The following is a 115,343-nucleotide window of genomic DNA, read 5'->3' on the forward strand; positions in this document are numbered from 1 at the left end:
ACAAAGTGATTCAATTGTCAAATGGTTCTTCATTACTGACACGTATAACTGGTGCGGGTTGTTTATTAGGTGCTATTGTAGGGGCCTTTTTAACTGAAAAGGGAAAGGTACAAATACAGCAATTAGAAGAAGCGGTTGCTATTTATAATATTGCAGCTGAAGCAGCGGAACAACTGGCAGGTCATCAAGGACCGGCCTCATTTATGACAGCATTACTAGACGCGTTATATCATATTTCGTATGATGATTATTTAAAATCAAATCGTAGAACAGAGGTATAAGGATGTTTGATAAACAACAATTAAAATTATATTTTATATGTGGGACACAAGATATTCCAGAAACAACTACGATTCAACATGTATTAAAGGAAGCTTTAAGTGCGGGTATAACGATGTTCCAATTTAGAGAAAAGGGTGCTACCGCTTTAAGAGGGAATGATAAAGAAAAACTTGCAATAGAGTTATTAAAATTATGTCGTGCTTACAATATACCATTTATAGTTAATGATGATATTGAACTAGCTCGTAAAATCGATGCGGATGGTGTACATGTTGGACAAGATGATCAGTCAGTTAATGTATTTGCAACTCAGTTTCAAGATAAAATTATTGGTTTGAGCATAAGTGATGAAGATGAGTATCAACAATCTGACCTTACACATGTTGATTATATTGGTGTTGGTCCGATGTATCAAACTTCATCTAAAAAGGATGCTAATGCACCGGTAGGTCCTTCAATGATACCAACTTTACGTGCACATGTTGGAGATTTACCAATTGTGGCAATAGGTGGTATACAAATAGATAATACAAATACAATTATGCAGCATGGCGCAGATGGCGTTTCAGTGATTTCTGCTATTGCTCAAAGTAGTTCAGTTTCAAATACTGTTCGACAATTTTTACAAACTGTTGAATAATATATAAAATTCACTGTTTTTGATTTCTACTTCTCTTTGAGTATGATAAAATAAATTCTATGTGAATAAATCATTAGAGGTGGAAAAATGAAGAAGAAAGCACTACTACCTTTGCTTTTAGGTGTAATGGTCTTTTTAGCTGGCTGTGACTATTCAAAACCTGAAAACAGAGACGGATTTTTCTTTAATACATTTGTAGAACCAATGGATAAACTTATTCATTGGCTAGGATCAAGTTTTAACAATGACTACGGTCTAGCAATCATTGTACTTGTATTAGCAATCCGTGTCGTATTATTACCATTCATGCTATCAAACTATAAAAATAGTCATATGATGCGTGAAAAAATGAAAGTTGCAAAGCCAGATATCGACGCAATTCAAGAAAAAGTTAAACGCTCACGCACACAAGAAGAAAAAATGGCAGCAAACCAAGAAATGATGGAAGTTTATAAGAAATATGATATGAATCCAATGAAGAGTATGTTAGGTTGTTTACCGATGTTAATTCAAATGCCTATCATCATGGGATTATTCTTCGTATTAAAATATCCTTCTAAGGGTGGATTTACTGAGCATCCTAATTTCTTATGGTTTAACTTATCACATCCAGATATTTGGATTACGATAATTGCCGGAATATTATACTTCTTACAAGCATTTGTTTCTAGTAAGAGTATGCCAAATGAACAAAGACAAATGGGTTATATGATGATGATCATTTCACCAATTATGATCGTTTGGATTTCATTAAGTTCAGCATCAGCATTAGGATTATATTGGTCAGTCAGTGCGGCATTCTTAATTGTACAAACACAATTGGCTAATATGTACTACTCTAAACTCGCTAAAAAAGAAGTTGCACCAATGATTGAAGCAATGAGTAAAAACAAAGAAACTTCTGGTAAAAAAGCAGGGAACACACAAGTAGTATCAAAGAAAAATAAAAAGAAATAAAATATAATAAATGTGAAGTATTAGAAATTTATATCTATTGATTAATTAACAAATTCAAGGATATAAATCCTAAAATATAGCCAGTAAATGAGTGTATCCATTCATTTACTGGCTTTTATTTTTTTACAATATAATATTTTGTAACTTCATATATTTAATTATATAAAAAAAGCGTGTCGAAGCATGATGTATATATTAATTTTGAATGTATTTATAAATGAGTTAGAAATACCATTCTTGAAAAAATTGTTTAACAAAATTTTCCATATAAATATGTCTTTCTTCTGCTAGTTTCTTTGCGGTCGTCGTATGCATTAAATCCTTTAATTTGAATAGTTTGTCATAAAAATGCTTAATAGCAGATGGAGGACTATGCATAATATCATTGGTATGTGGTATTTGCTGTGCTTTTTCGACATTTGTGTCTATTGTGGATGTTTGCCACATAGGTTCTCCAAAGTGTCCAGCAAATTGGAATGTACGTGCGATACCGATAGCGCCGAGAGCATCTAATCGATCAGCATCTCTGACAATTTGTCCTTCAATTGATAATTGAACTGCATTATTTTTGCCATCTTTATAACTTATATGTTTGATGATATGTAATATGTGTTGTTGTTGATGAGAAGTGAGTTGTAATTGTTGCAGAAAATTAGTTAATGCTACTAACCCCTCAGATTGATTGGTAAGTTTGTCATCTACAGTATCATGTAACAAGCTAGCTAACTCGATAATGATTTTGCTTCCGATTTGTTCCGAGTCAGAAATATACCTTGCTAAATGTAAGACACGTTCGACATGTGCTACATCATGACCAGTGGTATCATTTTTATGAAACTGATACATATAAGCTTTAGCATGTTTGATTTGTTCTAAATAATCCATTTAAACGAACTCCTTAAAATAATAAATCTAAAGTAATGATTCAATCACTACTTTAGATTATCAGATTTCTATAAAATGGGGGACAATAATTGAGAAATGCTCTCTTTAAATTTAACCCATAATCCACGTTTATCATAAATAGATTGAGTCAATTTGGTAGATACCTTTAAATCATGTTCAAATGCATCTTTTAGTAATTGTGCAATTTCAGTATCATAGATAAATGCATTTACTTCAAAGTTTAAAGTGAAGCTACGATGATCCATATTAGCTGTACCTACACTGGCTACTTCTTCATCTATAATTAATGTCTTAGAATGTAAAAAACCATGTTGATACTGATAAATATTTACCCCAGCATCCAGTAAAGATGCTACATTATTATAAGTTGCCCAATAGACAAATGGATGATCTGGCTTATTCGGTATCATTACATTAACATCAACGCCACCTAAAGATGCAATTTTGATAGCATCTAGGAATGCTTGATCGGGAATGAAGTATGGTGATTGTATATAGATTGATTTTTTTGCTGACGAAATCATTTTTAAATAGCCATATTTAATCTGTTCCCATGTCTCATCTGGGCCACTAGAAGCTATTTGAATCCCTTTACTACCACCAGAATCGACATCTGGAAAATATTTCTCAGCATACTTCAAATTATCCCTAGTAGATTGTGCGTTCCAGTCCAACATAAATCTTAATTGCAATGCATTAACTGCATCTCCAACAATTTTTAAGTGTGTGTCTCTCCAATAACCGAATTTCTTTTTTAAACCAAGATACTCATCACCAACATTAAAGCCTCCCACATAGCCAATGTGACCATCAATTATTACAATTTTACGGTGATTTCTATTATTCATTCGGAGATTAATTAAAGGTAATTTTGAAGGGAAAAATGCTTCGACATGGCCACCTTTTTTGCGAAATGCTTTAAAGTCTTTGATAGATAATCGTCTAGATCCCATATCATCATATAGCATTTTTACTTCAAGACCTTCATCTAGTTTATGCTCTAGTGCTGTCAGTATACGCTTTCCTAAGTCGTCATTTCTGAAGATGTAATATTGGATATGTATATAATCCTTCGCATTATATATATCGTTGATTAAACTATCAAATTTTTCTTTACCATCAGTAAATACTTGAATATCATTGTCAGTCGTCAAAAAGGCTGCATTGTTATAGAGGAGCATTTGTACCATATCTTTAAACTTAACAATTTGATGATTACCTTTTGAAAATTCATCATTTTTCAAAGCTTCTAATTGTTCATTTACAATCATTTCTATACCGACTTTGTCTTCTTCATCTAAAGAGAAAATACGTTCTCTTTGTATTTGACGTCCAAATAGTAAATAAATAATAAAACCGAGTATAGGCAAGAGCAGTAATACTAAAATCCATGCCCATATGGAACCTGCAGAGCGACGTTCCATAAAAATGATTGTGAAAGCAAAGATAAGGTTTAATATAAATGCACTAATTAAAATAACATTAATGACTACATTTGTATGGTAAAAAGTTAAAGAAAATATATCTATCATATTAAACCTCCACACTAACTCAATATTTATTGAAAATTATAAAAGTCTTAATTATTGTAACATGCTCAGTTAGGTTTATCACTTGACTTATACCTATTAGGGGTATAATATATTTTTGAATTGAAAAATGGAGGCGTATATTTATGAAAGAGACAGAAACTGCGCATCATTCAGAGCAAACAAAATCTAATTTGAAATCACGATTAAACCGAATTGAAGGACAAGTGCGCGCAATTAATAGAATGATTGATGAAGATGTGTATTGTGATGATGTATTAACTCAGATTAGAGCAACGCGTTCTGCCTTAAATAGTGTCGCGACGAAATTATTAGACCATCATATGAAGAGTTGTATTATGGATAAGGTCAATCAAGGACAACAAGAAGAAGCGATGGAAGAATTATTAGTTACATTTCAAAAGTTAATGAAAGATTAGAGAGGGAATAGCAGTGCAAACACAAACCATACAAGTTAGTGAATTAAATGATCAAACTAAATTAGAATTATTAAATCAGACTTTGGCTGAAATTGATGGTGTCAAGTCAGTCCAAATGGATACCGATGATCATGTCATTACAATAAAATTTGAAACACCTGCAAGTTTAAATAATTTAGAAAAAGCAGTTTACGATTTAGGATATACTGTATTGTAAACTATTAACAATAAATAGTAGTTAACAATCATAATAAAATTGTTTTGGATAAAGTTTATGAGGTTATTTTTTACAACTTAACTTTAAAGCTAATTAATTATGTCTATTTTTATACTAATCACAATATTTAATTAAAAAAAATTGAATATAATGTGGTAATTGTTATATAAATCGGGTAATATGAAGTAGAAGCTTGAAAGTTAGGGGTGATGATATGAATAAGGATAACCAAAAAATTCAAAATGTAGTTAAACTATTATCATCATTAGGGGTAAACATTAAGAAGACCAAATCAAGATTTGAAGTGATGCATACTTTACCAGCTACTGTTAAAACCGCTAACGAATTGAAATAGTCACCTATTAAAACGATTGGAGCAACGCTCTCGTCGTTTTTTTTATAGAAATAGCCATGAGATAATCAATACATTATCTCATGGCTATTTTCATGTTTGTTTACGTGCGCGCTAATGATTGTTGTTCAGTACTTGTACTTGGTGCGTATTGCTTTGGCTGATGATATGTGATTGATAGCAAGACACCAACGCCACACATGAGACTCCATAATGAACTACCACCGTAACTAATAAATGGTAAAGGAATACCAGTAATTGGTAATAGTTGAATTGTCATGCCTATATTTTGTAAGACATGGAATAAGATTAATGCTACATATCCGATAATAAATAGTTTACTAAATGGCATTTCAATTTTACTAGCTAATCGGATAAGGTGGAAAATAAGTGCTAAATATACAAGCAATAATATCACCGAACCAATAAAGCCAAATTCTTCACCAATAACTGAAAAAATAAAGTCTGTATGGTTCTCTGGTATATATACTTCGCCGTGATTGAAGCCCTTTCCAAAAAGTTGACCCGAACCAATAGCTTTCAACGACTCTGTTAAATGATAGCCATCACCACTGCTATAAGTGTAAGGATCTAACCATGAACTAATTCTACCCAATTGATAAGTCTTAATGCCGAGTACATTTTCTATCAATGAAGGTTTATAAATAATAGAAAGTATTATCGAAGAGCCTAGTACAAACATTGCTATAAACAAGGGTGCTAATATTCTCCAAGAAATACCACTTACGATAATTACACCTACAATTATGGCGCAAATGACTAATGTTGTTCCTAAGTCATTTTGTAATAATATTAAGCCCATTGGAATAATAGAAACACCAATAATTTTAAATAATAATTTAAAGTCTGTTTCTATCGTGCGATTAAATGTAAATTGGTTGTGTTTAGAAATTAATTTGGCTAAAACTAATATCAACACGACTTTCATAAATTCTGAAGGTTGGATGCTGATTGGTCCAAATTTATACCAACTTTTTGCACCATTGATGATTGGGGTAAACGGTGTCTCTGGAATAATAATGAGAATAAATAGACCAATACAAAGTATGAAATATAATAAGTATGTATATTTCATCAACTTCTTAGGCGATATTAGCATAATTAAGCCAGCAATTATCCCACCGAATACGTAATACAAAATTTGTCTGATACTGAAATTGGCGCTATATTGCCCGCCGCCCATAGCAGAGTGTATGATTGATACACTTATGATTGCGAATAGAGCGAGAATTGCGACGAGTTTCCAGTCTATACGACGTATCCAATGATTCTTTTTTAATTGACGTGAAGTACTACTCATTTCCTACTCCTTTAAAAAGCTAAATTTCTCTATCTATGTATCATATGTCGATTTTACCGAATTTTAAAATATTTTGCTAGAAGTAGGGGTCTCAAAATATAATTATTATAGATTTAAGCCACATAAAACGGTAAAATATGGTGAGCAATACATTTAATGAAGTTCTATTTAATAAAATGAAAAATAATCTATTGTTATACCACTTAACAAATGCAAAAGACTATTAAATCGTGATATGATGTAGTTTAAGAATTGTATATGGAGGCAAAATTATGGCTAAGGAAAATGTGTGTATCGTATACGGAGGGAAAAGTGCAGAACATGATGTTTCAATTTTGACAGCACAAAATGTCTTGAACGCAATTGATAAAGAGCAGTATCAAGTAGACATTATATACATCACTAATGATGGTGACTGGAAAAAGAAAGAAAACATTGTAGATTCAATTACTGACATAGACACTTTACGTTTATCTGATATATCTGCAGGCGAAATTTCTCAATTATTAGGTGTTGGAAGTTCTGGAGAAAAATATAGCGCAGTATTTCCATTATTACATGGACCAAATGGAGAAGATGGAACGATACAAGGTTTATTTGAAGTATTAGACCTACCATATGTAGGAAATGGTGTACTTGCAGCGTCTAGTTCAATGGATAAGCTCGTAATGAAGCAGTTATTCGAACATAGAGGCTTACCACAATTACCGTATGTGAGCTTTTTAAGAAGTGAATATAATAAGTATCAACACAATATTTTAAAACTTGTGCATGATAAATTAGAATTCCCAGTGTTTGTTAAACCAGCAAACCTAGGATCAAGTGTAGGTATCAGTAAATGTAATAATGAAGCTGAATTAAAGCAAGGTATTGAAGAAGCCTTCCAATTTGACCGTAAATTGGTGATTGAACAAGGTATCGAAGCTAGAGAAATCGAAGTAGCAGTATTAGGTAATGACTACCCTGAAACAACATGGCCAGGTGAAGTAATTAAAGATGTAGCATTTTACGATTATAAAGCGAAATATAAAGATGGTAAGATCAAACTAGATATTCCTGCAGATTTAGATGAAGAAGTTCAAATGACATTGAGAAACATGGCAGTTGAAGCCTTTAAAGCAACTGACTGTTCTGGGTTATTACGTGCAGATTTCTTTGTGACAGAGGATAACCAAATCTTTATAAATGAAACGAATGCTATGCCAGGATTTACAGCATACAGTATGTACCCAAGTCTATGGGAAAATATGGGGCTGTCATATTCTGACTTAATTAAGAAATTGATAGAATTAGCTAAAGAAAAGCATGCAGACAAACAACAAAATAAATATAACATTGATTGAGGCGAATAAATCATGATTGAAGTAACTTTAGAACAAGTCCAAGATTGGATTCCTTGTGAAATTGATAATGAATACCTAGATTATACGATTCGTGGTGTTAGTATTGATTCACGTATAATCAATGAACAAAATTTATTTATTCCTTTTAAAGGTGAACATGTAGATGGTCATAAATTTGTACCGCAAGCCTTAAAGGATGGTGCAGGTGCTGCCTTTTATCAGAAGGGTGTACCATTAGACAATAATGATGTTGATGGTCCAATCATTTGGGTTGAAGATACATTAGTTGCATTACAACAGTTAGCAAAAGCGTATTTGGATTTTGTGAATCCAAAAGTTATTGCAGTAACTGGATCTAATGGTAAGACGACAACTAAAGATATGATTGAAAGTGTATTAAAACCTCAATTTAAAGTAAAAAAAACACAAGGAAATTATAATAATGAAATTGGCTTGCCATTGACGATACTGGAATTAGATATTGATACAGAAATTTCAATTTTAGAAATGGGCATGTCAGGTTTCCATGAAATTGAAAGCTTATCACTTTTAGCAACGCCAGATATTGCTATAATCACTAATATTGGTGAGTCTCACATGCAAGATTTAGGATCACGCGAAGGTATTGCGCAAGCTAAATCAGAAATAGCTTTCGGTTTAGAGTCAGGAGGACTCTTCATATATGATGGAGATGAACCTCTACTTGTTCCTCATGTGAAAACACTGACTGATTGTGAGCAAATCAGTATTGGTAAAGGTAATGACAACAAATTAACTTGCCAAATTAAAGAAGTGAAAGATAGTGGTATTACCTTTGAAATTAATGGTTCTGAAAGTTATGAGTTACCTATTTTAGGTGAACATAATATGAAAAATGCGAGCATAGCTATTGCAGTTGGTAAGCATTTGAATTTAAGTTATGATCAAATCTATAATAATTTAAAGGCAGTCCAATTAACGGGTATGAGAATGGAACAACATCATTTAACAGATGGAACATTGTTAATCAATGATGCATATAACGCTAGTCCAACAAGTATGAAAGCAGCTATTGATACGTTGTCTGGAATGGATGGTAGAAAAATTCTTGTTCTTGCAGATGTCTTAGAGTTAGGTGCAGACAGTAAATTAATGCATGAAGCGGTTGGACAATATCTAGCTGACAAAGGAATAACTGCATTGTTTACATTTGGAACAGAAGCCAATTATATTCATGATAGTGGTAAAGGCTTTGTTCAAGAAGCACAACACTTCGAAGATAAGCAAGCGTTGATTAATGAACTTAAAGCTTATAAAGAACCAGCAGATAAAATTTTAGTCAAAGGTTCAAGAGGAATGAAATTAGAAGAGGTTGTTGAAGCCTTAAAATAGTTTTAATTTAATATCAATTTAAGTCTTTCTTGCTATTTTATAATGATAAGCTAATCGACACGTATAAAGTCGGTTAGCTTTTTTGTTGTAAAAATAGTATGTGATACTTCGATAATAGGATATTCTTATTAGATTTTTAAAAAATAGAGGTAATAAAACTATTGTATGTAGCAGTTATTTGGTAAATCATCTTCAGTAACAACTTTTTTTCAAAAGATAATCTTCTTCGATAAAATATTAATCAAACGCTTACAACCTATATCTTACAACATTTTTAAAATTGTATTATTTATTTTTATGAGTTATTTACGTTCTATTATGAAATTTGGTTTATTGCGATTATACACTTGAGGTGGTACTATTAAGAAGTTGAAGAAACTTAAGTGAACATATATGTATTGAAATACAGATAAATAAAGGAGAATTATATTGCAAAATTTTAAAGAATTAGGGATCTCGGATAAGGTAGTTGAAACCCTAGAATCTATTGGGTTTACTGAGGCCACACCTATACAAAAAGATAGTATCCCTCTTGCCTTAGAAGGTAAAGACGTTCTTGGCCAAGCACAAACAGGTACAGGGAAAACTGGTGCGTTTGGTATTCCATTAATCGAAAAAGTAATGGGTAAAGAAGGCGTCCAAGCTTTAATCTTAGCTCCTACAAGAGAGTTAGCGATGCAAGTAGCCGAATCAATTAAAGAATTTAGTAAAGGACTTAACGTTCAAGTCGTTACTGTATTTGGTGGTATGCCGATCGACCGTCAAATCAAAGCACTTAAAAAAGGCCCTCAAATCGTGGTTGGTACACCAGGACGAGTGATTGACCATTTAAATCGTCGTACATTAAAAACAAACGATATTCACACATTAATCTTAGATGAAGCAGATGAAATGATGAACATGGGCTTTATCGATGATATGAAATTTATCATGGATAAGATTCCTGCTTCACAACGTCAAACAATGCTATTCTCAGCAACGATGCCTAAAGCAATTCAAACGTTAGTTCAACAATTTATGAAATCACCATCAATTGTTAAAACGATGAATAATGAAAATTCAAATCCTCAAATTGAAGAATTCTATACTATTGTAAAAGAATTAGAAAAATTTGATACATTTACGAATTTCTTAGATGTCCATCAACCAGAGCTTGCTATTGTATTCGGCCGTACGAAACGCCGTGTAGATGAATTGACAAGTGCATTGATTTCTAAAGGTTATAAAGCTGAAGGATTACATGGTGATATTACACAAGCTAAACGTTTAGAAGTACTTAAAAAATTCAAAAACGATCAATTAGACATTTTAGTTGCGACAGATGTAGCTGCAAGAGGATTAGATATTTCTGGTGTAAGTCATGTATATAACTTTGATATTCCTCAAGATACAGAAAGTTATACACATAGAATAGGACGTACTGGTCGTGCAGGTAAAGAAGGTATTGCGATTACATTTGTTAATCCAATTGAGATGGATTATATCCGTCAAATTGAACAAACAAATAAACGTCAAATGCAAGCGTTAAGACCACCACATCGTAAAGAAGTATTAAAAGCGCGTGAAAGTGATATTAAAGGTAAAGTCCAAAAATGGATGTCACGTGATAGTGAACCACGATTACAACGTATTGCTTCAGAATTAATTGAAGAATATAGTGACGTTAACTTAGTAGCTGCGTTATTACAAGAATTAGTAGAATCAAATGATGATGTAGATGTACAATTAACATTTGAAAAACCACTTTCTCGTAAAAACAGACAAAGTAAAGGTCCAAAACGTGGTAACAATAAACGCGGTAATAAATTCGATAACAAAAATCGTCGTTCAAAAGGCGGTTATAATAAGAAGAAAAACGATCGCTCAAACGACCGAAATAATAATAAAAAGTCAATGAAAGGTCGAACTTTCGCTGACCACAAGAAATAAAACGAACATGACCATATATGAACTTTAGGTTTAATCATCCCATTAATAATGGGATGATTTTTTTGTTTTTACCTTAAAAAACATGAAGTAAATTCGCTATTAATAAGCAATATTATTAAATTGTTTTAGCATTAATTTAAAAAATGATTGTTTACTAAGATGATTAAAGTTGCTATGTTATAATAAATTGAAAACAATATAAAGGAGTGTAACAATGGCAGAGTTATCTGAATTTGTACGTAGTCCTAAGCGTGCAAAAACATATTTATATATATGCGAAGGGCTCTTGTTTCTTATAGGTTTAGTTGTCATATTGGCGTTGATTTATTTATGGCAACACTTTAACTGGTGGCATTTTTTAATTTATGTGTTTATTGGTTTAATCGTTATCAGTTTTATTTATATGCTCACTATACCTTGGATAAAATATAAATACATGTTCTATAGTATTAATGAATGTTATGTACAAGTTAATCAATCATTTTATTTTAAATCAGCTAAATATGTTAAGTTAGAGCGAATTCAATTTCTGGAAATTGCGAGTAACCCACTTTTAAAGCGCTGGGGAATAGCTAAGTTGACAATAGTAACTGCTGGTCATGAAATAGTGTTTCCTTTAATGAACGTCAGCGATGCTTTGGCTTTTGAAGCGTTAGCTATGAATTATTTAGAAGGAGTGGATTCAGATGTATAAACCGCAAAAACTTCATCCCATTTCTTATTTAACAGGTGTAATACAGGCAATAAAAGAAAATATTATTTTAGTCATTATTTTCTTAATTTTTAATTTGAAAAATTTTGATTTTACGGATTTTAAGTCATACATATATCCAGGTATTGTTGCGCTTATATTTATAATTTCATTCTTATTTCGTGCGGTAAAGGTATATAACACACGATATTGGATCGAGGACGATCACTTTATATTGGATACCGGCGTGTTTACTAAGGAAAGAAAAGAATTAAATATCAGAAGAATCCAATCAATGGATACATCCCAAAGTTTGATTAATCAAATCGTAGGCGGAGTCAAAATTCAAATCAAAACGCCAAGTGACGGTATTGATTTAGAAACAGTGTCGAAGCAACAAAGTACTTTAATACAAAGTGAGTTACGACAAGCACAACAAAACTTACTGGCAAATCATCAAGAAATAGAGCAAAATGAACCGACACAACAACATGTCTCTGATTCAAAGCAACAAACATCACATCAACAATTATATAAATTATCATTTAAAGAGTTACTGTTAATGGCTCTGACAAGTGGTGCAATTGGCGTAGCATTTGCAACATTATCTCCAATCATTGGCTCACTTTCTGATAAATTACCATGGGAATGGCTAAACAGTGAATTATCTCATATAAGCCAAGCTATCTTTGTAATTGTTTTAATTATTGTTGGTATTATTTTATTGTTGAGTTACATAGTAGGAACTATAATTGTGATATTTAAAAACTTTAATTACACTGTCACGGAAAGTGATCAACAATTAAACATTTCATATGGCTTATTTAATGTTAAAAACATCACAGTACCAATTAATCGAGTGCAAGCCGTAGTAGAAAAACAATCATTTTTAAGAAAGATGTTTGGCTATACCTCTATACATTTTACGATTACAAGCGATATGGATGACTTTGATAAAGATGATGTGACATTAAATGGAAATGTGACAGTGTTACCCTTTATAAAACAACAAAAAGCATATGAAATTATTAAGCCGTTAATGCCTAATATGAAATTTCAGTCTGTTCAACAAGGGATGCCGTGGAGTGGTTATCATAGATACTTCTGGATTCAATCTCTAATTCTATTAATCAGTAGTATAATTGTGGCATATTTTTGGCAAGTATGGCCAGTTTATTTAGCACTATTTATTATTGCTATATTGGCGTTGCATAGTATTATTGTAATAAAAAAATCAGGTTATACGCTTGATGGAGATGAGTTAGTTATAAAAAATACAAAGCTATTCGGTTTTAAAACAACTTACTTTAAGCACGATAAATTATTGGGTATGGAATTAAAGCGTAATCCGTTTCTAGCAAGGAAGCAATTGATGAATTTTGTTTTTATTATTGCAAAAGCAAGCGGTAAGCAGGAGATAGGTTTGAAATATAATAAACAAGGACATGTAGAGGCATTAAAAGAATGGTACTTAAGGAGGGAAGAGCATGAATCAATATAAACATATGGCCGAAGCAAGTAAACAGGCGATTCGCTTGAACTTTGGTATATGGTTTTGTATATTTATTGTTATTTCCATTGCACTTTTTATTGTAAATAAATGGTGGTTATCATGGGTTACAGTCAAAGTGAGTATTATTATTTTAGTGTTCATGTTAATTATATCTGTTCTATTTTTCATTTATGGTGTGGTGTTTCTACCATTGATTTACTATAAAATTTTTGAATATAAAATCGATAATGAGACAGTAACTATAAAAAAAGGGTTATGGTTTAAAAAAAGATATGCAATACCTTTATTTAGAATACAAAACGTAGATACTCATAGAGGTATGATTATGAGAAAATATAATTTAGCAACGTTAACGTTATCAACTGCAGGTGGAAATAAAGAAATTAAATTAATTGATATTCAAGAAGCAGACAAAATTAAAGCAATGATAAAGCAACAACATAACATGAATTCAGAAATACAATAAAATATTATAGGTGATGTGAAAATGATATATGGTATTGGTGTCGATTTGATTGAGATTGATAGAATCACTCAACTTTATCACCATCAGAAGAAGCTTATTGAGCGTGTATTGACTATAAATGAACAAGCAACGTTTCATAGTTTTAGTCATGAACCGAGAAAGATGGAGTTTTTAGCAGGGCGGTTTGCATGTAAAGAAGCCTTTAGTAAAGCGTTGGGTACTGGACTCGGTAAAACCATCGCTCTAAATGATATTGACTGTGTTAACGATGAATTTGGGAAACCAACCATTGCATATGACGGTTTTCATGTTCATGTTAGTATAACGCATACAGAGCATTATGCTATGAGCCAAGTGATACTCGAAAAAAAATAAAAAGTTAGTATTTTTAATTTGGATATCTCATCAAGCTTGTTATAAAATTGATTTAATATATGTAGGAAATTTTATTTTATCAAAACAGGAGGTTAATGCTTTATGTCCGATAAGTATTATAGATCAACCTATGTGAATGTTGATTTAAATGCAATTGTTTCGAATTTTCAAGTGTTTCAAAAATTACATCCAACTAAAACGGTTATCCCAGTAGTTAAAGCAAATGGCTATGGATTAGGGAGTTTACCGATTGCACGTCAACTAATGAAAAATGGTGCGGAATTTTTTGCAGTAGCTACATTAGATGAAGCAATTGAATTACGTATGCATGGTATCAATGCTAAATTACTCGTGCTTGGCGTTATTCCGACTGCGGATATTAATAAAGCATTACAACATCGAATTGCTGTAACAGTGCCTTCAAAATCATGGCTAGATGAAGTCATAACAAACCTTCCAGAAGAAAATGAAAAGGATCAATGGTTCCATGTTAAGCTTGATACAGGTATGGGCAGATTAGGTGTGAAAGACGTATCAGAATATAAGGAGATTATTGAAACGATTGATGCCCATGAACACTTAATTTTTGAAGGGGTATTTACTCATTTTGCTTGTGCAGATGAACCAGGAGACTCTATGAATCAACAACAAAATCTGTTTGAGGAAATGGTTAACCAAGCCCGTAAACCAGAATTTATTCACTCTCAAAATTCAGCAGGTGCATTAATGAAAGACACCCAATTTTGTAATGCGGTTAGAATTGGTATATCACTATATGGTTATTATCCATCTCATTATGTCAAAGATAATGTTAAAGTACATTTGAAACCGAGTGCGCAATGGATTAGTGAGGTAGTACAGCGAAAAGTATTGCAACCAGGAGAATCGGTGAGTTATGGCAGTATATATACTGCTACAGAACCTACTGAAATTGGAATTATCCCTGTAGGATATGCAGATGGTTATCCAAGGTTAATGTCTGGGGCATATGTCAATGTAAATGGTCATCAGTGTGAAGTTATTGGAAAAGTTTGCATGGATCAAATTATCATTAAAGTGCCAGCCGAAATTAAAGTAGGAGATAAGGTGATTTTAATGGATCATCATGTAGATACACCACAATCAGCTGAAGCATTGGCACGACAACAACATACAATTAATTATGAGGTGCTTTGTAACTTAAATAGAAGATTGCCACGAATATATCATGGGACTGAAGTCGTAGAAATAAATAATGAATTACTAAAATAGTATAGTCACTGTATTTAAAATTTGTTATTATATATCTAACAAGTAAACATAATATATTCTATTTTTAGTCACATGGAGGTCTTTATTCATGGTAAGTATCACGCAAAGCAGAAATCATAATAGCATAGAACAACTACTAAAAGAAGGTTATTCTCAGATGGCCGATTTAAACCTCTCCCTTGCAGCAGAAGCTTTTCCATTTGAATGTGAAGCTTGTGATTGCAATGAAATTTATATCAGCTCTAAGAATAACAATGAATGATGAGAAGAGGAGACGTCTATTTAGCTGATTTATCACCAGTTCAAGGGTCTGAACAAGGGGGAATTAGACCTGTAGTTATCATACAGAATGATACTGGAAATAAATATAGTCCTACCGTAATTGTTGCGGCAATTACAGGTAGGATAAATAAAGCTAAAATACCTACACATGTAGAAATAGAAAAAAGTAAATATAAACTTGATAAAGATTCGGTGATTTTGCTTGAGCAAATAAGAACTTTAGACAAGAAAAGGTTAAAGGAAAAGTTAACATATCTATCTGAAGAGAAGATGAAAGAAGTTAATTATGCCATTGACATTAGCTTAGGCCTACATAATGTAAGAAACCACAAGCCTTAGTTATAATAAGTTTATTAAATAAGTCAACAAAATAATGAAGTATAGACATCTAGTCTCTATAGAATGCAATAAACACTTAATTGTAAGAATAAATGTAATCTTTCAGATTGCATATTTAAATTATTGTAGATATGACTTATGAAAGGATGTCAAAGTTTAAAAGCTTTAGGTTATCCTAAAGCTTTTTTATTACTTATTTATAAATAAAATATTAAAAAATAAACTGATATGTTTGTGATAATATATTCGGATGATTTATAATAAATAATTAAATATCGATGTATTTAAGAGTTATACATACATAATTACTTTTTAGATATGTTAAAAGGCGATGTATGCGATTTATATTTGCATTTTGAGGAGGAATTACCACGTGGAAGAATTCAAAAATCAATATAAAGCGCTAATTGATGAGAGTTTACATACAACAGATAGTACTGAATTACTAAAAAAGACGGAAGTCTTCACAAATGAAATCATAAAAAAAGATCTTTTGCCTGAAGACATCGTACAAATTCATAAAGACTATGTTAAAAAGTTGGAATTAAGTGAAACTCAAATTTTAGAAACATTCAATGTGCTTAAAGAAGTTGTTAGAGGCTTCGGATATAATTATAGAGATTATCAAAGACTCGTTGATCGATTACAATATCATGATAAAGAAATTGATTTAGCTTCAAGACTTCAACAAACCATGTTAAAGACGGATATACCTCAGTTTGATAGCATACAAATTGGGGTCATTTCAGTAGCTGCTCAAAAAGTAAGTGGCGATTATTTTAACTTGATTGATCATAAAGATGGTACGATGAGTTTTGCTGTTGCCGATGTTATCGGTAAAGGTATACCTGCAGCGCTAGCGATGAGTATGATTAAATTTGGTATGGACTCATATGGTCATTCACAATTACCAAGTGATGGTTTAAAGAGATTGAACCGTGTTGTCGAAAAAAATGTAAATCAAAATATGTTTGTGACGATGTTTTATGGCTTATATGAAGAATTAAATCATTTATTATATTGCAGTTCGGCAGGACATGAACCTGGCTACATATATCGAGCGGAAACTGAAGAATTTGAAGAAATAAGTGTGCGTGGTCGCGTGCTAGGTGTTAATCAACAAACGAGATATAAACAACAAGAAATACCTATTTATTTGGATGACCTTGTAATCATCTTTACCGATGGCGTCACCGAGGTGCGAAATGAATCAGGAGATTTTGTGGATACAGAAATTCTTTTAAATATGATTCATAAATACAAACATATGCATCCACAGGATATCGTACAGTTATTATATGAAGCGATTTTAAAAGTTCAAAAACCAGAGAAGCGAGACGATTTAACGATATTAATTATAAAAAGAGTGAATTAGTTTTTAATAGACTAGGTTAGTTTTGCGTTTAAAGGGTATAAAAATTAGGAATTAGACTATAATTAGGAGTGTAATGTTATGAATCTTAATATTGAAACAGTAACTCATGATACATATTATGAGGTAAAAGTTGGAGGAGAACTAGACGTTTATACTGTTCCAGAATTAGAAGAAGTCTTAGTGCCGATGCGACAAGAAGGAACTCATGATATACATGTAAATTTAGAAAATGTGAGTTATATGGATTCAACAGGATTAGGATTATTTGTTGGAACGCTAAAAGCGCTAAACCAACACGATAAAGAACTATATATATTAGGTGTTTCAGATCGTATAAGTCGACTTTTTGATATAACTGGTTTGAAAGATTTGATGCATGTTAATGAAGGAACGGAGGTTGAATAACGTGCAACAAAAACAAGATTATATTGAAATGCGCTTGCCAGCATCTGCAGAGTATGTCAGTTTAATTCGACTAACATTGTCTGGAGTGTTTTCAAGAGCTGGCGCATCATATGACGATATTGAAGATGCAAAAATTGCCGTAAGTGAAGCTGTAACTAATGCAGTTAAACATGCATATAAAGACAACCCAGATAACGTAGGCATGATTAACCTATGTTTTGAAATCTTTGACGACAAAATTAAAATTGTTATATCTGATCAAGGTGATAGCTTTGATTATGAAGAAACAAAAGAAAAATTGGGACCATATAAGGAAGATGAGAATATTGATTTCTTAAGAGAAGGTGGTCTGGGTCTATTTTTAATTGAATCTTTAATGGATGAAGTTACAGTCGATAAACAATCAGGTGTAACAATCAGTATGATAAAGTATATTAAAAAAGAGCAGGTGCGAAATAATGGCGAAAGAGTCGAAATCAGTTAATGATGTATCACCTGAACAAATAAACCAATGGATTAAAGAACAACAAAATAATGAACACACTGATGCGCAAGATAAATTAGTCAAGCATTATAGAAAGTTGATTGAATCATTGGCATATAAATATTCTAAAGGTCAATCTCATCACGAAGACCTTGTTCAGGTTGGTATGGTTGGATTAATAGGAGCTATCAATCGATTTGACCTGTCATTTGACAGGAAATTTGAAGCTTTTTTAGTACCGACAGTTATTGGTGAGATCAAGCGTTATTTACGTGATAAAACATGGAGTGTACATGTGCCTAGAAGAATAAAAGAAATAGGGCCGCGTATAAAAAAAGTGAGCGATGAACTAACAAATGAGTTAGAACGTTCACCTTCAATTGAAGAAATAGCAGATCGATTGGAAGTAAATGAAGAAGAAGTATTGGAAGCTATGGAAATGGGACAAAGCTATAACGCTTTAAGTGTTGACCATTCAATAGAAGCTGACAAAGATGGTTCTACTGTCACATTACTCGATATTATGGGTCAACAAGATGATAATTATGATCTAACAGAAAAACGCATGATATTAGAAAAAATACTTCCTATTCTTTCTGAACGTGAAAGACAAATCATTCAATGTACATTTATTGAAGGACTGAGTCAAAAGGAAACAGGTGAGAGAATTGGTTTGAGCCAAATGCATGTTTCTAGACTACAGCGTACAGCAATTAAAAAGTTACAAGATGCTGCAAATAAATGATAATTAAAAGAGACAGTAACCTTTATCTAGGGAATCACTGTCTCTTTTTTATGTAAAATACATCTAAAGTATTTTGGTTTATAGTTAACAAACTTAGTAGTATACAGTATGTGTTAAAATAAAGATAAGCGTAAAAATGTAACAATTGGAGGACACTATGGATAGCAACTTAATACAATCTATTAGAGAAAAATATAATTTTACAACACAACAAATTAATGCGGTGTTGTCATTATTAGAAGATAAAAATACGGTGCCTTTTATTGCACGTTACCGTAAAGAACAAACTGGCGGTTTAGATGAAGTAGAAATTAAACAAATTGATGATGAATATCAATATATGGTTAATCTTCAGAAAAGAAAAGAAGAAGTAATTAATAATATTAATGAACAAGGTTTACTTACAAACGAATTAAAGCAAGATATTTTAAAACAAACGAAATTACAACGTGTTGAAGATTTGTATAGACCTTTTAAACAAAAGAAAAAAACAAGAGCTACTGAAGCTAAAAGAAAAGGTTTAGAACCATTAGCGATTTGGTTAAAGCAACCAAAATTGACTGAATCGATTGAGAGTAAAGCACAACAATTTATAAATGAGGAAGTTAAAGATACTAGCGCAGCGATACAAGGTGCTCAAGATATTATCGCTGAGCATATATCGGATGAACCTAAATATAGAAAGAAAATCTTAAAAGATACATATATGTATGGTCAATTGGTAACTCAGAAAAAGAAAAATGCTGAAGATGAAAAAGAAATTTTTAGTATGTACTATGATTATTCAGAACCGATTAAAAAAATAGCGAATCATCGTGTGTTAGCAATTAATCGAGGAGAAAAAGAGAAAGTAATTTCCGTTAAACTAGAAATGGATATAACTGGAATTGAAAACTATATCCGTAAATATGAAGTGACAGCAGAGCATGAAGGTACAGAATTTATTGTAGATGCTGTTAAAGATAGTTTGAAGAGATTGATAATGCCTTCAATTGAAAGAGAAATTAGAGGTGATTTGACAGAGAAAGCAGAAGCGCATGCAATAGACGTCTTCAGCGAAAACTTAAGAAACTTGTTATTACAACCACCGATGAAAGGTAAGCAAATTCTTGGTGTAGATCCAGCATTTAGAACAGGTTGTAAACTTGCTGTGATTAATCCTTTCGGAACATTTATTGCTAAAGGCGTAATGTATCCTCATCCGCCAGTAAATAAAGTAGAAGCTGCAGAGAAAACATTTTTAAAATATGTAAAAGACTATGATGTAGAATTAATCGCAATTGGTAATGGGACAGCTAGTCGTGAAACAGAACAGTTTGTTGCCAACATGATTCAAACACACAACTTAAATGTACAATTTATCATTGTTAATGAAGCGGGTGCATCAGTATATTCAGCATCAGAAATTGCTAGATCTGAGTTTCCTGACTTTCAGGTTGAAGAAAGAAGTGCTGTATCAATCGGTAGACGTGTGCAAGATCCATTAAGCGAATTAGTTAAAATTGATCCAAAGTCAATTGGTGTAGGTCAATATCAACATGATGTAAACCAAAAACAATTAGAAGGTGCTTTAACATTTGTAGTAGAAACAGCAGTTAACCAAGTTGGGGTTGATGTTAATACAGCTTCAAAATCATTATTACAATATGTTTCTGGATTGTCTGCTTCAATCGCACAAAATATTATAGACTATCGCGAAGAAAATGGAGCTATCAAACATAATAAAGAAATAGCTAAAGTTAAAAGATTAGGTGCTAAAACATTTGAACAAAGTATTGGTTTTTTAAGAATAGTCGATGGTCAAGAGCCACTTGATAATACATCTATACATCCAGAGAGTTATGAAGTGACTTATCAACTTTTAAATGAACTAAATTTATCAACAGATGATTTAGGAACAGATAATTTGAAAGAAGCAATAAATAAAATTGATATTGCAGAAATTGCTACTCGGCTAAACATTGGAGAACCAACATTAGAAGACATAACTAAATCACTTATTGCACCTAACAGAGATCCACGTGATGCTTATGAAACACCAATTCTAAAATCTGATGTGCTTTCTATCGAGGACTTATCCAAAAATATGAAATTAAGTGGTACAGTGAGAAATGTTGTGGACTTTGGGGCGTTTGTTGATATAGGAGTCAAACAAGATGGCTTAGTACATGTATCTAAACTATCGAAGAAATTTGTTAAAAATCCAATGGATATAGTGAGTGTTGGTGATATTGTAGATGTATGGATATTAGATATTGATGAGAAGAAAGGAAAAGTTTCATTAACGATGATTGATCCAGTTGAATAATAAAGAATTGCAAAGGTTAACTGAAAGCATTTCTGAGAATTTGTTCAATAAAAAATTTAAGCATAAAGCCTATTTAAATAATCGATTGCGAACAACGGGCGGTCGTTATTTACTTAAGTCACATAATATAGAAGTCAATAATAAGCAATTTGAAACGTATGGTACTAAGGCAGTGATTGATATTATCAAACATGAATTATGTCATTATCATTTGCACCTTGAAGGTAAAGGTTATCAACACAGAGATAAAGATTTTAAAGAATTGAGTAGGATAACTGGCGCACCAAGATATTGTTCTGCAATTACAGATTATGAAGATCGTGTAAAGCATGTTTATCAATGTAATCATTGCGGCACAGAGTTTAAAAGGATTCGCAAAGTAAATACTCAAAAGATGGTTTGTGGCGTTTGTAGTGGAAAATTAATTGAAATATGTTAAATAACAAATAGTGTATTATAAGAACACCATTATCGGAATATCGATAATGGTGTTTTTTAGTATTATTAGGCAAGTTATTATAGATAATAGTAATAAATAGAGAAAATATTTTGAGTTAGTGTCAAATTTCAATATTTTCTTCGGTGGAAATGTTGACGATAGTTTGTATATGTTATAAGATATTAAACGTTGCGAAAATAATAAGTAACAACATTAATAAATCTTAAACATTGTTAAAGCAAATTTAAAAAGTTGTTGACAAAGCATTACAAATAGATTACAATAATATTTGTAACTTTAAGAGAACCGTTTTGCCAAGCGGTCGTGGCGGAATGGCAGACGCGCTAGGTTGAGGGCCTAGTGGGAGTAATCCCGTGGAGGTTCAAATCCTCTCGGCCGCATCAAATAACTTCTTAATAATATATTAACACTATAAATTTGCGGGTGTAGTTTAATGGCAAAACCTCAGCCTTCCAAGCTGATGTTGTGGGTTCGATTCCCATCACCCGCTCCATATATACATTAATGAACATTGAAAACTGAATTGCAATATGTCAACGTTAATTCCGAACACAACGATAATCGTTGGTTCAAAAAACGTGTTAATGATAACACAAATTAGTATTTTATGAGCTAATCAAACATCATAATTTTTTATGGAGAGTTTGATCCTGGCTCAGGATGAACGCTGGCGGCGTGCCTAATACATGCAAGTCGAGCGAACAGATAAGGAGCTTGCTCCTTTGACGTTAGCGGCGGACGGGTGAGTAACACGTGGGTAACCTACCTATAAGACTGGAATAACTCCGGGAAACCGGGGCTAATGCCGGATAACATATAGAACCGCATGGTTCTATAGTGAAAGATGGTTTTGCTATCACTTATAGATGGACCCGCGCCGTATTAGCTAGTTGGTAAGGTAATGGCTTACCAAGGCGACGATACGTAGCCGACCTGAGAGGGTGATCGGCCACACTGGAACTGAGACACGGTCCAGACTCCTACGGGAGGCAGCAGTAGGGAATCTTCCGCAATGGGCGAAAGCCTGACGGAGCAACGCCGCGTGAGTGATGAAGGGTTTCGGCTCGTAAAACTCTGTTATTAGGGAAGAACATATGTGTAAGTAACTGTGCACATCTTGACGGTACCTAATCAGAAAGCCACGGCTAACTACGTGCCAGCAGCCGCGGTAATACGTAGGTGGCAAGCGTTATCCGGAATTATTGGGCGTAAAGCGCGCGTAGGCGGTTTCTTAAGTCTGATGTGAAAGCCCACGGCTCAACCGTGGAGGGTCATTGGAAACTGGGAAACTTGAGTGCAGAAGAGGAAAGTGGAATTCCATGTGTAGCGGTGAAATGCGCAGAGATATGGAGGAACACCAGTGGCGAAGGCGACTTTCTGGTCTGTAACTGACGCTGATGTGCGAAAGCGTGGGGATCAAACAGGATTAGATACCCTGGTAGTCCACGCCGTAAACGATGAGTGCTAAGTGTTAGGGGGTTTCCGCCCCTTAGTGCTGCAGCTAACGCATTAAGCACTCCGCCTGGGGAGTACGACCGCAAGGTTGAAACTCAAAGGAATTGACGGGGACCCGCACAAGCGGTGGAGCATGTGGTTTAATTCGAAGCAACGCGAAGAACCTTACCAAATCTTGACATCCTTTGACCACTCTAGAGATAGAGCTTTCCCCTTCGGGGGACAAAGTGACAGGTGGTGCATGGTTGTCGTCAGCTCGTGTCGTGAGATGTTGGGTTAAGTCCCGCAACGAGCGCAACCCTTAAGCTTAGTTGCCATCATTAAGTTGGGCACTCTAGGTTGACTGCCGGTGACAAACCGGAGGAAGGTGGGGATGACGTCAAATCATCATGCCCCTTATGATTTGGGCTACACACGTGCTACAATGGACAATACAAAGGGCAGCTAAACCGCGAGGTCATGCAAATCCCATAAAGTTGTTCTCAGTTCGGATTGTAGTCTGCAACTCGACTACATGAAGCTGGAATCGCTAGTAATCGTAGATCAGCATGCTACGGTGAATACGTTCCCGGGTCTTGTACACACCGCCCGTCACACCACGAGAGTTTGTAACACCCGAAGCCGGTGGAGTAACCATTTATGGAGCTAGCCGTCGAAGGTGGGACAAATGATTGGGGTGAAGTCGTAACAAGGTAGCCGTATCGGAAGGTGCGGCTGGATCACCTCCTTTCTAAGGATATATTCGGAACATCTTCTTTAGAAGATGATAAGAGGAATAACATTGACATATTGTATTCAGTTTTGAATGCTCATTTAGAGGATTCAAAGATTGTACATTGAAAACTAGATAAGTAAGTAAAATATATAGATTTTACCAAGCAAAACCGAGTGAATTAGAGTTTTAAAAAAGCTTGAATTCAAAAAGAAATAATCGCTAGTGTTCGAAAGAACACTCACAGATTAATAACATTTTGGGTTTTCAAACAACGACGTTGTATTGGAAAACAAAAAGATTAAGTTATTAAGGGCGCACGGTGGATGCCTTGGCACTAGAAGCCGATGAAGGACGTTACTAACGACGATATGCTTTGGGGAGCTGTAAGTAAGCTTTGATCCAGAGATTTCCGAATGGGGAAACCCAGCACGAGTTATGTCGTGTTATCGATATGTGAATACATAGCATATCTGAAGGCAGACGCGGAGAACTGAAACATCTTAGTACCCGCAGGAAGAGAAAGAAAAATCGATTCCCTGAGTAGCGGCGAGCGAAACGGGAACAGCCCAAACCAACGAGCTTGCTTGTTGGGGTTGTAGGACACTCTATACGGAGTTACAAAGGAATAAATTAGACGAATCATTTGGAAAGATGAATCATAGAAGGTAATAATCCTGTAGTCGAAAGTTTATTCTCTCTTGAGTGGATCCTGAGTACGACGGAGCACGTGAAATTCCGTCGGAATCTGGGAGGACCATCTCCTAAGGCTAAATACTCTCTAGTGACCGATAGTGAACCAGTACCGTGAGGGAAAGGTGAAAAGTACCCCGGAAGGGGAGTGAAATAGAACTTGAAACCGTGTGCTTACAAGTAGTCAGAGCCCGTTAATGGGTGATGGCGTGCCTTTTGTAGAATGAACCGGCGAGTTACGATTTGATGCAAGGTTAAGCAGTGAATGTGGAGCCGTAGCGAAAGCGAGTCTGAATAGGGCGTTGAGTATTTGGTCGTAGACCCGAAACCAGGTGATCTACCCATGACCAGGCTGAAGTTCAGGTAACACTGAATGGAGGGCCGAACCGACTTACGTTGAAAAGTGAGCGGATGAGTTGTGGGTAGCGGAGAAATTCCAATCGAACCTGGAGATAGCTGGTTCTCTCCGAAATAGCTTTAGGGCTAGCCTCAAGTGATGATTATTGGAGGTAGAGCACTGTTTGGACGAGGGGCCCTTCTCGGGTTACCGAATTCAGACAAACTCCGAATGCCAATCAATTTAACTTGGGAGTCAGAACGCGGGTGATAAGGTCCGTGTTCGAAAGGGAAACAGCCCAGACCACCAGCTAAGGTCCCAAAATATATGTTAAGTGGAAAAGGATGTGGCGTTGCCCAGACAACTAGGATGTTGGCTTAGAAGCAGCCATCATTTAAAGAGTGCGTAATAGCTCACTAGTCGAGTGACACTGCGCCGAAAATGTACCGGGGCTAAACATATTACCGAAGCTGTGGATTGTCCGTAGGACAATGGTAGGAGAGCGTTCTAAGGGCGTTGAAGCATGATCGCAAGGACATGTGGAGCGCTTAGAAGTGAGAATGCCGGTGTGAGTAGCGAAAGACGGGTGAGAATCCCGTCCACCGATTGACTAAGGTTTCCAGAGGAAGGCTCGTCCGCTCTGGGTTAGTCGGGTCCTAAGCTGAGGCCGACAGGCGTAGGCGATGGATAACAGGTTGATATTCCTGTACCACCATAATTCGTTTTAAGCGATGGGGGGACGCAGTAGGATAGGCGAAGCGTGCTGTTGGAGTGCACGTCCAAGCAATGAGACTGAGTATTAGGCAAATCCGGTACTCTTAAGGTCAAGTTGTGATGGGGAGAGGAAATTGTTTCCTCGAGTCGTTGATTTCACACTGCCAAGAAAAGCCTCTAGCTAGAAGTGTGGTGCCCGTACCGCAAACCGACACAGGTAGTCAAGATGAGAATTCTAAGGTGAGCGAGCGAACTCTCGTTAAGGAACTCGGCAAAATGACCCCGTAACTTCGGGAGAAGGGGTGCTCTTTAGGGTTAACGCCCAGGAGAGCCGCAGTGAATAGGCCCAAGCGACTGTTTATCAAAAACACAGGTCTCTGCTAAACCGTAAGGTGATGTATAGGGGCTGACGCCTGCCCGGTGCTGGAAGGTTAAGAGGAGTGGTTAGCTTCTGCGAAGCTACGAATCGAAGCCCCAGTAAACGGCGGCCGTAACTATAACGGTCCTAAGGTAGCGAAATTCCTTGTCGGGTAAGTTCCGACCCGCACGAAAGGCGTAACGATTTGGGCACTGTCTCAACGAGAGACTCGGTGAAATCATAGTACCTGTGAAGATGCAGGTTACCCGCGACAGGACGGAAAGACCCCGTGGAGCTTTACTGTAGTCTGATATTGAAATTCGTCACAGCTTGTACAGGATAGGTAGGAGCCGTTGATACGTGAGCGCTAGCTTACGTGGAGGCGTTGGTGGGATACTACCCTCGCTGTGTTGGATTTCTAACCCGCACCATTTATCATGGTGGGAGACAGTGTCAGATGGGCAGTTTGACTGGGGCGGTCGCCTCCTAAAGAGTAACGGAGGCGCTCAAAGGTTTCCTCAGAATGGTTGGAAATCATTCATAGAGTGTAAAGGCATAAGGAAGCTTGACTGCGAGACCTACAAGTCGAGCAGGGTCGAAAGACGGACTTAGTGATCCGGTGGTTCCGCATGGAAGGGCCATCGCTCAACGGATAAAAGCTACCCCGGGGATAACAGGCTTATCTCCCCCAAGAGTTCACATCGACGGGGAGGTTTGGCACCTCGATGTCGGCTCATCGCATCCTGGGGCTGTAGTCGGTCCCAAGGGTTGGGCTGTTCGCCCATTAAAGCGGTACGCGAGCTGGGTTCAGAACGTCGTGAGACAGTTCGGTCCCTATCCGTCGTGGGCGTAGGAAATTTGAGAGGAGCTGTCCTTAGTACGAGAGGACCGGGATGGACATACCTCTGGTGTACCAGTTGTCGTGCCAACGGCATCGCTGGGTAGCTATGTATGGACGGGATAAGTGCTGAAAGCATCTAAGCATGAAGCCCCCCTCAAGATGAGATTTCCCAACTTCGGTTATAAGATCCCTCAAAGATGATGAGGTTAATAGGTTCGAGGTGGAAGCGTAGCGATACGTGGAGCTGACGAATACTAATCGATCGAAGACTTAATCAATTTTATAAACCGTTTTGATTGGTAATTATATTTTACTTACTATCTAGTTTTGAATGTATAATTTAATACATTTCATTGTCTGGTGACAATGGCAAGGAGGTCACACCTGTTCCCATGCCGAACACAGAAGTTAAGCTCCTTAGCGCCGATGGTAGTCGGACTTACGTTCCGCAAGAGTAGGACGTTGCCAGGCAAGCAGAGATGCGATGAGCCGAGACCGTGAGGTCTCTTTTTTTTATATCTAAGGAGCTTAACTTCTGAATCACACTGACAAGTAGAAAGCGTTTGAAGCTGACGAATTGAGCGAACGACGACTTGAACTTACATGCGGTAAGTGAAAGAGGAGAAAGAGAAAATGAGGAAAGATGCGAGCGCTTGGCTACATGTCAGAAAAGCTCCATAGCGCCGATGGTAATCAGACTTACGTTCCGCAAGAGTAGGGTAGTGGAATATAAGAGCTAAAGCGCTTATATAAGTACCACTAAACTAAAAACGAAGTAAAAAGAAAAGCTTAATATATAGATTAATAGTGATGATGTAAAAAAAGCTGTAATAAGTGGTACTATACAGGCAAGCAGAGATGCGATGAGCCGAGACCGTGAGGTCTCTTTTTTTTATATCTAAGGAGCTTAACTTCTGAATCACACTGACAAGTAGAAAGCGTTTGAAGCTGACGAATTGAGCGAACGACGACTTGAACTTACACGCGGTAAGTGAAAGAGGAGAAAGAGAAAATGAGGAAAGATGCGAGCGCTTGACTACATGTCAGAAAAGCTCCATAGTGCCGATGGTAGCAGACTTACGTTCCGCAAGAGTAGGACGTTGCCAGGCAAGCAGAGATGCGATGAGCCGAGACCGTGAGGTCTCTTTTTTTTGCTTTAAAAGAGCTTAACTTCTGAATCACACTGACAAGTAGAAAGTGTTTGAAGCTGACGAATTGAGCGAACGACGACTTGAACTTACATGCGGTAAGTGAAAAATGGTTTTTACAAATTAAAAAGAGCAATCATTTATATTGAAATGATTGCTCTTTTTATGAAAAAACGCTAATTAGTATTAAATAAGAAGTGAGTAAAGCATTTTATTTTCGTTAATATAAATATTTGAAGGATCAAAATCATCTACATTGGCTTTAAGTTGATCTAAATCGTTATGTTCATAAAGTTGTATACCAATAATAACCGTACCTGTATTTTGTGATGATTTTTTTAAGTATTCAAATTTTGTGATATCATCTTTTGGACCTAATACATCATTTACAAATTCTCTTAATGCACCTGGTCTTTGTGGAAAGTTCAAGATGAAATAGTGTTTCATCTCTTCGAAGAGTAATGAACGTTCTTCGATTTCTTTCATTCTATTGATGTCATTGTTACCACCACTAACGACACAAACAACTGATTTTCCTTTGATTTCTGATTTGTATTGTTCTAAGGCACTTACACTTAATGCACCTGCTGGTTCTGCAATAATTGCCTGTTTTGAGTACATATCTAAAATTGTGCTACACACAGCACCTTCATGTACTTGAACATAATCATCTACAACATTTTTTGCAATGTCATAAGTGATTTCACCGACACGTGCAACTGAAGCGCCATCGACAAACTTATCAATATTAGGTAATGTTACGATGTGATTTTCTAATACAACAGAGGCATACATACTACTAGCTCCAGCTGGTTCAACACCAACAATGGATGTGTTAGGTGAATGTTCTTTAAAGTATGTGCCAACACCTGAAATTAAACCGCCACCACCAATTGCTGCAAATAAGTAATCAAATTTGACATTATCTTCTTTAGATTGATTAAGGATTTCCTTTGCAAGTGTACCTTGTCCTGCAATTGTATATATATTATTAAAAGGATCAATAAAGTTCATTTGATGTTCTTGTGTATAGGTAAGTGCTTCTTTCAAACAATCATCAAAAGTATCACCTGTAAGAACGACTTCTACATTTGTACCACCGAAAAATTTAACTTGGTTAATTTTTTGTAGTGGTGTCGTCACAGGCATAAAGATTACTGCATTTAAATTTAATTTGCTAGCAGTAAACGCTACGCCCTGAGCATGATTACCTGCACTTGCACAAGTAATTCCATTTCGTCGTTCTTCTTCTTTTAAAGTAATGATTGCATTATATGCGCCTCTTAATTTGAAAGAACGTACCCATTGTAAGTCTTCACGTTTTAAATATACATCGCACTCATATTTATGAGAGAGATAATGATCTTTTTGAAGAGGGGTTTCTTTCACTATATCTTTTAATTGTAAGAAAGCTTCATCAATATCTTTAGAAGAAACAGTTGTTTTTACAGTCATAAGTTTCACACCTTTATTTAATAAGATTAAAATGTTTTTGTTTTTTCATAAGATTTAATTTGTTCTTCATATTCTAAAGTAATTGCTATATCATCTAAACCTTTAACAAGTTTGTTTTTCCAAGTATCATCAATATCAAAGTGGAATGATTTTTCTGATGTATAAACGGTTTGATTAGGTAAATCTACAGTAATTTCTTTAGCTTCTGCTAGATATTTTCTTGCAGGCTCATCTAGAACGATAGGCAACATGGCGTTCTTAGTACAATTCATATAGAAAATATCACTATAACCACCTGCAATAATAATATCAAATCCGTAATCTTTTAGTGCCCATGCTGCATGTTCACGACTTGAACCACAACCAAAGTTATCACCAGTAATCAAAATGCTCGCACCTTGATACTCTGGTTTATTTGGATTAAAGTCTGGATTATCAGAACCGTCATCTAAATAGCGCCATTCATCGAATGCAAATGGTCCAAACCCTGTTTTTGAAATTCGTTTCAAATGTGCTTTAGGAATAATTTGATCTGTATCAATATTATCATTAAATAATGGTACAACCTTTCCTGTATAAGTAGTAATCGGTTTGATTTCCATATTAAACAACAACCTTTCTTACATCTACGAATTTACCATTTATAGCAGCTGCTGCAGCCATAGCAGGGGAGACGAGATGTGTTCTCGCACCTTTACCTTGTCTACCTTCAAAGTTTCGGTTACTCGTTGAAGCACAGTGTACTCCGGTAGGAACTTGATCCGGATTCATACCTAAACACATTGAACAACCAGGTTCTCTCCAATCAAATCCTGCATCTTTAAAGACTTTATCTAGACCTAGTTTTTCAGCTTCAATTTTTACAGTACGTGAACCAGGCACAACAATAGCGGTAATATTTGGATGTACTTTATTACCTTTGACAATTTCACTAGCTTCAACTAGGTCTGATAGTCTTGCATTAGTACATGAACCCAAGAACACATAACCAAGTTCAATATCTTCAGCTTTTTGACCTGGTTTCAAATCCATATAATTATATGCACGTTCATCGTTAACATTTTGAATTTCTGGGAAAGGTTCATTGAAACTCACTCCCATTTCTGGATTTGTTCCCCAAGTAACTTGTGGTTCTAAATTAGTAACATCTAAAGTGATAACTTTGTCAAATTGTGCATCATCATCTGTGTAAAGCTCTTTCCACTCATCTATTGAATATTCATAATTAGTTGCATAAGGACGACCTTTTACATATTCAAATGTAATATCATCTGGTTGCATCATGCCATATTTTGCACCGGCCTCAATGGCCATGTTACAAATCGTCATACGCGCTTCCATAGAAAGTGATCGAATTGTCTCACCAGTAAATTCCAATGCATAACCCGTTCCAAAGTCAACACCATACTGGCTAATAAGATAGAGAATGATATCCTTAGCATAAACACCAGTAGGAAGTTTCCCTGTAACGTCAATTTTTAAATTTTTTGGTTTAGTTTGCCAAAGTGTTTGAGTTGCAAAAACATGTTCAACTTCACTTGTACCGATTCCAAATGCAATAGCGCCAAATGCACCATGTGTTGCAGTGTGAGAATCGCCACATACGATTGTTTTACCAGGTTGAGTTAATCCTGTTTCTGGTCCAACCATATGCACTATACCTTGTTCGTCAGAACCCATATCAAATATATGAACACCAAACTCTTTAGCATTTTTTTGCAAAGTTGTAATTTGTTTGTTTGCAATCTCATCCTTAATATTAAAAATATCTATTGTTGGTACGTTATGATCAAGTGTCGCGTACGTTAAATCCGGACGACGTAGTTTACGATTTTGAAGACGCAAACCTTCAAATGCTTGAGGAGATGTAACTTCATGTATTAGATGCAAATCAATGTATAATAACTGTGGGTCACCTTCTTTACCAGTTAAGACATGTTTATTCCAAACTTTATCAAATAGTGTTTTACCCATATGACATCTCCTCCTTTTATAGATTTTCTTTTACAAAATTAAATATTTCAGATGTTTTATAATGACCATTTAGGTCTTGGGTTGTCTTGCCTTCTTTAATTAATTGATAAATTACAGTTTCAAGTTTTGTAGCTGCTTCATTTTCATTAAGACTCTCTCGTAAACACATTACAACTGAAAGTAGCATTCCAAATGGATTAGCCTTATCTTGATTGGCGATATCAGGTGCAGAACCATGAATTGGTTCATAAAGTCTTGGGCCTTGTTCGCTAAAACTAGCAGAAGGTGAAAGACCTAAAGAACCAGGAATTACTGAAGCTTCATCACTTAAAATATCACCGAATAAGTTTTCAGTAACGATGACATCGAATTGAGATGGGTTGGTAATTAAATGCATTGCGCAAGCATCCACTAATAAATGATTTACTTCAACCTCAGGATAATCTTTCGCAACTTCATCTATGACTTTACGCCACAATTTACTAGAAGATAAAACATTTTCTTTATCTACAGAAGTAAGTTTTTTATGACGTTTCTGTGCTAAATCAAATCCAACTCTAGCAATGCGCTCAATTTCATCACGGCTATAAGTCAAAGAGTCTAGTGCTGATTCGTCATTCCAATGTTTTGGCTCACCGAAGTAGATGCCTCCAGTTAACTCTCTTACTAAAATAAAATCTGTTCCTGCTACGCGTTCTTCTTTAATAGGGGATAAATGACTTGTGCCATTTGTTACTGTAGTGGGGCGAATATTAGCAAATAGACCCAATGCTTTACGTATACCTAATAAACCTTGCTCAGGCCTATTATTTGGATCTGTCCACTTAGGTCCCCCCACAGCACCTAGTAAGATCGCATCTGCATTTTTACAAGCGGTTAATGTTGTTTCTGGAAGTGGTTTGCCATGATTATCGATAGCGATACCACCAAAGTCGTGACTCTCGATTTCATAATCGAAATTGAATTGTTCACTTAATTTTTCTAAGACTTCTAATGAACCATTTAAAATTTCAGGACCAATTCCGTCACCTGGCAATGCTACTATTTTGTAACTCATGAATGTATACCTTCTTTCTTAGATGTATTAGCTGCATATTTTGCATGAGCTTCTACATAAGCTTTACATGATGCAAGTAGGATATCATGGTCGATGCCGACACCAGTGACAATCTGGTCATTAATTTTAAGTTGTACGTGTACTTCACCTTGTGCATCAGTACCTTCTGTAACAGAATCGATAGTATAATCAATTAATTCTGTTTCCTTATTAAATATTCTATCAACTGCATTATAGATGGAAACGATTGAACCTGTACCAATACTTGAATCTTGATAGGTATTACCTTCGTTGTCTTTAATGACTACTACTGCACTTTGTAATCCACTTGAGACAAATTGTAATTGCAATGTCTCGACTTGATAAATTGCATTTTGTTCGTGCTCAGTACCTTGAATTAATGCGTGGATATCTCTATCGGTAACAGATTTTTTCTTGTCAGCAATTGCTTTGAACTGCTTAAATAATACTTTTTGTTCTTCAGGAGAAACGTCATATCCAAGCGCAATTAATTTTTCTGCAAATGCATGCTTACCTGAAAGCTTTCCAAGTGGAAGTTCTGTAGTATCAACGCCAACTAATTGTGGTGTCATAATTTCGTATGTTTCAGGATTCTTTAGAACACCGTCTTGATGGATTCCTGATTCATGGCTAAATGCATTTTGACCAACAATTGCTTTGTTTCTTGGGACTCGAATACCGGCAAATCTTGAAATTAAATCTGAAGTTTGTTTAGTTTCAGCAAGTTTAATTTGTGTTTGGTTATTGTAATGATCTTGTCGAACGTAAAGGCCAAGTGCAACTTCTTCTAAAGCTGTATTACCTGCACGTTCCCCAATACCATTTAAGGTGCCTTCAATTCGTTTAGCGCCATTTTCAATAGCAGCCATACTGTTAGCAACAGCTAAACCTAAGTCATCATGGCAATGTGCACTGTAAATTACATCTTGATTTGTTTTAATTTGATCTAGAAGTGTTTTAAAAATTTGACCATATTCTGAAGGATAACTGAAGCCTACAGTATCTGGGATATTGATAACAGTGGCACCAGCATCAACAGCTGTTTGTACACATTCGATTAAGAATGGTAACTCTGTTCTTGTCGCGTCCTCAGGTGAAAATTGAACAACTTCGAAGAATTGCTTTGCGTAAGTTACATGTTCTTTAATAGAAGCTAATACTTCTTCTTTAGTCATCATTAGTTTTGAGTCACGGTGGATGGGGCTAGTTGCGATAAATACGTGTATTCTTGGTTTAGCGGCTTCTTTAGTTGCTTCATAAACTGCGTCTATATCGGATTTTACGCAACGTGCTAGTCCACAAACTGCTGTTGTTGTTAAAGCTTTTGAAATAGCTTCAACTGATGCAAAACTGCCTGAACTTGATGCAGGAAATCCTGCTTCAATTATATCGACGCCCCATTTTTCTAATTGCTTTGCAATCTTTAGTCGTTCGTCGAAAGAAAAGTTAACCCCAGGTGTTTGCTCGCCGTCTCTTAGTGTTGTATCAAAAATTTGAATATGGCTACTCATTTTAAACATCTCCTAACATTTGTTGTAATTATTGATAGTTAAATAGCATCCCCTGAAGGTTTTATAGTCGCTTTATTCAATCGTAATGTATAAAGCATCATAAGTGATTTATATTGTTATGAATTTAAATATAAAATGACTTATAATGCTTTAATTACGATGGTTAGCTATTTAAGAATCAAATTATTTTTGAATACTTTTTGATTTAATGAATGGCATCATTTCGCGTAGGTCTTTACCGACAGCTTCGATTTGATGGCCGTGTTGTTCTTCACGTAATCTATGGAATTCTTCAAAGTTATTTTCATTATCTTTAATGAAACGATCACTAAAGTTACCTTTTTGAATATCTTCTAATACAGCTTTCATATTATCTTTAACATCTGGTGTAATTACACGTGGTCCTGATACATAATCTCCAAACTCAGCAGTATTCGAAATTGAATAACGCATGTTTTCCATACCGCCTTCATACATTAGGTCAACGATTAATTTCATTTCATGTAAAACTTCGAAATAAGCGATCTCTGGTTGATAACCAGCTTCTACTAATGTTTCGAAACCTGATTGAATTAATTTTGTAGCACCACCACAAAGTACTGCTTGTTCACCAAATAAATCTGTTTCAGTTTCTTCTTTGAATGATGTTTCTAATACACCAGCACGTGTTGCACCGATGCCTTTAGCATAACTTAAAGCTAAGTCTCTAGCTTCACCACTAGCATCTTGTTGAACTGCAAATAGGGCAGGGACTGCACTACCTTCAGCGAATGTACGACGAACTAAGTGACCTGGACCTTTAGGAGCTACTAAGAATACATCTACATCTGCTGGTGGTTGAATTACGTCAAAATGAATATTAAATCCATGTGCAAACACTAATGCATTGTTTGGTTCTAAATTAGGTTCGATTTCTTCTTTATATACTTGGCCTTGAATTTCATCTGGTAATAAGATCATGATGACATCAGCTTGTTTTGCTGCCTCATTTACAGGGTAAACTTCGAAACCATCGTCTTTAGCTTTATCGAAAGAACTTCCTGGTCTGATACCGATGATTACATCATAGCCGTTATCTTTTAAGTTTTGTGCATGAGCATGTCCTTGAGAACCATATCCCACGATTGCTACTTTTTTACCTTGTAATGCGTCTTTTGTAACTGATTGGTCATAATAAACTGTTGTCATAATAAAATCCTCCATGTTTTAAATAAATTTTTTAAATTTTCTAAAAACTCAACTAAATAATACCTGCTGAACCAGTTCTAGAAACTTGTGCAATACCATATGATGATAAATCGTCTAATAAGTTGTCCATTGTATATTGAGGACCAGATGCTTGAAGATAGGTATAATCATCTTCTTTCTTTAATATAGAGATTAGCGCATCATACGGTTTTATTACTTTTTCTAACTGTGCATTATTAGATGGTGTTTGTAATTTCACTAATACTAATTCTCTATTATAAGTATTAGTATCAGTAATATCTTCGACGTGTATAATGTTTATTTGTTTCTCTAGTTGTTGAATTAAATTTCTTAATACATCTGTGTCAGGCACTTCTGCTACAAATGTTATATCTGATATACCATCATCTAATGTAGGTGTTGCAGAAAGTGTGACGATATTAAATTGTCGACGTACAAAGATACTCGTTAATCTATTTAATGTTCCTGCTTTATCTCTTACTTTCGTTCTAAATGTTCTTCTCATGATAGTCCCTCCATCTCATGGTTCGCTTTGCCACTAGGTACCATAGGTGTTACAGGCTCTATCGGTGAAATACGTACTTCAATAAGTGCTGGACCGTCATGATTAAATGCTGCATCGATTTGTTGTTCTAATTGTGTAGGATCATCGATTAAGAATCCTTTAACATTATAGGCTTCTGCTAATTTCAAGAAATCTGGTTGATCATTGAATACAGAGTGTGAAAAACGTTTGTTAAAGAACTTATCCTGCCATTGTTTAACCATACCAAGTGTCCCGTTATTTATTAGAACTACTTTAATGTCTAAACCATATTCTTCAAGTATTGCCATTTCTTGATTTGTCATTTGGAATCCACCATCACCAACAATAGATACAACTGTTTTATCCGGAGATGCTAATTTTGCACCAATAGCAGCTGGAATACCAAAGCCCATCGTTCCTAAACCACCACTTGTTACTAACTGTCCATGAGATTTAAATGGATAGTATTGAGCTGTCCACATTTGGTGTTGACCAACATCCGTAGTAACAATTGCATCACCATCTGTGATTTCACCGATATACTCGATCGCACGCTGTGGTTTTGAAAATGATTCGTCTTCATCTTTACTATATGAAAATGGATGCTTTTCTTTATTACTATTACAGTATGCTAACCAATCATCGTGTTTTATTGAGTAACTTTCATAGTCTAACAATGCTTCTAATGTAGCTTTACAATCAGCAACGATACCTAAATCAACTTTGATAATCTTATTGATTTCAGAAGGGTCAATATCTACGTGTACGATTTTAGCGTTTGGCGCAAATTCATCAGGTTTACTTGCTAGTCTATCGTCAAATCTACTACCAAAGTTGATGAGTAAGTCACATTCTGTTAGTGCCATATTACTAGCGTATGATCCATGCATGCCTCCCATTCCTAAGAAGAGGGGATGTTCATATGGTATAGCGCCTAGGCCAAGCAATGTACTTACTACAGGTAATTGATGTCGAGTCACAAATTCAGTGAATACATCATTTGCTTTTGCATGATTTATACCTGCTCCTGATAAAACAATTGGTTTTTTTGCTGATTTTAAATAGTCACGTAATTTTTGAATTTCATTTTCAGCTGGTTTATCAGCTACGTGGTATCCAGGTAATTCTAGTTCGTCTGTCGTCTGTGCATTTGTTGAAAGAATACCCATATCTTTAGGAAAATCTATTACAACTGGCCCTTTACGACCTGTGTTTGCAATATGAAATGCTTCATGAATAATCTTAGGAATTTCATTTACATTTTTGACTTGATAATTGTGTTTTGTAATCGGTGTTGTCATAGAAAGTAAATCTGCTTCTTGGAAAGCATCTTTTCCAATTCCTGCTGTTGCAACTTGACCTGTAATTACAACAAGTGGTAACGAATCACTATATGCATCTGCAATGCCAGTGATAGCATTTGTAGCTCCAGGACCGCTTGTAACAACAACCACACCTGTGTTTCCTGATACACGTGCATATCCTTCGGCTGCATGTGTTGCACCTTGCTCATGTCTAGCTAGAATGTGTTTTATTTTACCGTCATAGAATGTGTCATAGAGGGGAAGGACAGCACCTCCTGGATAACCAAAGATAAAGTCAACATTTTCATTTGCTAAAGATTCAACTAATAATTCAGAACCAGAACGCATTTCATCTACTGTATCTTGCTCGAGTTCAACTTCGGGCTCTACTGAATGGGCTGCTTCCAAAGAATCAAAATTTTCTGACTTTTCATACTCAAGTGTTTCAATTTGTTTAGACATTGTTCTCACTCCTTAGATAAGGTTTTCAGGTACTTGCATAATTCCACCCGTATTTGCACTTGTAACTAATGCTGTATAACGTGCAAGGTAACCAGATTTAACTTTTGCTTTAAATGGTTTTAAGTCTTGCTTTCTAGCTTCTAATGTTTCAGTAGATACATCAACATCTAATGTACGATTGGTTAAATCAATTGTAATTTCATCACCATCGTTGATTAATCCGATAGGTCCACCAGCTGCTGCTTCAGGAGATACATGTCCTACAGCGATACCTCTTGTTGCACCTGAGAATCGACCATCTGTAATTAAGGCAACATCTTTACCTAACCCACGACCAACGATTGAAGAAGTAGGTGCTAGCATTTCAGGCATTCCAGGTCCACCTTTAGGTCCTTCATATCTAATTACTACGACATGTCCTTCTCTAACAGTATGATTGTCGATTGCTTCAACAGCTTCGTCATGTGAATCGAAACAAATTGCTTTTCCTTTAAATACTTTGATAGATGGATCAACACCACCAACTTTTATGACTGCACCTTTAGGAGCTATATTTCCGTATAAGATTGATAGTCCACCTTGTTTGTCATACGGATTGTCTAGATGTCTAATTACGTCGCTATTTAAAATTTCTTTATTTTCATTATTTTGTCGTAAGGTTTGACCAGTTGCAGTTATTCTATCAGGATGTAATGTACCTTCTTTTTTGAACAATTCATTGATGATTGCAGGAACACCGCCAGCTTCATGAACATCGTGCATTGAATATGATGAACTTGGAGCTATTTTTGATAAATAAGGTGTCTTTTTAGCAATTTCATTAATTCTTGTTAAATCATAATCAATACCTGCTTCATTAGCGATTGCTAATGTGTGCAATACAGTATTTGTAGAACCACCCATAGCCATGTCTAATGCGAATGCATCATCAATTGCTTCTTCAGTGATGATATCTCTTGGTTTTAAATCATTTTTAATGTTATCTACTAATTTGAATGCTGCTTCTCTTATCATTTCACGGCGTTGTTCGCTGACTGCTAATGCAGTACCGTTATAAGGTAATGCTAATCCTAATACTTCCATTAAACAGTTCATTGAGTTAGCTGTGAACATTCCTGAACAAGAACCACAAGTAGGGCAGGCATTTTGTTCCATGTCTAAAAATTCATCTTTTGAAATTGAACCATCTTTAAATGCACCAACAGCTTCGAACATCGAAGATAATGTTAAGGCTTTACCCTGAGAAGATAATCCAGCTTTCATTGGACCACCTGAGCAAAAGATTGCTGGTACATTTGTTCTTACAGATGCTAGCAACATTCCTGGAGTGATTTTGTCACAGTTTGGAATATAAAATACGCCATCAAACCAGTGTGCATTGATAACTGTTTCAGCAGCGTCTGCTATGATTTCTCGTGATGGAAGTGAATATCTCATGCCAATGTGTCCCATGGCAATACCATCATCAACACCAATTGTGTTAAATTCGAAAGGAATCGCACCTGCTTCTCTAATTGCTTCCTTAGCAATATCTCCTAATTCTCGTAAGTGAACATGTCCAGGGACAATATCAATATAGGAATTACAGATTGCTACGAAAGGTTTATTCATATCGGTAGGCTGTTTTAAAGCGCCCGTAGCGTGTAAAAGACTTCTTGCTGGAGCTTGATGATCTCCTTTTTTGATCATATCGCTTCTCATGTTTGATTCCCCCATAAAATTGAAAATAAAAAAACGTCCCAATAATAATTGGGACGTTTTTAAGTCCCATTCAACTAGAAAGAGGACTTAAACTCTTAGTAATTTCTTTACTAAAGTTCCAGTCCTACGAGCATAATAAAATGACTAAAATATTTGAAGTTGTCGGTTGATATTGCATTGTACTTTGCATCATTTTATTATGCTCCTTTCGATAGAATGGTTTATTTTTTGATTTGTTAGAAATATCTAAAAATTTGATAAATTAAATTTACTACATCGATGTGATGATGTCAATAACTATTTGTAATTTTCTTACAATTCAAATAACTACAATTTATTGAATTAGTTATATTATGTTGAAGTAAAGTGACTTAAAATTTGTTAAAATATAGGAGTTAATTTATTAGACATTATGCTTGCTAATTCCTATGATTGACTAGAGGTTAACGCGTAATACACAATTTCTATTATCTAGACGGATGTACTTAATCTAAATTTAGCATGTGATGTACAAGCTGATCAGAAAAATCAATAATGTAATTTATTATAGGTAAGTCATTTAATTCATGGAGCATAATAGTTAAAATGCGCTCAGATGTAAATGTCAGTATATTTTTATTTTGAAATACAAGGTGCGAATAACCATGCGTTACTGACGTGTAAAGGAGTTTAACGATGATTAAGATAAAAAATTTAGACGAAATGGAACATTTTGCTAAAGTATTAGTGAAACATGTAAGTGCACAAGATATAATCTTGCTTAATGGCGATTTAGGTGCCGGCAAAACAACACTTACACAATTTATTGGTAAAGGACTCGGTGTTCGTAGAAATATCAATTCACCAACATTTAATATTATTAAGTCTTATCAAGGAACCGATGTTAAATTACATCATATGGATTGTTATAGATTAGAAGAATCCGATGAAGATTTAGGGTTTGATGAATACTTTGAGGATAATGCTGTAGTCATTATCGAGTGGAGTCAATTTATTGCAGAATTTCTCCCATCAGAATTTTTAACAATTAATATTCATACAATCTCAGAACATGAAAGAGCAATTACGATAGAAGGGCACGGTACGCATTATCAAAAAATAAAGGAGGCAGTTGAACGTGAACTATCTTTTGATTGATACATCGAATCAACCATTATCAGTGGCAGTGGTACAAGATAAAGAAACGCTAAGTGAGATTAATACGAATATTAAAAAGAATCATTCCATACAATTAATGCCGTCGATTAAGCAAGTTATAGCAGATAGTGGTTTAGATAAAAGTGCAATAGATGGTATCGTTGTAGCAAAAGGACCTGGTTCTTATACCGGATTAAGAATTGGAGTAACAGTTGCTAAAACATTAGCCTATGCAATGAATGCTAAATTATACGGTGTTTCTTCATTAAAGGCGCTTGCAGCAACTGCAAAAAATGAACAAGGTCTTATTGTACCTGTGTTTGATGCGAGACGAGAAGCGGTCTATACAGGTGTGTATAAATATGTTGATCAACAACTTGTAACTGTTATTGAAGACCAATATTTGCCAATTACTCAATTACTACAAGCATTACATGAACTGGGGGAAGATTATACGTTTGTTGGACCTGACACAGACCATTTGCAGATACATCTAGATGGTAAATGTGTTGCAAATATACCCCAAGCAAAATATATGATAGAAATGCTCGAGTCACCCGAAAATGTGCATGAATTCACACCAAACTATATTAAATTATCAGAGGCTGAGAGAAATTGGTTAAACCAACAGAACAAGAATTAAATATACGATTTATGACAAAGGATGATGTACCACAAGTATTTGATATAGAGCGGGCTAGTTTTAATGATAGTAGTTGGTCAATTGATGCTTTTTTCCATGAAATTGAAAAGAATGAATTTGCAAATTATTTCATAATTGAATATGATGCACAAATCATTGGATATATAGGCATTTGGATAGTTATTGATCAAGCGCAAATTACTACTGTAGCTATAGATAAAGAATTTAGAGGTTATGGTTTAGGACAATTATTATTAAAATACGCCATGAATTATGCACAATCAAAATGCGATGTTATGAGTTTGGAAGTAAGAGTAGAAAATACGGTAGCACAACATGTGTACACAAATTTGGGTTTTCAATATGGAGGAAAGCGCAAAAATTATTACGGTGAAGGTGAGGATGCGTTAGTCATGTGGGTGAATTTAAATGAATAAAGATACGGTTATATTAGCAATTGAATCAAGCTGTGATGAAACAAGTGTCAGTATTATAAAAAATGGCACACAAATAATGAGTAACATCGTATTAAGTCAAATTGACAGCCATAAGCGTTTTGGTGGGGTTGTACCTGAAGTAGCTAGTAGACACCATGTAGAAGGTATAACTACAACTGTTGATGAAGCGTTGTTAGAAGCAGGTATCAACATGGAAGATGTAGATGCGATAGCAGTTACACAGGGTCCTGGATTAATAGGTGCACTATTAGTGGGCATTAATGCTGCTAAAGCACTAGCCTTTGCATATGATAAACCACTTATACCTGTCCATCATATTGCAGGACATATTTATGCCAATCACTTAGAAGAGCCGCTTCAGTTTCCTCTTATTGCACTTATTGTTTCTGGTGGTCACACTGAATTAATTTATATGAAGGATCATTTGAACTTTGAAGTAATAGGTGAAACGAGGGATGATGCAGTTGGTGAGGCATATGACAAAGTAGCAAGAACAATTGGTTTAAGCTACCCTGGTGGTCCACAAGTAGATAAATTAGCTGCACAAGGTGCGGATGTATATGAATTTCCGCGTGTATGGCTAGAAAAAGATAGCTATGATTTTAGTTTTAGTGGTCTGAAAAGTGCAGTCATCAATAAACTTCATAATTTGAAGCAAAAGGGTGAAACTATAAATAATGCAGATGTGGCAACAAGTTTTCAAAACAGTGTTGTCGAGGTACTTGTTGGTAAAACAATAGCTGCATGCAATGCATATCACGTACAAAACTTGATCGTTGCTGGCGGAGTTGCTAGTAATAAAGGATTACGACAGTCTTTAAATGAAGCCTGTAAAGAAAATAATATTAGTTTAGCTATACCGAGTCCTAAGTTATGTACAGACAATGCTGCGATGATAGGAGCGGCAGGGTATTATCTATATATAGAGAGTGCGACTGCTGACCTAGCGCTAAATGGCTTTGGTAATATGGATATTGAACTCTTTTCACAATAAGTTTTTTAAATAGAATTTGTATGCTAGATAAGATAGTTTGCCTTTGTTGCGAACTATCTTTTTAATTTATGCAAAGAATTGTAATATTTAAATTTAGTTAAAATGGGTATAAACATTTTAGTATCAAAATATAAAAAACATAGCAAAGGATAAAAATTAGGGGGACTTATTTATGAAAGCAGTTCAATATTTTAATTTTCAAAATAGCTTAGCGGCATTAAATTTCTATGAAAAGCATTTAGGAGCAACAAATATCCAACGCTTAGGTGGAGACAATGAGATGTTTGACGACATGCCAGATGAATATAAAGTAGATGCGGATTTCACTATGCATGCCTCATTTGAAGTGTTTGGCGAAACATTTTATTGTAGTGATACATGGAAAAATAAAAAAATTGATAACAGTGGTGCGATTGTTGCATTCACATTTGATCAATCAGATGAAGCAGCGAAAAAACGTGCAGTAGACTTCTTTAATAAGGCAGTAGAAGCGGGATGTGAAGCAACGATGCCTTTAGGTAAGACAGAGTGGTCAGAATTATATGGTATGTTTAATGATCCATTTGGGGTTACTTGGATGATTAATGCTGAATAACATTAATTTGATCTTGCATCGATCTTACTATTTAAGAAATTAAATTCAGTTGCAAATTGAAATATAAATATAAAAATTTAAATCAAAATCCAGCAAATGAAATGGCTCATTTGCTGGATTTTTATATTTTTGTAACAGAGTGTCATGTTGTATTAAGTAAGTACACCGTCTTAACTTTGAACTTAGGTAAGAAGTATTTGGCAATTTCAACTAACGTGTAGCTTAATTATTTATACAAAGTAAAGTTATTGTGTTGTCGATTTTGCGCGTTCATAAATAGAATTTGGAAAGTCAGTGATACGTAATAATTCAATAGCATTTCGTGTGTCAGCTTTTCCAGATTTAATCTTATAATCAAAGTCTATTGTGTTACCTGAAATGGATTCATTGAAATGGTAATTGGAATATTGATGATCTAATAGTTCAGATAATTCAATATCGTGCGTTGCAGCAATAACTGTATAACCATCTTGTTGGTCAAAATAATTGAGTACTGCTTCAGACGCTGCTATACGTTCAGTGGTATTTGTTCCTTTAAATATTTCATCTATAAAGCAATAAATATGGTCAGTTAGTGTTAAATCAAATAGGCGTTTGATTGACTTTATTTCGGTCATAAAGTAACTGTCACCAGAAAGAATATCATCTTGGTTAACCATTGATGTATAGACATAACCTGGTTGATATTTAAATATAGTTGCTGTTGCAGTGTGAATAGTTTGAGCTGTAATTAGGTTTAAGGCGATTGCCTTCATAAATGTTGATTTTCCTGAAGCATTTGAACCAGTTAATAAAATATGATTATCAACATTCAAAGTATTTGGTACAGCATTTGGAATTAAGGGATGGGTCAATCCTTCAAAGGTCACTTCTTGATGATTTACAACTTGAGGTAAGCAATATTCATCTAACGTTTCTCGCCACAATGCTACTGCATAATGATTATCTACTTCTGCAACATAGTCATAGCATGCCATGACTTCGGATTCATATTTTTTAAAGCTATTTTGAATGAGATGGAAAACATGATAATCAAACATAAATATTAACTTAATTAACATAATAAGTATGAAGGTTTCATCATTAGAATTAGCTCTCCCTAATAAACCACTGAACTTTCGTGCTACTACAAAGTGTTTAAAATTCACAGCTGTTTCTGGTGTACCATCTATTTTGTGAATATCATAAGCACGTTTAATTACATTTGAAGTATAGAATATAGAATTTAAATCTTGGTCAAATGTTTTGCGAATCGTTCCACTCAATACCATATTAAATAATAGTGAAGCTATGGTAAGTAATAATCCATATTTAGCATTGAATATAGATAATATGAGAAAGATAAATGGTAGGTAAGTACAGGCCATATAAAAATTATTTCGCTGTATGTATACTAACTGATTAGGAAACAATGGATAAATTGATTTACCTAATTTTGCTAAGTGAATGGAGACATTTTCTCTGAATGATACATTTGATTTAAATCGCTTGATTAATGATTCATTCTTCACTTGATACATTTGCCTTAGAGTAGCGTATAAACGCATTTCACCAATAGAAGTGAAATTAAAGTTTATATTTTGAAATAACTGGTCCATATTTAAATCAGACCATGTTTTATCATCGATTAATTTGTCTGATTGATGCTGATGTTTGAATGTATCGTATTGATAATGATAACGATGGTATGGACGAATAAAGCACTCTAGTGGTTTTTGTCTATACCATAAGTTTTTAATATCATTCTTAAGACGGTAATTAATTACGATATTAGAAATAATCGCAATAATTAAACTAGCTAGAACAAAAGCAATAAAGAACCACAAAATCGTGGGCATGGTGAAACACAGTCCTTTCTCTCTATATAGTGAAGTCCTTTTTTATTATGACATTCATATAAAGAGATAACAATGTGGGTTCTTAATATTAAAACGTCTGAACAATGTCAATAGGGAACGTGCGTACTTATTAACAATAAGTGCATAAGTTGTGGATAAATAAGAAGATTAATGTGGATATGGAGTGTATTTCCAAAAAATCACAGCAATAAAAGTTACTTTTTACCTGTGTATAACTAGGATAACTTTGTGGATAGCTTACAATTCAAGGATTTTTATTGTGTATAAAAAAGTGTAAAATATATCCTATGAAAAAAGCCGATGTATTAAAATATACATTGGCTTAAGTGTAAGTCAGGATATTATTGTAATAATTCTTGTAATTCTGCCCATTCTGACATAACCTGTTCTAATTTTTGTTCGGTTTCTGCTTTTGCTATTGCAATATCATTTGCTTTATCTGGATTTGAAAAAATTTCAGGTTTAGTGAGTTGAACGTTTAAATCATCGATTTGTGCTTCGTAATCTTCAATTGCTAATTCACATTGTTCTATTTTACGAGTGATTTGTCGCTGTTCTTTCTTTTGTTGCTTTTGATCAATGTAATTATTTGTTTTAGGTGTATTGTCTATTTGTTGTTCTACCTGTGATTGTTCATGCTTAGATTTTAATGCTTCAGTTTCTTCTAGTTTATCAACATAATATTGATAGTCACCTAAATAGAGCGTGCCTCCCGTTGTGTCTAAATCAAATACTTTGTTAGCTAATTGATTGATAAAATAGCGATCGTGGGAAACAAATAACAATGTACCATCGAAATTTAATAAAGCTTGCTCTAACATTTCTTTAGAATCAATATCTAAATGGTTAGTCGGTTCATCCAAAATTAATACATTATTACGTTCCAGCATTAATAGTGCAAGTTGTAGACGTGCTTTTTCTCCACCTGATAAATCATTGATAACTTTTTTTACGTCTTCTTGTACAAATAAAAATCTGCCTAATACTGCTCGAACATCTTTTTCATTCATGGTAGGGTATTGATCCCAAATATAATCAAGAATTGATTTTGTTGATTTAAATTCTGCTTGCTTTTGGTCATAATAGCCAATCTTTAAGTTTGCACCTTTAGTGATGTCGCCTGAAATTTTTGGTTGGCGTTCTGCTATAGTTTTGATCAGCGTAGATTTACCAATACCATTTGGTCCAATGATCGCGATATGATCACCTTTGGTAATTTCTAAATTGATATTTGAAGTGATTGGTTCGTCGTAACCAATGGCTAAATTTTTTATATGAAAAACATCGTTACCCGTATTGCGTTCAAAATCAAATTCAATATTTGCACTTTTAGCATCTAAGATAGGCTTATTAATAAGTTCGATCTTTTCTAACATTTTACGTCGGCTTTTTGCCATACCCGAAGTTGATGCACGAGCGATATTTTTTTCTACGAATGTCTCTAATTTTTTAATTTCTGCTTGCTGACTTTCATACTCTTGCATCTTTTTTTGGTAATATTTATCTCTTTGTTCAATGAATTGACCATAATTTCCAACATAATGTTGTACATCACCAAGTGCGACATCATATATTTGATTAACAATTTTGTCTAAGAAGTACCTATCATGACTGATTATGATAATAGCGCCTTTAAAGTAATTTAAGTAACTTTCAAGCCATTGTGTCGTCTCCATATCTAAGTGGTTAGTAGGTTCATCTAATAGTAGCAGGTCAGGTTCATTCAATAACATTTGAGCTAAAGATAATCTAGTCTTTTGTCCACCACTGAAATCGTTAATTGGTCGATTGAAATCATCTTCCGTAAAGTTTAATCCATGTAATACAGTTTTAATTTTACTTTCATATTGATAGCCTTCTTGTTGCTCAAATTGGTTTGAGATACTTTCATAGCGCGCAATATGTGCTTTATATTCGTCAGTATCATATTCCTCTGCATGTTTAGCTAACCAATCTGTTTCAAATTTCATTTGTTCTTGCATTTCTTTAATATGTTCAAAGGGCTTCGTCATTTCTGCGATTACCGTTTGATTGGTATTTAAAGTCATTTGTTGTGTTAAATAACCCATTTTTAAATTTTTAATTTTTGATATATGTCCAGAATCATAATCTTCGACACCTGCAATAATTTTCATTAATGTAGATTTACCAGCTCCGTTACGTCCAACAATACCGATACGTTCCCCCGTCTTAACTTCTAAATCTACGTTGTTGAAAATATCATCCCCGTCGAATGATTTTGTAATATCGTTTAATTGTAATAATATCATTCGAATTTGCACCTCTCTATTCAAAATCTATTTTACCGTATAAAGCGTATGGATAAAACTATCAGTGTTTATTTTTATATATCATTAATGTATAATGTTGTAGTAATTATTAGATTATTTAGTATTATTATTTAAATTAGGGGGACATGATCTTGGCTAATCAAAGCGATAAGATTCCTCGTGCAACGTTGAAACGTTTACCGTTATACTACAGATTCGTCAATACATTAAAATCAAAAGGTATAGATAGAGTGAATTCAAAGGCAATCAGCGAAGGATTGAATATAGATTCTGCAACTATTCGTCGTGATTTTTCATATTTTGGAGAACTAGGAAAAAAGGGTTATGGCTATAATATCGATAGCTTATTACACTTTTTCAAAAATGAAATTAGTGAAAATGATGAAATTAAAATTGCCATTGTTGGTGTTGGGAACTTAGGTAAAGCATTGTTAACTTACAATTTCTCAATCCATGATGAAATGACAATAACGGAAGCTTTTGATATACGAGAAGATGTGATAGGTACTGAAATCGGTCAAGTAAGTGTTAGTAATTATGCAGATATTACCGAGGTTCTAGAACGTGAACAAATAGATATCGTAATCCTTACTACACCTGAAGATGTTGCGCAGCAAGTAACAGATAAGTTAGTAGATGTTGGAGTGAAGGGGATATTAAACTTTACACCAAGTCGTGTATCTACGCCATCTGATGTGCAAGTTCATCATATTGATTTAGGTATAGAATTACAATCATTATTATTTTTTATGAAAAATTATAGTAACAAATAATTTTAACAAACGAGTTTACTTATTTAATAGAGATAAGTAAACTCGTTTATTTTTGACTTACTTTTTGTTAAAGAAAGATTTCAATATTATCTTTTATTTGTACGGACAAAGATTAAAATATATTGACTTATACGGACAAATATAATACATTGTAATTGTAAACGTTTTCATAAAAAAGGGGTTAAGGGGGATTTTATGGAGCAGATAAACAATCCAATTGTAATACAGAGAGCAGATCCGTTTGTTTTTAAGGAATCAGGAACATATTATTTTACTGGTTCTTATCCGAAATATGACCGTATTGTTTTGAGGAAAGCATCGTCATTGAATGAGCTAAATGAAGCAAAAGAACATGTTGTATGGACTAAAGATTTAGATGGAGAAAAAAGCGCATTGATTTGGGCACCTGAAATTCATAAAATAAATGATAAATGGTTTATCTATTATGCAGCAGCACCAAATGATTACATTGAGGATGATACATTTAATCATAGAATGTTCGTCTTAGAGAATAGTAATGATGACCCACTTACAGATAACTGGATAGATAAAGGGAAAATAGATACAGGATGGGAAACATTTTCGCTGGATGCAACCGTTTTTGAATTAAATGGGCGTTTATATTATGTTTGGGCACAACAAGATATAGAGATACCAGGACACTCAAATATCTATATTTCTGAAATGGAAAATCCATGGACATTAAAAGGGTCACCAACAATGTTAACGATACCCGAATATGACTGGGAGTGTAAGGGTTTTTGGGTAAATGAAGGGCCGGCCATTTTAATAAAAGAGCAACGTATATTTTTAACATATTCTGCGAGTGCAACAGGTATTGATTACTGTATGGGAATGCTTGTTGCTTCTGTAGATAGTAATCTATTAGATGTTAATGCTTGGGATAAAGTTGAAGAACCTGTATTTACAAGTGCTATTGAAAATGGACAATACGGTCCAGGACATAATTCATTTACAAAATCTAAAGATGACTTGCATGATGTGTTGGTCTATCATGCTAGAAATTATACAGAGATTGAGGGCGATCCATTGTATGATCCAAATCGTCATGCACGTGCGCAATTAATAGAATGGTATAATGGTTGGCCGGATTTTGGTTCACCTGTTGTTGATACGCGTTCAACACCTCATTCTACCAAGGTAATTGGAAGTGATGCCATTGATTAATTTAAAGCGTATTACATTTTGGAGATTTGGTGGCATTAATTTCTCTTATTTTGCTATCTGGACATTAATCATTACATTTTTGCCATTGTGGTTAAATAGAGTAGCACATTTAAACACAGCAGAAGCTGGAATTGTATTTTCAACAATGTCTATTGTAGCAATTGTACTTGAACCAATTTATGGCGTCATACAAGATAAATTAGGATTAAAAAAGTATTTGTTTGCATTTGTTATTTTTTGCTTACTGCTAATAGGACCATTTTTTGAATATGCTTTTATTCCATTAATCAATATGAATGTGCTGTTAGGTAGTGTATTAGGTGGTTCATTTATTAGTTTGTGTTTGTATAGTGGTGTGGGGGTCGTCGAATCATATTGTGAAAAATCGAGCCGAGCAAATAACTTTGAATACGGCCATGCAAGATTATTTGGTTCAATTGCTGGCGGTTCGTTCGCATTTATTGGTGGCATTATGTTTGTGAAACAGCCCAATAGTATATTTTGGGTATGTACTATAGTAGCACTATTACTTGGTATTATTCTCTGGTCTGTTAAAGTTAACGCATTTGAATATCAAAAGGATGATAAAACGAAAAATGAAAGAGCATATGTAAATAAAAATACGATTCTAAAGTTATTTAAAAATAAAAGTTTTTGGGGATTGTGTTTATTAATTATTGGTAGTGCCAGTTTATATGATGTATTTGATCAACAGTTTCCTAATTATTTTGTTAAATTTTTTACAAATCAAAGTAATGGGGAATCATTATTTAGTAAATTAACTTCAACTCAAATTTTTATTGAAGCGGTTGTTATGATATTTATGCCATGGATAATTAATAAAATAGGTTCTAAGAATGGCTTATTCTTATTTGGTATTATTTTATTTTTGAGGGTCATAGGTACGGCATTCACAGATGAAGTTTGGTTACTATCATTCTTTAGACTATTAGCAGCGATAGAAATGCCACTAATGTTAGTTTCTATAATGAAATATATCGTAGGTACATTTGATATTAGACTATCTGCTACAGTTTACATGCTTGCATTTAATGTAGCGAAGCAATTAGGGGTGGCATTTTTCTCTTTAGTAATGGGGAAACTTTATGTAATTATCGGTTTTCAAAACACTTATATTGTGATGTCGCTAATTATTATTGTCCTTGTTTGTCTAGGTGCTTTATTAATGAGTAATGATAAAATAGATTATCAAAAAATTACGATGAATAGAAAAATAAAAAAAGTAAGTTAACTTTATATATAAAAACCAAATATATATTAATCAAGCCTCTAGAACATAAATACCTAGCATTAAGCCCATCAAAGATTTTTGATGGGCTTGTTATTGCTTGCTTTCCTAAGGTAGCGAGTCTCGGTCTCGACACTCATCTTACTCCCTCAGGTGTCTCGCAAACAATTCGCAGTTCTTAAATGTAATTACTACAATAAATAAGACATTTTAAAATGAATTATTTGAAACAGAAACTATCCCTGAGATAAACCAAAAAATAAAAAACAAATTAAGTGATGAAGATTTAAATAAAATCATAAATCATCGATTATTTACTAAAATTTCTATTTCTAAATATATTAAATATATAAAATGAGCTAAGAGGTTGAAAAGTTACTCTGATTCTAATATTATTAATCTTATTGATTTTATCGGGGAAAGAGGTTATTGAATGACTTGGTTAATTTTTAGTGGGCTCATTGTAGGTGCACTATTAGGTTTTGTAATGCAACGCACACGGTTTTGTTTAGCAGGTGGCTTTAGAGATATGTATGTACAAAAAAACAATAAAATGTTTTATGCATTATTAATCGCAATTACGGTTCAAAGTATAGGTCTATTGATTCTTACGTCAACTGGAATTGTTGAAATACCAACAGCATCATACCCATTAATAGGTACTATTATTGGATCATTTATATTTGGTATAGGGATTATCTTATCTGGCGGATGTGCAACAGGTACATGGTACAGAGCGGGTGAAGGTTTAATTGGTAGTTGGTTAGCACTTGCAGCATATGCATTTACATCAGCAGCAACTAAATTTGGGATTTTATTGCCATTAATGAATGGCTTAAATAAACCAACTAATGTCAATACAAGTATGGCACAAACAACAGGCATTCCAACTTGGATTTGGGTGTTAATATTAACAATTATTACTGTATTTGTAGTGGTTAAGACATTACGTAAGCCAAAACCTAAATTTGCAGTACCACAATTAAAACAAAAATTCACTGGAGTTAGACATTTACTATTTGAAAAGAAATACCATCCTTTTGTTGCCGCAATTGCTGTTGGATTAATTGCATTATTGGCATGGCCAGTCAGTGAGACAACAGGTAGAATGTATGGTTTAGGTATAACGACACCATCAGCAAATATAATTCAATTTCTCGTTACAGGTGATACAAAGTTACTAGACTGGGGCGTATTCTTAGTTTTAGGAATTTTCCTAGGTTCTTATATTGCAGCTAGAGGATCAAGAGAATTTAAATGGAGACTTCCAGATAAAGCGACAATACGTAATAGTGTTATCGGTGGTGTGTTGATGGGATTTGGTGCGTCAGTAGCTGGTGGATGTTCAATTGGTAATGGCTTAGTAGAGACAGCGACAATGTCTTGGAAAGGCTGGATTGCATTGGCATCGATGATATTAGGCGCATGGACAATGAGTTACTTTTTATTTATAAGACCTATGAAAAAAGCACAAAAATCACAAGTAAATAATAAAAATACAGTTACTTCAGGAACACAAATGACTTAAAGTTAAAGGAGATAATAACTATGGTATATGAATTAGGTACAGTAGGTATGGTTTGTCCGTTCCCATTAATTGAAGCTCAGAAAAAAATGGACACATTAGATAATGGTGATGAATTGAAAATTGATTTCGATTGTACGCAAGCAACAGAAGCACTACCAAATTGGGCTGCTGAACAAGGTTATCCAGTTACAAATTATGAACAACTAGACGATGCTTCTTGGACAATTACTATTAAAAAAGCTTAATAAATAAATTAAAGAAGAACCATCTTGGACAGGCATAAAATAATGCGTCAATTCAAGATGGTTTTTACTTTAAATGGTATTTAAAGCGGTTCCAATATGGTAGAATAGTAATGTTTACAATAGCTAAATAATGAGAGTGAGAGTATATGAAAAATATTGCTGATATTGCAAAAATTGCAGGCGTATCCAAGAGTACTGTTTCTAGGTATCTAAACAATGGATCAGTTAGTCTAAAGACAAAACAAAAACTAGATAAGATTATTCAAGAAAATGATTATCAACCTAATCAATTTGCTCAAAGTTTACGTGCCCATAGAACAAATATGATAGGCGCAATTATTCCGAGAATGAATTCTTATGCTGTGGATGAAACAGTCAAGGGAATTAAAACAATATGTGACGAATTAAATTATAGTTTATTGTTAAATTACACTAACTTAAATTCAGAAAAGGAACTAGAAGCTTTAGAAACATTTTACCGTAGTAAGGTTGATGGCATTGTGTTAATGGCTACTGAAATTACAGATCGTCATTTAGCTATTATTAACAAGATTCAAGTCCCTGTAATTATTGTTGGACAAGAGCATGAAACTTTACATTGTGTCATACATAACGATTATCACGCTGGTTATATTGTTGGTAAAAAATTAGGTCAGCAAAATTATAAAAATATTAAATTTTTCGGTGTAACCGAAAGCGATATTGCAGTTGGTATTGATAGAAAATCAGGGCTTATTGCAGGATTGAAAGCGTATGGTCTAGAGCCAAATATTTCATTAACTTCATTTAATTATCAAGAAGCGATGGAAGATGTTATTTCTGAATTAGATGCACATCCACATTATGATGCAGTTGTTGGCGCTACAGACTCAATAGCCTTAGCTGTGCATAAATATATTTCAGAACATGATCAACAAGTGAAAAATCAACGAATTGTTGGCTTTGGTGGAGATCCTGTCACAGAAATTGTGTCACCATCGATTAGTACAGTTATATATCACTTTGAACAAGCGGGGGAAGTAGCAATGACACAATTAAATCATATGATTAAACAACAACCAATTGAACAAAGGTTAACTATTGATGTCAGCCTATCATTTAAATCTTAGTAGAAACATGATATGATGTAAAAGTATATTGTGGAACCGGTACCAAAATTATTTAGGAGGATAAAAAATGACGGAGTGGACAAGAGAACAGCGTTATCAAAGAATTGAAGATGTAGATCAACAAACAATAGATGCATTGATGGAACAAGTAGATGCATCAAAATATAGACAAAGATATCATATACAACCTACAACGGGATTACTAAATGATCCTAATGGTTTAATTTATTTTGATGGTAAGTATTATGTTTCTCACCAATGGTTTCCTTTAGGACCCGTACATGGATTGAAATATTGGTATACATATACTAGCGATGATTTGGTACACTTTGAACCAATTGGTCCTACATTAAAACCCGATACAAAAGATGATAGTCATGGAGTCTATAGCGGAAGTGCCTTTGAATATAATCAACATTTATATTATATGTATACTGCAAATCATCGTGATAAAGATTGGGCTCGTTCATCAAGTCAACATATAGCAAAAGTTGATGCAGATGGTAAGGTTGAGAAATTCCCTAAAGCTGTTATTGCTGAACCTCCAGCTGGTTATACTCAGCATTTTAGAGATCCGAAGGTATTTACAAAGGATGGGGGCTATTATGCCATCATTGCAGCACAAAATGATTTAGAACAAGGTAGAGTATTACAATATCGCTCTAATGATATTGTGAATTGGGAATTCCAAGGTGAGATTGAAACAAAATTAGATGAATTTGGCTACATGTGGGAATGTCCTGATTACTTTAATTTAAATGGCTATGATATCTTAATGTTTTGTCCACAAGGATTGGCATCAAAAGGCGAGCATTTTAAAAACATATATCAGTCTGGTTATATTATGGGGCAATATGATATTGATAATTTAACTATGAATCATGGAGATTTTCACGAATTAGATCATGGGTTTGACTTTTATGCACCACAAACATTTATAGATGAACAAGGTAGACGCATCTTAATTGGTTGGATGGGATTACCTGATACAAATTATCCATCGGACGAAGATGGCTGGGCACATTGCTTAACTATTCCTCGTGTATTAACGATAGAGGAAGGTAAGCTCAAACAAAGACCTATTCCTGCATTAGAATCATTAAGAACTAATGAAGAGACAGCACTTGGCTATGCTAATAAATTCCCAAGACAGCTTCATCCTTATGAAGGTACACAATATGAATTAATAATTGATATTTTAGAAAATGATGCAACTGCTATTTATTTCGAATTAAGAACTTCAAAGCAACATTCAACACTTATAACTTACGACACCAAATCTAGAACGTTAACTTTAGATCGTAGTGAAAGTGGTTTGTTACCCGATCCAGTTGAGGGAACTACACGTACAACAACACTAAGTCAAGATTTAACACAATTAAGAATATATGTTGATACATCAAGCATTGAAATATTTTGTAATAATGGAGAAAGTGTATTAACATCTAGGATTTTTACTGATGAAAATGCAACAGGTATTAAAACATCAACAGAATCAGGACAAGCATACTTAAGATTTACTAAATATGATTTGAAGGATGATAAATAAGTTATGAAACGTTTACTAGCAATTGGAGAAGCACTTATAGATTTTATACCTAATACAACAGATTCTAAATTAAAGGATGTAGAAGGATTTTCTCGCCAAGTAGGTGGTGCGCCATGTAACGTTGCTTGTACAGCGACTAAGTTAGGTGGTAATGCTGAAATGATTACGCAATTAGGTGATGATGCATTTGGTGATTTAATAGTCGAAACGATTGAAACAATCGGTGTTCAGACAAGTTATTTAAAGCGAACACATGAGGCAAACACTGCTCTAGCATTTGTAAGCTTAACTAAAGATGGTGAACGTGATTTTTCATTTTATCGAAAACCATCTGCAGATATGTTGTTTTCTGAGGAAGATGTCACAAATATTGAAGTAACTAATAAGGATATACTACACTTTTGTTCAGTTGATCTAGTAGAAAGCCCTATGAAAAAAGCACATAAAGCATTGATTGATAAGGTTAAATCAGCAGGCGGCACAATTGTCTTTGATCCAAATGTTAGATTACCATTATGGGATAGTGAAGCGGATTGCAAAAACGCAATTCATGAATTTCTATCACTAGCTAACATTATTAAAATTTCGGATGAAGAATTAACATTTGTGACAGGCGAGGAAAATGAAAAACAAGCCATTCAATGGTTATTTCAAGGCGATGTTGAAGTTGTTATTTATACGAAAGGTCCAGACGGAGCAGTGTTATACTTTAAAGATGGGACTATTATAGAACAACAAGGCATTAAAGTAAAAGCCATCGATACAACTGGTGCTGGTGATGCATTTATCGGTGCATTAATCAGCAGATTGTTAACATCAGACAGTACAAATGCAGTAATTCAATTAAAAGAGGAAGGGCAAGCAATTCTAAATTTCAGTAACTATGTAGCAGCTATGGTTACTACGAAATACGGAGCAATTGATAGTTTGCCAAATTTAGAAGAAGTAAATGCAGCATTAAATAAATAACAAAATAAAACGCCATATAAAGCTTTCACTATGAAAGGATACTTTATATGGCGTTTACTATTTATGAATTATATTTTTTTAACGTTCCTTACTGATGCATAACAATGTTCACTATTTTTAAAATATACGATACGAGATTTAGAGTCTATTGATTCTATGTTGTGTCGATTTACGACAAAGCTATTATGACAACGGAAAAATCTTTCATCTAATTGATCAATTTCCTTTAAGTTGCCATAAAATTCAATTTGACGATTATCCAAATGTGCTATCAACCGATGTGATTTTGATGAAGACTCGAAAAACATGACATCATCATATTGCACATAAACCGAATTACTACCACGCTTTAACTCAATTGTTTCGACATTACTTTCTTTAGATAATAATTTTAATCTAGATTCTGAAGTTTCTAAACAGTCTATTATTCTTGATTTGAGTTCATCAGGATCATCTTTAAAGATAAAATCCATTGCAGCAACTTTATAAACAAAAGTTAAATAAGTTAACTCACTATGACTTGTCACAAAAATAATATTTCCCACTGGGTCATGCTTTCGAATCTCACTTGCTAACTTTATTCCATTAATATCCGCTTCAAGTTGAATATCTAAAAAATAACAACCAATGTCATTTAAATCTTTAGAACGTTCTAAAATTTCATAAGGATCATCTGTAGCAACTTCAATTTCCATAGGTTTTTCTTCAATCATAATGTAATTGTTTATAATTGAAATCATATTCTCGCGTTGTCTTGGGTCATCTTCACAAATGAATATCTTCATGTTTCCACGTCCTTATGAATTAGAATTTAAAATTTCCACTTTTTGAATAAAGTAATTATTATCAATTGTTGTATCTAATAAAACATTAGAAGTTGTATCTGTCAATTCCTTTAAGGTAGAAAGACCTAATCCACGATTTTTCCCTTTTGTAGAAAAGTTTTCTTTAAAGAGGGTGTGTACTCTAGGCATATCAGGCTCACATTTATTCATAACAATAAACATAACAGAATCATCATTATTTTTGATAAAGGCAATGCGAATCAAGGGATCATCTTCAATTTTTTCTGATGCTTCAATTGCATTATCTAAAATTATGCCGATGGCTCGACTTAAATTAACGATAGGCATGTCAATTTTGTCAATTGGTTCTGGAACTTCAATACTGATACGAATATTTTTCTCTTGAGCTTGTAATATTTTAGTTGTTAACAAACCTTTTATCTCTCGTACTTTTAAATTTTCAATACCATTGATCTTAATGGCATTCATTTGCATACTATCTTGCATTGGTAAAATTTCTTCATTGAAGTATTTTTTTAAACCGTCCATATCATTTTCTCTAATAAATTCTGACATGGTGGACAAAATATTTACATAATCATGTCTAAACTTACGCATTTCATTATTAATGTTTTCAATTTGCAGTGTATATTTGTAATAATTTTCAATTTCTTGCATATTACGTTTATACTGAATCTGCCTTACAATACTAAATGAAATTGTGATAATTAGAATAGCTAGCGTAATGATGAATACAGCATACATTACTGTTAGAAACTTTATATCTGCAAAGGACATTATTTCTTTAGGTAAATAAAAATAAACAATCAACAAGCAAGTAGATAAAAATAACGCTACAATAGTCAAATAAATTTTATTAAATGATAAGTCCGATGATAATAATTTCTTTACAAAATATCTTGAAATAAAAGAAAACCCTAGAGTTGTGAATGCAAAAAATAATATATACAGTAGATTAAATAACAAATCACTTTCAATAAGGTTATATGAAATAGTAGCTAACCATGTAGTTATAAAGTTAGCTATGTATAGTATAAAGAAACTTATTAAGACTGAAACTAGTCCAATAATTCTATTTCTAAAGTACATAAATATGGCTGTACAAATTAATAAAAAAATCATCGCCCTAGATTGGAAGAAATAAAATACAACAGTTGAAGGGATTATAATCCCAATCATGGTAATATAATCCCGTAATTTGTAAGCTGTATTGTTTATGATTTTAATAATTATAAACAAAATAACAGCTTGAAATATTGTTAATGTAAGTGAACTTAATATTGTCATTCTTTACACACTTTCTACTGACCAATTATTTGTGTAATTCTGTTATTTCTGCTGGTACTTCTGGCTCATCAAAGAAACCACCACATGGTAAAGCCCCAACTGTAGCGCCTAGTGTTGAAAATAATTTAGTAGCTAAATTTAATAAAGAATCTAAAATATTCATTATAAAACATCCTCCTTAGGAAAAAATATTGGTAGTTGAACCACTGAAATTAATACAATACCCAAAAGTATTAATTGTTGGTAAGGTTCAGAGAAAAATACTGAAATTACTAATAATAATAAAGTTACTACAATTGTTTTTATTTTTTTACCTTTGCGAAGTCTTTCAGGTATAGGTTGCTTCTTGGTTTCTGCAGGTGCATAAATAACAAGAATAATAAATCCCATTATTGCTAGTATATACATTATTAATGGAGACACTTGCATATACCCAATTAACCAAGGTAATAAAACAAAAAGCAATAAATTTTGCACGTGACACAGAAATGATGATTTCGCATGTGCACCATGTGCAAAAAGCCTAATGAAAAAATAAGATAAATGTACAGTTAAAGTGTATAAAAAAAGATGACAGAGGATAGAAACGCCATAAGTAACTAATGCTTTAAAGAAATTAATTGCAACTGCTTGCATACCCAAACGGATTTTTAAAAACTCAATATGTTCTAAATTATTGCGTTGTTGCAAATAACGTGAAAATTGTTCGATTTTATTATCAATAAGCTTAGACATTACGCTTCTCTCCTTGCTTGTATTATACAAATTTAATTAAGTTTTGAGCGTCTTATTGCTCAACTGTACTTTTTGAGTTCCTAACTGTTTCATTTACCTATCTGTTTAATTTTAACATATATATTTTTGCAGTTTGGAATAAATTTTGACAAGTTAAGAAAAAATGACCAAGTCACTTTTAATTCATGGTTAAATGGTCATGTATCACAAAGAAGTGATAAACATTTTACAAATCATTAATCATTTTGTTTGTAATGATTATGATTGATTGAACTTAAGAGCAGGGGTTCAATTAATTAACTATTAAAGGTAAGTTCACTTTTGTATAGTTGAGTGAAATACTGGTAATAGTGGTCGTTTTTCAATTCTTTGAATACAAACAAAGGAGGCTGATGTAGTGACAAATTACTTTTCAGCATTAGTTAGTGACTTTGTAAAATAGCACAATTTTGTTTTATTCAATAGAATAAGCAAAGTTATTTTGATGTTATAGAATATTCCCAATTCTATATGTCAGAATATTGTTTTATCAGTTTTTTTTGATTTGATGATTATTCCCAGTCGCAAATCAACAGTTACACATTCGTAGATCTTTCCCAATCTCGAATGCGTATCATTTATTACTCATACTTAATAGACCATTCCCAGTCTCAAAATGAGTATTTTAAAGTACTTAATATCATTGACCTTTCCCAGTCACGAATTAAGTACGAGCTATTACATTGATTTAAGATCATTCCCAGTCTTTAAATCAAGTATCAATTAATCACTCAAACATGAGATCAATTCCCAGTCTCAGATGAGTGCCATTAATACTTTTGTGATAAGGATTTTCCCAGTCTTTAAGCAAAGGGTATTACGCATTGAGGACAGACCTTTCCCAGTCTGAAATCAATATTCAAACATCTATAACAGAGATGTTTGGAATGTTAACATGTAAGCTATCGTAAACATCATTCAATTTATCATTAATTAACGGTAAATTCACTAAAAATTTTTTCATAATTAATAACATCCCCAAAAAATAGATAGAGAATTAACTGTAAAAACATTCCCTTAATAATAAGTTACAAAAACCGTGAGCCCCTCCCAAGCTCACGGTTTTTTATGTTTTTTAGTGTTTATATAAATCAGTTCTTAAATTATCAAATACAGGTATGGCAGCTCTTTGCTGTTCAACTTCGTTTAAATCTATCTCGCATGTTATATGTCCTTCTTTTTCTTTGAGCTGTTCTACAATTTCACCGTTTGGATTAATCACTGCTGACTTTCCAGCATATAATGTATTGCCGTCATCTCCACAGCCATTACATGCAACAATAAAGATATTATTTTCAATAGCGCGAGCCTGTAATAATGCTAACCAATGATTCGCTCTTACTTCAGGCCATTGTGCCACATAAAATGCAATTTGTGCGCCATTTTTTGCTGGATATCTCAATAATTCAGGGAAGCGCAAATCATAACAGATGATTTGTGTAGCTTCGATACCATTAGAAAGTTTGAATTTCTCTGGTACAGTTGTGCCAGGCGTCATAAATCTAGGTTCGTCTAGCATAGGGACTAGATGCACTTTGTCATAACTATTTACTAAAGTACCATCTTTTGTCACTGTAAATGCACTATTATAAATATGATCATTTTTAGAATTTGACACTGAACCAGCTACAATATCTACTTGAAATTGTTTAGCTAATTTACTAATAAAAGCATAACTGCGTGTTAAATTTTTATCAGCGAGTTGATGTAATTGGGGAAGAGCATAGCCGTTGTTCCACATTTCTGGTAAAACAACCAGGTCAGTGTCATTGGAAACATATTTTTCAAACCAATTTAAGATAGTTTCTTCATTTAAAGTTACGTTTGCAGGTTCTACTTTAAATTGAAAGATCTCTATATTCATTTAAATCGCCCCTTAATTTGTTGTTAGAGTTAATATACTAAATAAATATAGATAATTCAAAATTATTCGAATATAACCAATAAAAAAGAAGTTAATCTAATATACATATAGTAAAAATAATTTCATCCAAAAAAGTAAGTATTATGATTCAATCAAAATACTTACTTTTTATTACTATATACTATTGATTAACTTCTATATTAATTTAGAGTTATTTTCTTACTAAGAAACGAGCGTTAACATCTTGGAATTCTTTTTCTCCAGCAGCTTCACGAATGTTACCAAATGGCATTTGAGCAATTAATTTCCATGTTTTAGGAATATCAAAAGCTTCTTGTGTAGCTTCGTCTACTAATGGGTTATAGTGTTGTAATGACGCGCCTATACCTTCAGTGCTTAAAGCAGTCCATACTGCAAATTGATGCATTGCATTAGTTTGATTAGACCAAATTGCGAAGTTTTCAGCATAACTTGGCATTTGCTGTTGTAATCCCTCAACAACTTCTGTGTCTTCAAAGTAAAGAATTGTACCGTATGCATGTTTAAAGTTATCAATTTTATCTGATGTAGGTTGGAAGTCTCTGTCGTCACCCATAACTTTTTTCAATTCATTTTTTGTAATATCCCAAAACGCATCATGTTTATCATTTAATAATAAGACAATACGAGTAGATTGTGAGTTAAATGAAGATGGAACATGTTTGATTGCATGTTCAATGATTGATTCTACTTCTTTATCTGAAATTGAAATTTCTTTTTCTAAACTATAAATTGTGCGTCGTGTTTCGACTGCATTTTGAAAACTATCTAATGTTTTTGTGTTTTTATTAAATAAACCCATGGCTAAAACTCCTTATCCGATTTAAATTATATATTAAGTATAATAATTATATCTTAGTTTGTAAATAGGTTTTTACATAAAATTTCAAAGATATTAATATTATCTTTCAATAACTAACTTTTAATGAAATAATAGATGAATTCTAATATACTGAAATTGATATGAGAAATTTTAGGGAGGCGAATTAATGAAGCATCCTTTTTCACAAAAAATGGTCGTTTCAAGCTTTGTATTTGCACTTAGTACTGTGTTAGTTACAAAGCCGACATATGGTGCAATACAACAAAATAATGATTCACAATACAAAAGTGTAGATAATATAGAAAATAGAGATACAAATCAACGAGATAGTTTAATGAGAAATGTTAAATATCCGGAAACAAATAATAATGCAGACGTTACAAACACGAGTGATAATAATAGTCAAAACACCTTGAACAGTGATAAGGCCACAACAACTTATCAAGATGTGACAGAACAACCAACGAATACTAACACGACAGCTGATGATAGTAAATCGCAAGATACGCTATTAACGCAAGATATTAATTCGAATCAAACAGATTCGATACCGCAAGAAGATAATACGACAGAACAATCAAATGATTCTGAGACAAATGATTCAAATTCAGATGATGGTACAGGAGAGACTTTGCCAGATTATAGTACGGATGATTCAGATAGTGGGGAACCTAATAATAATGGTGAGCCAAGTCAGTCAGATAATAACAATGAGCCGAGTACTGAAAATCCAACCGATACAGATCGTATTGATAATTCAATACCAAATTCTGATGATCAATCAAACTCTAATGTCCCAACTGATAACACTAATCCAAGCCAGACAGATGGGACGAATAACGATACATCAGGTTCAAATAATTCAACGCCACAGGATGGCTCAGACAGTACAACGAATTCAGGAGATGCATCAGACGATTCAAAACCAAATACTACAGATAATTCAAATGACTCAAATGGTGATGATTCAACAGGCAATTCAAATCAAACAGATGGTACAGGATCAGATGGCTCATCAACTGGTGATTCAACAGACAATTCAGGGCAAACGGATGGTACAGGATCAGATGATTCTAATAGTACGACGCAACCTGATAATCCAGATGATAATGCGAACCCTGATAATCCAGATGATAATTCTCAAGCAGATGGAGACAATTCATCAGAAAATCCAGATGACACAAATCAACCGAATAGTGATGTGAAACCACCACCTAGTCATACTGGAGATACTTCGGACGATTCAAAACCAAATGCTCCTGATAATTCAAATGACTCAAATGGTGATGATTCAACAGGCAATTCAGATCAAACAGATGGTACAGGATCAGATGATTCTAATAGTACAACGCAACCTGATAATTCAGGTGATAATACTGGAGATGATGATTCTCAAACAGGTGATATGCAGCCACCAAGTAAACCTAATAATACGGATAAACCGCACCAACCAACATCACCGGATAAATCAGAGGATGATAGTTCAGGACAGATGCCAAGTTCGAATGAACCAGACAATTCAGGGCATCAATCAGCCGAACAACCAACACATGATGATGCATCGACGATAACTCCAGGTGATACCCATATGACTCAGAATACGCGACCAGATAATACGTTATCTAGTAGTAATACAGGAAATCAATCGAGTCACCATTCGGTCAACACAGATACTACAACAGTAAATCACAACCAAGATAATCATGGTTCTGAACATCCAGTGAATACAGCTACACCACAATATAGTTCAGGTGAAAATAATGGGGTAACCTATGGCGAATTGTCAGCAAATAAGGAACAACAAATTAACCGTAATAATGGTGATACAAGAGTTGTGAATCGTTTTAAACAAATGTCTAGTGGATCGTTTAAATATAATCCATTTGTGTTAAATCAGGTTCGAGAATTAAACAACAAAGCCGCAAGTGTCACTGATAAAGAAATCTCTGCAGTTTTAAAAAAGCAGAGATTTGAAGATAATGCATATTTAAATTCATTGCAAAAAGGAACAAACTATTTTAAATTTGAATATTTTAATCCTCTAAAATCAAGTACGTATTATAAAAATTTAGATAAACAAGTATTAGCATTAATTACAGGGGATATTGGTTCAATGCCTGATTTGAAAAATCCTAAAACGAAAGCATCTTCAGGTAAGTATGAATATCATTCAAGTAGTGAAGAAGAGCTGACAGATACAAAAGAAAAGAATGAAAGTTCAGCGATTGATATCAAATTTGAAAGAACATTATTTGCATTAATAACTGCAATGATAGTTATATTCTTAGGAATGGTGATTGGTTACTTTGTTCATAGAAGAAAATAAACTATTCGCTACTTATGTAAATAAAATGAACCATTAAGATAGGATGTTAAAAAGAAAATTGTGAAGTCTTAAATAATTGCTAAAAAAATAGAGCTAATCACAATAGATTAGCTCTATTTTTTTATTAGTCAATATCAACAAAAGAAATGAATGATAAATGATGTTGTTTCTTGTAGTTGCTTAATTTTTTCAGGTCCAATAACAATTTGGATAATGACAACTAAACTATTTTGCATAATATGTACTAAAATAGGAACCCAAATGCGCTTTGTATATGCATATAATGCAGAAAAGATAAATCCCATACCAAAATAAATAATAAAGAATGAAGGGTCGCCGTGAGCAGCACTAAAGATTATAGAACTAACGATTGCTGCTATAAGAAAGCTTACTACTTTATTTCCTTTGATTAAGTTATATATTTCCCCGAATATAACCTTTCTAAATACAAACTCTTCTAGAATGGGACCTACTGTTGATATTAAGATTATAAATAAAGGTATTTCTTGTGCTACTTTCATTAATCTTGCAGTATTAGGGCTTTTATTTGGTGCTCCAAATACGTACATATTTATTGCACCAGCAATAATTTGATATATCATTACTACAGCAAAACCAACAACTGCCCACAATATTACATATCTTTTCTTTTCCTTGGTTTGACGTTCAATGTAGGAAGGATTTTTTATAAAAAGATTAATAAGTATGATGAGTATTGCAGCTACAATAAAGCAAGCTACTTGAGAATATATACTAGCAAAAAGCAATTCTTTCCCAGAAAGATTGTCAAAAAGGCCTAACAATTGAAGTATGACTACTCCTAATTGTGCTAGTCCATAAATTAATAATGTCAAAATTGACGCCCATAATCGAGACATGGTGAACCTCCAATAATAAGTATAGTATTTATTCTATCGTAAATAGCAGACATGTACAAAATTTACGATGAATAGTTTTAACTTGAATTATTGACCAAATTTGATTATTATAGAAAGTGTATTAGCACTCAAGTACATTAAGTGCTAACGATTTACTATTTTGAGGAGGAACAGTCAATGTTAAAGCCATTAGGTAGTCGAGTGATTATACAAAAAACAGAACAAGAACAAACAACGAAAAGCGGAATCGTATTAACAGATAGCGCTAAAGAAAAATCTAACGAAGGAACTGTTGTAGAAGTAGGTGCAGGACGTACTTTAGAAAATGGTACTCGAGTTGTTCCTGAAGTTAATAAAGGCGATAAAGTAGTCTTCCAACAATATGCTGGTACAGAAGTTAAACGTGGAGACGAAACATACTTAATCGTTAATGAAGATGACATTTTAGCAATTATTGAAGAATAAAGACCTTATATATATTTTTTAACAATAAAAATTACAGCACGGGGGTAAGAAAATTATGGCGAAAGATTTGAAGTTTTCAGAAGATGCACGTCAAGCAATGCTACGAGGTGTAGATAAATTAGCCAACGCAGTCAAAGTAACAATTGGGCCAAAAGGTCGTAATGTTGTTTTAGATAAAGAATATACTTCACCACTTATTACTAATGATGGTGTAACAATCGCTAAAGAAATTGAACTAGAAGATCCATACGAAAATATGGGGGCGAAATTAGTACAAGAAGTAGCAAACAAAACCAATGAAATAGCTGGTGATGGTACAACAACTGCAACGGTACTAGCGCAAGCGATGATTCAAGAAGGACTTAAAAACGTTACAAGTGGTGCTAACCCAGTTGGTTTACGTCAAGGAATTGATAAAGCTGTTGAAGTTGCAATAACTGCTTTACATGATATTTCTCAAAAAGTAGAAAATAAAAATGAAATCGCACAAGTTGGTTCAATTTCTGCAGCTGACGAAGAAATTGGTAAATATATTTCTGAAGCTATGGAAAAAGTAGGTAATGACGGAGTTATAACTATTGAAGAATCAAGTGGCTTCAATACAGAATTAGAAGTCGTTGAAGGTATGCAATTTGATAGAGGATATCAATCTCCATATATGGTTACTGATTCAGATAAAATGATTGCAGATCTTGAAAGACCGTACATTTTAATCACTGATAAGAAAATTTCATCATTCCAAGATATCTTGCCATTACTTGAGCAAGTAGTTCAAGCAAGCAGACCAATCTTAATAGTTGCAGATGACGTTGAAGGCGACGCATTAACAAATATCGTCTTAAACCGTATGCGCGGTACATTTACTGCAGTAGCAGTCAAAGCACCTGGCTTTGGTGACCGTCGTAAAGCAATGTTAGAAGATTTAGCAATCTTAACAGGTGCACAAGTGATTACAGACGACCTTGGGTTAGAGCTGAAAGATGCGACAATAGATATGTTAGGTACTGCTAATAAAGCAGAAATTACTAAAGATAATACTACTGTTGTAGATGGTAATGGAGACCAAAACAATATCGATGCACGTGTCAGTCAAATCAAAGCTCAAATTGAAGAAACAGATTCAGACTTTGATAGAGAAAAATTACAAGAGCGTCTTGCTAAATTAGCAGGTGGTGTAGCAGTAATTAAAGTTGGTGCAGCTAGTGAAACTGAATTAAAAGAACGTAAATTACGTATTGAAGATGCATTAAACTCAACAAGAGCTGCCGTTGAAGAAGGTATTGTTGCAGGTGGTGGAACTGCATTCATGAATATCTATGATAAAGTGGCGCAAATTGATGCTGAAGGTGATGTAGCTACAGGCGTTAACATCGTATTGAAAGCATTAGAAGCACCTGTACGCCAAATTGCTGAAAATGCTGGTTTAGAAGGATCAGTTATTGTTGAAAGATTGAAAAATGCAGAAGTCAGTGTAGGATTTAATGCAGCTACAAATGAATGGGTTAACATGTTGGATGCAGGTATCGTTGATCCAACAAAAGTTTCACGTTCTTCATTACAACACGCAGCAAGTGTTGCGGCAATGTTCTTAACTACTGAAGCGGTAGTTGCTAATATTCCAGAAGAAAATAATGGCAATGATGCTCAAGCAGGTATGGGTGGCATGCCTGGAATGATGTAAAACGGCTTATAAAAGCCGTTGTTACAACGTTTTTCGATTTTCGAAGACATAACAATGACTTAAAAAGTTCAAATAAATGCCCGATAGGTTCAGCTGAACTTGTCGGGCATTAAAATTATTCTTTGAGACGCTTTCCATGAGTTTACTAAACTTTTGGGAGGTGTCTTTGTTATATGAAATATAATGTAATTTGTATTGTTTAAAAGTGATTATCTACTATTAATATCTATTTTAGGCATTTAACAAATAGTTGGATTAGTAGCGGAAATATAAAAAATTTCAATAGATAATTTATAGTCGCTGACTCTTAGTCTTCGTTTACATAACTAAATTGGCAATAGAGCAAAGTAACCATCTATTTATAATTTAGAGATGGCCATTAATTATTTATTATACTTATTAAATATAAAATACCTGCTATTAAATACAGTAACGCAATGACTTTCGATCTTCTAATATATACAATAAACATAGTTATAAAGAAGGCGAAAAAATATAAATTTCCAAATTGATTATTAATATGTATATAATCAAACAGGATTAAAGCTCCCAAGGTTAGAAATACGATAGCAAAAACAGTAAATATCATTTCATAAACATTTAGTTTATCGTCTTTTTTCATAAAATCACTCCTGCTAGAATAATTTTTAGCATAGATTGTTTTTATAAAGTGAATAACAGTGGTATTGTTGAACCAATTTAATATGTTTATGGTGATGTTAGGTTGTTAATTTATTGATTATAAGCATGAGTCATAATAGAAAGTGCTATCATTAATTAAATTGTTATGGATATCATTACTTTTTAATTAATTTTTTCTATTAGCAGTTTTATTACTTTGATGTTAATTTTACTTTTAGTAAACGTTTGGCATAATATTATCATCAAGATTTCTATAATTCTAGTGGGTACGATAAATGAGTTGAACGACACCGGAAGTAAAGGTGTTTGTTTCAATCAATGTTAAATTTAATCTATGCTTTAAATCATCGAATAGTGGTTTTCCTGATCCCAAGATAACAGGGTGTATTGAGAGTCTATATTCGTCAATCAAATTTAATTCAATAAATGTAGTGATTAGGCTTGAACCACCATATAACCATAGGTTTTTTGTAGATTCTTGTTTTAATCGATTCACTGTTTTGGAAATATCTTTGCTGATAACGTGAACATTTTCCTCTGGATAGGTTTGCGATTTAGAAAATACATATTTTACTTTGCTGTGAATTATATTCCACATTTCCTTTTCATCTTCAGTTGCGTCATTCGTTGGCGTGAATTGTCCCCATAAATCATAACTTTTTCTTCCATATAGTATTGTATCAATTTGATTTAGGAACGTTGTAAAGGACATCTCAGGATCCATGATGCACCAATCAACTTCACCATTTTCTCCTTCGATAAATCCGTCTAATGTAATAGCCAAATCTAAAATTACCTTGCTGGTCTCCGATTTCGAAGTCATCATCATACCTCCTATTATACGAAAGATTGTCTATCGCTTAATACTATTGATTATATTTCGATATTATCATAAGCACAACTACACGTCACTTGGACATCATTTTTAACTCTAAGTTACGTCATAATAACGTGTAGAATGAATTGTAATGTCTATGGCATCAATTTAGAAAATGATTCATCTAACATGATTACACGATAAATGCGTATAAGAGGAAAAATAAATTTATAGAATTATAAGGAGAAATTGACTTAAATCGGAAGAATTATCATCAATAATATTGATTAAATTAATCAAAAATCATCATTTTTATTGATAGAAGTTTCGCCGTATAATATAAAGTATAATTCTGATTCGAAAAGAGGGCAAAGCATGTTAGATAGAACGTACAAGCAATTGATATCAGGAATGATAGCCTTATTTATAGTTATGGCAATCAGTAGGTTTGCATTTACACCAATATTACCGATTATGCAATCAGCTACAGCGTTAAATAGTCAAACTTCAGGTTATTTAGCAACTTCCAATTATTTAGGTTATCTGATTGGCGCTATTATACCAATTTGGTTTGTTTTCAAATCAAAAGCGATCGATTTGAAAATATATTTACTAATTAATATTGCTAGTACAGTATTAATGGGAGTATCGAACCATTATGTTGTATGGTTGGTCTTACGTTTAATAGGCGGTATTACTAGTGGTACAGTGTTTGTATTGGCTTCTAATATTGTGTTAGATGCATTAAGACAAGCACATAAAGAAAGTATTTCTGGTCTATTGTATAGTGCTGTTGGTATGGGACTCTTTGTAAGTAGTATTTATATATTTTTCGCTACGAGTTATGTATCGTGGCAAGCGTTATGGATTACATTAGGTATATTTTCAATGATTATAGCCATGTTTGTCTTTTTTACAATGAAAGATAATACACCTTTGAAAAAGGAGAGTGCACAAGGTCATAACCATTTAGCAACACAATCTATTAATGCTAAATTTAAAAGATATTTCTATATTGCATATTTCTGTGAGGGGGCAGGATATATTATAACAGGTACATTTTTAGTTGTTATTGTAAAATCTATACCGCAATTTGCAGACTATGCTTCGCTCAGTTGGATGTTTGTTGGATTAGGTGCAATTCCTTCAACAGTACTTTGGTCAATGATTGCTGATAAGATCACTAGAGAGAAAGCAATATATTTAGCATTTACTTTGCAGATAATTGGTGTTTGTTTACCAATCTTTTCTCATAATATAGTTAGCATTATTATTAGTTCTATATTATTTGGCGGTACTTTCTTAGGTCTAACTACACTCTTTTTATCTCAAGGTCAAACTATGATGTATCGCTTTAATACTAAGACTAACTTTGTTGCCTCGTTAACCGTAATCTATAGTGTAGGACAAATGATTGCGCCTAGTATATCAGGTGTTTTGATAGGTGAATCGGGAAATTATAACTTAGCTTTAGGATTTGCAACGGTTATTTTATTGGTTGGTTTGATCAGTAGTGCTAAGAGTTATAGCGTGATGCGTTAAATTGGAGTGATATGAAAAATGCAAATTGAGGATTTAAAAACATTTAAAACGGTATGTGATATGAAAAGTTTTACCAAAGCTGCAGTTGAATTAAACTACGTACAGTCAAATGTAACTGCTAAGATTAAGCGCTTAGAAAAACATTATGATGCGCAACTACTTTATAGAGATAAGAGAGAAATTACACCTACAGCAAAAGGTCAGGTACTCTTAACTTATATTAATGACATACTTTCTCTTGTAGCAAAAGCAGAAGCAGATATTGTTAAAGTAAAACAATCCACATTAAAAATTGGTTCAATTGAAACGATTGCAGCGACAAGGTTACCTGAAATATTGGAAGACTTTCGCAGAACAGATAATAACACTAAATTAAATGTTACTACTGGTTCATCTAAACAGCTCATTGAGTATATTAAAGCTAGAAATCTAGACGGCGCATTTTTATCAGGAGAGGTTAATGAAAAAGAACTGATACAAGTCCCATTATACGAAGAAAGAATGATTGTTATTTCTCAAAAGGGTAGTGAGGACTTGTTACAGACTAACCTACCGCAATCAATTATTGTCTTTGAACAAGGTTGTTTTTATAGAAGTTACTTTGAACATTGGTTGGACTATAATCATATAGCTATTCAAAGTGTCATGACTTTAAATACTTTAGATGGTATTTTAGGTTGTGTGAAAGCTGGCATAGGCATTGCAATGTTACCATTGTCTGTATTACATAACAGACCTGATATTGATGTTGATTTTTATGAAATAAATGAAATTTTTGAAGATGTACCCATTTCTTTTGTTTATCGTAAAGACAATATAGGTACACCTGCCTTTTTACAATTATTAGCTATATTACAGAAATAATTATTGAATAAGGTTAATGCTTTGTCTAACTCCATCGTAATATTAAAGCATATGTTAGTGTTAATAAGTTGATTTAATTTCTAATAAGGTATGAATTTGATATGCTACTTATTAGCTATTGATATTTTATAAATATTCTAGTATTTATTGTGCACTGAATAAACATTTAATATTAGGGTAGAGTTGAAAATAGTTTCGCTACAAAGGTGTAATGCTTTGTATGATTTTCAACTTGTTTACGAAAGGGAGAATAATTATGACAAAGAAAACAGTTTATGAGGTTATTGATACTGGAATTAATTATCTATTGTCTGGATATGAAAAATGGGATAACGATCAAGTTTTAGATGACAAATTTGAGCTGTTTCCAAATACAATTCATTGGCAATACGGACATGTATTAACGATATTTGAATCTGGCTTATCTCTATGTGAACAAAACGAAGTAGATGTGGTTAAATATAATGAATTATTCGGATATGGTAGTTCTCCAACAGAATGGGGAGATAAAGAAATACCATCAATCGATGAAATTTTTAATTATTTAAAAACTGTACCTGATAGAGCGAGAAATTTAACGGATCAACAATTAGAACAGGAATTGACTGAAACAATTGCAGGTTGTAATACATTAGATGAATTGCTTGTATTAAATGCGATACACATTCCATTACATGCCGGTAAAATTGAAGAAATGTCACGAGTATTAAAACAACAACAATAAATAAAAGGAACAAACACTAATTTAACGTTTCACTAATAAAAGTGACGTTGTAGTTTAGTGCTTGTTCCTTTTTAGTTTAATTAATTTTGTAATTCTGCAATTGCTTTTGCGATAGAATCAAATACATGCGGTATGTCTTCTTTTTCTACACAACTAAAGGCAATTCTGATATCTGTCTTATTTAAAGCGATAATACCGATTGAATAATTTTCAATTAAATGTGTGCGTAATGTCTCAGGATCTACACCTTTGACTTGTACAGCCATGAAGTAACCTGAATTAAATTCATATGGTTGCCAGTATGGTTTATATTTTTCATCATAAACGACATCTTTAGTGACTTCATAGCGTGCTTGTAACGTATCGATATTGTGTTGAATTTCTTGGTCGAACGTTTCATTATGTTCTAACACGTATTTCACTGCACTTTGGGAAGGCATAGGACCACTAGAAATATTACTTCTAATCATACCTTTAACCTTTGCTTCTAATACAGATTTTGCTGTTTCATCATTTACACCAAATGTAATGAAACCAACTCTTAAGCCCCAAGCAAAAAATTCTTTAGTTGCACCGTCTAAACGTATAGGAAGTAGATTTTTTAACTGTAAGTTTGTTAATGCAGTAAATAAAGATTGAGTATAGACATCTTCATAGAATAATCCGTAATATGCATCATCAACAAGAGCGATGACATTAGTACCTCGTTCTGCTAAGTCTTTGATAGCTGTCACGATTTGATTAACTTGATCTTTAGTAGGTGTGTAACCTGTTGGGTTGTTTGGATAATTTAATATAAGTACTACTTTATCTTTATTATAATTCGCTAAAGTATTCACTAAAGCATCTGTAGTGTAATTACCATTTTCATCAAAAATATCATACGTTTCGAAAACAGCACTATGTCTTGTACTATAAACAAGTTTGTAGTTACCCCAGTTATGTGTAGGCAATAATATTGTATCACCACTGTTTACAAACATATCGCCAACTAATGATAAACCATGAGTCAATGCATTTGTGATAATAGGTCTAGTCATATCCGTTTTATTTAAATCTGGATTTTCTTTCAACATTTTTTCTTGCCATAAATCACGTAAGGGTTCGATACCTTGAGGAGGTGAGTAAGGGAAAATTTCATCAGGTTCTAATTCGCCAAAAACGTTATTTAAAGTGTCTGCGTACATCTTTTTATTGCTATAAGTTGCCATACCAATTGTGGCATTATATTTTGTAGCTTTGGCTTCAGCAGATTGAGATAAAATACCTTTCGGATAATACATTAATTTACCTAAATCTGAAAGCATATCTGCAATTTCTGGATTTGATTTAGACAATTGTTCATTTAAATCTAAAGCTAATGGATTCATGGATGGTCTACCTCTCTTTACATATTGTTACTTCCTATATTATCTTGAAATCATTTAAAATTAAAGTCCTGACCACATTTTAAATAAAATTTATAAAAAAACTGACACCTTTATCGAACATATGTTCTATTTATGTTAAAATAAGAACAGGCCATCAAATTCCACATGGCACTTTTTACTGTGGGAGGTGTAGTATGATATCGTGGTGGCAAGAAATTATAGGAACGCTAATAACGGGTTGCTTACTTGTTATTTTCCGTGTTTGGTTAGAAAATAATTGGAAAGACAAATAGGTGGCCCTACACAAAAACCCCAAGTCTGCGACACCAGACTTGGGGTTGTGTAGTATAATTCGTGGATACATTTACAATTTTATCATCAATGATATAACTCTGCAAACATTATATTTTATTGTATATAATAGAATTAGAACTGTTCATATACTAATAAATTTAATAGTATATTTAGAAAATTAAATTATTGTTTGCTATAATTACGATGTTCGGGGTGATTAGGTGAGACATTTAACTAAAGTTTTTGTGTGCTTAGCAATTATTTCATTTATTGTAGGATATTATTTACAGGCGAATGGTAATGAATCATCTGGTATTAAATTATTAATAGCTGCAATAATGTTTATGATTTGCGCGTTTATTAATCGAAATAATAATAGGAAAGAACGAAATAAACACTACAAAAAATAATTTATAAGTAATTACAAGGCTTAACTGTGTATATACTGTATACTCAATTAAGCCTTTTTCCATGTATTAATCACATATTTAACAGAAAGATGTTTACAACTAATGATATATTGTGTATATTGTATATATACAGTGATAAGGGAGGACGTTAATGAAAATACTTTTAAAAAATAATAGTGAGAGCCCCATATATGAGCAAATTAAACAGCAAATTAAAGAAAATATTTTAAAAGGCTACGTTGATCCCGGCGAACACTTACCTTCAATGCGTGAATTAGCACAAGATTTAAGTGTTAGTGTAATTACCACCAAACGTGCTTACGAAGATCTCGAGAAAGATGGATTCGTCTTCACTATTAGAGGAAAAGGCACCTTTGTAAAGGAACAAGATAGTTCGATATTGAAGGAAAAACAATTTATTGTGATTGAATCCTTAGCCAAGTCAATTAGCAAAGAAGCTAAAACGATTGGTATGTCTCTCTCTGAATTGCAAGATATCCTAGCAATGATATATGAGGAGGACGAGGAATGAATGCAATAGAAGTTAATGCCGTTAATTACGAATATGGTGGCTTTGCATTAAAAGATATTAACTTTCAAGTTCCAAAAGGGTATGTAACAGGCTTTATCGGCTCCAATGGTGTTGGGAAGACGACCATGATTAGAATGATAATGGATTTAATTGAGCCAAGTAGTGGAGAAATCTTTGTGTTTGATAAGTCAATGCGCAAACATGCTGTGGCGTTGAAAAATAAAATTGGTTTCGTTTACTCGGATTTATATTTAAATGAAAAATGGACTATTAATAAGGTTGAATCGGTTGTAGCTCCTTTTTATGACGATTGGAATCATGAGTTATTTAACAGCTACTTAAGAAAATTCAATTTATCATATAACAGTAAGATTAAGACTTTATCAACTGGAATGAAGATGAAATTATCAATTGCGATTGCCTTCAGTCATCAAGCTGAGTTATTCATTTTAGATGAGCCGACCTCTGGATTGGATCCAATCGTACGCAACGAAGTCCTAGATATAATACAGCAAGAATTGATTAATGAAGAAAAAACAGTCTTTTTATCGACACATATCATTTCAGATCTAGAGAAAATTGCAGATTACTTAATTTACTTTAAAGACGGTAAAGTTGTATTGAATGATTATTTAGATCAAATTATGAATCAATATCAAGTTGTTAAAGGTGATTCTGAACACCTAGACGATGAGTTGTTTGGATTGATGCATTACTATGAAAAAAACAAAACAGGATATGTCGCCTTAACAGACCAAGCCAATGTCTTCAAAGAAATATTTGGTAATAAAGTTGCAATTACCAAGCCGACGATAGAAGAATTAATGGTTTACTTGGAAAAAGGTGACAGTACAACAGTGGAACATGAAAGTGAGAATAAATGAAGGAGACGTTAGATGAAAAATTTAATTATTAGAAACTTTAAATTACGTAAAAAAACCATTGTGTTGTATAGTCTCTTGCTCATTTTTGCACCAATTCAATTACTGATTAACAATGACTTGTTGATCATTAGAATACTTTCATCTATTGTTGCAATGATTATTCTTTTTGTTTCATTGTTAGATTCTGGTCATGCCTTTCGCTTTCACAGTAGATTGGGTCACAAACAATCACTAGACTTCTTTGGTAGTTTACCAGTGTCTAAGAAAGCATTATTAGATTCAACATATATTACTATTTTATTATTTACTTTAATCGGTGCAGGTATTTTATCTTTATATAATATTCCTAGTTCAACAGTTTCTAAGACGGGAATTTCGTATAGTATAACCTTGCCATTTTCTTATATAGCGATTAATTTATTCGCTGTACCAATCGCATTTAAGAGAAATTTAGAACAAAAATCTGAGAATATTTCATATTTAGTTTACTTATTGATAATGATTTTATTTATACCATTTTTAATGATTCTCATTGCTGTAGGCATACAATCTTTGATAGGGCATCAACCTATATTTTTGAATTACTTAGAATTGCTCTATAAATATGGTTTTTTAATTATTAGCATTATTTTCTTTATTAGTAACTACTTTATACAATACAAAAAAATAAGTAACCAACAAAAGGAGGCAAATTAATGCAATTACACGATATAACTAAGACCTATGGTTCTAATAATGTACTGGACCATATAGATTTTGATTTTGGCCATAGCCAAATTGTAGGTTTAATTGGTAAAAATGGTGTCGGAAAAACGACTTTAATGAAAGTAATGAATGGAAATATTATTAATTATAAAGGTGAAGTAAAATTAGGAAATAAAGAAAATATCGGTTATCTAATTGAACATCCTAAATTATATGATAATAAATCAGGACTATATAATTTGAAATTATTTGCACATGTCTTAGGAAAAGGTTTTGACAAAAAATATACAGATTATATTATCGATGCATTTGGTATGAGACCGTATATTAAGAAAAAAGTTAAAAAATATTCAATGGGAATGAAACAAAAATTAGCAATAGCAGTTTCATTAATGAACAAACCCAAGTATCTTATTTTAGATGAACCTACTAATGGCATGGATCCAGATGGTTCTATAGATGTATTGAAAACAATTCAATCATTAGTAAAAGAATTGGAAATGAAAATATTAATTTCTAGCCATAAATTAGAAGATATTGAGTTGATTTGTGACAGAGCAGTATTTCTAAGAGATGGTAATTTCGTGCAAGATGTAGATATGAAATCAGGTGCACCTACTGATTCTACAGTGGTTATTGTAGCAACAGACGAATTTGATAAAACATTAGCACATTTAAACGAACATCATGAAGTTATTCAATCACTAAAAGAAAATAATGAAATAATATTGAAAGCTCAAAAGAACTACAAATCACTATTAAAAGGATTAGCTGAAATCGGCATTTATCCAGAATTTATTGAAACTCGTAAGAGTTCTTTACGTGATACTTACTTTAATATTAATCAGAAAGGCGGGAAATAATGAATAGTTTACAATTAGTAAAATATGATATGTATAGTATTTTCAAAAGTCCTTTGACTTATTTAGCATTACTGCTAACTATTATTCCATTAATAGGGTTTACTGTATTGTTTGTTCAACAGTCAGATCAAATGAATGGTAATACATTACTATCGGCAGGTAGTTGGTTCTTCTCATTAATGGGTTTACTGTTTGTTATTAAAACAATCACAAGAGATATCTCACAAGGTACGATTCAATTATATATGAATAAGAAATCAAGTCGTGCTGGCTATGTTATCGCCAAAGTGATTTCTATACTGTTGATTTCAATTATGATAACTGCCGCTCTGGTTGTATTTGTCTTAATTGTACAAGGTATTGTAGATGGTAAAAATGTAAAAACAGATAAATTCTTTGAACTCTTATGGTTTTTCTTTATTTTCCATTTATTCTATGGATTATTGCTTTATTTATTCTCATTAATCGTTCCTAAAACAGCATTAATCTTTACATTAGGAATCTTTTTAGTATTAATTGTTCCATTTGCTGAACCATTCTTACCAATGATTCCTAAAATTGGGGACGACATTAAAGATTCATTAAAATATGTACCATTTAGCTATTTAACTTCTAAAACAACATCAGGTGATTATACATTCACGCATTGGCAATGGTTCATTTCATCAGCATCTATAGTTGTGTTATTTATCGTCAATTTATTTTATGCAACTAGAAAAGATATATAAGATTTAACCGAATTTCACAATAAAAAGAGACGTATGAATCAACGGTTAGAAAACCTATTCATACGTCTCTTTTTTTATATTGTGATAAGTTTGTCTAAAATTGAATCATAAACATGTTTCCACATTTGAGAATCTGTCTTATAGCGGTTACTAATAATTACATGTGTTTCTGCAGATTTATCTTCATATGTAGGATCATCTTTAGCTGGTAACTTTGCACGTGTTTTGTCTACAAAATGCTGTACTTGTTTAGCACGTGGACCCCACACTGAAACTTGTTCAAAATTATCATTTAAAAAGACAAAAATTGGAATGGACCTAGCAGTTCCATTTGTTAGATATTGATCTATTAAATCAGTATTTTCATCACGATGGAAGACACGAACTTCCAAGTTTAGTGCTTCACTGATATGTTTTAAAATTGGAATGTTCATCATAGCATCGCCACACCAATCTTCTGAAATTACCAAGACTTTGCTGTAGTTTGATGTTTTAAGTTGATCTAGTCTTTGATCATTATTTGGTAAAGAGAATGAATGATATATTGACTCTAAATTCTCTTTGTTTTCTGTCATTGCTGCAATATACTGATCAAGTGGTTGACTGTTGTTGAAATACGTTTCTAAACTTGTCATAGTACTTCCCCCTTTAGTTTATTAGGTATTATTATATCAATAAATATAAATGAAAGAAAATTTTTAATACTTATAAAAGTAATATGTTTTAAAAAGTATAGTTTATGGATGAAAGTATGAAATTCCTATGCTATATTAATTAAGTGATATGGAATGTGGTGACAAAATGAAGTTATTGAAAAATGTTAAATGGATAATTACAGTTGTTTTCATACTTATTACTATTGGCACCGTAGTGATATTCGTCAATCATAATAGGTTACATACTAATACTAATTTGAGTAACTTTAAAATTGATAAATTTAAGATTGGTTCAAAAATGAATAAGCATAAATTTGAATTAGATGATGATGTTTTATTAAAGAAGGTTTATGTTTATTCAATGGTTGATCATCCTGAATTTATAGTATTAGTAAATAAGCGTAGTAATCAAATTGTTGGGATGTCGTTATTAAATGACGATAGTCTACAGACAAATTATGGTTGGAAAATCGGTGACGATATTTCAAAAGTGAAGGCGAGTTTAAATGCAAATTATAGAGAAAAATCACTACATAATGGATTTAAGTCTTTGATTTTTATTGATAAAAAACATAAAATAAAGTTGTTTGTTGTACATAAGAATAATAAAATAAAAAAGATTGAAATTCATAATAAATAACAATTTAAAATGACATTGCCAACAGGTATGTCATTTTTCTATTTGAACATATAAAGTGGATTGAATTCTATACTTGAATGGCGGTAGATATTTTGGATAAAATCACTTTTTTAAATGAATTAGAACAAGAGTTAGATAATTTACCAAGAAGTGAAAGAGATAAAGTAATGTATGAATATGAGGATTACTTTTTCGAGCAAGAAAGTGAAGGTAGAAATGAGTACCAAATTATTGGTGCATTAGAATCACCGAAGAAAATTGGTAAAGAGATTATGGCGAAGAGTGCTATAGCCTCAGCTGAATATAAACCGAATGTAAGAACCATTGTTCGTGCGATTATGGCATCATTGGGCATGGGTATCTTGTCTGTAGTGATTATCTTGATTCCAATGATATTTGTAGGTTTCTTTATGGTTATCTTATTATTATGTTCTCTATTCTTTACACTTAGTCCAGTGTTACTGATTATCAATGGTATATTTAATCATAATATCAGCTTTGCGGTTAGCAATTACTTGTTTGCAATATCATATACTGGCTTAGGCATTGTACTTTTCGTTGCAATTGCTAAATTAGCTCAATTTGTATATCGTTTAATTTTGAAGTATTTACGTTGGAATATCAAAACGATTAGAGGGAGTGCAGTTGAATGAAGAAGTTATTCATAAGTGGATTAATCTTATTTATAGTATGCTTCCTCTTAGGCTGCTTGACTTGGTTTGGATTTGAGCAACAAAATAATAAACTTAATTCTGTAAATAAAACCTTTGATTCTAAAAAGATAAATAGTCTTAAGTTAGATAGTCAAAATAGTTCGATTAACATCAAACGAGGTAAACAATTTGCAGTTAAATATAGTGGTAAGAAAAGGTTGAACATTGATGACTCTAATCAAGAATTAAGCATTCAAGAAAATAGTAATAGTGAAGATCATTATGGTTTGAATTTTAACCCATTTAGACGAGTAAATGACCAGATGACAATAATAGTTCCAGATAAACAATTAGATAAGTTAACACTATCATGCGAAACAAATGCGACTACCATAAATAATGTGGATATTAAATCAGCAAAAATTTTATTTAATGACACTGGCGGTGCGCGTATTACAGTAAAAAATTCGACGATAAATGATATGTTTTATAGAGGGACTAATTCTCCAATTCACTTAACTAAAAGTGATATAAAGCATGCAAATATTAAATCGAAAAATGAAAGCATCATAGTTAATGATTCCTTAATTGAATCTTCAGTATTGCTTGCGAACAAAGGGAATATTGAGTTGAATAAAATGGATGTAAAATCTGATTTTAAAGCCTCTACACAACACGGTAATATACACATGAGATATAACAAAGAACCGAACAATACGTTGTTAAAGTTAAATCCCGAAAATGGCAATGCGCATGTAAACAATAAAATGTTTATCGATGGTAAAGTTGGAGATGGACAAAATGTCTTGGAATTTTATACCAATCATGGTGATATTCATATAGATTAATAGAGCGTAAATGAAAGAACCGAGTTTAACATTTTGTGTTATTGTCGGTTCTTTTTATAATTTATTCAGTGGCAAATGTTAAATCAGTATCAATTTTTCCAGTGATTTGTGTTTCATTTAATGATGATCCAGTTAACCATTTTGAAAAGTCGACTTTAAGTGGAGATTGATTTTCACCTAAAGCAATATAAGCTGTTAGTGACTGGGGCTCATACATACTTGTGTGTATCGTCCCTGACCAACTTTTAAATAATTTACTATAAATTTCAAATTTTGGATCATTGAACATCTGGAATGCGTCCATTTTATCAAGATGTTGTGGTGTTTTTTTTAACAATCTCGACAGTCGCTCCTTCGATTCTTTGGTGTAATTTCTATTCTCATGTGTTAATAATTTAAAATGATTGGTACATGTTCGATCATAGCGAACCTCGATGGAACGTGGTGAAACTTCAATGATTGCATGATTTAAATGCTTATCCATAACAATATAACTGAAAGAACTTCGGTGAGGTATTTCTTCTAGTAATTTTATTGCTTCGGGAACATCTTTACAGTATTGAAGTATTAATCTACCAATCATATAGCATACAAATCCGTTTCCTGGATGCTTTCTATGCATGAAATTATAACCCATAGCTAGGCCGGCCTCATTCATACCATCCATTCTACCTGTTACTCTAGATGTAGGGGCAACATGTGCTAGTCCACCATCATTTGGTTGGAACAATAAATAACGTCCGTCATATGTAGCAGGGTGATAATCATAATTTCTAACCATATAATCATTGCCTAGAAACACTGTGCAGCCACTATTCTTAAGTGGTGTGAAGCGGTAATGAGCAAAATTTAATATCATTTGGCTAGTTGGGATATTTAATACTTCTTGCATGCCATTAATCTCTTCCCATATTTGTGGTGCATAGACTTGGAATATATCATATGTTTCCTTTATATGTATGTCAAAACGTGGAACACGCTTTTTCCATTCTTTTTCTCTGTTTTTCAATAGTGGGGTTTGTTGCATCCATTTAGCAGTCTCTATACCTAAATCAAAGTGAGAACCGCGATGCGTGAAAATATCTGATTTTACATTTTGCATAAACAAAACTCCTAATTTATTATATATTAACTTACAGAACTGTAATTCTTTTGTAACTTCATATTAATTGTATTATGTAAGTAGAATAGTTATTATAATAATAACATCAGCGAATAACTAATAAAATTAGTTTAATGAGGTGATTATAATGTCAAACTACTATGATTCATTTAAAGACGCCGTATCAACTTGGTGGAATAATTAAATTAACTATATTAAAGGCTAATACAATTGCTATTAGTCTTTTTTATTTTGATATTCTATATACATTGTGCTTATATAGTTGTGAGAAATTTAATGGAAGCATGGATGCATTTATACATCAATAACATAAAATTACTTTAGAATTTTGTAGAATAAAAGCTATAAAAGTGGGTATATATTTATTGATGCTTTTAATTGTGCTATCATTAGGTATAGACATTGTTAATAAATTATTGAGGTGAACAGAATAATGTGGAATTTTATTAAAGGTTTATTTAAATTTGTTTTCGGTACAATCTTTACCGTTTCATTAATCGCTGGCGTTGGTGCTGTAGCATTCGCCTATATCTTCAAAAAAGATTTTGAAGAAATCGAAAGTAAAACTAAAGAAATCGTTTCAGATATCGAAACAAATAATTAATTTATTGATAGAACACGTTAAGTGTTCTATTTTTTTATGCGAATTTGAAAATTGCGAATCAAAGGGAGTAAATAGTAGCTATCTTAGCAGTTAATTACTGCCAAGATAACCTATTCAATTGATGTACGATTATCAGTGGTGAGTATCTTGGTGATGTCTAATAAAGATAATGTCATCGTGCGTGTTGAATTTGTAATCTCACCCTCCAAGTTCATTTGTAATAAATTGATACGCTTGATTCGTAGCTCAACGGTTTCTAACCAACCATCTTGGAAGTATTCTATTGAGACAGGAATGTCTCTATGTAATGCTTGATGTAGTTGGCTGTTCAATTCGTTTAATTGATCATCTGATAACAAGGGACGGTCGATTTTATTTTGATCTATAATATATTGTTGAATCGACTCGAATTGTTCTGGCAATGTGGCAAACGGCGCCCATTTTACCATGCCTCGTCCTTGGGGAATATTTGGATTGAGAAACTCTCTAGGAATCTTTCTATAATCCGTTTCATCTTGGTATTCTTTAGGAATCATAAAATCACCTCACCACAATAATAGAACATATGTTCGTTTTTGGCAAGTGATATTTTAACAGAAGAAATGTTCTGAAAATGTCAATAACATAGTATTTATAAAGAATATATTTTCAATTGATTGTTTATTATGTAGATATTTATTAGAATAAAGATATATGAAAATGGAGGGGTTTACATGAGGACGATTGGTTACATAGGCACATATACTAAAAAAGAAGGTAAAGGTATATATCGCTTTGAATTAGATGAACAAACAGGAAAAGTCACAGAAGTAGACACTGGATTTGAATTAGAAGCATCTACTTACGTGAATCAACATAATAAGTTCTTATATGCTATTAATCGTGAAGGTGAAAATTGTGGCATAGCTAGCTTAGAGATTTTAGAAAATGGGGAACTAAAATTAATTAATAAATGTTTAGCATCGACAGAGGGAACTGGTTGTTATGTAGATATTTCACCAGATGGTAAGTATATCTTTGAATCCGTATATGGTGCAGGCTTAGCTAGAATATATGAGGCGAATCCTGAAACAGGTGAAATCATACGCTTAATACAAGAGTTAGCTCATGATTATCCTACTGGTCCAGACGAACGACAAGAAAGCTCGCATGTACATTTTCTAAAGACAACGCCTGATGAAAAATATGTTGTGGCGGCAGACTTAGGAACAGATAAAGTCGTGACTTATGAATATGGAGATGAAGGTCTAAAAGTATATGCTGTTAGTGATTTTGAGCCAGGTGATGGTCCAAGACATATCGCATTCCATGAAGATGGTAAGCATGCATATATAGTACATGAAATTTCTAATATGGTAAGCACTGTTGCATATAACGATGGTAAATTTACTGAAATAGAGCGTCACTCAACAATACCTGCTACATTCGAAGGCGAAACTAAACTTGCAGGTATTCGATTATCGAATGACCAAAAATTTATTTATATTAGTAATAGAGGTCATGATAGTATTGCCATCTTTAAAATAGGAGAAAAAGGTTCTTCGATTTCATTTGTAGATATTGTGTCAAGTGGTGGAGAATTCCCACGAGATTTTAATATTACAAATTCAGATGAATACCTAGTTTGTGCACATCAAGAAGGTGATTACGCATTAACTGTGTTTAAGCGTAATAAAGTGACAGGAGAATTAACTCAAGTCGATCATCAACAACAAGCGCCTGAAGGTGTATGTGTACAATTTTTACAGTGATAGTCAAACGTGTTTGATATAAAAATTCTGAAAAAGTCAGTAAATGAGTAGTACGTATCCTTTAAGGTTTCATTTTTTAAAATACCACCTTGAAGAACACGTATCAGAAAATTCATTTACTGACTTTTTATTTTGATGATTTCTCGTATTGTAATTGTTCGATGATTTAAGTATTGCATTGAGACATGGTATAGACTCGCGCCATGCTATCTTAAATGTCTTTATAAAAAGCGTATCAATGTAAAAAATAAGGCACATCGTCCCATTTAATAAATAATTACTAAATGAACGAAGTACCTTATATTATGATATAACAATGCTCAACTAACATATAATTTGGTATTGTTATACTCAGAACTTGTTAATTATTAAAAAACGTTTTTATATATTTGAATTTCCCTTTATATGGTGGGAAGAATAAGCTTGATTCTAATCTTGTTGATTTGAAAATATAAGATTTATCATGACTAAAGGTATTGAAACTATATTTGCCGTGATATTGACCAATACCAGAAGCGCCAACTCCGCCAAATGGTAAATTAGGATTGGCAAGTTGCATCACAGTATCGTTGATAGCACCACCACCGAAAGAAATTTCCTTTAATACACGTTCAGTAGCATTTTCATCTTCGCTAAATAAATACAAACTTAATGGTTTAGGTTTAGAACGGATTAATGAAACGGCTTCGTCAAAATCATCATAAGTGATAATAGGAAGTAGTGGGCCGAAAATTTCATCCTCCATAATTTTGGAATCAAAGGTAATGCCTTGTAAAAGTGTCGGTGAAACATAACATTCATCCGCGTCTGTTTGACCACCAAAGATAATATCTTGCTGATGAATGGTAAGTAAATCATGCAAACGATTGAAGTGCTTCGAATTAACAATTCGTCCAAAATCAGGACTTTGTTGTATTGATTTGCCGTAGAATTCAGTGATCGTTTGTTTAAGTGCAGTGATAAGCGCATCTTGAACTTTACGATGAACTAAAATATAATCTGGTGCGACACACGTTTGACCAGCATTAGCAAATTTACCAAAGCAAATACGTTCACTGGCAACTTTAATATTTGCTGTCTCGTCTACAATAACAGGTGATTTACCACCTAATTCTAACGTGACAGGTGTTAAATGTGAACTTGCTGCCTGATAGACTATACGGCCAACCTTTTCGCTACCAGTAAAGAAGATATAATCAAAAGGCAATTCAAGTAGTTGTTGTGTGACTTCGCTGTTGCCTTGACAAATACTTACGTATTCAGCATCGAATACTTCTTCAATAATCCTTTGAATGACTGTTGAAACAGTTGGTGTATATTCAGAAGGTTTCAATATGACAGTATTCCCAGCAGCAATTGCCCCGATTAAAGGTTCGATCAATAGTTGAAAAGGATAGTTAAACGGACCAATGATTAATACTGTTCCATAAGGCTCTTTCATAATATAACTTTTGGTTGGAAACATAAAGATAGGGGTGTTGACTTGCTTTGGTTTCGCCCAATTTTTAAGTTCTTTACGTGCAGTTTTAATATTTTTTAAAGTGAAACCAATTTCTGAGGCATAAGTCTCTACTTTGTTTTTTCCTAAATCTTTCTGAAAAGCGTCGAGTAATTCATCTTCATGATTACGTATACTTTTACTTAACAGCTTGAGCTGCTTTCTTCTAAATTTAATATCTTTGGTTTCGTGAGTATCAAAATATTTTTTACTATTATGGAAAGTCTGTTCTATCACATTCAAATGGAATCCTCCTAATCTGACAAGTACTAGATAAGTATACTTGGATAAAAAACTGGAACATATTTAAATATGTTCCAGGATTACTATATTGATAATATAACAACAATAATTGCTAATTTATAAATAATATAACGTATTAAACTATTTAGTTAAAGTTTCTGTAATTTGAGGAACAACTTGTTTCTTACGAGATACAACACCTGGTAAGAATGCAGTACCATTTTCAAGTTTAACATCAAATGCAACGCCAACTTGGTCTTTTTCAGCACCAACAACAAGGATTTTTGAATCACTGTTAATAATATCAGTGATGACAAGAACAAATAAATCATATTTTTCATTTGCACTTGCTTCTAACATAGCTTTTTCTAATTCATCTTGACGTTCGAACACTTCATCTATATCTACAGTGTTAACTTGAGCGATGCGTGTAGTATAGTCACCCATGTTGAATGATTTTGCATCTGCAGTTAATAAGTCTGTTGCAGATTTATCTGAAGTTGAAGCCCCAGCTTTAAGCATTTCTAGACCATAAGATTCTAAGTCTACGTCAGCAATCGCTTTTAATGCTTCTGCAGCATTAACATCTTCTTCAGTACATGTAGGTGATTTAAATAGTAAACTGTCAGAAATAATAGCTGAAACCATTAATCCTGCAATATGTGGTTTGATTTCAAAACCACGCTCTTGATACATTTTATATAAAATCGTAGCAGTACAGCCTACAGGTTCAGCACGGTAATACAATGGTGCTGCTGTTTCAAAGTTAGCGATTCTGTGATGATCTACAACATGCTTCACTTGTGCATCTGCAATTGAATCTGCACTTTGTTGGAATTCGTTGTGATCGACTAAGATAACTTCTTGATCAGCTAAATTATCATTTAATAATTCAGGTGCGTCTACTTTAAAGTGATCTAAAGCATATTGCGTTTCAGCATTAACGTCACCTAAACGATAAGGTGTAGCTTCAGTATTACCAGTTTGTTGTTCAAAGTCTGCCATAATAATTGCTGATGAAATTGCATCAGTGTCTGGGTTTTTATGACCGAAAATATATGTTTTTGCCATGTTTAAATTCTCCTTATTTTTATATTTAATTTTATTTTATCATGATTAATAGTCGTTATTCTACTACTGCACCCAAGGAATTTTTAAAATGTGTTAACGCCCATTCATGTCCGGTTGGATTAAATGAGGCCACACCTTTATGTGAGATAAATAATTCGTAGCCTAAATTATAAGCGGAAATTGCAGTATGTAGGACGCAAATATCAGTACATACACCTACGATTTCAAGTTGTGTAACGCCTCGTTCTCTCAACATAATGTCTAATGGTGTTCCGAAAAATGAATCGTAACGTGTTTTATCTAAAAAATGTACGTGTTCATTAAACAGAATATTTTGATAAATATCATTAACCTTACCGTACAATTCTCTTCCAATCGTACCTAAAATATTATGTGGTGGAAAAAGTTTACTCTCAGGATGGTAATGATTATCTTCGTAATGTAAATCCATCATAAAAAAGATTTGTTGCTTTTTATTATTGTAAGCTTCAATTCTTTCAACGATATAGTTTTCTATTTGTTGACCGGCTTCCCCACAAGTCAATTTGCCATTATCTGCAACAAAATCATTTGAGTAATCAACTATAATCAGTGCACTATTTTTCATTAACCTTTTACACTCCCTAATTATAAAGTTAATAGTCATTATATACTAACTCGTAAAAACATCAAAGGTGTATATATAGGGTTTAAATTAAATAGAATTTGTTTAATATATAGTAGTCAGGATAGAAAGGAAGTTTTCGATGATAATCAACGCGGCAGATTTTGGATTGAAAGGAAAGCGTAAATGGGCTGATACTAAAGCATTACAACGTGCATTAGATATTGCAAAAACACAGGAGAAGGTCACGATACAAATACCAAAAGGTGAATACCATATACGTAGATCTTTGAAAATATATGAAGGTACAACATTGTTACTTGATGATGAAACGGTCTTGAAGCGAATAGGAAAAGATGCACTGTTAAAAAATGGTCGTAAGCTGAAACGTTATTATGGTTATAACGGAAATAGTCATATTCATATTGCGGGTGGTACATTTGATATGAATGGTTACGAATATCCATATAATAATACAGCAATGAGTATTGGACATGCGCAAGATATCCAAATTGTAGGCGTTACCTTTAAAGATATTGTCGGTGGTCATGCAATAGATGCATGTGGCATAAATGGATTATATATGAGTCAGTGTCAATTTCTTGGATTTAATGATGATAATGGAGAACGAAGTTTTTCTGAGGCAATCCAAATTGATTTACAAGTTAAAGGCGCATTTCCAAAATTTGGTGCGACAGATGGAACAGTTACTAAAAATGTAATTATTGAGCATTGTTACTTTGGTGCTTCTACCACACCTACAATGAAAGCATGGAATAGAGCTATCGGCTCGCATGCCAGTCGATTTAATCAATTCTATCAGAATATTCATATACGATATAATACATTTGATGGATTGAATCAATACGCTTTAACTCCTTTAAAAGCAAAGGATACTTATATTCATGATAATCAATTTATTAATTGTGTTGGAGGCATTCGTTTTTTAGCAGTAAAAGATGGCAAAAATGCGCAAGATTTATCAGGGAGACTATGTAATACGCAGGCAGGCGAAAATTTAAATATTTATCGTAATACCTTTATAGGGCCAATGACGAAAGAAGCGATTAGAGTTCAAAGTTACAATAAAGTCATGCATAAGAAAATAGTCATTGCGCATAATAACTTTGAGCATTGTTCTCAGAAGATTTATTTAAACCATGTTCAAGATGTGATTTTAGTTGGAAATGGTGATGCAAAAGTGGTTAAAAAACAAGTTGAATAAATAAGATGTACAGCGCTTATACCAAAGGTGTAAGCGTTTTAATTATACACTTTATTTGTTGTGAAGATATGTTATAATTGCTGTAATTATTGTGAATATTCAGACAATAATAAAGGGGGATTTTATGAACAAATTAAATGAAGGGGAGCGTCCGCTAAGCCATTACTTAACATTCTTTTCACAAGACAAAAAGTCATATAATACAGGACAAAAAATTGGTTTAATCTTAGGTCCACTATTGTTTGTGTTAACGTTATTATTCATACACCCAGAAGACTTGTCGCGAAAAGGGGTGTTTGTATTAGCAATAACGCTATGGATTGCAGTATGGTGGATAACGGAAGCGATACCTATAGCAGCAACGAGTTTATTGCCATTAATTTTACTACCAATGGGACATGTATTAAATCCAGAAGAAGTTTCAGCGCAATACGGTAATGACATTATATTTTTATTTTTAGGTGGTTTTATATTGGCCATTGCGATGGAACGATGGAATTTACATACGCGTGTAGCATTAACGATTATTAATTATTTAGGCACAAGTACTGGTAAAATTTTATTAGGATTTATGATTGCGACAGGATTTTTATCGATGTTTGTATCAAATACTGCAGCGGTGATGATCATGATACCTATAGGTATGGCGATTATTAAAGAGGCTCGTGAATTGAAAAATAGTGATATAAGTGAACATTCATTAAGTAAATTCGAACAATCTTTAGTGCTCGCAATTGGTTATGCTGGGACAATCGGCGGACTTGGAACATTAATTGGAACGCCTCCATTAATCATTTTGAAGGGTCAGTATCAGTCGGCTTTCGGTGAGGAAATTAGTTTCGCAAAATGGATGATTATTGGGGTTCCTACGGTGATTATTTTACTGGCAATTGTCTGGGCTTATATTCGATTTGTAGCATTTAAACATGAAATGAAAACTTTGCCTGGTGGTCATAATGTTATCAAGGATAAACTTGATGAGTTAGGCAAGATGAAATTTGAAGAAAAGGTCGTTCAATTTGTGTTTATTTTAGCTAGTTTTTTATGGATTAGTAGGGAATTTTTATTAAAGCGTTGGGAATTAACATCTGAAGTTGCAGATGGCACAATCGCTATATTTATATCTGTCTTATTATTTTTAATACCTGCGAAAAATAAAGCTAAGCATAAACGTATTATTGATTGGGATGTCGCAAAGGATTTACCTTGGGGTGTCTTAATATTATTCGGAGGAGGTTTAGCATTAGCTAAAGGTATCTCCTCAAGTGGATTGGCAAAATGGTTGGGCGACCAATTACGCTTAATAGAAGGCGTCAGTCCATTACTTATCGTTATTGTTATTACTTTATTTGTACTCTTCTTAACAGAAATCACATCGAATACAGCTACAGCGACAATGATATTACCTATATTAGCTACACTATCAGTAGCAGTAAATGTTCACCCATTATTATTAATGGTGCCAGCAGCTATGGCAGCTAATTGCGCATACATGCTACCGGTTGGAACACCTCCAAATGCCATTGTTTTTGGAACAGGTCGGATTACGATAAAGAAAATGGCAAGTGTAGGATTTTGGGTAAACATGATCAGTGTGGTCGTTATCGTACTTATTGTCTATTTCCTAGTACCACCAGTGTTAGGTATAGATATTACGAAACCATTGCCACTGAAATAATATGTAAAAAAAGCGATAATGTCGACACTAAAATTGTGTCACATTATCGCTTTTCGTATTTGTTAAAACTTTGTTTTGACGAAAAATGGTGAAAGTTTTTATATCTATGATTTATCTGATAGGTCCATTTTATTAAAGGAACCAATTACTGTAACTTCAAAGTCTAAAGTATTTAATATTTTAATCACTTTATTAAGCTCGTCATTAATAGGTGAGTCAGCCTGTACGAAAAAGTGATACATACCTAGCTGTGTCTTTAATGGACGTGATTCAATCCACGATAAGTTAATATTAAATAATGCGAATGTGTTTAATATGCTCGCCAATAATCCAGGTTTATCATATTTTGGTGTGATGAGTACCATGCTATCACTTGCATCTTTAATATGCTGAGGTTGATTACTCACAACTAAAAAACGTGTTGTATTATGTGGAAAGTCTTGGATATTGTGAGCGATTGCTTTATATCCATATGGTTCGCCACTGCCTAAGGGTGCAATAGCGCCAGTTTGATCTGAAATTTTATCTAGGCTACTGATTGTACTTTCGACATAATCATAATCAAATCCGTGGTTTTGAATATATTGACTTGTCTGACTGATTGCCGGTGCAATGGAATAGACTTTGTTAATATCATTTACAGTTGCATCGTCCGGGCCATAAAGTGCAAATTGAATATCTAAATGTAATTCACCTTGTGCATAGATATTTTGTTGAGTTAATGCATCAGCGACGATATTAATGGTTCCCTCAATTGAGTTTTCAATCGGAACGACTGCGATACTTTCGTCATCATGAGATACTGCTTGAACGACCTCGTATAAATTTGATTTAGGTATAAAATCATATGCATCTTCAGATTTATATTGTTTTGCAGCTAAGTAAGAAAATGTACCCTTCGGTCCCAGATAATAAAGTTTCATAACGTTACCCCTTGTTCTATATGTTGATTACGTACTTTTAATGAAAAGGACAACCGGTCGGTGCTTTCTTTTTATAATGAAAATTAGGATCCTTGATCTCGTTTTTATACCCATGATGATAGTTTGGGACTAATGACGGTGACAAAGATGGTGCTAACCAAGACCATTTTCCTGTTACTTCACGACCTGCAGTATGTTCTGCTTGTTCAAACATTTCAAATTGCTTTGATGCAGTTAAATGATCCACTATAGAGACGCCTTCATTTCTAAAAGAATGGTAGACTGCATAATTTAATTCGACAAGTGTTCTATCTTTATTAAAAGTATTATTCCTAAGTGTATCAAATTCAAAGGCATCTGCAACAGTTTCTAATAAATTATAACGATAATTATCTGTGAAATTTCTAACTGCAATTTCATTGACCATATACCAACCATTAAAGGGAGCAGTTGGATAAGTAATACCACCTATGCTCAAATCCATACTTGAGATAATTGGTACTGCATACCATTTGAGACCTAATGATTGTAATTTTGGGTAACGGTCATGAGTAATTGGCACTTCCTTAATTAACGATTTTGGATAGTTATGGTACTTAATACTATCATTTGGCATTTGATAGATAAGTGGAAGAATATCAAAGTTTGTATGCTCGCCTTGCCAACCTAGATGTTGTGCGAGTGTTGTAACTTCCTTCTCTGCTGGGTCACCTAAATCGTCATAACCGGCATAGCGAATTAATTGATTATTGTATATAGTAGGTGGATTTGTAGCACTGAAAATAGTGATATAAGGTTTGATTCTACCATTATTTGTAGCGTGTTCAATATGATTTTCAATTTCTGTTATAAACTCTGTTTCAGTATGAATTGACCTTGCATCATTGACGGTTAAAGATTCCCAGAATAGTCTTCCGATACAGCGATTTGAATTACGCCATGCCATTTTAGCACCGTACGTGAGTTCAGCTGTTGTGTGCTCATACGTACCAGTGTTAGTGATGGCGTGTTCAATTTCTGATAAGCGTTGACGTAATGTGTCGTTGCTATAATTTAATTCATTATACATTGCTTTAATAAACGCTTTGGCTTCATTTAACATTTCTAACACCTCATAATATATTATAAAAGATTTGCTCTTAAATATAATGAGATAATTTGAAAATTCATTATTTTGTTTTGTTTCAGTCACATAATCATCATAATTTTAATTTTTATATGGAAATTGTACAATATATATAAGGTATAGAAAGAACATAAAATCCATCATATTTAAGGTGCTATCAGTGTTTCTTTTATGCTAAACTAATGGAAAAGCTGATTGGAGAGATAATTGTGTACCAATTTGAAGATGATACATTTGTATTACATAATGATTTATATCAAATAAATATGGCTGAAACATACTGGAATGATGGCATTCATGAGCGATGGTCAGTATTTGATTTATATTTTAGAAATATGCCATTTGACAGTGGTTACGCTGTATTTAATGGATTAAAAAAAATTATAGATTTTATTAGTGATTTTCATTTTTCAGCAAATGATATTGCGTATTTAAAATCAATTGGCTACCAAGATGACTTTCTAGGCTATTTAAAGGACTTGAAATTCACTGGTCATATACGCTCAATGCAAGAAGGGGAACTTTGCTTTGGGAATGAGCCGCTACTTCGAGTAGAAGCACCGTTAATTCAAGCACAACTTATAGAAACCATGTTGTTGAATATTGTGAATTTCCACACGCTAATTACAACAAAAGCGAGTAGAATTAGACAAGTTGCGAGCAACGATAAATTAATGGAATTTGGTACGCGAAGAGCACAAGAAGCAGATGCTGCTTTATGGGGAGCGAGAGCTGCATTTATCGGTGGTTTTAATTCAACGAGTAATGTGAGAGCTGGCAAACTATTTGATATCCCTGTATCTGGCACACATGCGCATGCAATGGTACAAGCATATGGCGATGAGTATATTGCCTTTAAAAAGTACGCAGAACGTCATAGAGATTGTGTGTTCTTAGTTGATACGTTCCATACATTAAAGTCAGGTGTACCAACAGCAATAAAGGTTGCTAAGGAGTTAGGTGACAAAATAAACTTTGTTGGTATCCGTTTGGATTCAGGGGATATCGCTTATTTATCTAAAGAAGCTCGAAAAATGTTAGATGAAGCGGGCTTTAAAGATGCCAAAATTATTGCCTCAAATGATTTAGATGAAGAAACAATCATGAGTTTGAAATCGCAAGGTGCAAGAGTCGATTCGTGGGGCGTTGGCACGAAATTAATTACTGGCTACGATCAACCAGCACTTGGTGCGGTATATAAACTTGTTGCCGTCGAAAATGAACAAGGTGAATATGTAGATCGTATTAAATTATCTAATAATGCTGAAAAGGTAACAACACCAGGTAAAAAGAATGTTTACCGTATTATTAATAAGAAAACAAACAAAGCAGAAGGTGACTACATTACATTAGAACATGAAAATCCAAATGACGAAGCACCTCTGAAATTGTTCCATCCTGTCCACACATATAAAATGAAATTTATTAAATCATTTATAGCTAAGGACTTACACAGTGATATTTTTAAAGATGGACAACTCGTTTATGACTTACCAAGTGAAAAGGAAGCGCAACGTTATTTAACAGAGAACCTTTCACATTTATGGGAAGAAAATAAACGTCATTTAAATCCACAAGAGTATCCAGTTGATTTAAGTACTGCATGTTGGGAAAATAAACATAAACGTATATTTGAAGTGGCTGAACATGTAAAGGAGATGGAGGAAGAACATGAGTAATTTACAAGATATTATCGTAAAGGAAATGAAAGTGAAACCTGAAATAGATAGTAAAGCTGAAATTCGTAGCATCATTCAATTTATTAAAGGTTATATACAAACGCATTCTTTTATTAAGTCATTGGTATTAGGTATTTCTGGAGGGCAAGATTCAACATTAACAGGTAAATTATGCCAAATCGCAGTTAATGAATTGAGAGAAGAGCAAATAGATTGTCAATTTATTGCAGTGAAATTACCCTATGGTCAACAACAAGATGCGGACGAAGTAGAGGATGCATTAGCATTTATTCAACCGGATAAGACAATTACAGTAAATATTAAGCCTGCGGTTGATCAAAGTGTACAGTCATTAAAAGAGGCTGGAATTGAACTTACTGATTTCCAAAAAGGTAATGAAAAAGCACGTGAACGTATGAAGGTGCAATTTTCTATTGCTTCAAATAAACAGGGCATTGTTGTAGGTACGGATCATTCAGCAGAAAATATTACTGGATTTTATACTAAATATGGTGACGGTGCAGCAGATATCGCACCGATATTTGGTCTGAATAAGCGACAAGGTAGACAGTTATTACAAACTTTAGATGCCCCAAGTCATTTATATGAAAAAACACCAACAGCAGATTTAGAAGAAGACAAACCGCAATTACCAGATGAAGAAGCTTTGGGTGTCAGCTATAATGACATTGATGATTATCTAGAAGGTAAGCCAGTGTCTAGTGAAGCGAAGGCGACAATTGAACAACACTATATCAAAACAGCACATAAAAGAGAGCTAGCATACACAAGATATTCATGGCCGAAAAATTAAATTTAGCGTAATTTTTTTAGTGACAAATAAAGTGTGAGTTGATAAAATTACTTAAATTTAATGTATGAGAAAGGACAATGAATATGTCAGTAATAACTTCTAATCCGTGGTTAATGGTATTAGCGATATTTGTAGTTAATGTTGCATATGTATCATTTTTAACAATGCGAACAATATTGACGTTAAAAGGTTATCGATATGTTGCTGCTGTCGTTAGTTTTTTAGAAGTCTTAGTTTATGTTGTCGGTCTAGGGATGGTAATGTCAAGTTTAGACCAAATTCAAAATATTATTGCTTACGCTTTTGGTTTTTCAATCGGTATTATTGTAGGGATGAAGATAGAAGAAAAATTGGCTCTCGGCTATACTGTCGTCAATGTTACATCTTCAGAGTATGAATTAGATTTACCGCGACAATTGAGAGATTTAGGGTATGGTGTAACACACTATACTGCTTACGGTAGAGACGGTGACCGCTTAATTCTACAAATTTTAACGCCGAGACGATTTGAGTTTAAATTAATCGATACAATTAAACAAATAGACAATAAGGCTTTTATCGTAGCATATGAACCACGTACGATACATGGAGGCTTTTGGGCTAAAGGTCTTAAAAGTAAGAAACTTAAACAATATGATACGGATGAAGTTGAAAGTATATGAAAAAACAACAAAAATTCAAAGTAGAAGAAAACGAATCAATTCAGGATTGTTTACAGCGCATGCGTGAAGCAGGGTATATGCCGGTGAAACGTTTCGAAAAGCCTGTTTACAAAGAAAATAAAGACGGTAGTGTCGAAGTGCTAAGACAAGATATTGAATTTGTAGGTCGTTTAATGGAATCTTAAAATAATGATCGCATGGTGTTACCATGCGGTCTTTTTTTAAAGGATGAATTTAATTGAACTGAACAACAAGTTAAAAATTTTAAAAGAAAACCTAAAAGGTTTATACATTTGATAATAATTCTGTTAAACTAGTAGTGAAGAGATTAAACACGAACTTTAAACTCTATTTTTCATTAAATGTACATGTTTTTGGGTTTGTGAACTAAAACTTACGTAAGATAGGAGCTTATTTCAATGATTGAACGTTATTCAAGAGAAGAAATGTCAAATATTTGGACTGACCAAAACCGCTATGAAGCATGGTTAGAAGTGGAAATTCTAGCATGTGAAGCTTGGAGTAAATTAGGGGACATCCCGGAAGAAGATGTAAAGAAAATCCGTCAAAATGCAAAAGTGAATGTAGAACGTGCGCAAGAAATTGAGCAAGAAACACGTCATGACGTCGTTGCATTTACTAGACAAGTTTCAGAAACTTTAGGTGAAGAGCGTAAGTGGGTTCATTATGGTTTAACTTCAACAGATGTTGTAGATACTGCTTTGAGTTATGTAATTAAACAAGCAAATGACATTATTGAAAAAGATTTAGAGAGATTTATCGAAGTATTAGCACAAAAAGCAAAAGATTATAAATATACATTAATGATGGGGCGTACACATGGTGTTCATGCTGAACCTACTACATTTGGTGTGAAGATGGCACTTTGGTACACAGAAATGCAACGTAATTTAGAGCGTTTTAAACGTGTAAGAGAAGAAATTGAAGTTGGTAAAATGAGTGGAGCAGTTGGTACATTTGCAAATATTCCACCAGAAATTGAAGCATATGTATGTGAGCATTTAGGAATTGATACTGCACCGGTTTCTACTCAAACATTACAACGTGATAGACACGCTTATTATATTGCGACATTAGCCTTGATTGGCACTTCTTTGGAAAAATTCGCAGTAGAAATTCGTAATTTACAAAAAACTGAAACAAGAGAAGTTGAAGAAGCATTTGCTAAAGGTCAGAAGGGTTCTTCAGCAATGCCTCATAAACGTAATCCTATCGGTTCTGAAAACATTACAGGTATCGCACGTGTGATCAGAGGTTACGTTACAACAGCCTACGAAAATGTACCATTATGGCATGAACGAGATATTTCACATTCATCTGCTGAACGTATCATGTTACCGGATGTTACTATTGCACTAGATTACGCATTAAATCGATTCACAAATATCGTGGACAGATTAACAGTCTATGAAGATAATATGAAAGCAAATATTGATAAAACATTTGGTCTAATTTATTCACAACGTGTTTTATTAGCATTAATTAATAAAGGTATGGCACGTGAGGCAGCTTATGACAGTGTTCAACCTAAAGCAATGGAATCATGGCAAACTAAGACACCATTCAGAACTTTAATTGAACAAGACGATGCAATTACAAGTCAATTGTCAAAAGAAGAATTAGATGAATGTTTCAATCCTGAACATCATTTAAATCAAGTTGATACAATTTTTGAACGTGCAGGTTTAGTTTAAAAGTTAACTTAACTTGAATTTTTCAATAAAACTCGTTACACTTTAATGTGTTAGTACGTTAAAACGAGATTAAATTGAAAAATACAGGGGTTGTTTTTATGCAAATAGAAAAATTAAGAGGACAAGCATTGGACGAATTGTTTGATGCAATTTTAACGCTTGAAAATCGTGAAGAATGTTATCAATTTTTTGATGATTTATGTACCGTAAATGAATTACAGTCATTATCACAACGATTACAAGTAGCTAAAATGATTAAGCAAGGTTACACTTACGCAACTATTGAACAAGAATCAGGTGCTTCAACTGCTACAATTTCTCGAGTGAAGAGATCTTTACAGTGGGGGAACGATGCCTACACTGTTATTCTTGAACGCATGAATATTGAAACAGCCGACTAAATAATAATTAATTACTACCAACTATGTCATAGAACTTAGTTGGTAGTTTTTTTACTATAAAAATCTTTTTTATTGTGATAAATTTTGTTGTATGTAATATTGGGTGTTGACATAGTAAAGTGTAGCTTGTTAATTATTGTGCGTGTATATTGGGGGATAAATGATGTGATAAGCGTATGTTTTTATATGATGGAAGGGGTAATTTATGTTAAAGAAGTTGATGATTAGCAGTGTGATTTTTATTATAATTTGTTTGATTATTATCGTCTGGTTAATCATATCGGTTGTTAAGTCTTATAATAAAAATACAGAAGAAGCAATTACAATGATAAAGCCGACTCATGCGGTACCAATCATCACCAAAGCACAGGGCGTTACACGAGTGAATGGTCATGTCATTGTTAACAAACGATTTAGTCTACCACCAAACTATAAGCCAAAGGAAAATAAGCATGCGCGCCATCAGCTTGATAAATTATTAGAAAATGCTCAAAAGGATAACATGGATTTAAACTATGTCAGTGGCTATCGTAGTTATAATGAACAAAAGAAAGTAGTAGCAGCATATGAGAAAAAAGACGGTAAAATGACAGCAGAGCAATATACAGCGAAACCTGGTCATTCTGAACATCAAACTGGATTGGCATTTGATGTTGGTACTCATAGACCAATGAAAGATTTTCATAAAGACTTTCAAAATTCTAAAGAAGCACATTGGTTAGAACGTCATGTAGCTGAGTATGGTTTTATTATTCGTTATCCCAAGGGACAATCTAAACAAACTGGGTATGCTTATGAAGCATGGCATATTAGGTATGTTGGTAAAACATTAGCGAAAATAATCACAGATGAACATACTAATTTAGAACATTATTACGAAATACAATCAAAATAATAACTTAAGTTAATAGCGCTTGGATCATGAATTTCAATTTCAGAATAATAGCGCCAATACGTAATGATTAGTACCCTTCAAAATTGACACTGGAAAATGTTAACTTTGAAGGGAATTTTTTATGGCTAGCTGAAATCCTCCTCCAAAACCTATCAAACGACATACAATTTATAAAGTGTGGGATATTTATTACCCATTTTTGTTAAATAAAGAAAGGAATTATAATACCTTGTAACTATTAAAGAATGAGAAAAAGTGAATAAATACTACCTGCATTTAGTTAAATGGATGTTAACAAAAAAACTCGCTTATTGAGTCGCTCATTTTTAACATCATTTTAGAAACCACTGGCTAAAAATGATATAATACAATGTATGCTAAATAAAGGAGTAACATATCATGTATGACATAAAACAGTGGGAACATATTTTTAAATTAGACCCTGCAAAAACAATCTCAGATGAGGATTTGGAATCATTATGTATGTCAAACACTGACGCAATCATTATCGGAGGGACTGACAATGTTACAGAGGATAATGTAATCCAGTTAATGAGTCGTGTAAGACGTTATCCATTACCTTTAGCTTTAGAGGTTTCTAATGTTGAAAGTGTAATGCCAGGATTTGATTTTTATTTTATTCCAACCGTCTTAAATAGTAATGACGTTAAATTTCATAATGGCATATTATTAGAGGCTTTAAAGTCATTCGGTCATGTTATTGATTTCGATGAAGTCGTGTTTGAAGGTTATGTTGTGTTGAATCCTAAGAGTAAGGTTGCCGAATTGACTGATGCGAGCACAGATTTGTCAATTGAAGATATTGAAGCGTATGCTCAGATGATTAATGATATGTATAAGTTGCCTGTCATGTACATAGAATATAGTGGGACATATGGTAATAAAGATTATGTAAAAGCTGCAGCTGATATGTTAACTGAAACACAATTATTTTATGGTGGTGGTATTGACAGTTTAGAGGCTGCAAGAGAAATGGCAGCATATGCAGATACCATAATTGTCGGAGATGTTATATATACAGATATTAAACAAGCATTAAAAACAGTTAAAATAAAGGAGTCACATAAATGAATGCATTAGTTAGTAAGATGAATGATGAACAAAGCCAAGCAGTACGTACGACTGAAGGTCCATTGCTGATAATGGCAGGAGCAGGATCAGGTAAGACACGTGTATTAACACATCGTATAGCTTATTTGCTTGATGAAAAAGATGTGTCTCCATATAATGTGTTAGCAATAACGTTCACAAATAAAGCTGCAAGAGAAATGAAAGAACGTGTAGAGGCATTAGTTGGCGAAGAAGCGCAAGTAATTTGGATGTCAACATTCCATTCAATGTGCGTGAGAATATTAAGACGTGATGCTGATCGTATAGGTATTGAAAGAAACTTTACGATTATCGATCCAACAGATCAAAAGTCTGTCATTAAAGATGTATTGAAAAATGAAAATATCGATAGTAAAAAATTTGAACCAAGAATGTTTATCGGAGCAATCAGTAACCTTAAAAATGAATTGAAAACACCGGAAGATGCTCAAAACGAAGCTCAAGATTACCATTCACAAATGGTAGCTACAGTATATAAAGGTTATCAAAGACAACTTTCACGTAATGAGGCATTAGATTTTGATGATTTAATCATGGTAACAATTCGTTTATTTGAACGTGTGCCAGAGGTGTTAGATTATTATCAAAATAAATTCCAATACATTCATGTGGATGAGTATCAAGATACCAATAAGGCACAATATACGTTAGTTAATTTATTAGCAAGTAAATTTAAAAACTTATGTGTCGTAGGTGATTCAGACCAGTCTATTTATGGTTGGCGTGGTGCAGATATTCAAAATATTTTATCATTTGAAGAAGACTATCCAGAAGCAAAGACTATTTTCCTAGAGCAAAATTACCGTTCTACAAAAAATATTCTGAACGCAGCTAATGAGGTAATTAAACATAATTCTGAAAGAAAGCCGAAAGGACTTTGGACTGGTAATACTGATGGTGATAAGATTCATTATTATGAGGCTACGACAGAGCGTGATGAAGCGGAATATGTTGTTCGTGAAATGATGAAGCATCAACGCAATGGTAAGAAGTATCAAGATATGGCTATTTTATATCGTACAAATGCACAATCTCGTGTATTAGAGGAAACATTTATGAAATCGAATATTCCTTATACGATGGTTGGTGGTCAAAAGTTCTATGATCGTAAAGAAATTAAGGATCTATTAAGTTATTTACGTATTATTGCAAATAGTAATGATGACATCAGTTTACAACGTATTATTAATGTTCCTAAGAGAGGTATAGGTCCGTCATCAGTGGATAAGATACAAGCATACGCAAATCAAAATGATATTAGTATGTTTGATGCCTTAGCAGAGGTAGACTTTATTGGATTATCTAAGAAAGTGACACAAGAATGTGTTCAGTTTTATGAGGTAATGCAAAACTTAATAAAACAACAAGAATTCTTAGAAATTAGTGAAATTGTAGTCGAAGTGCTTGAAAAATCTGGGTATAGAGAAATGTTAGAACGTGAACAAACTTTAGAATCAAGAAGTCGTTTGGAAAATATTGATGAATTTATGTCTGTACCGAAAGATTATGAAGAAAATACACCACTTGAAGAACAATCATTAATTAATTTCTTGACGGACTTATCATTAGTTGCAGATATTGACGAAGCGCAAATCGAAGATGGTGTTACATTGATGACAATGCACTCTGCTAAAGGTTTGGAGTTTCCAATTGTCTTTATAATGGGTATGGAAGAATCACTGTTCCCACATATTAGAGCTATAAAAAGTGACGATGATCACGAAATGGAAGAAGAACGTAGAATATGCTACGTAGCCATTACAAGAGCAGAAGAGACATTATATATAACTCACGCAACTTCAAGAATGTTATTTGGGCGCCCACAATCTAACATGCCATCAAGGTTCCTAAGAGAGATTCCTGAAGATTTATTAGATAAAGTAAATCAATCTAAGCCAAGATCACAAACTACCAATGGATTTAAATCAGCGACGAAACAACCAGCAAAGCGTGGATATAGTAGACGCGCGACAACATCAAGTAATTCGCAATCAACTTCAGATTGGAAAGTTGGAGATAAAGTCATTCATAAATCTTGGGGTGAGGGTATGGTTAGTAATGTAAATGAAAAGAATGGTTCAGTAGAATTAGATATTATTTTCAAATCTCAAGGACCTAAACGATTACTCGCTCAATTTGCACCGATTGAAAAGAAAGGGGAATAACACTTGGCAGAGTTACAAACACGTGTAGAAACGTTACACAAATTATTAAACCAATATAGTTACGAATACTATGTACAAGATAACCCATCGGTACCCGATAGTGAATATGATAAATTATTACATGAATTAATCGACATTGAAGCAGAACATCCAGAATTGCGTTCACCAGATTCACCAACAGTAAGAGTTGGTGGATCGGCGCAATCTACATTTGAAAAGGTTGCACATGATACACCAATGTTGAGTTTAGGCAATGCATTCAATGAAGAAGATTTGCGCAAATTTGATCAGCGTATCAGGGACCTTATTGGTCCAGTTGAATATATGTGCGAATTGAAAATTGATGGATTAGCCGTTTCTCTTAAATATGAGAATGGTCGTTTCGTACAAGGCTTAACACGTGGCGATGGGACGATTGGTGAAGACATTACAGAAAATTTACGTACCATTCATGCGATACCATTAAAAATCAACGATACGCGAACTTTTGAAGTTCGTGGTGAGGCATACATGCCACGTCAATCATTTATTAATTTAAATGAAGAAAAGGAAAAAAATGATGAGCAACCATTTGCCAATCCACGAAATGCTGCAGCAGGTTCATTACGCCAATTAGATTCTAAATTAGCGGCCAAACGTAAATTGAGCGTATTTTTATATAGTGTCAATGACTTTACACAGTTTAATGCTGTTACACAAAGTGAAGCGTTAGATGAGTTAGATGAACTAGGATTTAAAACGAATCACGAACGCCAACGTGTAGAAACGATAGACGAAGTTTTACAATATATTGAAAAATGGACAGCACAGCGTGAGGATTTACCTTATGACATTGACGGTATAGTTATAAAGGTTAATGCTATTGACCAACAAGATGAATTAGGTTTTACTCAAAAATCGCCAAGATGGGCCATTGCGTATAAGTTTCCAGCTGAAGAAGTGATTACAAAGCTAAAAGATATTGAACTAAGTATTGGGCGAACTGGCGTAGTCACACCAACTGCAGTATTAGAACCTGTTAAAGTTGCAGGGACAACAGTATCACGTGCCTCGTTACATAATGAAGACTTAATACATGAAAAAGACATCAGAATTGGTGACAGTGTAATTATCAAAAAGGCTGGAGATATCATTCCGGAAGTTATAAAAAGTGTTATCGACAGAAGACCTGAAGATGCGACTGTTTATCACATGCCTACGCATTGTCCAAGTTGTGACCATGAACTTGTTCGTATTGAAGGAGAGGTAGCACTTAGATGTATCAATCCTAAATGTCAGGCACAATTGGTAGAAGGTATGATTCATTTTGTTTCTAGACAAGCAATGAATATTGATGGTTTAGGTACGAAAATTATTCAACAATTATATGAAAACGAAAAAATTAAAGATGTAGCAGACATTTTTTATCTAACGGCAGAAGACCTATTACCACTAGAGAGAATGGGTGAAAAGAAAGTCAATAATCTTTTAACTGCGATTGAAAATGCTAAATCTAATTCTCTAGAACAATTACTTTTTGGTTTAGGTATACGACATCTAGGGGTAAAGGCGAGTAGAGTTATTGCTGAAAAATATGGCTCTATCGATAAATTATTTGAAGTAACCGAGGAAGAATTTACCAGTATTCATGATATTGGTCATAAACTCGCTCAATCAGTGGTTACATATTTAGAAAATGAAGATATTCGTGCGCTAATTGATAAACTTAAAGCGAAAAATGTTAATATGCTTTACAAAGGTGTGAAAGTTTCTGAAGTGGAAGGTCACCCTGAGTTCAATGATAAAACAATTGTATTGACCGGTAAGTTACAACAGATGACTAGAAGTGAAGCTTCTAAATGGTTAGAAAATCATGGTGCTAAGGTGACAAGTAGTGTCACTAAGAGTACAGATTTAGTTATTGCTGGTGAAGATGCTGGTTCAAAATTAACAAAAGCTGAAAAGTTTGGTACTGAAGTCTGGTCAGAAGAAGAGTTTATGAATAAACAAAAAGAAATTGAGGGATAGAGGAGATCTGGCATGAAAAGAACGCTTATATTAATCATCTCGGCGATTTTTGTGTTGTCTGCATGTGGTAATGATGACAATGGCAACAACAAAAAACAACAAGCAACAAATGATCAACAAGAATCAGGCTCTGTAAAAGAAATTGCAACTGATAAAAATGTCCAAGGTAATAACTATAGAACCATTCTGCCGTTTAAAGAAAGTCAAGCTCGTGGTGTATTACAAGATAATATGGCAAATAGTTATAATGGTGAAGACTTTGAAGATGGCTTATTGGAATTAAGTAAAGAAGTATTCCCAACTGATGACTATATCTATCAAGATGGTCAGTACTTTGATAAGGATACAATTAATGCTTATCTACAACCCAAATATACTAAGAGTGAAGTAGATAAGATGGACGAAGATGAGCGCAAAGAAAAGAAAGCGAATGAAAATTTAGGTTTAAATCCTTCACATAAAGGTGAAAGTGATCCTGAAAAAATTGCCAAAAAATCACCGGCATATCTTTCTAATATTTTGGAACAAGATTTCTATGCGAGTGGAGATACAAAAGGTAAGAAAATAAAGGGTATGACTATTGGATTAGCGATGAATGGTACATATTACTATCAAAAGGAAAAAGATGGCGAAACATTTAGTAAAAAATTAGACGATAAAGAAATCAAAAAGCAAGGTCAACAAATGGCTAGTGAAATTCTATCAAGATTGAGAGAAAATAAAGAACTTAAGGATATTCCTATCCACTTTGCTATTTATAAGCAATCTGGTGAAAACTCTATTGTACCAGGTGAATTTATCAGTGGTACGACAGTAGAAGAAGGAAAAACACGTATCAATGAATGGAAAGATATTAAACAAAAAACAGTGTTACTACCTTCAAATGAAGCAGCTGATTTAGATGAAAATTTAAACACGAATTTCAAACAATTTAATGATAATTTGCAAAGTTATTTCAATAACTTCTCTCAAGCTGTTGGGACGGCTAAATTTGATAATAAAAAAGCGAAGCAATTGTCTGTTGATATTCCGATAGATTTCTATGGTAAAGCAGAAACAATTGGAATCACACAATATGTTACGGAACAAGCTGAAAAATATTTCGATAATATTGATGAATATGAGATTCACATTAAGGATGGAAATGATTCAAAAGCATTAATCAGCAAAACAAAAGATGATAAAGAGCCACAAGTTCATATTTATAAAAACAATAATTAAAAATTATGAGATTTAAATTCCAAATAAAGCACTCAGATGAATGAATTAAATTTATCTGAGTGCTTTATTTTTTTACATATTACGTATTGTTGGCTCGCTTTCCTAGGGGACAGCTTCAGCCTGTAGTCTTCCGCTCGTCCTGTTCCCTCAGGAGTCTCGCCAAAATACGTAGAAAACATTTGTGACATTTAAATTAGCATTCATTTAAATGCTTGAATTCAATTTGTCTTGCGCTTGTGTTGCTATATCAATCATTATATAAATAATACTTCAGCTGTTGGTTTATTATTCATATTACCTATTGTTGGCTCGCTTTCCTAGGGGACAGCTTCAGCCTATAGTCTTCCGCTCGTCCTGTTCCCTCAGGAGTCTCGCCAAAATACGTAGAAAACATTTGTGACTTTTAAATTAGCATTCATTTAAATGCTTGTATTCAATTTGTCTTGTTTATGTTGCTATATCAATCATTAAATAAATAATACTTCAGCTGTTGGTTTATTATTCATATTTCTTATTGTTGGCTCGCTTTCCTAGGGGACAGCTTCAGCCTATAGTCTTCCGCTCGTCCTGTTCCCTCAGGAGTCTCGCCAAAATACGTAGAAAACATTTGTGACTTTTAAATTAGCATTCATTTAAATGCTTGTATTCAATTTGTCTTGTTTATGTTGCTATATCAATCATTAAATAAATAATACTTCAGCTGTTGGTTTATTATTCATATTTCTTATTGTTGGCTCGCTTTCCTAGGGGACAGCTTCAGCCTGTAGTCTTCCGCTTGTCCTGTTCCCTCAGGAGTCTCGCCAAAATACGTCATTGCCAGATCTGAGGGTAGATTAAAATACTTTAAAAAAAGGCAATTCCTATATTATTTCAATAGAAATTGCCTTTTCATGTATCTAATATTTTAATATCTCAGACGTTATGTGATTTGTTAAAACTTTTTATTAATCTTTCAATATACGTTTCACTTCTGCGATATCATGATCTACAAAGTCTCCTGGCTTCTTAGTCATTTTACTAACGACATAAGTTACGATGACACTAGCTAAGAATCCTGGGATAATTTCATACATACCAAAAATTTCATTAATTTCAGCGAGTGGTTTAATCCACGCAATCCAAATGATAACAACGATTGCACCAACAATCATACCACTTAAAGCACCAGCTCTTGATAAACCTTTCCAATAAAGTGAGAAGATGACAAGTGGACTAAATGCTGCACCGAAACCTGCCCAAGCATTACCAACTAAGTTTAAGATCGTATCGTTTGGTGACCAAGCAATCCAAATTGCTACTATCGCCACAAGTAATACAGATAAACGACCGACCATTACAAATTCTTTTTCATGTGTCTTTGCTTTTTCTTCTCCACGAATTAATTTGTAAAAGTCCTCAGTTAAAGAACTAGAGGTAACGAGCAATTGTGAAGAAATGGTGCTCATAATTGCTGCTAAAATTGCTGCAAGCAAGAAACCACCAACTAATGGATGGAATAAGATTTGACTCATAATAATAAATAGAGTTTCAGGGTCTTCCATTTTAATGTTGCGTTCAGAAATGAAAGCAATACCTGTAAGTCCAACTGCTACGGCACCAAGTAAACCAACCACCATCCAGCTAATACCAAGGCGACGCGCTTTTGGTAACATTTTATGTGTTTTAATAGACATAAAACGCACAATGATATGTGGTTGTCCAAAGTAACCTAATCCCCATGCTAATAGTGAAATAATTCCTAACACTGTTGTCCCTTTAAATAAATTTAAATTCGTTGGTTTCATTTCGGCAACTTGTCTAAATGTATCTAAGCCACTTAATTCAATCAAAGCAACGATTGGTACCATAACCATAGCAATTAACATGATTACACCTTGGAAGAAGTCAGTGATGGATACTGCCATATAACCTCCAAAGAATGTATAAAAAATAACGATTGCAGCGACTAAAATTAAACCAAAGTGATAATTTAAGCCAAATGCGCTCTCGAATAATTTACCACCAGAAACAAAACCTGAATGAGTATATAAAGTAAAGAAGACGACGATAATTAAGCCAGAAATAATTTTAATATAATTTTTACGATCGTCTAATCTATTCTTGAAAAAATCAGGTAATGTGATAGCATCCCCAGCTATTTCTGTATAAACACGTAGTCTTGGTGCTACTACAAAGTAATTTATGTATGCACCTAGTGAAAGACCAATAGTGATCCACATTGCTGATAGACCGGTACTGTATACCGAACCAGGTAATCCCATTATCATCCAACCACTCATATCAGAGGCACCAGCAGATAAAGCTGTTACATAGGGCCCTATGCTTCTACCTCCGAGCATAAATTCACTCAAGTTACCAGTTGACTGTTTATAACCATAATAACCAATCACAAGTAAAATGAGGAAATAAACTACGATCATGATATATGTTTGCCAAGTTGCATGTACTTGACTGGCTAATGAAGAACCTAAAATCATCATGATGAACATCCCCCTTTGTCTATAAGTATATAATTGTGTTACATGAATTATTATACATTGAATTTAATTGTTAGAATAGTGGGAATTCAAATAAATTTTATAAAAATCTTTTTATCACAGTAAATTAAGCGCTTACAATATAATGGTGCAATTATATCCCATGTATAAAAAAGGGTGGTTTAATATGCAAAAAGTACATGCCAACTTTAATAAAATTATAAAAGAGTCAAGTTGCTTAAAATTATATTGTTGATTAAAATCACAAGGAAAGATAAAGATTTATAGACTAATTTACTGATAATAGTGAAAAACTTAGATTTTTAAGCGAAATTTTGGTACAATTTTGTAATGAATGAGTAAAAAGGAGGCTTTTAATTTAATGGCTAAAGTTACACGTGAAGAAGTTGAGCATATTGCAAACTTAGCTAGACTTCAAATTACTGAAGAAGAAACAACTGAAATGCAAGATACATTAGAAAGTATCTTAAATTTTGCCAACCAAATTGATACTGCAGATACAAGTGATATCGAACCAACATATCACGTTTTAGATTTACAAAATGTATTACGTGAAGATAAAGCAATCGAGGGTATTCCTCAAGAGCTTGCATTGAAAAATGCAAAAGACACTGAAGATGGTCAATTTAAAGTACCATCTATCATGAATGAGGAGGACGCGTAAGATGACCATTCGTTATGAGTCTGTAGAAAATTTAATTAAATTAATTAAAAATAAAGAAGTTAAACCGTCACAAATCGTTAGTGATATATACGATGCAATAGAAGAAACAGATCCTACAATTAAATCGTTTCTTGCTTTAGATAAAGAAAATGCTATTAAAAAAGCACAAGAATTAGATGAATTACAAGCGAAAGATCAAATGGAAGGGCAACTATTTGGTATCCCAATGGGAATTAAAGATAACATTATTACAGAAGGCGTGGAAACAACGTGTGCAAGTAAAATGTTAGAAGGATTCGTACCGATTTATGAATCAACTGTAATGAATAAACTACATAATGAGCAAGCGATACTAATCGGTAAAGTCAATATGGATGAGTTCGCAATGGGTGGTTCAACAGAGACTTCATATTATAAGAAGACAGTGAATCCATTTGACCATACTGCTGTTCCTGGTGGATCATCAGGTGGTTCTGCTGCAGCGGTTGCAGCCGGTTTAGTACCATTTACTTTAGGATCTGATACAGGTGGTTCTATTCGTCAACCAGCAGCATATTGCGGAATTGTAGGATTGAAACCAACATACGGTCGTGTGTCTCGCTTTGGATTAGTTGCATTCGCTTCATCTTTAGACCAAATTGGACCATTGACTCGTACTGTTAAAGATAACGCATTAGTACTTGAAGCAATTACTGGATTAGACGAACATGATTCAACAAGTGCACCAGTTGAAGATGCTGATTTTACTTCAGATATCGGTAAAGACATTAAAGGATTAAAAATTGCATTACCTAAAGAATATTTAGGGGAAGGTGTTTCTGAAGAAGTTAAAGCATCTGTACAACAAGCAGTTGAAACTTTAACTGAATTAGGAGCTACCGTAGAAGAAGTATCACTACCTAATACTAAATATGGTATTCCATCATATTATGTTATTGCATCTTCTGAAGCATCATCAAACTTATCACGTTTTGATGGTATTAGATATGGTTATCACTCACCTGAAGCAAACTCATTAGAAGAATTATACAAAATGTCTCGAAGCGAAGGCTTTGGTGCTGAAGTTAAGCGTCGTATTTACTTAGGAACATTTGCTTTAAGTTCAGGATACTATGACGCATTTTATAAAAAATCACAAAAAGTAAGAACACTTATCAAAAATGATTTTGATCGTGTATTCAAAGAATATGACGTTGTTGTTGGTCCAACTACACCAACTCCAGCCTTTAATCTAGGTGAGGAAATTGATGATCCATTAACAATGTATGCAAATGATCTATTAACGACACCAGTTAACTTGGCTGGTTTACCAGGTATTTCTGTTCCTTGTGGTAAATCTAACGGTCGTCCAATTGGCTTACAATTTATCGGTAAACCGTTCGATGAGAAGACGTTATATCGTGTTGCTTACCAATATGAAACAAAATTCAATCTTCATAATGAATACGAAAATTTATAAGGAGTGGAAACCATGCATTTTGAAACAGTTATTGGACTAGAGGTCCATGTTGAACTTAAAACAGAATCTAAGATGTTCTCTCCATCACCAGCGCACTTTGGTGCAAATCCAAACTCTAATACGAACGTAATTGATCTTGCTTACCCAGGTGTCTTACCAGTAGTAAATAGACGTGCAGTAGACTGGGCGATGAGAGCTTCAATGGCATTAAATATGGATATTGCTACAGAATCTAAATTCGATCGTAAAAACTATTTCTACCCAGATAATCCGAAAGCATATCAAATTTCTCAATTTGACCAACCAATTGGTGAAAATGGTTATATTGATATTGAAGTAGACGGAAAAACAAAACGAATCGGTATTACACGTCTTCATATGGAAGAAGATGCTGGTAAATCAACGCACAAAGATGGTTATTCATTAGTTGACTTAAACCGTCAAGGTACACCATTAATCGAGATTGTGTCTGAACCTGACATCCGTTCTCCACAAGAAGCATATGCTTATTTAGAAAAATTACGCTCAATTATTCAATACACTGGCGTATCTGATTGTAAAATGGAAGAGGGATCATTACGTTGTGATGCTAACATTTCTTTACGACCATATGGTCAAGAGGAATTTGGTACTAAAGCAGAGTTGAAAAACCTTAACTCATTTACTTACGTACGTAAAGGTCTTGAATATGAAGAAAAACGTCAAGAAGAAGAATTATTAAATGGCGGAGAAATTCTTCAAGAAACACGTAGATTTGATGAATCAACTGGTAAAACAATTCTAATGCGTGTGAAAGAAGGTTCTGATGATTATCGTTACTTCCCAGAACCTGATATTGTTCCACTTTATGTAGATGAAGAATGGAAAGAGCGCGTACGTCAAACTATTCCTGAATTGCCAGATGAAAGAAAAGAAAAATATGTTAATCAATTTGGTCTGCCAGCTTACGATGCACATGTCTTAACATTAACTAAAGAAATGTCAGATTTCTTTGAAGGTGCAGTAGAAGCAGGTGCCGATGTAAAATTAACATCAAACTGGTTAATGGGTGGCGTAAATGAATATCTAAATAAAAACCAAGTTGAGCTGTTAGATACAAAATTAACACCAGAAAATTTAGCTGGTATGATTAAGTTAATTGAAGATGGCACAATGAGTAGTAAAATTGCTAAAAAAGTATTCCCAGAATTAGCTGAAAATGGTGGAGATGCTAAACAAATTATGGAAGATAAAGGACTAGTTCAAATTTCTGATGAGGCTACATTATTGAAATTTGTTAACGAAGCTTTAGATAATAATCCACAATCTGTTGAAGACTTTAAAAATGGTAAAGGTAAGGCGATGGGCTTCTTAGTCGGTCAAATTATGAAAGCCTCTAAAGGTCAAGCAAACCCACAATTAGTTAACCAATTATTAAAGCAAGAATTAGAAAAGAGATAATTGAGTAATTAATATAATAGCTTGGGGTCATCATTGCACATAGCTTATACAAGTAGGGCTAATCCAAAAAATTGGATTAGCCCTACTTGTTATTTTATAGAAAAAAAGGTTATCTTATATTTTTAAACATAATGACTATCTATTGATTTTCAGTCAATGATACAGTTTATGTGGAAGTCAATTTTGTCTATTTGCATAATATATTCAGTTAATTTGGTCTAAATGCTTTTATCCATTTCATAAATCATTTAATATAGAGTATGAGTAAATGAAGTTGAGGGATAAAATATGAGAAAACGAGCTAGAATCATTTATAATCCAACGTCAGGTAAGGAATTATTTAAACGTACGTTACCAGATGTGTTAATAAAATTAGAAAAAGCTGGATTTGAGACGAGTGCATATGCGACTGAAAAGGTTGGCGATGCGACTGCAGAAGCAGCAAGATGTTTAGAACATAACTACGATGTACTGATTGCAGCTGGTGGTGATGGTACCCTTAATGAAGTAATCAATGGTATCGCTGAACAGCCTAACAGACCTCAATTAGGTATTATTCCAATGGGGACTGTGAATGATTTTGGACGTGCTTTACATCTGCCTAATGACATCATGAGTGCAATCGATGTTATTATAGAAGGTCACAGTACCAAAGTTGATATTGGTAAGATGAATAGTAGATACTTTATAAACTTGGCGGCTGGCGGTCAACTCACACAAGTTTCATATGAGACACCAAGTAAATTGAAGTCGATTGTAGGACCTTTTGCATACTATATCAAAGGTTTCGAAATGTTACCACAAATGAAGGCTGTCGATTTACGTATAGAATATGATGATGAAGTGTTCCAAGGTGAAGCCTTGTTATTCTTATTAGGTTTAACAAATTCGATGGCAGGATTTGAAAAGTTAGTACCAGATGCCAAGCTAGACGACGGACATTTTACATTGATTATCGTTGAGAAGGCTAATTTAGCAGAATTAGGGCATATTATGACGTTAGCTTCAAGAGGCGAGCACACCAAACATCCAAAAGTGCATTATAAAAAAGCAAAATCAGTCAGTGTGTCATCATTCGTTGATATGCAGTTAAATGTCGATGGCGAATATGGCGGTAAATTACCAGGTAATTTCTTGAATTTAAAGCAACACATTGAAGTTTATACACCGAGTGATGTTCATAATCAAGAATTAGTAGAACAATAATAACGTAAATTAAGCTTGAAGTGTGTATTCACTTTAAGTTAAAATAAATAGTCGAAAAAATTTAAAAGAGAGTTAAGCGACGAGGTTAGGTAAACATCAAGTATCCTAACCTCTTTTCATGTGGGGTGAAATAATGAGTACATTACAAAAAAATGAAGTGCGAGAAGGTAAAGTGATTGATTTGACACATGAAGGGCATGGTGTTGTTAAATTAGATCGCTATCCTATTTTTATACCGAATGCATTAATTGATGAAACAATTGAATATAAAGTGATTAAGGTAAAAAAGAACTTTGCAATTGGTAAGTTATTAGATATTAAAGTACAAAGCAATCAAAGGGTTGAACCACCCTGTGTTTATTATTACAAGTGTGGTGGTTGTCAGTTGCAACACTTGTCATATCAAGCACAGTTAGCAATGAAAAAAGAGCAAGTAATTAATTTGTTTCACCGTAAGGCCAACTTCGAAAATACTATTATCCATGACACAATAGGAATGGAGACGCCATGGCGCTATCGAAACAAATCTCAAATTCCTGTAGGTAAAAATGAAAATAATGATGCAATCATGGGTTTTTATCGTCAAAGAAGTCATCAAATCATAGATATGGATGAATGTTTAATACAAGATACAAAACATCAAGATGTAATGAATCATGTGAAGCAATGGTGCAATGAACTAAATGTGAGTATTTATGATGAGCGCAAAAAAGCTGGACTTATGCGTCATGTTGTTATCAGAACAGGTCATTATACTGGAGATTTGATGGTTATATTTGTTACAAATGGTAAGAAATTCAAACAAAGTGACATTATGACTCAAAAATTAATTGAAACATTTCCAAATATAAAAAGTGTAAAGCATAATATTAACAATACCCATTCTAATGTCATCATGGGTGACGTTTCACATACACTTTATGGTGTAGATCAAATTGAAGATACTTTATCAGATATTACCTTTAAGATTAGCGATCAATCATTTTACCAAATTAACTCTACTCAAACTGAAAAATTATATCAACGTGCGATTGAATATGCAGATTTACAAGGCGAGGAAACAGTGTTAGACACATATTGTGGTATAGGTACAATTGGTCTTTACATGGCACCAAAAGCAAAGCATGTATATGGTGTTGAAGTTGTACCTGAAGCTATTGAGGATGCTAAAAAAAATGCGACTATAAACCAGTTTGAAAATACTACTTTTGTCTGTGGTAAAGCAGAAGAAGTTATTTTAAAATGGAAAGCACAAGGAATCAAGCCTGATGTAGTTATGGTTGATCCCCCACGCAAAGGTTGCGATGAAAGTTTTTTAGATACATTATTAGAATTAAATCCAAGAAGAATTGTCTATATATCTTGTAATCCTTCAACGCAACAAAGAGATGCACAACATTTAGCAACTCAGTACGAGTTAACACAAATTACACCTGTCGATATGTTCCCACATACAACACATGTGGAAACAGTGGCGCAATTTGATAGAATATAATATTTGTTAGTAAAAGGTAATAAAGGGAATAGACCAACTAACATAGAACTATAATATTTCGAAATATTGCAGGAAACGGATGTTTGTTAAAATTCAATTACAGGCAACTAACTTTCGTGAAATGTACTTTAAACGTGGGAATAACCATTGTATACTCTAGGTAATAGGTAACGATTGGGAGGTTAGCTAATGTTTAAAATTGATTTGCTTGCTAATAAAAAAGCATTGGAAAGATTTATATTGTTCCAACTCACAGTGGTAATGATTTCAATTTTATTTTGCTATAAGTTGGCATATTCATTAACGCATATTATTGAGCAAAACATCGTCTTTAACATGATATTTGGGATTTTAGGGTTTACGGTGATTTATTTCTTACATGAACTGATTCATATCGTATGTTTTAAATTGTTCTCTAAAGGTGAGAAGCCCACATATAAATTTAAACTGGGCTTGTTGTCGACACATATGCCAAAGGTATATTTTAAAAGATGGCAATATATCATTATAATGTTAGCACCTTTAGTCGTTATCACAGCATTATTATTTATTGTATTTTCATTTTATGCTTACTCATCAATATTGTTTATTGCTAGTATACATGTGGGATATTGTGTACTTGATATTTATTTTGTGACTGGGGCATTAAATAGTAAAGTCAAACTTATTGAAGATACTGAAGAGGGTATATTGTTTTATACAGAAGATAAGACTACATACCGCACTGAGCTAGAATAAGCTAAATTAGGCAATTGCAATTGTATATTATGTTAGTTCGATTATAGAGCCAATGATTTCAAGTTATTATTGAAACCATTGGCTTTAACTATGTCATGAATTGTAAATATTTTAAAGTTCTAATAACTCATTAGAATAGACAAATGGCTACAACTGAAACTAAATTGCTAGTATAATAAATGTACTAGAAGGTAATATCCATGATGAAATTTTATGACATAAATGAAAAGGAGGTGTATGGTATTGGCAGAAAGACGCATTATTCATGTTGATATGGATTATTTCTTCGCGCAAGTTGAAATGCGTGATAATCCAAAGTTAAAAGGGAAACCAGTTATTGTAGGAGGTAAAGCGAGTAGTCGGGGCGTGGTATCTACAGCATCTTATGAAGCACGTCAATATGGTGTTCATTCTGCAATGCCTACAGCTCAAGCGCATAAACTATGTCCGAATGGCTATTATGTTTCTCCAAGATTTGAAGCATATAAAGCAGCTTCTGATAAAATTATGAAAATATTTAAAAGTTATACAGATATTGTTGAACCATTATCTTTAGATGAGGCGTATTTAGATATAACCCATTTGGTGAGACCTGATCTTCCAGCATCAAGTATTGCTCAATATATAAGAAGAGATATTTTTGAGGAAACAAAGTTAACAGCTTCAGCTGGCGTATCATACAATAAATTTCTCGCTAAATTAGCCAGTGGTATGAATAAGCCCAATGGTTTAACAGTAATTGATTATAATAATGTTCATGAAATATTGATGAATTTAGATATTGGTGATTTTCCAGGGGTAGGTAAAGCATCAAAAGAAAAAATGCATGAACACCATATATTTAATGGACAAGATTTATATAATCAAAGTGAGTATGAACTGATAAGGTTATTTGGTAAACGAGGTCATGGTTTATATAATAAAGCGCGTGGAGTCGATCATAATCCTGTAAAACCAACAAGAATTCGTAAATCTGTAGGTACTGAGAGAACCTTTTCAACTGATATGAACGACGATGACGCGATATTACAAAAAATATGGGAACTAAGTAATAAAACTGCAGATAGATTAGCTAAAATTCAAAAGTCAGGTAAAACAGTAACCGTAAAAATAAAAACATATAAATTTGAAGCCTTATCAAAGCAA

At 33.4% G+C, this 115,343-nt stretch carries 106 protein-coding genes, 2 tRNA genes and 3 rRNA genes (2 of these 111 cut by a window edge); 78 read left to right on the top strand and 33 right to left on the bottom strand.

Translation table 11 applies throughout. The annotated features are described in order from the left end of the window. The 3 genes from thiM to yidC form a co-directional block, all read left to right on the top strand. A protein-coding gene (gene thiM, locus JN168_RS04150) for a hydroxyethylthiazole kinase (protein ID WP_279526194.1) crosses the window boundary here: on the top strand, window positions 1-281 show its 3' end. Its footprint begins 508 nt before the window's first position; the window shows 281 of its 789 coding nt (coding positions 509-789); the start codon falls outside the window, past its left edge; it ends in the stop codon at window positions 279-281. Between the two features lie 2 nt (window positions 282-283). Beyond that, a complete protein-coding gene (gene thiE, locus JN168_RS04155) occupies window positions 284-922 on the top strand; it encodes a thiamine phosphate synthase (RefSeq protein WP_279526195.1) in 639 nt (212 codons plus the stop codon). 87 nt (window positions 923-1,009) lie between these two features. Then, window positions 1,010-1,879: a membrane protein insertase YidC gene (yidC, locus tag JN168_RS04160; RefSeq protein ID WP_042739524.1), complete on the top strand. Its 870-nt coding sequence runs from the start codon at window positions 1,010-1,012 to the stop codon at window positions 1,877-1,879. 222 nt (window positions 1,880-2,101) lie between these two features. Here the strand turns inward: yidC and JN168_RS04165 are convergent, their stop codons facing one another. Together JN168_RS04165 and cls are read right to left on the bottom strand one after the other, a co-directional pair. Beyond that, the gene (locus JN168_RS04165; protein ID WP_042739523.1) at window positions 2,102-2,764 is read right to left on the bottom strand and encodes an HD domain-containing protein; all 663 of its coding nucleotides are present in this window, start codon (window positions 2,762-2,764) and stop codon (window positions 2,102-2,104) included. A 68-nt stretch (window positions 2,765-2,832) separates the two neighbouring features. Next, window positions 2,833-4,317 (bottom strand): cardiolipin synthase, encoded by a 1,485-nt coding sequence (gene cls, locus JN168_RS04170; RefSeq protein ID WP_042739522.1) that lies wholly within the window; start codon window positions 4,315-4,317, stop codon window positions 2,833-2,835. Between the two features lie 143 nt (window positions 4,318-4,460). Here cls and csoR point away from each other — a divergent pair, with 143 nt between their 5' ends. The 3 genes from csoR (at window position 4,461) to JN168_RS04185 (ending at window position 5,326) form a co-directional block, all read left to right on the top strand. Further along, the gene (csoR, locus tag JN168_RS04175; RefSeq protein ID WP_042739521.1) at window positions 4,461-4,754 is read left to right on the top strand and encodes a copper-sensing transcriptional repressor CsoR; all 294 of its coding nucleotides are present in this window, start codon (window positions 4,461-4,463) and stop codon (window positions 4,752-4,754) included. Between the two features lie 13 nt (window positions 4,755-4,767). Then, window positions 4,768-4,971: a putative copper chaperone CsoZ gene (csoZ, locus tag JN168_RS04180; RefSeq protein ID WP_042739520.1), complete on the top strand. Its 204-nt coding sequence runs from the start codon at window positions 4,768-4,770 to the stop codon at window positions 4,969-4,971. A 214-nt stretch (window positions 4,972-5,185) separates the two neighbouring features. Further along, window positions 5,186-5,326: an Lmo0850 family protein gene (locus JN168_RS04185; RefSeq protein ID WP_107512514.1), complete on the top strand. Its 141-nt coding sequence runs from the start codon at window positions 5,186-5,188 to the stop codon at window positions 5,324-5,326. A gap of 100 nt (window positions 5,327-5,426) precedes the next feature. On the opposite strand, the gene JN168_RS04190 is transcribed toward JN168_RS04185, so the two are convergent. Further along, window positions 5,427-6,644: an FtsW/RodA/SpoVE family cell cycle protein gene (locus JN168_RS04190; RefSeq protein ID WP_042739519.1), complete on the bottom strand. Its 1,218-nt coding sequence runs from the start codon at window positions 6,642-6,644 to the stop codon at window positions 5,427-5,429. A 272-nt stretch (window positions 6,645-6,916) separates the two neighbouring features. Between JN168_RS04190 and JN168_RS04195 the strand changes: the two genes are divergently transcribed. The 21 genes from JN168_RS04195 (at window position 6,917) to rrf (ending at window position 27,562) form a co-directional block, all read left to right on the top strand. Continuing rightward, a complete protein-coding gene (locus tag JN168_RS04195; RefSeq protein ID WP_042739518.1) occupies window positions 6,917-7,987 on the top strand; it encodes a D-alanine--D-alanine ligase in 1,071 nt (356 codons plus the stop codon). A gap of 12 nt (window positions 7,988-7,999) precedes the next feature. Continuing rightward, a complete protein-coding gene (locus tag JN168_RS04200) occupies window positions 8,000-9,358 on the top strand; it encodes a UDP-N-acetylmuramoyl-tripeptide--D-alanyl-D-alanine ligase (RefSeq protein ID WP_042739517.1) in 1,359 nt (452 codons plus the stop codon). 429 nt (window positions 9,359-9,787) lie between these two features. Beyond that, a complete protein-coding gene (cshA, locus tag JN168_RS04205) occupies window positions 9,788-11,287 on the top strand; it encodes a degradosome RNA helicase CshA (RefSeq protein WP_042739516.1) in 1,500 nt (499 codons plus the stop codon). A 214-nt stretch (window positions 11,288-11,501) separates the two neighbouring features. Beyond that, a complete protein-coding gene (locus JN168_RS04210) occupies window positions 11,502-11,981 on the top strand; it encodes a PH domain-containing protein (RefSeq protein ID WP_279526196.1) in 480 nt (159 codons plus the stop codon). Continuing rightward, the gene (locus tag JN168_RS04215) at window positions 11,974-13,479 is read left to right on the top strand and encodes a PH domain-containing protein (protein WP_042739514.1); all 1,506 of its coding nucleotides are present in this window, start codon (window positions 11,974-11,976) and stop codon (window positions 13,477-13,479) included. The genes JN168_RS04210 and JN168_RS04215 overlap by 8 nt, the downstream gene beginning before the upstream one ends. Next, window positions 13,466-13,957, top strand: a complete 492-nt coding sequence (locus JN168_RS04220) for a PH domain-containing protein (protein ID WP_042739513.1) — start codon at window positions 13,466-13,468, stop codon at window positions 13,955-13,957. The genes JN168_RS04215 and JN168_RS04220 overlap by 14 nt, the downstream gene beginning before the upstream one ends. Before the next feature lie 21 nt (window positions 13,958-13,978). Beyond that, window positions 13,979-14,332 carry a holo-ACP synthase gene (acpS, locus tag JN168_RS04225; protein ID WP_042739512.1) on the top strand — a complete coding sequence of 118 codons (354 nt, stop codon included), beginning with the start codon at window positions 13,979-13,981 and terminating at the stop codon, window positions 14,330-14,332. Between the two features lie 102 nt (window positions 14,333-14,434). Further along, a complete protein-coding gene (gene alr / locus JN168_RS04230) occupies window positions 14,435-15,583 on the top strand; it encodes an alanine racemase (RefSeq protein ID WP_229366884.1) in 1,149 nt (382 codons plus the stop codon). 88 nt (window positions 15,584-15,671) lie between these two features. Further along, complete coding sequence (mazE, locus tag JN168_RS04235) at window positions 15,672-15,845, top strand: type II toxin-antitoxin system antitoxin MazE (protein WP_042739510.1); 174 nt, start codon at window positions 15,672-15,674, stop codon at window positions 15,843-15,845. Next, window positions 15,842-16,204 carry a type II toxin-antitoxin system PemK/MazF family toxin gene (locus tag JN168_RS04240; RefSeq protein WP_042739509.1) on the top strand — a complete coding sequence of 121 codons (363 nt, stop codon included), beginning with the start codon at window positions 15,842-15,844 and terminating at the stop codon, window positions 16,202-16,204. Before mazE ends, JN168_RS04240 begins: the two co-directional genes overlap by 4 nt. 373 nt (window positions 16,205-16,577) lie before the next feature. Next, window positions 16,578-17,579, top strand: a complete 1,002-nt coding sequence (locus tag JN168_RS04245; protein WP_042739508.1) for a SpoIIE family protein phosphatase — start codon at window positions 16,578-16,580, stop codon at window positions 17,577-17,579. Between the two features lie 78 nt (window positions 17,580-17,657). After that, window positions 17,658-17,984, top strand: coding sequence for an anti-sigma factor antagonist (locus JN168_RS04250; RefSeq protein WP_042739507.1), 327 nt, complete (start codon window positions 17,658-17,660; stop codon window positions 17,982-17,984). Between the two features lies 1 nt (window position 17,985). Continuing rightward, window positions 17,986-18,468, top strand: a complete 483-nt coding sequence (gene rsbW, locus JN168_RS04255; protein ID WP_042739506.1) for an anti-sigma B factor RsbW — start codon at window positions 17,986-17,988, stop codon at window positions 18,466-18,468. Then, complete coding sequence (sigB, locus tag JN168_RS04260) at window positions 18,443-19,213, top strand: RNA polymerase sigma factor SigB (protein WP_042739505.1); 771 nt, start codon at window positions 18,443-18,445, stop codon at window positions 19,211-19,213. The genes rsbW and sigB overlap by 26 nt, the downstream gene beginning before the upstream one ends. Window positions 19,214-19,370: 157 nt before the next feature. Further along, window positions 19,371-21,521 (top strand): Tex family protein, encoded by a 2,151-nt coding sequence (locus JN168_RS04265; protein WP_279526197.1) that lies wholly within the window; start codon window positions 19,371-19,373, stop codon window positions 21,519-21,521. Further along, complete coding sequence (locus JN168_RS04270) at window positions 21,514-21,960, top strand: SprT family protein (RefSeq protein WP_279526198.1); 447 nt, start codon at window positions 21,514-21,516, stop codon at window positions 21,958-21,960. Before JN168_RS04265 ends, JN168_RS04270 begins: the two co-directional genes overlap by 8 nt. A 318-nt stretch (window positions 21,961-22,278) precedes the next feature. Further along, a tRNA-Leu gene (locus JN168_RS04275) sits at window positions 22,279-22,361 on the top strand. 39 nt (window positions 22,362-22,400) lie between these two features. Beyond that, window positions 22,401-22,474 (top strand) — tRNA-Gly (locus JN168_RS04280). Between the two features lie 139 nt (window positions 22,475-22,613). Then, window positions 22,614-24,166: ribosomal RNA gene (locus tag JN168_RS04285) — 16S ribosomal RNA — on the top strand. 281 nt (window positions 24,167-24,447) lie between these two features. After that, window positions 24,448-27,369: ribosomal RNA gene (locus JN168_RS04290) — 23S ribosomal RNA — on the top strand. A gap of 78 nt (window positions 27,370-27,447) precedes the next feature. Next, a 5S ribosomal RNA gene (rrf, locus tag JN168_RS04295) occupies window positions 27,448-27,562 on the top strand. The 16S, 23S and 5S rRNA genes sit together here with 2 tRNA genes alongside, the layout of an rRNA operon. Window positions 27,563-28,425: 863 nt before the next feature. Here rrf and ilvA read toward each other — a convergent pair. The 9 genes from ilvA to ilvD form a co-directional block, all read right to left on the bottom strand. Continuing rightward, on the bottom strand, window positions 28,426-29,694 hold the full coding sequence (gene ilvA / locus JN168_RS04300; RefSeq protein ID WP_279526199.1) for a threonine ammonia-lyase IlvA: 1,269 nt from the start codon (window positions 29,692-29,694) through the stop codon (window positions 28,426-28,428). A gap of 26 nt (window positions 29,695-29,720) precedes the next feature. After that, the gene (gene leuD, locus JN168_RS04305; protein ID WP_042739425.1) at window positions 29,721-30,296 is read right to left on the bottom strand and encodes a 3-isopropylmalate dehydratase small subunit; all 576 of its coding nucleotides are present in this window, start codon (window positions 30,294-30,296) and stop codon (window positions 29,721-29,723) included. Between the two features lies 1 nt (window position 30,297). Next, on the bottom strand, window positions 30,298-31,668 hold the full coding sequence (gene leuC / locus JN168_RS04310) for a 3-isopropylmalate dehydratase large subunit (protein WP_042739424.1): 1,371 nt from the start codon (window positions 31,666-31,668) through the stop codon (window positions 30,298-30,300). A gap of 16 nt (window positions 31,669-31,684) precedes the next feature. Further along, window positions 31,685-32,725 carry a 3-isopropylmalate dehydrogenase gene (gene leuB / locus JN168_RS04315; RefSeq protein ID WP_042739423.1) on the bottom strand — a complete coding sequence of 347 codons (1,041 nt, stop codon included), beginning with the start codon at window positions 32,723-32,725 and terminating at the stop codon, window positions 31,685-31,687. Further along, a complete protein-coding gene (locus JN168_RS04320; protein WP_042739422.1) occupies window positions 32,722-34,257 on the bottom strand; it encodes a 2-isopropylmalate synthase in 1,536 nt (511 codons plus the stop codon). Before JN168_RS04320 ends, leuB begins: the two co-directional genes overlap by 4 nt. Before the next feature lie 183 nt (window positions 34,258-34,440). Next, window positions 34,441-35,445 (bottom strand): ketol-acid reductoisomerase, encoded by a 1,005-nt coding sequence (gene ilvC, locus JN168_RS04325; protein WP_042739421.1) that lies wholly within the window; start codon window positions 35,443-35,445, stop codon window positions 34,441-34,443. 52 nt (window positions 35,446-35,497) lie between these two features. Continuing rightward, the gene (gene ilvN / locus JN168_RS04330; protein ID WP_279526200.1) at window positions 35,498-35,971 is read right to left on the bottom strand and encodes an acetolactate synthase small subunit; all 474 of its coding nucleotides are present in this window, start codon (window positions 35,969-35,971) and stop codon (window positions 35,498-35,500) included. Beyond that, entirely contained in the window at window positions 35,968-37,758 is a 1,791-nt protein-coding gene (gene ilvB / locus JN168_RS04335) for a biosynthetic-type acetolactate synthase large subunit (protein ID WP_042739419.1), read from the bottom strand. The genes ilvN and ilvB overlap by 4 nt, the downstream gene beginning before the upstream one ends. A gap of 12 nt (window positions 37,759-37,770) precedes the next feature. After that, the gene (ilvD, locus tag JN168_RS04340; protein ID WP_042739418.1) at window positions 37,771-39,459 is read right to left on the bottom strand and encodes a dihydroxy-acid dehydratase; all 1,689 of its coding nucleotides are present in this window, start codon (window positions 39,457-39,459) and stop codon (window positions 37,771-37,773) included. 675 nt (window positions 39,460-40,134) lie between these two features. Here ilvD and tsaE point away from each other — a divergent pair. The 5 genes from tsaE to JN168_RS04365 all read left to right on the top strand — a co-directional run bounded on the left by tsaE (window position 40,135) and on the right by JN168_RS04365 (window position 43,286). Further along, the gene (gene tsaE / locus JN168_RS04345; protein ID WP_042739417.1) at window positions 40,135-40,596 is read left to right on the top strand and encodes a tRNA (adenosine(37)-N6)-threonylcarbamoyltransferase complex ATPase subunit type 1 TsaE; all 462 of its coding nucleotides are present in this window, start codon (window positions 40,135-40,137) and stop codon (window positions 40,594-40,596) included. Then, a complete protein-coding gene (tsaB, locus tag JN168_RS04350) occupies window positions 40,577-41,239 on the top strand; it encodes a tRNA (adenosine(37)-N6)-threonylcarbamoyltransferase complex dimerization subunit type 1 TsaB (protein WP_042739416.1) in 663 nt (220 codons plus the stop codon). The genes tsaE and tsaB overlap by 20 nt, the downstream gene beginning before the upstream one ends. A gap of 11 nt (window positions 41,240-41,250) precedes the next feature. After that, the gene (gene rimI, locus JN168_RS04355) at window positions 41,251-41,676 is read left to right on the top strand and encodes a ribosomal protein S18-alanine N-acetyltransferase (RefSeq protein ID WP_371663842.1); all 426 of its coding nucleotides are present in this window, start codon (window positions 41,251-41,253) and stop codon (window positions 41,674-41,676) included. Continuing rightward, complete coding sequence (tsaD, locus tag JN168_RS04360) at window positions 41,669-42,691, top strand: tRNA (adenosine(37)-N6)-threonylcarbamoyltransferase complex transferase subunit TsaD (RefSeq protein WP_229366855.1); 1,023 nt, start codon at window positions 41,669-41,671, stop codon at window positions 42,689-42,691. The genes rimI and tsaD overlap by 8 nt, the downstream gene beginning before the upstream one ends. A gap of 172 nt (window positions 42,692-42,863) precedes the next feature. Then, window positions 42,864-43,286, top strand: a complete 423-nt coding sequence (locus tag JN168_RS04365) for a VOC family protein (protein WP_042739413.1) — start codon at window positions 42,864-42,866, stop codon at window positions 43,284-43,286. 245 nt (window positions 43,287-43,531) lie between these two features. On the opposite strand, the gene JN168_RS04370 is transcribed toward JN168_RS04365, so the two are convergent. Next, window positions 43,532-45,124 carry a MutS-related protein gene (locus JN168_RS04370; RefSeq protein WP_279526201.1) on the bottom strand — a complete coding sequence of 531 codons (1,593 nt, stop codon included), beginning with the start codon at window positions 45,122-45,124 and terminating at the stop codon, window positions 43,532-43,534. A 362-nt stretch (window positions 45,125-45,486) separates the two neighbouring features. Continuing rightward, window positions 45,487-47,415: an ABC-F family ATP-binding cassette domain-containing protein gene (locus tag JN168_RS04375; protein ID WP_229366857.1), complete on the bottom strand. Its 1,929-nt coding sequence runs from the start codon at window positions 47,413-47,415 to the stop codon at window positions 45,487-45,489. A gap of 146 nt (window positions 47,416-47,561) precedes the next feature. Here JN168_RS04375 and JN168_RS04380 point away from each other — a divergent pair, with 146 nt between their 5' ends. From JN168_RS04380 to JN168_RS04415, 8 genes are all read left to right on the top strand, one after another. Beyond that, a complete protein-coding gene (locus JN168_RS04380) occupies window positions 47,562-48,209 on the top strand; it encodes a redox-sensing transcriptional repressor Rex (protein ID WP_107512835.1) in 648 nt (215 codons plus the stop codon). Window positions 48,210-48,404: 195 nt separating this feature from the next. Beyond that, entirely contained in the window at window positions 48,405-49,397 is a 993-nt protein-coding gene (locus tag JN168_RS04385) for a glycoside hydrolase family 43 protein (protein WP_229366858.1), read from the top strand. Next, entirely contained in the window at window positions 49,390-50,649 is a 1,260-nt protein-coding gene (locus JN168_RS04390; RefSeq protein WP_229366859.1) for an oligosaccharide MFS transporter, read from the top strand. Before JN168_RS04385 ends, JN168_RS04390 begins: the two co-directional genes overlap by 8 nt. A gap of 430 nt (window positions 50,650-51,079) precedes the next feature. Further along, window positions 51,080-52,174, top strand: a complete 1,095-nt coding sequence (locus JN168_RS04395) for a YeeE/YedE family protein (RefSeq protein ID WP_107512832.1) — start codon at window positions 51,080-51,082, stop codon at window positions 52,172-52,174. A 20-nt stretch (window positions 52,175-52,194) separates the two neighbouring features. Beyond that, window positions 52,195-52,419, top strand: a complete 225-nt coding sequence (locus JN168_RS04400; protein ID WP_042739407.1) for a sulfurtransferase TusA family protein — start codon at window positions 52,195-52,197, stop codon at window positions 52,417-52,419. Window positions 52,420-52,565: 146 nt separating this feature from the next. After that, window positions 52,566-53,528, top strand: a complete 963-nt coding sequence (locus JN168_RS04405; RefSeq protein ID WP_229366860.1) for a LacI family DNA-binding transcriptional regulator — start codon at window positions 52,566-52,568, stop codon at window positions 53,526-53,528. A 67-nt stretch (window positions 53,529-53,595) separates the two neighbouring features. Next, window positions 53,596-55,077, top strand: coding sequence for a sucrose-6-phosphate hydrolase (locus JN168_RS04410; protein WP_229366861.1), 1,482 nt, complete (start codon window positions 53,596-53,598; stop codon window positions 55,075-55,077). A gap of 3 nt (window positions 55,078-55,080) precedes the next feature. Further along, complete coding sequence (locus JN168_RS04415; RefSeq protein ID WP_042739404.1) at window positions 55,081-56,046, top strand: carbohydrate kinase family protein; 966 nt, start codon at window positions 55,081-55,083, stop codon at window positions 56,044-56,046. A gap of 68 nt (window positions 56,047-56,114) precedes the next feature. Here the strand turns inward: JN168_RS04415 and agrA are convergent, their stop codons facing one another. The 6 genes from agrA to JN168_RS04445 all read right to left on the bottom strand — a co-directional run bounded on the left by agrA (window position 56,115) and on the right by JN168_RS04445 (window position 61,618). Further along, window positions 56,115-56,831, bottom strand: a complete 717-nt coding sequence (agrA, locus tag JN168_RS04420; protein WP_107512827.1) for a quorum-sensing response regulator AgrA — start codon at window positions 56,829-56,831, stop codon at window positions 56,115-56,117. A 12-nt stretch (window positions 56,832-56,843) separates the two neighbouring features. Beyond that, window positions 56,844-58,139 (bottom strand): quorum-sensing sensor histidine kinase AgrC, encoded by a 1,296-nt coding sequence (gene agrC, locus JN168_RS04425; protein ID WP_229366862.1) that lies wholly within the window; start codon window positions 58,137-58,139, stop codon window positions 56,844-56,846. Window positions 58,140-58,164: 25 nt separating this feature from the next. Continuing rightward, on the bottom strand, window positions 58,165-58,302 hold the full coding sequence (gene agrD, locus JN168_RS04430; RefSeq protein ID WP_107512825.1) for a cyclic lactone autoinducer peptide AgrD: 138 nt from the start codon (window positions 58,300-58,302) through the stop codon (window positions 58,165-58,167). Further along, window positions 58,302-58,874, bottom strand: a complete 573-nt coding sequence (locus JN168_RS04435; RefSeq protein WP_107512824.1) for an accessory gene regulator AgrB — start codon at window positions 58,872-58,874, stop codon at window positions 58,302-58,304. Before JN168_RS04435 ends, agrD begins: the two co-directional genes overlap by 1 nt. A 1,114-nt stretch (window positions 58,875-59,988) precedes the next feature. Then, a complete protein-coding gene (locus JN168_RS04440; protein WP_107513041.1) occupies window positions 59,989-60,777 on the bottom strand; it encodes a carbon-nitrogen family hydrolase in 789 nt (262 codons plus the stop codon). A gap of 211 nt (window positions 60,778-60,988) precedes the next feature. Then, the gene (locus JN168_RS04445) at window positions 60,989-61,618 is read right to left on the bottom strand and encodes a nitroreductase family protein (protein ID WP_042739399.1); all 630 of its coding nucleotides are present in this window, start codon (window positions 61,616-61,618) and stop codon (window positions 60,989-60,991) included. Window positions 61,619-61,805: 187 nt separating this feature from the next. Between JN168_RS04445 and JN168_RS04450 the strand changes: the two genes are divergently transcribed. Continuing rightward, complete coding sequence (locus JN168_RS04450) at window positions 61,806-63,965, top strand: SdrH family protein (protein WP_232139534.1); 2,160 nt, start codon at window positions 61,806-61,808, stop codon at window positions 63,963-63,965. A 134-nt stretch (window positions 63,966-64,099) separates the two neighbouring features. Here the strand turns inward: JN168_RS04450 and mroQ are convergent, their stop codons facing one another. Continuing rightward, window positions 64,100-64,843, bottom strand: coding sequence for an intramembrane glutamic endopeptidase MroQ (gene mroQ, locus JN168_RS04455; RefSeq protein ID WP_229366864.1), 744 nt, complete (start codon window positions 64,841-64,843; stop codon window positions 64,100-64,102). A gap of 177 nt (window positions 64,844-65,020) precedes the next feature. On the opposite strand from mroQ, the gene groES reads away from it, so the two are divergent. Both groES and groL read left to right on the top strand, forming a co-directional pair. Next, window positions 65,021-65,308, top strand: a complete 288-nt coding sequence (gene groES / locus JN168_RS04460; RefSeq protein ID WP_042739397.1) for a co-chaperone GroES — start codon at window positions 65,021-65,023, stop codon at window positions 65,306-65,308. Between the two features lie 55 nt (window positions 65,309-65,363). Continuing rightward, window positions 65,364-66,989 (top strand): chaperonin GroEL, encoded by a 1,626-nt coding sequence (groL, locus tag JN168_RS04465; protein ID WP_042739396.1) that lies wholly within the window; start codon window positions 65,364-65,366, stop codon window positions 66,987-66,989. Between the two features lie 379 nt (window positions 66,990-67,368). On the opposite strand, the gene JN168_RS04470 is transcribed toward groL, so the two are convergent. Together JN168_RS04470 and JN168_RS04475 are read right to left on the bottom strand one after the other, a co-directional pair. Continuing rightward, window positions 67,369-67,611, bottom strand: a complete 243-nt coding sequence (locus JN168_RS04470) for a hypothetical protein (protein WP_229366865.1) — start codon at window positions 67,609-67,611, stop codon at window positions 67,369-67,371. A 279-nt stretch (window positions 67,612-67,890) separates the two neighbouring features. Then, window positions 67,891-68,454, bottom strand: a complete 564-nt coding sequence (locus tag JN168_RS04475; RefSeq protein WP_229366866.1) for a dihydrofolate reductase family protein — start codon at window positions 68,452-68,454, stop codon at window positions 67,891-67,893. Between the two features lie 369 nt (window positions 68,455-68,823). Between JN168_RS04475 and JN168_RS04480 the strand changes: the two genes are divergently transcribed. The 3 genes from JN168_RS04480 (at window position 68,824) to JN168_RS04490 (ending at window position 71,578) form a co-directional block, all read left to right on the top strand. Continuing rightward, window positions 68,824-69,990 (top strand): YbfB/YjiJ family MFS transporter, encoded by a 1,167-nt coding sequence (locus JN168_RS04480; protein ID WP_279526202.1) that lies wholly within the window; start codon window positions 68,824-68,826, stop codon window positions 69,988-69,990. Between the two features lie 18 nt (window positions 69,991-70,008). Next, window positions 70,009-70,854, top strand: coding sequence for a LysR family transcriptional regulator (locus tag JN168_RS04485; RefSeq protein ID WP_279526203.1), 846 nt, complete (start codon window positions 70,009-70,011; stop codon window positions 70,852-70,854). Between the two features lie 256 nt (window positions 70,855-71,110). Continuing rightward, the gene (locus tag JN168_RS04490; RefSeq protein ID WP_042739391.1) at window positions 71,111-71,578 is read left to right on the top strand and encodes a DinB family protein; all 468 of its coding nucleotides are present in this window, start codon (window positions 71,111-71,113) and stop codon (window positions 71,576-71,578) included. Between the two features lie 80 nt (window positions 71,579-71,658). Here JN168_RS04490 and JN168_RS04495 read toward each other — a convergent pair whose 3' ends face one another. Beyond that, window positions 71,659-72,948, bottom strand: coding sequence for an aminotransferase class I/II-fold pyridoxal phosphate-dependent enzyme (locus JN168_RS04495; RefSeq protein WP_229366869.1), 1,290 nt, complete (start codon window positions 72,946-72,948; stop codon window positions 71,659-71,661). Between the two features lie 197 nt (window positions 72,949-73,145). Between JN168_RS04495 and JN168_RS04500 the strand changes: the two genes are divergently transcribed. The 7 genes from JN168_RS04500 to pmtD all read left to right on the top strand — a co-directional run bounded on the left by JN168_RS04500 (window position 73,146) and on the right by pmtD (window position 77,364). Beyond that, a complete protein-coding gene (locus JN168_RS04500; RefSeq protein WP_229367409.1) occupies window positions 73,146-73,241 on the top strand; it encodes a Trp-rich small protein in 96 nt (31 codons plus the stop codon). 222 nt (window positions 73,242-73,463) lie between these two features. After that, window positions 73,464-73,652 carry an SE1626 family protein gene (locus JN168_RS04505; protein WP_279526204.1) on the top strand — a complete coding sequence of 63 codons (189 nt, stop codon included), beginning with the start codon at window positions 73,464-73,466 and terminating at the stop codon, window positions 73,650-73,652. A gap of 151 nt (window positions 73,653-73,803) precedes the next feature. Continuing rightward, the gene (pmtR, locus tag JN168_RS04510; protein ID WP_042739388.1) at window positions 73,804-74,184 is read left to right on the top strand and encodes a PSM export ABC transporter transcriptional regulator PmtR; all 381 of its coding nucleotides are present in this window, start codon (window positions 73,804-73,806) and stop codon (window positions 74,182-74,184) included. Beyond that, entirely contained in the window at window positions 74,181-75,068 is an 888-nt protein-coding gene (pmtA, locus tag JN168_RS04515) for a phenol-soluble modulin export ABC transporter ATP-binding protein PmtA (RefSeq protein ID WP_042739387.1), read from the top strand. The genes pmtR and pmtA overlap by 4 nt, the downstream gene beginning before the upstream one ends. A 12-nt stretch (window positions 75,069-75,080) precedes the next feature. Continuing rightward, window positions 75,081-75,764, top strand: a complete 684-nt coding sequence (gene pmtB, locus JN168_RS04520; protein ID WP_042739386.1) for a phenol-soluble modulin export ABC transporter permease subunit PmtB — start codon at window positions 75,081-75,083, stop codon at window positions 75,762-75,764. Then, a complete protein-coding gene (pmtC, locus tag JN168_RS04525) occupies window positions 75,764-76,636 on the top strand; it encodes a phenol-soluble modulin export ABC transporter ATP-binding protein PmtC (RefSeq protein ID WP_107590076.1) in 873 nt (290 codons plus the stop codon). Before pmtB ends, pmtC begins: the two co-directional genes overlap by 1 nt. Continuing rightward, a complete protein-coding gene (gene pmtD, locus JN168_RS04530; protein WP_042739384.1) occupies window positions 76,636-77,364 on the top strand; it encodes a phenol-soluble modulin export ABC transporter permease subunit PmtD in 729 nt (242 codons plus the stop codon). Before pmtC ends, pmtD begins: the two co-directional genes overlap by 1 nt. A gap of 74 nt (window positions 77,365-77,438) precedes the next feature. Here the strand turns inward: pmtD and JN168_RS04535 are convergent, their stop codons facing one another. Next, a complete protein-coding gene (locus JN168_RS04535) occupies window positions 77,439-77,999 on the bottom strand; it encodes a thioredoxin family protein (RefSeq protein ID WP_279526205.1) in 561 nt (186 codons plus the stop codon). Between the two features lie 166 nt (window positions 78,000-78,165). On the opposite strand from JN168_RS04535, the gene JN168_RS04540 reads away from it, so the two are divergent. The 3 genes from JN168_RS04540 (at window position 78,166) to JN168_RS04550 (ending at window position 80,161) form a co-directional block, all read left to right on the top strand. Beyond that, window positions 78,166-78,660: a hypothetical protein gene (locus tag JN168_RS04540; RefSeq protein WP_042739382.1), complete on the top strand. Its 495-nt coding sequence runs from the start codon at window positions 78,166-78,168 to the stop codon at window positions 78,658-78,660. Between the two features lie 92 nt (window positions 78,661-78,752). Then, window positions 78,753-79,313, top strand: coding sequence for an HAAS signaling domain-containing protein (locus JN168_RS04545; RefSeq protein ID WP_042739429.1), 561 nt, complete (start codon window positions 78,753-78,755; stop codon window positions 79,311-79,313). Then, entirely contained in the window at window positions 79,310-80,161 is an 852-nt protein-coding gene (locus JN168_RS04550; RefSeq protein WP_042739381.1) for a DUF4097 family beta strand repeat-containing protein, read from the top strand. Before JN168_RS04545 ends, JN168_RS04550 begins: the two co-directional genes overlap by 4 nt. A 61-nt stretch (window positions 80,162-80,222) precedes the next feature. On the opposite strand, the gene JN168_RS04555 is transcribed toward JN168_RS04550, so the two are convergent. Beyond that, entirely contained in the window at window positions 80,223-81,263 is a 1,041-nt protein-coding gene (locus JN168_RS04555; protein WP_229366872.1) for a C45 family autoproteolytic acyltransferase/hydrolase, read from the bottom strand. Between the two features lie 454 nt (window positions 81,264-81,717). Between JN168_RS04555 and JN168_RS04560 the strand changes: the two genes are divergently transcribed. Further along, window positions 81,718-81,888, top strand: coding sequence for a hypothetical protein (locus JN168_RS04560; RefSeq protein ID WP_107512689.1), 171 nt, complete (start codon window positions 81,718-81,720; stop codon window positions 81,886-81,888). Between the two features lie 110 nt (window positions 81,889-81,998). Here JN168_RS04560 and JN168_RS04565 read toward each other — a convergent pair whose 3' ends face one another. Next, window positions 81,999-82,424: a YolD-like family protein gene (locus JN168_RS04565; protein ID WP_107512688.1), complete on the bottom strand. Its 426-nt coding sequence runs from the start codon at window positions 82,422-82,424 to the stop codon at window positions 81,999-82,001. 177 nt (window positions 82,425-82,601) lie between these two features. Here JN168_RS04565 and pglS point away from each other — a divergent pair, with 177 nt between their 5' ends. Beyond that, the gene (gene pglS / locus JN168_RS04570; RefSeq protein ID WP_042739380.1) at window positions 82,602-83,639 is read left to right on the top strand and encodes a 6-phosphogluconolactonase; all 1,038 of its coding nucleotides are present in this window, start codon (window positions 82,602-82,604) and stop codon (window positions 83,637-83,639) included. 361 nt (window positions 83,640-84,000) lie between these two features. Here pglS and JN168_RS04575 read toward each other — a convergent pair whose 3' ends face one another. The 3 genes from JN168_RS04575 to JN168_RS04585 all read right to left on the bottom strand — a co-directional run bounded on the left by JN168_RS04575 (window position 84,001) and on the right by JN168_RS04585 (window position 87,058). Further along, entirely contained in the window at window positions 84,001-85,380 is a 1,380-nt protein-coding gene (locus JN168_RS04575) for an aldehyde dehydrogenase (RefSeq protein WP_229366873.1), read from the bottom strand. A 141-nt stretch (window positions 85,381-85,521) separates the two neighbouring features. Continuing rightward, on the bottom strand, window positions 85,522-86,451 hold the full coding sequence (locus JN168_RS04580; protein ID WP_042739378.1) for a manganese-dependent inorganic pyrophosphatase: 930 nt from the start codon (window positions 86,449-86,451) through the stop codon (window positions 85,522-85,524). Window positions 86,452-86,506: 55 nt separating this feature from the next. After that, window positions 86,507-87,058 (bottom strand): cysteine hydrolase family protein, encoded by a 552-nt coding sequence (locus JN168_RS04585; protein ID WP_042739377.1) that lies wholly within the window; start codon window positions 87,056-87,058, stop codon window positions 86,507-86,509. 139 nt (window positions 87,059-87,197) lie between these two features. Here JN168_RS04585 and JN168_RS04590 point away from each other — a divergent pair, with 139 nt between their 5' ends. Further along, on the top strand, window positions 87,198-88,280 hold the full coding sequence (locus JN168_RS04590) for a glycosyl hydrolase family 28-related protein (protein WP_042739376.1): 1,083 nt from the start codon (window positions 87,198-87,200) through the stop codon (window positions 88,278-88,280). A 124-nt stretch (window positions 88,281-88,404) separates the two neighbouring features. After that, the gene (locus JN168_RS04595; protein ID WP_107526945.1) at window positions 88,405-89,958 is read left to right on the top strand and encodes an SLC13 family permease; all 1,554 of its coding nucleotides are present in this window, start codon (window positions 88,405-88,407) and stop codon (window positions 89,956-89,958) included. A gap of 104 nt (window positions 89,959-90,062) precedes the next feature. On the opposite strand, the gene pheA is transcribed toward JN168_RS04595, so the two are convergent. Next, a complete protein-coding gene (gene pheA / locus JN168_RS04600; protein WP_042739204.1) occupies window positions 90,063-90,881 on the bottom strand; it encodes a prephenate dehydratase in 819 nt (272 codons plus the stop codon). Window positions 90,882-90,918: 37 nt separating this feature from the next. Further along, window positions 90,919-91,983, bottom strand: a complete 1,065-nt coding sequence (locus JN168_RS04605; RefSeq protein ID WP_042739203.1) for a nitric oxide synthase oxygenase — start codon at window positions 91,981-91,983, stop codon at window positions 90,919-90,921. Between the two features lie 233 nt (window positions 91,984-92,216). On the opposite strand from JN168_RS04605, the gene JN168_RS04610 reads away from it, so the two are divergent. The 11 genes from JN168_RS04610 (at window position 92,217) to JN168_RS04660 (ending at window position 104,697) form a co-directional block, all read left to right on the top strand. Continuing rightward, window positions 92,217-93,686: a nicotinate phosphoribosyltransferase gene (locus JN168_RS04610; protein WP_107512682.1), complete on the top strand. Its 1,470-nt coding sequence runs from the start codon at window positions 92,217-92,219 to the stop codon at window positions 93,684-93,686. Continuing rightward, complete coding sequence (gene nadE / locus JN168_RS04615; RefSeq protein ID WP_042739201.1) at window positions 93,679-94,500, top strand: NAD(+) synthase; 822 nt, start codon at window positions 93,679-93,681, stop codon at window positions 94,498-94,500. Before JN168_RS04610 ends, nadE begins: the two co-directional genes overlap by 8 nt. Window positions 94,501-94,583: 83 nt before the next feature. Next, on the top strand, window positions 94,584-95,162 hold the full coding sequence (locus JN168_RS04620) for a DUF2179 domain-containing protein (RefSeq protein ID WP_042739205.1): 579 nt from the start codon (window positions 94,584-94,586) through the stop codon (window positions 95,160-95,162). Then, a complete protein-coding gene (locus JN168_RS04625; protein WP_042739200.1) occupies window positions 95,159-95,347 on the top strand; it encodes an NETI motif-containing protein in 189 nt (62 codons plus the stop codon). The genes JN168_RS04620 and JN168_RS04625 overlap by 4 nt, the downstream gene beginning before the upstream one ends. 234 nt (window positions 95,348-95,581) lie before the next feature. Further along, complete coding sequence (gene purB / locus JN168_RS04630; protein WP_042739199.1) at window positions 95,582-96,877, top strand: adenylosuccinate lyase; 1,296 nt, start codon at window positions 95,582-95,584, stop codon at window positions 96,875-96,877. Between the two features lie 98 nt (window positions 96,878-96,975). Further along, window positions 96,976-97,278 carry a YerC/YecD family TrpR-related protein gene (locus JN168_RS04635; protein ID WP_042739198.1) on the top strand — a complete coding sequence of 101 codons (303 nt, stop codon included), beginning with the start codon at window positions 96,976-96,978 and terminating at the stop codon, window positions 97,276-97,278. A gap of 205 nt (window positions 97,279-97,483) precedes the next feature. Then, window positions 97,484-98,173 (top strand): M15 family metallopeptidase, encoded by a 690-nt coding sequence (locus JN168_RS04640; RefSeq protein ID WP_107590085.1) that lies wholly within the window; start codon window positions 97,484-97,486, stop codon window positions 98,171-98,173. A gap of 399 nt (window positions 98,174-98,572) precedes the next feature. After that, window positions 98,573-99,265, top strand: a complete 693-nt coding sequence (gene pcrB / locus JN168_RS04645) for a heptaprenylglyceryl phosphate synthase (protein ID WP_042739196.1) — start codon at window positions 98,573-98,575, stop codon at window positions 99,263-99,265. Continuing rightward, the gene (gene pcrA, locus JN168_RS04650) at window positions 99,262-101,469 is read left to right on the top strand and encodes a DNA helicase PcrA (RefSeq protein WP_107526940.1); all 2,208 of its coding nucleotides are present in this window, start codon (window positions 99,262-99,264) and stop codon (window positions 101,467-101,469) included. The genes pcrB and pcrA overlap by 4 nt, the downstream gene beginning before the upstream one ends. Before the next feature lie 3 nt (window positions 101,470-101,472). Next, window positions 101,473-103,476 (top strand): NAD-dependent DNA ligase LigA, encoded by a 2,004-nt coding sequence (gene ligA, locus JN168_RS04655; protein ID WP_107513112.1) that lies wholly within the window; start codon window positions 101,473-101,475, stop codon window positions 103,474-103,476. 12 nt (window positions 103,477-103,488) lie between these two features. After that, complete coding sequence (locus JN168_RS04660; RefSeq protein ID WP_042739193.1) at window positions 103,489-104,697, top strand: CamS family sex pheromone protein; 1,209 nt, start codon at window positions 103,489-103,491, stop codon at window positions 104,695-104,697. A gap of 944 nt (window positions 104,698-105,641) precedes the next feature. Here the strand turns inward: JN168_RS04660 and putP are convergent. Next, entirely contained in the window at window positions 105,642-107,177 is a 1,536-nt protein-coding gene (gene putP, locus JN168_RS04665; protein ID WP_042739192.1) for a sodium/proline symporter PutP, read from the bottom strand. Window positions 107,178-107,556: 379 nt separating this feature from the next. Here putP and gatC point away from each other — a divergent pair, with 379 nt between their 5' ends. The 7 genes from gatC to dinB form a co-directional block, all read left to right on the top strand. After that, window positions 107,557-107,859, top strand: a complete 303-nt coding sequence (gene gatC / locus JN168_RS04670; protein ID WP_042739191.1) for an Asp-tRNA(Asn)/Glu-tRNA(Gln) amidotransferase subunit GatC — start codon at window positions 107,557-107,559, stop codon at window positions 107,857-107,859. Window position 107,860: 1 nt separating this feature from the next. Continuing rightward, window positions 107,861-109,318, top strand: a complete 1,458-nt coding sequence (gene gatA / locus JN168_RS04675) for an Asp-tRNA(Asn)/Glu-tRNA(Gln) amidotransferase subunit GatA (protein ID WP_279526206.1) — start codon at window positions 107,861-107,863, stop codon at window positions 109,316-109,318. A gap of 12 nt (window positions 109,319-109,330) precedes the next feature. Further along, a complete protein-coding gene (gene gatB, locus JN168_RS04680; protein WP_107513078.1) occupies window positions 109,331-110,758 on the top strand; it encodes an Asp-tRNA(Asn)/Glu-tRNA(Gln) amidotransferase subunit GatB in 1,428 nt (475 codons plus the stop codon). Window positions 110,759-111,046: 288 nt separating this feature from the next. Continuing rightward, window positions 111,047-111,964 (top strand): diacylglycerol kinase, encoded by a 918-nt coding sequence (locus tag JN168_RS04685; RefSeq protein WP_042739188.1) that lies wholly within the window; start codon window positions 111,047-111,049, stop codon window positions 111,962-111,964. 133 nt (window positions 111,965-112,097) lie between these two features. Further along, entirely contained in the window at window positions 112,098-113,459 is a 1,362-nt protein-coding gene (gene rlmD, locus JN168_RS04690; RefSeq protein ID WP_042739187.1) for a 23S rRNA (uracil(1939)-C(5))-methyltransferase RlmD, read from the top strand. A gap of 189 nt (window positions 113,460-113,648) precedes the next feature. Continuing rightward, the gene (locus tag JN168_RS04695; protein WP_042739186.1) at window positions 113,649-114,197 is read left to right on the top strand and encodes a DUF3267 domain-containing protein; all 549 of its coding nucleotides are present in this window, start codon (window positions 113,649-113,651) and stop codon (window positions 114,195-114,197) included. Between the two features lie 243 nt (window positions 114,198-114,440). Continuing rightward, on the top strand, window positions 114,441-115,343 hold the 5' portion of the coding sequence (gene dinB / locus JN168_RS04700) for a DNA polymerase IV (RefSeq protein WP_042739185.1). 168 nt of this gene lie beyond the right edge of the window; 903 of the gene's 1,071 nt are visible here — the first part of the coding sequence; it begins with the start codon at window positions 114,441-114,443; its stop codon lies beyond the right edge, outside the window.

The sequence above is a fragment of the Staphylococcus gallinarum genome (assembly GCF_029774255.1).
Taxonomy (GTDB): Bacteria; Bacillota; Bacilli; order Staphylococcales; family Staphylococcaceae; genus Staphylococcus; species Staphylococcus gallinarum.

Excerpts from the sequence above, each read along its gene's own strand:
- thiE (WP_279526195.1), top strand. The coding sequence starts at position 284 with ATGTTTGATAAACAACAATTAAAATTATATTTTATATGTGGGACACAA.
- yidC (WP_042739524.1), top strand. The coding sequence starts at position 1,010 with ATGAAGAAGAAAGCACTACTACCTTTGCTTTTAGGTGTAATGGTCTTT.
- JN168_RS04165 (WP_042739523.1), bottom strand. The coding sequence starts at position 2,764 with ATGGATTATTTAGAACAAATCAAACATGCTAAAGCTTATATGTATCAG.
- cls (WP_042739522.1), bottom strand. The coding sequence starts at position 4,317 with ATGATAGATATATTTTCTTTAACTTTTTACCATACAAATGTAGTCATT.
- csoR (WP_042739521.1), top strand. The coding sequence starts at position 4,461 with ATGAAAGAGACAGAAACTGCGCATCATTCAGAGCAAACAAAATCTAAT.
- JN168_RS04185 (WP_107512514.1), top strand. The coding sequence starts at position 5,186 with ATGAATAAGGATAACCAAAAAATTCAAAATGTAGTTAAACTATTATCA.
- JN168_RS04190 (WP_042739519.1), bottom strand. The coding sequence starts at position 6,644 with ATGAGTAGTACTTCACGTCAATTAAAAAAGAATCATTGGATACGTCGT.
- JN168_RS04195 (WP_042739518.1), top strand. The coding sequence starts at position 6,917 with ATGGCTAAGGAAAATGTGTGTATCGTATACGGAGGGAAAAGTGCAGAA.
- JN168_RS04200 (WP_042739517.1), top strand. The coding sequence starts at position 8,000 with ATGATTGAAGTAACTTTAGAACAAGTCCAAGATTGGATTCCTTGTGAA.
- JN168_RS04210 (WP_279526196.1), top strand. The coding sequence starts at position 11,502 with ATGGCAGAGTTATCTGAATTTGTACGTAGTCCTAAGCGTGCAAAAACA.
- JN168_RS04215 (WP_042739514.1), top strand. The coding sequence starts at position 11,974 with ATGTATAAACCGCAAAAACTTCATCCCATTTCTTATTTAACAGGTGTA.
- JN168_RS04220 (WP_042739513.1), top strand. The coding sequence starts at position 13,466 with ATGAATCAATATAAACATATGGCCGAAGCAAGTAAACAGGCGATTCGC.
- acpS (WP_042739512.1), top strand. The coding sequence starts at position 13,979 with ATGATATATGGTATTGGTGTCGATTTGATTGAGATTGATAGAATCACT.
- alr (WP_229366884.1), top strand. The coding sequence starts at position 14,435 with ATGTCCGATAAGTATTATAGATCAACCTATGTGAATGTTGATTTAAAT.
- mazE (WP_042739510.1), top strand. The coding sequence starts at position 15,672 with ATGGTAAGTATCACGCAAAGCAGAAATCATAATAGCATAGAACAACTA.
- JN168_RS04240 (WP_042739509.1), top strand. The coding sequence starts at position 15,842 with ATGATGAGAAGAGGAGACGTCTATTTAGCTGATTTATCACCAGTTCAA.
- JN168_RS04250 (WP_042739507.1), top strand. The coding sequence starts at position 17,658 with ATGAATCTTAATATTGAAACAGTAACTCATGATACATATTATGAGGTA.
- sigB (WP_042739505.1), top strand. The coding sequence starts at position 18,443 with ATGGCGAAAGAGTCGAAATCAGTTAATGATGTATCACCTGAACAAATA.
- JN168_RS04265 (WP_279526197.1), top strand. The coding sequence starts at position 19,371 with ATGGATAGCAACTTAATACAATCTATTAGAGAAAAATATAATTTTACA.
- ilvA (WP_279526199.1), bottom strand. The coding sequence starts at position 29,694 with ATGACTGTAAAAACAACTGTTTCTTCTAAAGATATTGATGAAGCTTTC.
- leuD (WP_042739425.1), bottom strand. The coding sequence starts at position 30,296 with ATGGAAATCAAACCGATTACTACTTATACAGGAAAGGTTGTACCATTA.
- leuC (WP_042739424.1), bottom strand. The coding sequence starts at position 31,668 with ATGGGTAAAACACTATTTGATAAAGTTTGGAATAAACATGTCTTAACT.
- leuB (WP_042739423.1), bottom strand. The coding sequence starts at position 32,725 with ATGAGTTACAAAATAGTAGCATTGCCAGGTGACGGAATTGGTCCTGAA.
- JN168_RS04320 (WP_042739422.1), bottom strand. The coding sequence starts at position 34,257 with ATGAGTAGCCATATTCAAATTTTTGATACAACACTAAGAGACGGCGAG.
- ilvC (WP_042739421.1), bottom strand. The coding sequence starts at position 35,445 with ATGACAACAGTTTATTATGACCAATCAGTTACAAAAGACGCATTACAA.
- ilvN (WP_279526200.1), bottom strand. The coding sequence starts at position 35,971 with ATGAGAAGAACATTTAGAACGAAAGTAAGAGATAAAGCAGGAACATTA.
- ilvB (WP_042739419.1), bottom strand. The coding sequence starts at position 37,758 with ATGTCTAAACAAATTGAAACACTTGAGTATGAAAAGTCAGAAAATTTT.
- ilvD (WP_042739418.1), bottom strand. The coding sequence starts at position 39,459 with ATGAGAAGCGATATGATCAAAAAAGGAGATCATCAAGCTCCAGCAAGA.
- tsaE (WP_042739417.1), top strand. The coding sequence starts at position 40,135 with ATGATTAAGATAAAAAATTTAGACGAAATGGAACATTTTGCTAAAGTA.
- rimI (WP_371663842.1), top strand. The coding sequence starts at position 41,251 with ATGACAAAGGATGATGTACCACAAGTATTTGATATAGAGCGGGCTAGT.
- tsaD (WP_229366855.1), top strand. The coding sequence starts at position 41,669 with ATGAATAAAGATACGGTTATATTAGCAATTGAATCAAGCTGTGATGAA.
- JN168_RS04365 (WP_042739413.1), top strand. The coding sequence starts at position 42,864 with ATGAAAGCAGTTCAATATTTTAATTTTCAAAATAGCTTAGCGGCATTA.
- JN168_RS04370 (WP_279526201.1), bottom strand. The coding sequence starts at position 45,124 with ATGCCCACGATTTTGTGGTTCTTTATTGCTTTTGTTCTAGCTAGTTTA.
- JN168_RS04375 (WP_229366857.1), bottom strand. The coding sequence starts at position 47,415 with ATGATATTATTACAATTAAACGATATTACAAAATCATTCGACGGGGAT.
- JN168_RS04380 (WP_107512835.1), top strand. The coding sequence starts at position 47,562 with ATGATCTTGGCTAATCAAAGCGATAAGATTCCTCGTGCAACGTTGAAA.
- JN168_RS04385 (WP_229366858.1), top strand. The coding sequence starts at position 48,405 with ATGGAGCAGATAAACAATCCAATTGTAATACAGAGAGCAGATCCGTTT.
- JN168_RS04395 (WP_107512832.1), top strand. The coding sequence starts at position 51,080 with ATGACTTGGTTAATTTTTAGTGGGCTCATTGTAGGTGCACTATTAGGT.
- JN168_RS04400 (WP_042739407.1), top strand. The coding sequence starts at position 52,195 with ATGGTATATGAATTAGGTACAGTAGGTATGGTTTGTCCGTTCCCATTA.
- JN168_RS04405 (WP_229366860.1), top strand. The coding sequence starts at position 52,566 with ATGAAAAATATTGCTGATATTGCAAAAATTGCAGGCGTATCCAAGAGT.
- JN168_RS04410 (WP_229366861.1), top strand. The coding sequence starts at position 53,596 with ATGACGGAGTGGACAAGAGAACAGCGTTATCAAAGAATTGAAGATGTA.
- JN168_RS04415 (WP_042739404.1), top strand. The coding sequence starts at position 55,081 with ATGAAACGTTTACTAGCAATTGGAGAAGCACTTATAGATTTTATACCT.
- agrA (WP_107512827.1), bottom strand. The coding sequence starts at position 56,831 with ATGAAGATATTCATTTGTGAAGATGACCCAAGACAACGCGAGAATATG.
- agrC (WP_229366862.1), bottom strand. The coding sequence starts at position 58,139 with ATGACAATATTAAGTTCACTTACATTAACAATATTTCAAGCTGTTATT.
- agrD (WP_107512825.1), bottom strand. The coding sequence starts at position 58,302 with ATGAATATTTTAGATTCTTTATTAAATTTAGCTACTAAATTATTTTCA.
- JN168_RS04435 (WP_107512824.1), bottom strand. The coding sequence starts at position 58,874 with ATGTCTAAGCTTATTGATAATAAAATCGAACAATTTTCACGTTATTTG.
- JN168_RS04440 (WP_107513041.1), bottom strand. The coding sequence starts at position 60,777 with ATGAATATAGAGATCTTTCAATTTAAAGTAGAACCTGCAAACGTAACT.
- JN168_RS04445 (WP_042739399.1), bottom strand. The coding sequence starts at position 61,618 with ATGGGTTTATTTAATAAAAACACAAAAACATTAGATAGTTTTCAAAAT.
- JN168_RS04450 (WP_232139534.1), top strand. The coding sequence starts at position 61,806 with ATGAAGCATCCTTTTTCACAAAAAATGGTCGTTTCAAGCTTTGTATTT.
- mroQ (WP_229366864.1), bottom strand. The coding sequence starts at position 64,843 with ATGTCTCGATTATGGGCGTCAATTTTGACATTATTAATTTATGGACTA.
- groES (WP_042739397.1), top strand. The coding sequence starts at position 65,021 with ATGTTAAAGCCATTAGGTAGTCGAGTGATTATACAAAAAACAGAACAA.
- groL (WP_042739396.1), top strand. The coding sequence starts at position 65,364 with ATGGCGAAAGATTTGAAGTTTTCAGAAGATGCACGTCAAGCAATGCTA.
- JN168_RS04470 (WP_229366865.1), bottom strand. The coding sequence starts at position 67,611 with ATGAAAAAAGACGATAAACTAAATGTTTATGAAATGATATTTACTGTT.
- JN168_RS04475 (WP_229366866.1), bottom strand. The coding sequence starts at position 68,454 with ATGACTTCGAAATCGGAGACCAGCAAGGTAATTTTAGATTTGGCTATT.
- JN168_RS04480 (WP_279526202.1), top strand. The coding sequence starts at position 68,824 with ATGTTAGATAGAACGTACAAGCAATTGATATCAGGAATGATAGCCTTA.
- JN168_RS04485 (WP_279526203.1), top strand. The coding sequence starts at position 70,009 with ATGCAAATTGAGGATTTAAAAACATTTAAAACGGTATGTGATATGAAA.
- JN168_RS04490 (WP_042739391.1), top strand. The coding sequence starts at position 71,111 with ATGACAAAGAAAACAGTTTATGAGGTTATTGATACTGGAATTAATTAT.
- JN168_RS04495 (WP_229366869.1), bottom strand. The coding sequence starts at position 72,948 with ATGAATCCATTAGCTTTAGATTTAAATGAACAATTGTCTAAATCAAAT.
- pmtR (WP_042739388.1), top strand. The coding sequence starts at position 73,804 with ATGAAAATACTTTTAAAAAATAATAGTGAGAGCCCCATATATGAGCAA.
- pmtA (WP_042739387.1), top strand. The coding sequence starts at position 74,181 with ATGAATGCAATAGAAGTTAATGCCGTTAATTACGAATATGGTGGCTTT.
- pmtB (WP_042739386.1), top strand. The coding sequence starts at position 75,081 with ATGAAAAATTTAATTATTAGAAACTTTAAATTACGTAAAAAAACCATT.
- pmtC (WP_107590076.1), top strand. The coding sequence starts at position 75,764 with ATGCAATTACACGATATAACTAAGACCTATGGTTCTAATAATGTACTG.
- pmtD (WP_042739384.1), top strand. The coding sequence starts at position 76,636 with ATGAATAGTTTACAATTAGTAAAATATGATATGTATAGTATTTTCAAA.
- JN168_RS04535 (WP_279526205.1), bottom strand. The coding sequence starts at position 77,999 with ATGACAAGTTTAGAAACGTATTTCAACAACAGTCAACCACTTGATCAG.
- JN168_RS04540 (WP_042739382.1), top strand. The coding sequence starts at position 78,166 with ATGAAGTTATTGAAAAATGTTAAATGGATAATTACAGTTGTTTTCATA.
- JN168_RS04550 (WP_042739381.1), top strand. The coding sequence starts at position 79,310 with ATGAAGAAGTTATTCATAAGTGGATTAATCTTATTTATAGTATGCTTC.
- JN168_RS04555 (WP_229366872.1), bottom strand. The coding sequence starts at position 81,263 with ATGCAAAATGTAAAATCAGATATTTTCACGCATCGCGGTTCTCACTTT.
- JN168_RS04560 (WP_107512689.1), top strand. The coding sequence starts at position 81,718 with ATGTGGAATTTTATTAAAGGTTTATTTAAATTTGTTTTCGGTACAATC.
- JN168_RS04565 (WP_107512688.1), bottom strand. The coding sequence starts at position 82,424 with ATGATTCCTAAAGAATACCAAGATGAAACGGATTATAGAAAGATTCCT.
- pglS (WP_042739380.1), top strand. The coding sequence starts at position 82,602 with ATGAGGACGATTGGTTACATAGGCACATATACTAAAAAAGAAGGTAAA.
- JN168_RS04580 (WP_042739378.1), bottom strand. The coding sequence starts at position 86,451 with ATGGCAAAAACATATATTTTCGGTCATAAAAACCCAGACACTGATGCA.
- JN168_RS04585 (WP_042739377.1), bottom strand. The coding sequence starts at position 87,058 with ATGAAAAATAGTGCACTGATTATAGTTGATTACTCAAATGATTTTGTT.
- JN168_RS04590 (WP_042739376.1), top strand. The coding sequence starts at position 87,198 with ATGATAATCAACGCGGCAGATTTTGGATTGAAAGGAAAGCGTAAATGG.
- JN168_RS04595 (WP_107526945.1), top strand. The coding sequence starts at position 88,405 with ATGAACAAATTAAATGAAGGGGAGCGTCCGCTAAGCCATTACTTAACA.
- pheA (WP_042739204.1), bottom strand. The coding sequence starts at position 90,881 with ATGAAACTTTATTATCTGGGACCGAAGGGTACATTTTCTTACTTAGCT.
- JN168_RS04605 (WP_042739203.1), bottom strand. The coding sequence starts at position 91,983 with ATGTTAAATGAAGCCAAAGCGTTTATTAAAGCAATGTATAATGAATTA.
- nadE (WP_042739201.1), top strand. The coding sequence starts at position 93,679 with ATGAGTAATTTACAAGATATTATCGTAAAGGAAATGAAAGTGAAACCT.
- JN168_RS04620 (WP_042739205.1), top strand. The coding sequence starts at position 94,584 with ATGTCAGTAATAACTTCTAATCCGTGGTTAATGGTATTAGCGATATTT.
- JN168_RS04625 (WP_042739200.1), top strand. The coding sequence starts at position 95,159 with ATGAAAAAACAACAAAAATTCAAAGTAGAAGAAAACGAATCAATTCAG.
- purB (WP_042739199.1), top strand. The coding sequence starts at position 95,582 with ATGATTGAACGTTATTCAAGAGAAGAAATGTCAAATATTTGGACTGAC.
- JN168_RS04635 (WP_042739198.1), top strand. The coding sequence starts at position 96,976 with ATGCAAATAGAAAAATTAAGAGGACAAGCATTGGACGAATTGTTTGAT.
- JN168_RS04640 (WP_107590085.1), top strand. The coding sequence starts at position 97,484 with ATGTTAAAGAAGTTGATGATTAGCAGTGTGATTTTTATTATAATTTGT.
- pcrB (WP_042739196.1), top strand. The coding sequence starts at position 98,573 with ATGTATGACATAAAACAGTGGGAACATATTTTTAAATTAGACCCTGCA.
- pcrA (WP_107526940.1), top strand. The coding sequence starts at position 99,262 with ATGAATGCATTAGTTAGTAAGATGAATGATGAACAAAGCCAAGCAGTA.
- JN168_RS04660 (WP_042739193.1), top strand. The coding sequence starts at position 103,489 with ATGAAAAGAACGCTTATATTAATCATCTCGGCGATTTTTGTGTTGTCT.
- putP (WP_042739192.1), bottom strand. The coding sequence starts at position 107,177 with ATGATGATTTTAGGTTCTTCATTAGCCAGTCAAGTACATGCAACTTGG.
- gatC (WP_042739191.1), top strand. The coding sequence starts at position 107,557 with ATGGCTAAAGTTACACGTGAAGAAGTTGAGCATATTGCAAACTTAGCT.
- gatA (WP_279526206.1), top strand. The coding sequence starts at position 107,861 with ATGACCATTCGTTATGAGTCTGTAGAAAATTTAATTAAATTAATTAAA.
- gatB (WP_107513078.1), top strand. The coding sequence starts at position 109,331 with ATGCATTTTGAAACAGTTATTGGACTAGAGGTCCATGTTGAACTTAAA.
- JN168_RS04685 (WP_042739188.1), top strand. The coding sequence starts at position 111,047 with ATGAGAAAACGAGCTAGAATCATTTATAATCCAACGTCAGGTAAGGAA.
- rlmD (WP_042739187.1), top strand. The coding sequence starts at position 112,098 with ATGAGTACATTACAAAAAAATGAAGTGCGAGAAGGTAAAGTGATTGAT.
- JN168_RS04695 (WP_042739186.1), top strand. The coding sequence starts at position 113,649 with ATGTTTAAAATTGATTTGCTTGCTAATAAAAAAGCATTGGAAAGATTT.